This window comes from Symbioplanes lichenis, from assembly GCF_030709675.1.
Taxonomy (GTDB): Bacteria; Actinomycetota; Actinomycetes; order Mycobacteriales; family Micromonosporaceae; genus Actinoplanes; species Actinoplanes lichenis.
In genome coordinates, this window is the sequence record NZ_JAUZQD010000008.1 from 226593 (window position 1) to 340893 (window position 114301).

Consider the following 114301-nt stretch of genomic DNA (forward strand, 5'->3'; position numbering starts at 1 on the left):
GGGAAGTACTGGCGCAGGAGTCAGCTGGTGTTCTCGTTCGAGCCGCGTTGCCGGGGTGGGTGGAGGTCGCTTGGTCTCAGGTCAGTGACCGAGTTTGATCGTGTTCGGTTCATCCGGTGCGGCGGAAGCTCCCGCGGCGAAGACATGGGTCACGGTGGCAACGCGCCGGCCGAGGTGGCGTGCGGTGTTCAGATCGGCGGCGTGGGCAGCGTCGGGACCCTGGTCGTTCCAGGACTGGGCGCCGGCGCCGAGGTAGAAGCCGAGGCGGTTGTCGTCGTGCTCGCTGGCGACGGTGGTGTTCCAGCCGGGCAGTAGTCCGAGGCTGATCCAGTGCATGCCGTGCTGCGCGGCGAGCAGCGACAGGTACTGCAAGGTGTGCAGTTTGTCGCCGCTCATCGAGCCGGAGTTGGTGAAGCCGGCGGCGATCTTGTCCTGCCAGGACCGTCGCATCCAGGGCTTGGAGGAAGCTTCGGCGAAGGCGTGGAAGGCACCCGACGCGCTGCCCATGTAGGTCGGAGTGCCGAAGATGATCGCGTCGGCGTTGCCGAGCGTGGCCCATCCGGCGTCGGTGATGGTGGCGACGTCGACGAGGTCGACGTCCACCGCGTCCACCGACCGGGCACCGTCGGCGACGCTGTTGGCGAACTCGCGGGTGTGGCCGTAGCCGGAGGTGTAGGCGATGGCGACGGAGATGCGGGGCATGATTTTTTCCGTTCAGGAGAAGGGCGGGAGAGGGGTCAGTGGTTCTCGCGGGCCGATGACGTCTCGGTCATGTCCGGGTATCGGTCGCCGAGCACGTTGCCGGCGATGGGCTCGAGCTGGGCCAGTTCGGTGCTCGTCAGGGTGAGCTCAGCGGCAGCCAGGTTCTCCAGCAGGCGTTCGGGCCGGCGAGTGCCCGGGATCGGCACCACCGGCACGCCGTGCACATCCGCCGAGCTCGGCGGCGGCCGTCACCAGGCTGGTCTCGATGTCGCGGGTGAACAGCGACCATTCGGACTGCACCGCGGTGATCGGATGGATCGCATGGGCTTCGCGCAGTTCGGCCCCGGTGACCTCGCTCAATCCGAGGAAGCGGACCTTTCCCCGCTGCACGAGTTCGGCCATGGCGCCGACAGATTCGGCCAGGGGAACGCGCGGGTCGCGCCGGTGCATGTAGTACAGGTCGATCACGTCGGCCCCCAGGCGATCGAGGCTGGCATCGACCGCCTGATGAACGTATGCGGCGTCGGTCCGGATCGACATGGAACCGTCGCCTGCTCGCACGGTGCCGAACTTGGTCGCTATCACGACGGAGTCGCGGTGCGCGGCCAGGAAAGGAGCCAGGAAGCGTTCGTTGTCTCCCTGGCCGTACATGTCGGCGGTGTCGAAGAGCGTGACACCGGCGTCCAGGGCGGTTTTCAAAGTCCGCCTGGCCGCTGAGGGGTCGGTGGGGCCGTAGAACTCGCTCATACCCATGCAACCGAGGCCTTGCTTGCCCACCAGGGGGCCGTTCACTCCGAGGACGACATGGGGGACCACTAGTCACCACCTCCTGTAGGTGTTGTTGACGGTGGCAACGCTAAACCGTTGACATCGTCAATGACAACGTCAGTCAAGAAGCGTTACCTTCGACACATGCCAGCCGTCAGACCCGACACCGCCGTAGCCGCCGACCGCAGCGAGCAGAGCGAGCGCATTCTGGAAGCCGCCGCCCGCTTGCTCCGGGAGCAGGGCCCCGCCGCCATCTCGACCCGCGCGGTCGCCACGGCCGCCGGCGTGCAGACGCCGACGTTGTACCGCCTGTTCGGCGACAAGGACGGCCTGCTCGACGCCCTGGCCAGCTACTGCTTCGAGAGCTACATCGCTGAGAAGCGCGCGCTGAGTCCGAGCCCGGACCCGATCGCCGACGTCCGCAGCGGCTGGGAGATCCACGTCGAGTTCGGGCTGCGCAATCCGGCCTTCTATGCGCTGATGTACGGCAACCTGCGCCCGGGTCGCAGGCCGGCCGCCGCCCAGGAGAACAGCGAGATCCTGCGCCGCATGCTCGAGCGGGCACGCCGGCAGGGCCGGCTGCGGGTCCCGGTCGACATCGCCGTCCGGCACATCGAGGCCACCACCACCGGCGCGGTGCTGCTGTTGCTCTCCCAGCCGGAGAGCGAACGCGACCCGGCCACGCTGATCGGCCTGCGCGACACGGTGATCGCCTCGATCGTCAGCGACCCCAGCCCCGCCGGTGACGCCTCGACAACCATTGCCGGGCGGGCGCTGGCCCTGCTCGCTGCGCTCGGCGAAGGCGCCGACGCCGGCGCCGACCCGGTGGTCGACGCGGGATTCAGCCTCCTCGAGGCCGCCCTGCTCAGAGAGTGGATCGGCAGCCTGGCCAGGTGATCCGAGCCGAGTTCAGCCGCCGCCGAGGATCAGAGGGGCGCCGCCGCGGGGCTGCCGATGCAGGCGGTTCCCACGCGGCGGAAGCCCAGCCGCGAGTAGAGCCGCGCCACGTCCTCGTCGCCGGCTGAGAGGAAGACCACGTCGTCGCCCTCGTCCAGCGCGCGCCGGGCGAGGGCCGCGGTCAGCTGGGAGGCGTACCCCCGGTTGCGGGCCGCCGGCAAAGTCGCCACACCGACCACTTCCGCCACGCCGCCGGAGCGCTGCACCGAGCCGACCGCCAGCACGCCGTCGCCGGGGGAGGAGACCACGGCGCTGACGACGTGGCCGGCGCGGTGGGCGCGTACCTGGTCGGTCAGGGCTTCCGGGGGTGGGGGCGGGACCGCGTCGCGCTGGGCCGGGCCGGCGGGTTCGATGGTGAGGGCGCCCGCGGTGGCCGTGCTGGGGGTGGAGGCGGGGGTGGCGAAGCCGAGGCCGGCCACGGCGCGCCCGGCCGTGAGGTCATCGGGAAAGGAAGGATCCGCCGGGTCGAGGAGGCGGACGACGGCCCCCGGTACGGGCAGATCGGGCACCAGCGCGGCGCGTTCGAGCACCATGAGCGGGGCGAGCAGCACGTCGAGCCCCGCGGACCGGGCGACGGCGAGGAGGTCCGGGGTCGTCTCGTGGACCCATTCGAAGGCCTCGGGGACGCCCAGTTCGCGTTGGCGGGCGCGGACCGCAGTAATATCAGCGGCGGACGGGGTGTCACCGCCGAGGCCCTGCCGCAACGAGAGCCGGGGCCGGGCATAGAACGGCCAGCCCGCGCCCTCGCGGACGAAGAGCACGAAGTCCCCGATGTCCTCCGCCACCGCGGCGTCTCGGGGCACGGCGTCGTAGAAACGTTCCAGCCGGGCAAAGATGTCGGTATCCTCTAGCGCCACCGCGCGAGACTAACCGACCCGCCCCCGGCAAGTGTGATCCATCCGCACCTGGCGGAGTCGCCGGGCGTCTAACGTAGTATCTAGAGACTTTTGCAGGGCCGACGTCGTCCCGACCTCAGCAGGAAACAAACGTGACGATCGGAGGCCCGGTGGCATTTCCGCACCCCCAGGGGCTTTATGACCCGGCCAACGAACGCGACGCCTGTGGCGTCGCGTTTGTGGCTGACCTCCATGGCCGGCGGTCGCACGATGTCGTCGCCAAGGGCCTGTCCGCGCTGATCCGCCTGGACCACCGCGGCGCGCGCGGCGCCGAGTACAACACCGGCGACGGCGCCGGCATCATGATCCAGGTCCCGGACGCCTTCCTGCGCGCCGTCGTGGATTTCGACCTTCCGGAGTACGGGTCGTACGCCACCGGGCACGTCTTCCTCCCGACCGACGAGGCCGACGCCGCCCGCGCGATCGCCGTGTTCGAGAAGTACGCGCTCGTCGAGGGGGCCGACATCCTCGGCTGGCGCGACGTGCCCGTGGACCCGTCCGGGCTGGGCGCCACCGCGGAAGCCGCCCGTCCGGTGATCAAGCAGGTGTTCCTCGCCGCGGACCGGCTGACCGGCGATCGCAAGACGCTCAGCGGGCAGGAGCTCGACATCGTCGCGTTCTGCATCCGCAAGCAGGCCGAGCGGGAGACGCAGCAGCGCGGCATCGCGGCGTACTTCCCGTCGCTGTCGTCGCGCACGATGACGTTCAAGGGCATGCTCACCCCGGACCAGCTGCCGGAGTTCTTCCCCGATCTGACCGACGACCGGGTCGACAGCGCCATCGCGCTCGTGCACTCGCGCTTCTCGACGAACACGTTCCCGTCGTGGCCGCTCGCCCACCCGTACCGGTTCATCGCTCACAACGGTGAGATCAACACCATCCGCGGCAACAAGAACTGGATGGCGGCCCGCGAGGCGCTGCTGGCGTCGCCGAAGCTGCCGGGCAGCATCAAGCGGCTCTTCCCGATCTGCACGCCCGAGGCGTCGGACTCGGCGAACTTCGACGCCGTCCTGGAATTGCTGCACCTGTCGGGCCGCAGCCTGCCGCACGCCGTCCTGATGATGATCCCGGAGGCGTGGGAGAACGACCTGGCCATGGACCCGGCCCGGCGCGCGTTCTACCGCTTCCACGCGAGCCTCATGGAGCCGTGGGACGGGCCGGCGTCGGTGGCGTTCACCGACGGCACGATCATCGGCGCGGTGCTCGACCGCAACGGCCTGCGCCCGGGCCGCTGGTGGCACACCAGCGACGGCCTGGTCGTGCTCGGCTCCGAGGCGGGCGTGCTCGACATCGACCCGGCCACGGTGGTCGCGAAGGGCCGCCTGCAGCCGGGGCGCATGTTCCTGGTCGACACCGAGGCCGGCCGGATCGTGCACGACGACGAGATCAAGGCCGAGCTGGCCGCCGCCGAGCCCTACGACGAGTGGCTGCACGCGGGCCTGCTCGAGCTCGACGACCTGCCGCCGCGCGAGCACGAGATCTACACGCACGACTCGGTGCTGCGCCGCCAGCAGATCTTCGGCTACTCCGAGGAGGAGCTGAAGATCCTGGTCGCGCCGATGGCCCGTACGGGGGCGGAGCCGCTGGGGTCGATGGGCACCGACACGCCGATCTCGCCGCTGTCGACCCGGCCGCGGCTGCTGTTCGACTACTTCCATCAGCTCTTCGCCCAGGTCACCAACCCGCCGCTGGACGCCATCCGCGAGGAGCTGGTGACCAGCCTGTCGACGACCATCGGCCCCGAGGGCAACCTGCTCGACCCGGGCCCGGCGAGCTGCCGCCAGATCGTGCTGCCCTACCCGATCCTCGACAACGACGAGCTGGCCAAGCTGCTCTCCATCGACGAGGACGGCGACCTGCCGGGCTTCAAGGCGGTGCGGGTCTCCGGGCTCTACCCGCTGCGCGACGGGGCCGAGGGCATCAAGGCCCGGCTCACCCAGATCTGCCGGCACGTGTCGGAGGCGATCGAGGACGGCGTCCGCATCCTGGTGCTCTCCGACCGGGACTCCAACGCCGACCTGGCCCCGATCCCGTCGCTGCTGCTGACCGCGGCGGTGCACCAGCATCTCGTACGCGAGCAGACCCGCACCCAGGTCGCGCTGGTGGTCGAGTCGGGGGACTGCCGGGAGGTGCACCACGCGGCCGTGCTCATCGGCTACGGTGCCGCCGCGGTCAACCCGTACCTGGCGTTCGAGAGCGTCGACGACCTCATCGCGACCGGCCCGCTGGCCGGCGTCGAGTCGAAGAAGGCGGTCCGCAACTACGTCAAGGCGCTCGGCAAGGGCGTCCTGAAGATCATGTCCAAGATGGGCATCTCGACCGTGTCGTCGTACTGCGGCGCGCAGGTCTTCGAGGCCGTCGGCCTGGACAACCAGCTGCTGCAGCGCTATTTCGCGGGCACGTCCGGGCGCATCGGCGGCTCCGGGCTGGCCGAGATCCACGCGGAGGTCGCGGCGCGGCACGCCAAGGCGTACCCGTCGAACCCGGCCGAGCGCAGCCACCGCCGCCTCGAGGTCGGCGGCGAGTACCAATGGCGCCGCGAGGGCGAGATCCACCTCTTCAACCCCGAGACGGTCTTCCTGCTGCAGCACGCCACGCGCAGCAAGCAGTACGACGTCTTCCAGCAGTACACGTCCAAGGTGGACGGGCTCGCGGCCGAGGCGGGTCACCTGCGCGGCCTCTTCACGCTCAAGTCCGACCGGCCGGCCGTACCCCTGGAGGAGGTCGAGCCCGCGTCCGAGATCGTGAAGCGCTTCGCGACCGGCGCGATGTCCTACGGCTCGATCTCCGCCGAGTCGCACGAGACGCTCGCGATCGCGATGAACAACCTCGGCGGCAAGTCGAACACCGGCGAGGGCGGCGAGGACGTCGAGCGTCTCTACGACCCGGCGCGCCGCTCCAGCGTCAAGCAGATCGCGTCCGGCCGCTTCGGGGTGACGAGCGAATATCTCGTCAACGCCGACGACCTGCAGATCAAGATGGCGCAGGGCGCGAAGCCGGGCGAGGGCGGGCAGCTGCCGGGCAACAAGGTGTGGCCGTGGATCGCCAAGACCCGGCACGCCACCCCGGGTGTGGGGCTCATCTCGCCGCCGCCGCACCACGACATCTACTCCATCGAGGACCTGGCGCAGCTGGTCCACGACCTCAAGAGCGTCAACCCGCAGTCGCGCGTGCACGTCAAGCTGGTGTCCGAGATCGGCGTGGGCACGGTCGCCGCGGGCGTGGCGAAGCTCAAGGCCGACGTGATCCTCATTTCGGGCCATGACGGGGGTACGGGCGCCTCGCCGCTCAACTCGCTCAAGCACGCGGGCACGCCGTGGGAGCTGGGGCTGGCGGAGGCGCAGCAGACGCTGTTGCTGAACAAGCTGCGCGACCGGGTGACCGTACAGGTGGACGGGCAGTTGAAGACGGGGCGGGACGTCCTCATCGCCGCTCTGCTCGGTGCGGAGGAGTTCGGCTTCGCGACCGCGCCGCTGATCGTGTCGGGCTGCATCATGATGCGCGTCTGCCACCTCGACACCTGTCCGGTGGGCATCGCCACGCAGAACCCGGTGCTGCGCGAGCGCTACAGCGGCAAGCCCGAGTTCGTGGAGAATTTCTTCCTCTTCATCGCCGAGGAGGTCCGCGGCTACCTGGCCGAGCTGGGCTTCCGCAGCATCGACGAGGCGATCGGGCACGCCGAGGTGCTCGACGTGGCGCCGGCGCTCGACCACTGGAAGGCCAAGGGCCTCGACCTCGGCCCGGTGCTCTTCGTGCCGGAGCTCGAGGAGGGCGCGTCCCGCCGCGGCGTCGTCGCCCAGGACCACGGCCTCGACAAGTCGCTGGACAACGAGCTCATCGCGCTCGCCCAGCCGGCCCTCACCGACGGCACGGAGGTCCGCGCCGAGGTGCGCGTCCGCAACGACCACCGCAGCGTCGGCGCGATGCTCGGCGGCGAGGTCACCCGGCGCTACGGCGGCAACGGGCTGCCCGACGACACGATCGCCTTCACCCTGCGGGGCACCGGCGGCCAGTCGTTCGGCGCGTTCCTGCCGCGCGGCGTGACGCTGCGGCTGATCGGCGACACCAACGACTATGTCGCCAAGGGCCTGTCCGGCGGCCGCATCGCGATCCGCCCCGACGAGCGCGCGCCGTTCGTCGCGGAGGAGAACACCATTGCCGGCAACACCATCCTGTACGGGGCCACGGGCGGAGAGCTGTTCCTGCGCGGCCGGGCCGGGGAGCGGTTCGCGGTGCGCAACTCGGGTGCCGCCGCTGTCGTCGAGGGCATCGGCGACCACGGCTGCGAGTACATGACCGGTGGCACTGTGGTGGTGCTCGGCTCGATCGGGCGGAATTTCGCGGCCGGGATGAGCGGTGGGACCGCCTTCCTGCTGGATCTCGACCCGGCCCGGATCAACCCGGAGCTGGTGGATCTCGCACCGCTCACCTCCGCGGAGGAGGAGATCTTGCGTCGCTTGATCTCCCGCCACCTGGAGGAAACGGGCTCCGCGGTGGCCGAAGCGCTGCTCGCGGACTGGCCGGCCGCTGTCTCCCGCTTCACCGCTGTGGTCCCGCGCGACTACAAGCGTGTCATGGAACTGATCAAGACCGCCGAGGCTGCCGGTCGCGACGTCGACGAGGCTGTCATGGGGGTTGTCCGTGCCTGACCCGAACGGTTTCCTGCGCTACGAGCGCCAGCTGCCCAAGCGCCGGCCCGTGCCGGTGCGCATCAAGGACTGGCGCGAGGTCTATCCGCCCGCGGGCGAGGAGCTCATCCGCGAGCAGGCGACGCGCTGCATGGACTGCGGCATCCCGTTCTGCCACGAGGGCTGCCCGCTCGGCAACCGCATCCCGGACTGGAACGACCTGGTGCGTACGGGCACCTGGGCGTCCGCCGCGGAGAGCCTGCACGCGACCAACAACTTCCCGGAGTTCACCGGGCGGCTGTGCCCCGCGCCCTGCGAGGCGGCCTGCGTCCTCGGCATCGCCGACGACCCGGTCACCATCAAGCAGGTCGAGGTGGAGATCGCCAACCACGCCTTCGACCACGGGTACGTGCAACCGCAGATCGCCCCGACCCGCTCCGGCAAGTCGGTCGCCGTCGTCGGCTCGGGGCCGGCCGGTCTCGCCGCCGCCCAGCAGCTGGCCCGGGCCGGCCACGACGTGACGGTCTTCGAGCGCGACGACCGGATCGGTGGCCTGCTGCGCTACGGCATCCCGGACTTCAAGCTGGAGAAGGAGCGCATCGACGACCGCCTGGCCCAGATGTCGGCCGAGGGCGTCGTCTTCCGCGCCGGCGTGAACGTGGGCGTCGACATCACCGCGGCCGAGTTGCGGGCCCAGTTCGACGCCGTGCTGCTGGCGTGCGGCGCCCTCGCCGGTCGGGACACCGCTTCGACGCCGGGCCGTGCGCTGAACGGCGTACACCTGGCGATGGAGCACCTCGTCCCGGCCAACCGGGTCGTGGCCAAGCTCGAGCCCTTCGCCTCGATCGACGCCGCCGGCAAGGACGTGGTCATCATCGGCGGCGGCGACACCGGCGCCGACTGCCTCGGCGTCGCCCACCGCCAGGGCGCCCGGAACGTCATCCAGCTCGACCAGTACCCGCTGCCCCCGGACACCCGCGCCGCGGCCCTGCACCCGTGGCCGACCTGGCCGGTCATCCTCCGCAACTACCCGGCCCACGAGGAGGGCGGCGACCGCGTCTTCGGCGTCGCCGTCCAGGAGTTCGTCGACGACGGCGACGGCAACGTGGCCGCCGTCCGCATCGCCGACGTCGTGGTCGAACGCATCGACGGCGTCCGCACGGTCACCGTCACCGAGGGCTCCCAGCGCGACCTGCCGGCCCAGCTCGTCCTGCTGGCCATCGGCTTCGAGGGCACCGAGGACCAGCCCTTCCTGGCCGACCTCGGCGTCACCCGCACCAAGCGCGGCGCGGTCGACACCGACTCCGGCTGGCAGGCCGCCCCCGGCGTCTTCATCGCGGGCGACATGCACAAGGGCGCCTCGCTGATCGTGTGGGCCATCGCCGAGGGCCGCTCCGCCGCGTCGGCGATCCACGCGTATCTGGGCGGCGCGGGCGAGCTGCCGGCGCCCGTACGCCCGTCGTCCCAGCCCCTCGCCGCGACCCGCTAGCCGCTGTCCTTTGTCGGGTCCGGCGCTTTATGCGCGCCGGGCCCGCAGCGTGGCCTCACTGGCCAGGGACAGCGGCTGCGGCAGTTCGTCCTCGCCGAACCAGCCGATCGCGGTGCACTTGCCGGGCTCCCGGATCTCCGGTGTGCCGCCCTCGTGGCGAGCCAGGAACGACACCGACACCCAGTGCTGCCCCTCGGTCATGTGATCGTCCACACCGAGCAGCCGCTCGACGGTGACGTCCATGCCGTACTCCTCGCGCATCTCCCGCCGTACGGCGGCTTCGAGGGTCTCTCCGAACTCGACGGTCCCGCCGGGGAACTCCCAGCAGCCGCTCTCGTTCCGCGCTTCCGGCCCCCTCAGGGCGAGAAAGACTTCCTGCCGGCCGTTGAGCACGTAGGCGCCCACCCCCACGCCGACGTGGTCGCGCCCGGGCTCACTCACCGGCTCAGCCTATCGCCGGAATGATCACCAGGCCCGCCGCGAGCCACATGAACGAGATCGACAACAGAATGAACAGGCCGATCCACGTCTCGTACCACCGCCAGATGTTCCCCACCTCGGGCGGCTTCCGGAAGTCCTTGCGCACCGCCGTCCCGGTGAACTCGCACTCCTCCTTCCGGTAGTCCCACCACGTGAACATCCCCATCACGATGAGAATCAGCGTGAAGAGCGCCACGAACGTCACCAGCAGAAGAATCGCCACAACCCCGATCCGTGCCGTGCCCGGCCGGATGCCCCAGTCCTCGTACCGCACGAAAAGCGCGAGCGCCGCCCCCACCAGCACCGTCGCCAAGGTCTGATAGATGGCCAGGAAGCGGTAGACATTTTCGTTGACGGTGTGCAGCTGCTGCAGGATGTACTTGTACCGCTCCACCTCAAAAGCAGTCACCTTGTCCACCGGCGCCGGATTAGTCACGGGACCACCACCATCCGTTCTCGTCCGTGTACACGTACGCTTCGGGTGGGGGAGCGGGAATATCTGTGCAACTGCGGGCCACCTGCTCGAGGGCGTCGTTCACGTCGTCGACAGCAAGTCTCCACGGGGCGTCCGGGACCAGTAGCCGGAAGGCCAGCGGGAAGTCGCGTGCCAGCGCCGCGGCGTGCCGAGAGATCCACTGCACCAGCGGGTGTGTGGCGTTCAGGATGGAGTCCGCCTGGGCCAGACCCGCAGGGCCTCGAAAGGGAACCGCGTACAACGGGGGCAGCAGGTCGGAGATCTGGTCCGCGGCGGTGTGGGCGACGGCGACCAGGCGCCCGGATCCGCGAGTCGCGGCAGGCTCGTACACGATCGGCACGAAGAAGGCGAGCAGTGCCGCGGCGAGACCGCCGTAGAAGGATTGTTTCCCGGGCAGGTAAGCAAGGGCGGAGCCGCCGACCGGCGGCTGCTCTCCCTGCGCCACCGCCGCCAGCAGCGCGTTCACGCTCACCATGCCGTTCGGTGTGGGAATGACGTCCTCGTCGTTCCATCGGCCGCCGGTCAGCAGGGCATCGCTCCGGAGTTCGGCAACGGAGAAGGGGTGCGCGGACCCGTTGCCGAACAGGTCCAGCCGGAGCAGATGCCGCAAAGCGCCGGATGGCGCGGTTGAACCGCGCAACGCCATATGTATGGCCAGATGCGCCGCCGACTGCACCGGGAAAGAAACGGCTCGTACCGCTTCCCGGGAGATGGTGAGCTCCGGACGCAGTGCGCCGCCCAGTAACACGATGCCCCCCAGAACAGCTTCCCGCTCGACAACGCTGTTGAACAGTGGGCCGGCAGGCGGCCCCACGGGCAGGACGACGCCGTGGTGGGCCCATCGGGTCGGCGGCTCATGACGAAAGAGGGATGACAAGGACGGATGGCCAACTTCCCGATAACTGACAGGGAAGGGCGTTTGCAGGCTGTGGCGGTCCAGAGCGTCCCAAATGAACACCGGCGCTTCCGCCAGCGCAACAGCCCGTTCGGTCTCGGTTCCCCCGGGCATGGGTGGCAAGGGCAGCCCGGCGAAGGGTGCGAGCGCGTCCAGGAAGGAAGCGAATGTGGCTTGATCGACGTATCGGTCTACGGTGATTTCGACGTCCGGTTGTTCACTGTACCGAGCAGTTCTGATCCGGCATGTGACTTCCGTGACGGCGTCTGTGGGTCGGCCTGCCAGTCCGGCCGGCTTCTTCGGCCAGCCGGCCAGAAGATCTGAAGCGGTACCGTCGGCGCTGGACGCAGGGAGGGCCAGCAGAGCGATCAGCCGGCCTCCTACGCCGGTCACCGATGTCGTGCGGTCCAGATCGATCGGCACGGTCACGACGTCGAAGCTTCCGATGAAGGGCAAAGCGCCGATTCTCGACTCGCGATCGGCGGTGTCTATCCGGGCGACATGCGGTTCAGGCCGCCACACATCATCCAGCGTGGCGGAGTGCCGGCGGCCGGCCGCCTCTCCGTTGACCGTGACAGAGATGGGCGGCGACAACAGAAGGTCCTCGACCTTCGCGGCGATCCCGGCAGTGCGGATGCCCGTACGGCGCGGGTCGATGCGTACGGCGATGCTGGTGCCCGCGTGCCGGCGGAATCCCCGGTCGCCGCGTGGGCCGGCGGGCATGTCGTCCGGTCCCTGGCCTGCCCGGCGCAGGACGAAGAAGTCACGATCGCGGCGCAGTGACAACCGCAGCGCGGTGCCCGTCTCCGGTTCGTCACCGCCGCGGACCAGATGGCGGGTCGACACCTCGATCCGGTCCCCGGCCAGGAAACAGGACAGCACTCCGATGCCGAAGCGGCTGATCGGCACGAACGCCTTCTCCTGCTGCCGGCGGACCAGCTGGGCCTCGAACTCGGCCGACTTGTAGTACGACCGGCCCACGCGCAGGAAGTAATCCCGCAGCAGCCGTTCATCCATTCCCAGGCCGTTGTCGTCGATGCGGACCCACGTGAAGCCGTCACCGTCCTCCCAGCTCGTCACCGCCACATGCGGGTGCGGGAAGGAGCCGTGGATCCGCTCGCGGGCCAGCACGGTGTCGATGGCGTTCTGCAGCAATTCCCGCAGGAACGCGTACTGGTCGTCGTAGAGTTCTTCGCCGGTGAACAGCTCCAGCACCGAGGCGCGGTCGAGTTCGAAGCGGAAGTCGCCGTACGTGTACCCCTTGCTCTCCACCTGGCGGACGTCGATGTCGCCGGGCAGCGGCAGGTCGCGCAGCCCGGCCCGGCACTGGTCCCGGATGGGCCGGCACTGTTGCAGCTCGGTCCGGGCCATCCCCAGAAAGGACCGGATGGCATGCTCGACTGCGGGATCACGGGGGTTCGCCGCATATCCGATCTGATAGATCGACGGCCACGAAGCCGGATCCTCGCGCGGGAACAGGAAACCGCGGCTGTGCATCTGCTGATGCCAGTGTTCCGCGCTCTCGGCGGCGGTGGCGTAGCCCGGCCGGGCCAGGCCGAGGTAGTCGTAGATGATCCGCGGGGCGCGGCTGCGGCCGAAGTCCATGAGGTCCGCGAGCCGGAGCAGCATCGCGCAGAAGCGGAGGTCCGCGACGCCCAGGAACTCGTCGAAGTCCCCGGTCCGCAGGACGTCCGCCGACTCGTTGTGGCTGCGGCACACCCTGTCCAGAGCGCTGACCAGCGACATCCCGTCCCAGGCGAGCAGCTGCGGCTGGGCGAGCTCCAGCCGGTCGAGGTGCTCACGCACCCGGACGGCGTGCCGCTCGCGGCAGTACCTCTCGAGAACAGCCGCCGGTACCGCTCCGCCGTGCCGGTGCACCGCCAGATAGGCGTCCGGCTCGCGGCGCAGGAACCGGCTGAACTCCTCGTCCCCGGGAACGCGCGCCCGGTCCTCGGCCGAGTAGACCATCCCGATGTCGTGGAAGTACGCCGACAGAATCAGCAGCGCCGCCTCCAGCGGATCCACCTGTCCGATCCGGGGACCCGCCAGTTCGTTCATGAGGCCGACGACATTGCGGGCGTGGCGCTCGTCGTGCAGCGTGTACGCCGGGAAGGTGTCCCGCACGGTCTTGAGCAACTCGGCAGCCTGAGCCGTCGCCGCCTCGACCATGACCCGGCCGGCCGGATGGCGGGCCAGCACTTCACCCAGTGGACCCCATGCGGACACGAAACGACCCCCGGCCCCGGACGCGCTGTTGTATGGACATCGCGCAATGTAGTGCCGGGGGCGGGAGATCGCGATCGGGAATGTGACCGAGGGGATAGGTCGCCCACTCGGCTCCGGCGGCACAGGCAACACCGATAAGCTGAGGCCGAATCGCGGACGTCGAAGCCCGCGCGCACAACCACCCCGATCGGGGGTCGGCCGGCGGGCCGATCCGGAAGAGAGACTAGCCTGATGGCTGTGACACGCCGCGCAAAGATCGTCTGCACGATGGGCCCCGCCACCTCCTCCCCCGAGCGGATGCTCGGCCTGGTCGAGGCCGGGATGGACGTGGCCCGCATGAACTTCAGCCACGGCAGCCACGAGGACCACCAGAAGGTGTACGAGACGGTGCGCGCGGCTGCTCAGCAGACCGGCCGGGCCGTGGCGGTCCTCGCCGACCTGCAGGGGCCGAAGATCCGTCTCGGGAAGTTCGCCGACGGGCCCCACCAGTGGGACAACGGCGACGTCGTGACGATCACCAGTGACGAGATCCTGGGGTCGAAGGAGCGCGTCTCCTGCACGTACAAGAAGCTGCCGCAAGAGGTCAAGGTCGGTGACCGGCTGCTGATCGACGACGGCAAGGTGGCCGTCGAGGTGTCGGCGGTCGACGGCAACGACATCCGGTGCCTGGTGACGGAGGGTGGCCCGGTCTCGAACAACAAGGGCGTCTCGCTGCCCAACGTGGCCGTCAGCGTGCCCGCGATGAGCGACAAGGACGAGGAGGACCTGCGGTTCGCCCTGGGCCTCGGCGCCGACCTGGTCGCGCTGTCCTTCGTACGCTCGCCCGACGACATCAAGCTCGTGCACCAGATCATGGCGGAGGAGGGCCGGACCGTCCCGGTCATCGCCAAGGTCGAGAAGCCCGAGGCCGTCGAGCACCTCGAGGCGATCGTGCTCGCGTTCGACGGCGTCATGGTGGCCCGCGGCGACCTCGGTGTGGAGATGCCGCTCGACCAGGTGCCGCTGGTGCAGAAGCGGGCCGTGCAGCTCTGCCGCGAGAACGCCAAGCCGGTGATCGTCGCCACGCAGATGCTCGACTCGATGATCGAGAACTCGCGCCCGACCCGCGCCGAGGCGTCCGACGTCGCCAACGCCGTGCTCGACGGCACCGACGCGGTCATGCTGTCCGGGGAGACGTCGGTCGGCAAATACCCGGTGCTCACCGTCAGCACCATGGCGAAGATCGTGACGACGACCGAGGCCGGCCCGTTCGACGTGCCGGACCTGGAGCACGACCCGCGTACGCACAGCGGCGCCCTGACCATCGCGGCCGTCCGCATCGCGCGCAACATCGGGGCGAAGGCGCTGGTGGCGTTCTCGCAGACCGGTGACACCGTGCGCCGCCTGAGCCGCCTGCACTGCGAGCTGCCCCTGTTCGCGTTCACGCCGGTGGCCGAGGTGCGCGACCAGCTGGCGCTGTCGTGGGGTGTGGAGACGTTCCTCACCGACTTCGTGCAGCACACCGACGACATGTTCCGCCAGGTCGACCAGCGGATGCTGGGCCTGGGCCTGGCCAAGCCCGGCGACTACGTGGTCGTCGTGGCCGGCAGCCCGCCCAACGCGCCCGGCTCCACCAACACCCTGCGCGTGCACCGGCTCGGCGACCTCGTCGACCCGGCCACCGTCGCCCCGAGCACGGTGTGACCCCACTGACCGGACAGGCCGCCGTCGACCAGCTGCTCGAGGTCCTCGATCTCAAGCAGCTGGCCGGCGACCGGTTCCAGGGCATCAGCCCCCAGGTCGGCGCGCAGCGCGTCTTCGGCGGCCAGGTCGCCGGGCAGGCCCTCGTGGCGGCCGGCCGCACCGTCGATCCGGCGCGGCACGTGCACTCGCTGCACGGCTACTTCGTACGTCCCGGCGACCCGACCGTCCCCATCGACTTCACCGTGGAGACGATCCGCGACGGCCGCTCCTTCTCCGTGCGGCGCTCCACCGCCCAGCAGCACGGCAAGACGATCTTCTTCATGTCGGCGTCCTTCCAGGTCACCGAGCAGGGCCTCGACCACCACACCCCGGCCCCGGCCGGCGTGCCCGGCCCCGAGGACACCCCGACCGTCCGCGACCTGCTGGCGAAATATCCCGACCGCGAGGCCGCCTACAACAAGGGCCCGCAGGCCATCGACGTCCGCTACCTGGGTACGCCCGGCTGGGTCCCGCCCGGCGACCGCGACGCGTCCGAGCAGCAACGCGTCTGGATGCGCATCAACGGCACCCTGCCCGACGACCCGCTGATCCACGCCTGCGCCCTGACCTACGCGTCCGACCTGTCACTCCTGGACGCCGTCCTCTCCGTCCACGGCGAGGTCTGGGGCCCCGGCGGCGTCATCGGCGCCAGCCTCGACCACGCCCTCTGGCTGCACCGCCCGTTCCGCGCGGACGAATGGTTCCTCTACGACAGCGCCAGCCCCTCCGCCTCGGGCAGCCGCGGCCTGGCCAGCGGCCGCATGTTCACCCGCGACGGCACCCACATCGCCAGCGCCGTCCAGGAAGGCCTGCTCCGCCGCATCGGCGCCTGAGGACCCCTTGCCCGCCGCCGGCTCCCCGGCCCACCAGCTCCCTTTGCCGGTACGCCACCAGCAGCGCCGCAAGCACACGAACGCTCGCCCCCGGCGCCCGCCCGGCCCGATTGGCGACGGCGCCCGCCCGGCCCGATTGGCGACGGCACCCCCGCCTGGCTCGACTGGCGACGGCGCCCGCCTGGCTCGACTGGCAACGCCGTCCGCCTGGCCCGGCCGGGGGCGACGTCAGTCCATCAACCGCCGCGCGATGATCGACGTGTCGTCCATGCCCGGCATCGCCGCCTCGGCCGCCCGGGCCGCCGGATCCAGCAACGGCAACGACGACTCGTCCCCCCGCCGGCCCCGCATCCCGGCCGCCCCGGCGCCACCGTAAGCCGCGCCGCCCGCACTCCCGAACCCGCCGGCGTCCGCGCCTCCGTAAGCCGCCCCGCCGTCCGCACTTCGGTAAGCCGCGCCGCCGTCCACACTTCCGTAAGTCGCCGCGCCGCCCGTGCTCCCGTAAGTCGCCGCGCCGCCCGTCGCCGTGCCGGCAGTCCCGCCCGCCACCGGACCGCCGCCGAACACCGTCGCCGTCGTCTCATCCGCCCGGGGCGCGGCCATCGGCGTCCAATCCACCGGCGCCGCCGATCCCAAGCCGGCCGGACCCGCAACCCCCGAGCCCGCAACCCCTGAGCCCATCGGCCCCGAGCCCGCCGGCCCCGCGTCGTCCCGCCCGCCGTCCCCGGTCATCGGCAGGTCGGCGCCCTCGGCGGTGTCCGGCACCCGCACCTGCGCCGCCTGCTCCGCCGCCTGCGCCAGAATCCCCGGATCGACCGACCCGGTCACCCCGCGCTGCGCCAGCACCGCGTCCAGATCCGCCGTCGTCCGCAACACCTCGTCATGGAAACTGCCCCCGCCGAAACCGCCCGTGCCGCCCCCGCCGACAGCCTGCGCCGACATCACCGGCCCCGCCCCGGCCGACCCCGCCGCGCCGCCCCCGACCATGCCCGCAGCCCCGGTCATCCCCGCCGCACCAGCCCCGGCGACCCCCGACGGGCCTGCGCCGAAAGCCGCACCATGCCCACCCGAAGCCGCCCCCGGCCTGATCGCGCCCGCGTGGAAAGCCGCGCCGGCCCCGCCCGTACCCCCGGCGAAAGCCCCGCCCGCAGTGCCCGCAACCGGCGCGGAAAGATCAGCCATTCCCGCCGCCGACGCCCGCGGCACCGCCGCCCGGTGCCGGGCCCCCAGCTCCGCCGCCGGCGCCTCCTCGAAGTCCATCAGGCCCGCCGCATAGCCGGCCACCCCGACCGCCCGCTCCGCCGGCAACTCCAGCAGCCGCTCCGCGCGCGCCGCGGCCGAAGCCTCCCGCAGCCGCAGCGCCGCGACCAGGTCGGCGATCCCGCGCAGCAACGCGGCCCCGGCCAGGACCACCAGGACAATTTCCGCCGTACGCCCGAAGGGCCCCGCCCCGTGGAACCCGACCCCGGCCTCCACCACGCCGAGCACCGCGTAGAGCCCCCAGATCCGGTCGGACTCCCGGCTCAGCATCCCGATCGTCAGGTCCGCGGCGCCCCGCACCATCAGGAACCACCCGACCAGCGCCCCCGGCGTCGCCCACGAGCTGGTCCCGTCCGCGAGGAGCAGCCCGCCCGTGGCCGCGAACACGACGGCCATCCCGGCGTTGAGCCCCCACGTACGCGTCAGCGCGAGCGCCCGCACCGCCTCGGTCAGCGCCCCGAACAGGATCACCGGCCCGGCCACCCGCGCCAGGTCCGCCGGCTCCAGCCGCAGCACGCTCCACGACACCGCCAGCCAGGTCACGCCCGCGAACAGCAGGAACCCCCACAGGCCGTCCCGCACAACGGTCAAAGGCGACGAGCCGGACCACATCATGAATCCTCCCGCGGTGCTGCGCTGGTACTGCCATGACAACACCCGCGACCACCGCAAACCGCCCTTTCCCGGAAAAACCCTCGCGTTCCCCCGACCTGTGCTGACCTCAGGCCTTCGCCCCGACGCACCCGTCCAGCACCGCCACCCCTTCCTTGCGCGCCACCGACAACATGTTCGGCTTGCACATCCGCCACGGGACGCCGAGCCGGTCGAGGCATTCCTGACAGAGCCGCATGATGTCGCGGGATTCGTTGGAGAACATGTAGCGGGGGTAGCGGTACTCCTTGCCATTGCGAACGACGCGGTTTTCCGAGCGGCAGCCGTCCGAGTGGAAGAGCCCGCGCGCGAAATCTCCCGGAAATTCGTCCACCACCTCCTCCTGCCAGGGAAGAAGGGCAATCTCGCGCTGGTGCTTCATGCCGGGGCCATGCTGCGGCAACAGGCACGGCCAGTGCATCGAGTAGCTCTGCACGGAGGTGCACCCGATCTTGGGAACCCGCTGGACGCTTCTCGCGATCACTCGGCGCATGGCCTCTTCGCACTTGTCGATCAGGGCCGGCCAGGCGTCGTCGCAGGCTATCCGCAGCACCGGCACTCGAGCAGAGGTGACGAGATGCCCGTCACCGAGATAGAGCCCGAGCAAGTGCGCATAGGCGGGGCCGTCGTCGGGTGGTCGCGGGGGAACGTCGCAGCGCGGACACCGAGAGATTTCAGCAGCGCGTTCGGTGGCCCTGCGGGAGTCACTGTGCAGCCAGTGGCTGACAGTGCCGCGGGGCAGTCGTAACTCGCGCGAAATAGCGGTCGCGGTCATGCCTGCGGCATACAACTCGATGGCACGGCGGATCAGGTGAGAGGGGTGCACCCCATCATCTTCGAACAGGGGTACGACAGTTTTCCGGTGCCGGGAGCGGGATTCGAACCCGCACGCCCTTTCGGGCAGAGCATTTTGAGTGCCCCATGTCTGCCTGATTCCATCATCCCGGCTCGCGCGTGCCGCCGGGACCAAGGTCACGTCGATACGAGCAAGGGACAGACTACCCACTACGCTGTCAGGGGTGACACCCGGATACCCGGGGTGTCGCAACTTCGTGGAGCGTTGGGGGTAGGGGTTTCGTGGCCGACACGCAGGCGAGTGCCGAGCGCAGGCGGGTTCTGATCGCCGAGGACGAGGCCCTGATCCGGCTCGACCTGGCCGAGATGCTGGTCGAGGAGGGGTACGACGTCGTCGGGGAGGCCGGCGACGGGGAGACCGCCGTGCGCCTCGCCGAGGAGCTCACCCCGGATCTCGTGATCCTGGACATCAAGATGCCGATCATGGACGGGCTGGCCGCCGCCGAGCGGATCGCCGGGGCGAAGATCGCGCCGGTGGTGATTCTGACGGCGTTCAGTCAGCGGGATCTGGTGGAACGGGCGCGGGCGGCGGGGGCGATGGCCTATCTGGTGAAGCCGTTCCAGAAGTCGGACCTTGTGCCGGCCATCGAGATCGCGCTCTCCCGCTACTCGGAGATCTCCGCGCTGGAGTCCGAGGTTGCCGGGCTGACCGACCGGCTGGAGACCCGCAAGTCGGTGGAGCGGGCCAAGGGCGAGCTGATGACGAAGTATCAGATGACCGAGCCGCAGGCGTTCAAGTGGATCCAGCGGACGGCGATGGATCACCGCATGACGATGCGTGAGGTGGCCGACCGCATCCTTGCGGAGGGTGAGGACACGCCTGCGTCCTGATTGGTTGTTACACCTTCTCCGCACGGGGATCACCGCACGTAACGGTTCGGTGAATGCCCGAGTGAACTCTTACCTCTGAACATGAGGGTGGGATAACGTCCCGCCCCATGACGGGCGCAGTGGGGGCGGGGCGGCGCGCAAGTGCCAATCGACCTGCGGTGGCTCGACGGGTTCGGTATGGAGGAGGATTCCAACCTTGAGGCAGGTCTTCGCACGAGCCATCAGCGGCCTGGCCGTGATCGGGCTCGTCGCCGGTGCCGCGGCTTGCAACAGCAGCAGCGACACGGGCGACTCGGCCAGTGGCGGTAACTGCGGCTACAAGCTCGCTTACTTCGGCGCTCTGACGGGTTCCTCGGCGAACCTCGGCGTCAACATCGAGCAGGGTTTCGAGCTCGCGATCAACCAGTACAACGAGAAGAAGGGCTCCGACTGCATCACGGTCGCGAAGTTCGACTCTCAGGGTGCGCCCGAGGTGGCGCCGGGCGTCGCCCGCCAGCTGGTCGCGGACAAGAAGATCCTGGGCATCGTGGGCCCGCCGTTCTCCGGCGAGTCCGAGGCCGCCGACCCGATCTTCGAAGAGGCCGGCATCCCGACCATCAGCCCCTCGGCGACGCGGACGTCGCTCGCGTCCAACGGGTGGAAGACGTTCCACCGCGCGGTGGCGAACGACGACTCGCAGGGTCCGGCCGCCGCGGCGTACATCAAGGACACGCTGAAGGCCACCAAGGTCTTCGTGGCCGACGACCAGTCCGCGTACGGTGCCGGTCTGGCCGACATCGTGAAGCAGAAGCTGGGCACGGCGGTCGTGGGCACGGACAAGACCGAGGCCGACGGCAAGCAGACCGACTTCTCGGCGGTCGTGCAGAAGGTCGTCAGCAGCGGCGCCAACGTGTTCTTCTACGGCGGCTACTACCAGAACGCGGGTCTGATCCGGAAGCAGCTCACCGCGGCGAACTGGAAGGGCACGCTGCTCGGTGGCGACGGCATGAAGGACGCCGGCCTGGCCAAGGCCGCCGGTAACGCCGCCGCCGTGGGCACCATCGTCACCTGCCCGTGCTCGCCGCCGGAGAAGGCGGGCGGCACGTTCGTCGCCGACTACAAGGCGAAGTGGGGTGTCGACGCCGGTACGTACTCGGACGTCGCCTACGACGCCGCGAACATCTTCCTGCAGGGCATCGACGCCGGCAACACGACGGCGGAGAAGATGAACACCTACCTGTCGACGGTGAACTACCAGGGCATCGCGAACACCTACAAGTTCACCGAGACCGGTGAGCTGGACCCCAGCCTGCTCAAGGTCTGGACGTTCAAGTTCGACGCAACGGGCAACCAGGTCGCGGACCAAGAGGTGAAGGTCTCCTAAGTTCCGCCGTATCTCGCTGCAGGGCCGGTGCGGCCGGATGATCTCCGGCCGCACCGACCTCTTCGTTTCAGGAGCCCCTTGTGGATTTTTCCGGTCTGATCCAAGATTTCGGACCGCTGACGATCACGGGTCTCGCCCAGGGAGCGATCATCGCGCTCTTCGCCCTGGGCTACACCCTGGTGTACGGCGTGCTTCGCCTGATCAACTTCGCTCACTCCGAGGTCTTCCTGCTCGGGTCCTACGCGTGTCTCGTCGTGTGGGGCTTCTTCGGGCTCGACCAGAACTCGGCCACCCCCAGTGTCATCGCTGTCATCGGTTTCCTGTTGCTGGGACTGGTGGCTGCCATCGTTGTCTCCGGCCTCACCGCGCTGGGCGTGGAGCTGGTGGCGTACCGTCCGCTGCGCCGGCGTAACGCGCCGCCGCTGGCGTTCCTGATCACCGCGATCGGGGCCTCGCTGTTCATCTCCGAGACCGTCGGCGTGATCACCCAGCGCAACATCAAGGCGGTTCCGCCGCTGATCCGCCCGGCCGACGTCTTCGTGATCGGCAACATGCATGTGACGAACCTGCAGATTCTGATCATCGTGCTGGCGCTCGTGATGATGTTCGTGCTGGACCGCTTCATCAACCGGTCGCGGCTGGGCCGCGGCATCCGGGCCGTGGCGCAGAACCCGGACAGTGCCGCCCTGATGGGCGTCAACAAGAGCCGGGTCATCGCGCTGGTGTTCCTGCTCGGTGGTCTCATGGCCGGCATCGCGGCCGTCATGTACGACCTGAAGATCGGGGTCACGCGCTTCGACGCCGGCTTCCTGCTGGGCATCGAGGCGTTCACCGCGGCGGTGCTCGGCGGCATCGGCAACCTGCGCGGCGCGCTGCTGGGCGGCCTGCTGCTGGGTGTGCTGCAGAACTACGCGGCGGGCCTGTTCGGCACGCAGTGGCTGCACGCGGCGTCGTTCGTCCTGCTGGTCCTGATCCTGCTCGTCCGCCCGACGGGCCTGCTGGGTGAGTCTCTCGGGAGGGCCCGAGCATGAGCGAGAGTGTGGCGGCAACGTCCGCAAAGAAGAGCTGGCGCGGCAACGGCGGCGTCCGCGGCTGGTACGGCCGGCAGTCGCTGGTCGTCCGGGTGGTGCTGGGCATCGTGTTCGCGGTGCTGGCGGTCCTGCTGCCGTACGTGGGCGACGTCCCCGTGATCGGCCCGCAGATCATCACCGTGGGCATCGACTGGCCGAGCGCCCTGTTCAACATGTCCTACTACGTTCTGCTGGCTCTCGGCCTGAACGTCGTGGTGGGCTTCGCCGGCCTGCTCGACCTGGGCTACGTCGGCTTCTTCGCGGTGGGCGCGTACACGGTGGCGTTGTTCACGTCGCCGGACAGCGTGCTGCACACGGAGTGGAAGTGGGTGGCGGCCATCCCGGTCGCGCTCGCGGTCACGATGGTGTCGGGCCTGATCCTGGGCTGGCCGACGCTGCGGTTGCGCGGTGACTACCTGGCGATCGTGACGCTGGGCTTCGCCGAGATCATCCGCATCTTCGCGACCAGCTCGGAGACGCTGCGTGGCGACCGGGGTTTCTCGGACCTGCCGCACCCGCCGGGCGACTACTCCGACGGCAAGGCGATCTTCGGGGTGGCGGACGCGACGCCGTACTACTGGCTCGGTCTGGCCGTGATCATCGTGGTGATCTTCGCGGTGCGCAACCTCGACCGCAGCCGGGTCGGCCGGTCGTGGCTGGCGATCCGCGAGGACGAGGAAGCCGCCGAGATCATGGGCGTGCGGACGATCAAGTACAAGCTGTGGGCGTTCGCGATCGGCGCGTTCATCGGCGGCCTGGGTGGCGTGATGTTCGCCGGGCAGCAGGGCTTCATGAACTCGCAGACGTTCCAGCTGCAGTTCTCGATCCTGGTGCTGGCGGGCGTGGTCATGGGTGGCTCCGGCAACATCTTCGGGGCGATCCTGGGCGGCGCGCTGATCTCGTACATCCCGGACCGGCTGCGCGGCATCGAGGACCCGATCTGGCACACGGACCTGTTCGGGTTCCGGTTCGCGATCTTCGGCGCGGTGATCATCGCGATCATGATCTTCCGGCCGCAGGGCCTGATCCCGAGCCGTCGCCGGGCGATGGAGCTCAAGGACCGTGAGAAGGAGGTGGCTCCCCAGTGAGCGAGCCTCACATCGAGACGCCGCAGGAGCTCGACGACGCCAACGCGAAGCCGGTCGACCGGCCCGCGCAGACCGGCGCCGCCAAGCCGTCGCCGGACAAAAAGGGCGATGTCCTGCTGGAGATGGAGAACGTCACGCTGCGCTTCGGCGGCGTCGTGGCGCTCAACGACGTCAGCTTCGCGCTGCGCAAGGGCGAGATCTTCGGTCTGATCGGCCCGAACGGCGCCGGCAAGACCACGTGCTTCAACGCGATGACGGGCGTCTACCGGCCGACCTCCGGGGCGATCCGGTTCAAGGGCGAGTCGATCGTCGGCAAGAAGAAGCACGAGATCACCCGGGGCGGCATCGCCCGTACGTTCCAGAACGTGCGCCTGTTCCCGGAGATGACCGCGCTGGAGAACGTCATGGTCGGTGCCGACGCGCACCACAAGACCAGCGTGCTCAGCGCCCTGTTCCGGCTGCCGCGCTTCTGGAAGGAAGAGCACGAGGGCCGGGACAAGTCGCTCGAGCTGCTGCGCTTCGTCGGCATCGAGCACCGGGCGGGGGAGGTCTCCCGCAACCTGTCGTACGGCGAGCAGCGCCGGCTGGAGATCGCCCGGGCGCTGGCGACCGACCCGACCCTGCTGTGCCTGGACGAGCCGGCGGCCGGCTTCAACCCGGCGGAGAAGGCCGAGCTGCTCGAGCTGATCCGCAAGATCCGCGACACCGGGGTCACCGTGCTGCTCATCGAGCACGACATGCGGCTGGTCATGGGCGTCACGGACCGGATCGTGGTGCTGGAGTTCGGCAAGAAGATCGCCGAGGGCACGCCCGCCGAGGTGCGGGACGACCCGAAGGTGATCGCGGCGTACCTGGGGGTCCCGACCGATGCTGCTTGAGTTGCAGGACATCACCCTGCTGTACGGGCGGATCCAGGCCCTGCACGGCATCAGCCTCACCGTGAACCAGGGTGAGATCGTCGCGCTGATCGGGGCCAACGGCGCCGGGAAGTCGACGACGATGCGGGCCATCTCGGGGCTCCGCCCGGTCGCCCAGGGTAAGATCATCTTCGACGGTGAGGACATCACGAAGATGCGCGCCGACCTGCGGGTCGTGCGCGGGGTCTCGCAGTCGCCGGAGGGCCGGGGCATCTTCCCGGGCATGACGGTCCGCGAGAATCTCGAGATGGGGGCCTACACGCGGCGCAACCGGGCCGAGATCGACGAGGACCTCGACCGGGCGTTCACGCTGTTCCCCCGGCTCAAGGAGCGGGAGAAGCAGGTCGGCGGCACGATGTCCGGCGGCGAGCAGCAGATGCTCGCGGTCGGGCGCGCGCTGATGAGCCGGCCCAAGCTGCTGCTGCTCGACGAGCCGTCGATGGGCCTGGCGCCCATGCTCATCCAGCAGATCTTCGACATCATCGTGGAGATCAACCAGCAGGGCACGACGGTCCTGCTGGTCGAGCAGAACGCTCAGCAGGCGCTCTCGCGCGCACACCGGGCGTACGTGCTGGAGACCGGCAGCATCGTCAAGTCCGGCACCGGCGCCGAGCTGTTGCACGACCCCTCGGTGAAGGACGCCTACCTCGGCGTCGCCTGACCCCCCACAACCAGGGAGTGGCTATGTTCCGCATCACTACTGGCCGCCGGGCGATCCTCGGCGTGGCCGTCGCGGCCGCGATGACCGTGTCGCTGGCCGCCTGCGGCGAGGAATCCTCCGGCGACACGGACAGCGGCGCCGCGCCGGTGCCGTCGGCCTCCGCCGACACCAGCCTGGCCGACAAGGTGCCGGCCGACATCAAGGCGGCGGGCAAGCTCGTCATCGGTACGGACTCCACGTACGCGCCGAACGAGTTCCTCGACACCGACGGCAAGACCGTGGTCGGCTTCGACGTCGACCTGTTCAACGCCGTGGCGCAGAAGCTGGGCCTGACCACCGAGTGGCAGTCGGCCAAGTTCGACGCCATCATCCCGGCCGTCGTGTCGAAGAAGTACCAGGTGGGCGTCTCGTCCTTCACGATCAACGCCGACCGCCTCAAGGAGTCGACGATGATCTCGTACTTCTCCGCGGGCACCCAGTGGGCCACCAAGTCCGGCGCCACGATCAACCCCGACGACGCCTGCGGCAAGAAGGTCGCCGTCCAGGTCGGCACGGTGCAGCTGGACGACATCACCGCCCGGTCGAAGAAGTGCACCGACGGCGGCAAGACGGCCATCACCATCGACCAGTACCAGTCGCAGGCGGACGCCACCAACGCGGTCGTCTCCGGCAAGGACGAGGCGATGCTCGCCGACTCGCCGATCTGCGCGTACGCGGTGAAGCAGACGAACGGTCAGCTGGCGCTGGCCGGGGACATCTACGACTCGGCCCCGTACGGGTACGTGCTGCCGAAGGACCAGACGGACTTCGGCGCCGCGATCGAGGGCGCCCTCGAGGCGCTGATCGCCGACGGCACGTACAAGACGATCCTCAGCAAGTGGGGCGTCGAGGCCGGCGGCATCACCGACCCGGCCGTCAACCCCGCGGCCTGATCCGCGGCGGACATGACGACGGAAACCGAAACCGGACGGGCACGGCCTGACGCTGTTCAGGCCGTGCCCGTCCGGCACCCCGGGCGGTGGGCGGCGATCGCGGTGCTGGCCGTGCTCGCCGCGATGTTCCTGCACCTGCTTCTCACGAACGACCGCTTCAACTGGCGCTTCATCTTCGTCAGCATCGGCGACGGCAAGCGCGGGGTCATGTTCACCGGCCCGGTGCTGGAGGGCCTGCGGGGCACGCTCCTGCTGACCGTCTCGTCGATGGTCATCGGCGTCGCGCTGGGCGTGGTCATCGCGATCATGCGGCTGTCGCCGAACCCGGTGCTGTCCTGGGTGGCGTGGCTCTACACCTGGGTCTTCCGGGCGGTGCCGCGGCTGGTCCTGGCGATCCTCTTCGGCAACCTGGGCATCCTGTGGGACCGGATCGGTTTCGGGGTGCCCTTCGACGAGCAGCTGGGCCGGTTGTTCGGGGTCAGCGACCTGAATTTGCAGTTCTACAGCATCAAGGCGACGGATCTGCTGTCCGGTTTCGTGGCCGGCATGCTCGCGCTGGCGCTCAGCGAGGCCGCGTACATGGCGGAGATCGTCCGGGCGGGCATCCAGTCGGTCGATCCCGGTCAGGCCGAGGCCGCGTCGGCGCTCGGGCTGTCGCGCGGTCAGGTGCTGCGCCGCATCGTGCTGCCTCAGGCGATGCGGGTCATCGTGCCGCCGACGGGCAACGAGACGATCGCGATGGTCAAGGACACGTCGCTGGTCGCCTTCGTGCCGGTGACCTTCGAGCTGTTCTTCCAGCTGCAGGCGATCAGCTCGCGGACGTTCATCGTGCTGCCGGTGCTCATCGCCGCGTGTCTCTGGTACCTCATCATCTGCAGCGTGCTGATGATCGCGCAGTACTTCGTCGAGCGGCACTTCGGCAAGGGCTACGGCGCCACCCGCCGGTCCCGCAAGCGGCCCGTGGGAGTGGAAGGGGCGACACCGTGACCGACGCGATGGTGCGCGCGGAGAACGTACACAAATCGTTTGGGCATCTGGAGGTCTTGAAGGGTGTCGACCTCGAGGTGCGCGCGGGTGAGGTGTGCTGCGTGCTCGGGCCCTCGGGGTCGGGCAAGTCGACCTTCCTGCGCTGCATCAACCACCTGGAGAAGGTCAACGCCGGCAAGATCTTCGTCGACGGCGACCTGATGGGCTATCGCGAGCGCGGCGGCAAGCTGCACGAGCTGCGGGAGAAGGAGGTCGCCGCGCAGCGCCGGTCCATCGGGATGGTGTTCCAGCGGTTCAATCTCTTCCCGCACATGACGGTGCTGCAGAACGTCATGGAAGCGCCGTGCCGGGTCAAAAGAGAGAGCAAGTCCGAGGTACGGGAGAGAGCGCTGGCGTTGCTCGACCGGGTCGGCCTCGGGGCGAAGGTGGAGAACTACCCCGGGCAGCTCTCGGGTGGGCAGCAGCAGCGTGTCGCCATCGCCCGGGCGCTCGCGATGCGGCCGAAGCTGATGCTCTTCGACGAGCCGACCAGCGCGCTGGACCCGGAGCTCGTCGGCGAGGTGCTCGACGTCATGAAGGACCTCGCCCGCGACGGCATGACCATGATCGTGGTGACTCACGAGATCGGCTTCGCCCGGGAGGTCGGCGACTCGCTGATCTTCATGGACGGGGGCGTGGTGGTCGAGCAGGGCGCCCCGCGGGAGGTCATCGGCAATCCGCGGCACGAGCGAACCCGGGCATTCCTGAGCAAAGTGCTGTAAAAGCCAGCGGGGTGGTCCGCACGAGTGTCGTACCCCGGGTCTAGAGTTCTCGGACGTGAGCGAACACGCGCAGACCCCCCGCTTGCTGCTGCTGGACGGCCATTCGCTGGCCTACCGCGCCTACTTCGCGCTGCCCGTGGAAAATTTCTCCACGGCCACCGGGCAGGCGACCAACGCGGTGTTCGGCTTCACCTCGATGCTGATCAACATGCTCCGCGACGAGAAGCCGACGCACATCGCGGTCGCCTTCGACGTCAGCCGCACGTCGTTCCGCACGGAGAAATACGCGGAATACAAGGCCGGCCGCTCGGAGACCCCGACGCCGTTCCTGGGCCAGGTCAGCCTGGTCAAGGAGGTGCTGGCCGCGCTGCGCATCCCGGTGGTGGAGAAGCCCGGCTACGAGGCCGACGACGTCATCGCCACGCTCTCCTGCGCCGCCCGTGACCAGGGCTTCGAGGTGGTCATCTCCAGCGGCGACCGCGACGCGTTCCAGCTCGCCGGCGAGCGGGTCACCATCCTCTATCCCGTGCGCGGCGTCTCCGAGGTGTGGCGGATGACGCCCGAGGCGATCGAGGCGAAGTACGGCGTGCCCCCCGAGCGCTACCGCGACAAGGCGGCCCTGGTCGGCGAGGCCAGCGACAACCTGATCGGCGTGCCGGGCGTGGGAGACAAGACCGCCGCCAAGTGGATCAATCAGTACGGCGGGCTCGACGGCGTGATCGCCGAGGTCGACAAGATCAAGGGCAAGGTCGGCGACAGCCTGCGGGCCCACCTGGCCGACGTCATGCGCAACTACGACCTCAACAAGCTCGTCACCGATCTCGAGCTGCCGGTCGGGCCGGCGGATGTCAAGTGGCAGGGCTGGGACCGCGAGGCCGTCCACCAGGTGTTCGACGCGCTGGAGTTCCGGGTGCTGCGCGAGCGGCTCTATTCGTACCTCGAGGCGGTCGAGCCCGAGGCGGAGGCCGGCTTCGACCTCGACGGCACCGTGCTGGGGACCGGCGAGGTGGCCGCGTGGCTCGACGCCCACGCGTTGGAGGCGCCGGTCGGGCTGGCCTTCACGGGTTCCTTCGGCCGCGGCACCGGCGCCCTCACGGGGATCGCGGTGGCCACCGGGGACGGGCCCGCCGCCTGGTTCGATCCCACGACGCTGGATTCCTCGGACGAGCAGGCCGTGGCCGCATGGCTGGCGGATGCTTCCCGTCCCAAGATCATCCATGACGCCAAGCCGGCGATGCTGGCGCTGCGCGCCCACGGCTGGGAATTGGCCGGCCTGCGCTCCGACACCGCCCTGGCCGCCTATCTGGCCAAGCCCGACCAGCGGGCCTACGACCTGACCGACCTCGCCCTGCGCTATCTCAAGCGGGAGCTGCGGGTCGACGCCCCGGCCGATGGGCAGCTCGACCTGCTCGCCGGCGTGAGCGACGAGGGCGCCGCCGAGCAGAATGTGATGCTGCGCGCCCGGGCCACCCTCGACCTCGCCGACACCCTCACCGAGGAGCTGTCCCGCGACGAGGGCGCGTCGCAGCGGCTGCTCATGGAGGTCGAGCAGCCCTTGGAGGTCGTGCTCGGCGACATGGAGCACCTCGGCATCGCCGCCGACACCCACTACCTGGGCGAGCTCGAGGCGCACTTCGCGGCCGAGGTCAAGGCGGCCCAGCAGGCGGCGCACGCGGTCGTCGGGCGCGAGTTCAACCTGGGCTCGCCCAAGCAGCTGCAGGAGATCCTCTTCGTCGAGCGCAACCTGCCCAAGACCAAGAAGATCAAGTCGGGCTACACCACCGACGCCGACGCGCTGCAGAGCCTGTTCGCGCAGACCGGCGACCCGGTCCTGGAGCACCTGCTGCGCCACCGCGACGTGGCCAAGCTCAAGTCGACGGTCGACGGGCTGCTCAAGTCGGTCTCCGACGACGGGCGCATCCACACCACGTTCAACCAGACCGTCGCCGCGACCGGCCGGCTCTCGTCCACCGACCCCAACCTGCAGAACATCCCGATCCGCACCGAGGAGGGCCGCCGCATCCGCCGCGCCTTCGTCGTGGGCGAGGGCTACGAGTCGCTGCTCACCGCCGACTACAGCCAGATCGAGATGCGCATCATGGCCCACCTCTCCGAGGACGAGGCGCTGATCGCCGCGTTCAACTCGGGCGAGGACTTCCACGCCGCCACTGCCTCATCGGTCTTCCACGTCCCGGTCGAGGAGGTGGTGCCCGATCAGCGGCGCAAGATCAAGGCGATGAACTACGGGCTGGCCTACGGGCTGAGCGCCTTCGGCCTGTCCAACCAGCTGTCCATCACCACGGAGGAAGCCCGTGGCCTGATGACCGAATATTTCGAGCGCTTCGGCGGCGTCCGCGACTATCTGCAGGCCGTGGTGCGCCGGGCCGTGCAGGACGGCTACACCGCGACGATCCTCGGCCGCCGCCGCTACCTGCCCGATCTGAGCAGCGACAACCGCCAGCGGCGCGAGATGGCCGAGCGGATGGCGCTCAACGCCCCGATCCAGGGCTCGGCCGCCGACATCATCAAGGTGGCGATGCTGCACGTCGACACCGCGCTGCGCGAGGCCGGCCTGGCGTCGCGGATGCTGCTGCAGGTGCACGACGAGCTCGTCTTCGAGGTCGCGCCGGGGGAGCGGGAAGCGCTCGAGGCGCTGGTGCGGCGGGAGATGGGCGGGGCCTACCCGCTGTCGGTGCCGCTCGAGGTGTCGGTCGGCCTCGGCCAGGACTGGAACGGCGCCGATCACTGACGCCGGCGCTCATCTCCCGGGAGGCGCGTCAGCGCCGGCCCGTCACGCACTGCGCCCGGCGGTGACTTGGGCGCCGGAAATCGGCGAAGCGGGTTTCTTCGTCGATTTCCGGTGTCCAAGTCAGCGTCTTCGGGGGCGCGGCGCCCGCCGCAGCGAAGCGGAGGCCGGTAGCCCTGTCGGAGATTCGACAGTCTGTGCACAGGGGACGGTGGGGTCGCTGACCAGTCGGGGGAACCGCCTACGGGTGGGACTTTCGGGCAGTTCTCGCGGCCCTTACGGCACCGGGCGCTAATGGCGCGCGAGCGGCTCTGAACTGGGCAAACGCTATTCCGCGGCGGGCGGGCAATGGTGCTGTGAAATGCATTCTGGCGCTCTGCGACGACAATCTTGCACAGCGACTACATCCGGGGCGGACACCGGCGCGGGCGGCTTGCCCCGCTCTGCAAGGGTGGTCTGATGCCAACCACTTCGCTCGACGTGACATCGCTGTCGGAGGCGTGGGCGCCGGTGATCCATCGCCCGCTGGAGGACGGCCAGGCGCGCGCCTACGCGCCGATGTTCAAGGCGCTGGGCGACCCCGTCCGCCTGCGCCTGCTCTCCATGATCGCTTCCGCGGGCGGCGGCGAGGTCTGCGTCTGCGACCTGACCGGCTCGTTCCAGCTGACCGGGCCGACGATCTCGCACCACCTCAAGGTCCTGCGCGAGGCCGGCCTGGTCGACAGCGACCGGCGCGGGACGTGGGTCTATTACCGGCTGGTGCCGGGGCCCCTCGCCCTGCTGGCCGGCCTGCTCGACGTCACGAAGGCCGCCGCCACCGTCTGACCGTCTCCCGGGCCGGCGTTCGCGCCGGCCTTGCGTCACTTCTTGAGCGGGTCGTGGCCCCAGTTCATGAGCGACCAGCGCCACTTGGTGTCCTTGACGTCACCCTGCGGCCGCTGCGCCAGGTGCCGGTGCACGTAGCCGACGACCTTGCGCATGTGCGCCTCGTCCTGGTCGCTCAGGTCCGCCTTCTTGGTGTGCAGCAGCTTCACGATCTTGCGCCCGCTGTCGTGGCCGACCGACTCGCCGCCGCCCGACTTCTGGCCGACCTCGCGCGACTCGTCGGTCTCCAGCCACTTCTCCAGCTCGGACGCGCTCATGTTCACGGCGTCCTTGAACTCCGTGTACGTGTCACTTGCCATCCTTCAGCGCCTCCTCCTTGTGCACGGCGGTCGCCCCGGTCTTGTCGCTCTTGACCTTGTACTGCGGCTCGTCCTTCGACGCCGCCACCGTGCGGCCGGACTCCTCCGTGCGAGAGGTGATCTTCTTCTCGACCGTGCCCTCGACGGTTTCGCCGTGGCTCTTCCAGGACACCTTCGTACCTTTTCGCAGGCTCATGAACTCGGGGTACCCGGCGTCCCGGCGGCATAACGCCCGAGGTCAGCCGGGTTTTCCCCGGGTGAGTGACCCCTCCGGGATCTCGGTCCGGCGTCCTCGCCCGGGGCCGGCTCAGCGCGCGCCGGGCAGGTCGCGGTGCCGGCTCAGCGCGGGCCGGGCAGGTCGCGGTGCCGGCTCAGCGCGGGCCGGGCAGGTGGGTGACGAAGATCGCGGTGCCGGGGAAGAGGCGGCCGCGCAGGGGGCTCCACTGGCCCCAGATCTGCTCGTGGCCCTCCGGCCACTCCGGCTCGATCAGGTCGTCCAGGACGAAGCCGGCGGCGACCAGCTCGCGGATCCGGTCGCCCAGGGTGCGGTGCTGCTCGACGTAGGTCGGGGTGCCGGCGGCGTCCTGCTCCACGTACGGGCGGCGGTCGAAGTAGGGGTGGATCGCCAGCAGGCCGTCCTCGCCCGGGTCGTCGAGGAAGATCCACCGCATCGGGTGGGTGAGCGAGTAGACCCATGTGCCGCCGGGGCGCAGCACCCGGGCGACCTCGCGCATGACCGCGGCGGAGTCGGCGACGAAGGGGATCGCGCCGAACGCCGTGAACACGATGTCGAAGGCGCCGGTCGCGAACGGCAGCGCCAGCGCGTCGGCCTGCACCAGCGGCACCTCGACGCCGGAGCGCGAGGCGCCCGCTTGGGCCTGGCGCAGCATGCCGGCGCTCAGATCCATGGCGACCACGCCGGCGCCCTGACCCTCCAGCCAGCGCGCTGCTGCCGCGGCCCCGGAACCCAATTCCAGAACCCGCTTCCCTCGTACGTCGCCCAGCAGCCGGACATCGGCCTCGCGCACACCCTCGGGGCACCACACGAAGTCGGCGTCCCCGAGGAAGGCGCCGTGCTCCTCCTGGTAGTCGTCGGCGTCGAGGTCCCACCAGTGGCGGCTGGCGACGCGGCTCTCGTCGTCGGTCACCGGGCGGCGCAGGGTCACGTGGTCTTCGATCACCGGGCCACCGTACGTTCCCCGGGGTGGGCGCCGCCCCGCGCGTACCCGGATCGGTGAAGCGTCGCGGGGCGGGACCGGTCGGGCGGACCCGGATCGGGATCGTGACGCGGGGCGCGAGCCGGTCCGCGCGGACCCGGACGGGGACCGCGGCACGGGGCTTGATCCGCTCTGCGCGTACCCGGGAAGGGAATGCGCCGTGGGGCGGCCGGGCAAAACCGCACGTAACGGGCGTGGTGACGGGTTTGGCGGGAACAATGTGCCTGGGTCCGCAGGAGGGCTTGCAACCTGTGGTAATGCGCACTGTAAGCTAGTCGATGCGCTCGCGGATCGTGTGCCTCGGCAGGGAGCAGGTTCCGCAAGTCGTCGGTCCAGCATGATTCTGACTCGCCTGATCGCCCGGCTCCACGCTCGTGATCACCGGATGTTCGTGCTGTGCCCGTCGTCAGGTCCGTGACGCGCAAGAGACACCACGAAACCATCCGTTCGGAGCAACAGTCCACATGACGAGCAGCATCGAGGCCACCTCGAGCGCCAACCGGGTCACCGTCGACGATCTCGGCTCGGAGGAAGCTTTCCTCGCAGCCATCGACGAGACCATCAAGTACTTCAACGACGGTGACATTGTCGAAGGCACCGTCGTCAAGGTCGATCGGGACGAGGTCCTGCTCGACATCGGCTACAAGACCGAGGGCGTCATCCCCTCGCGCGAGTTGTCGATCAAGCATGACGTGGACCCCGCGGAAGTGGTGTCGGTCGGAGACCACATCGAAGCCCTCGTCCTCACCAAGGAGGACAAGGAAGGCCGCCTGATCCTCTCGAAGAAGCGCGCGCAGTACGAGCGCGCGTGGGGCACCATCGAGAAGATCAAGGAGGACGACGGCGTCGTGCGCGGCTCCGTCATCGAGGTCGTCAAGGGTGGCCTCATCCTCGACATCGGCCTGCGTGGCTTCCTCCCCGCCTCCCTCGTGGAGATGCGTCGCGTCCGTGACCTCCAGCCCTACGTGGGCCGGGAGCTCGAGGCGAAGATCATCGAGCTGGACAAGAACCGCAACAACGTGGTCCTGTCCCGCCGGGCGTGGCTGGAGCAGACCCAGTCCGAGGTCCGCACCGAGTTCCTCAACAAGCTGCAGAAGGGCCAGGTCCGCAAGGGCGTCGTGTCCTCCATCGTCAACTTCGGTGCCTTCGTGGACCTGGGTGGCGTGGACGGCCTGGTGCACGTCTCCGAGCTCTCCTGGAAGCACATCGACCACCCGTCCGAGGTTGTCGAGGTCGGCCAGGAGGTCGAGGTCGAGGTGCTCGACGTCGACCTGGACCGCGAGCGTGTCTCGCTGTCGCTGAAGGCGACCCAGGAAGACCCGTGGCGCCAGTTCGCCCGGACCCACGCGATCAACCAGATCGTGCCGGGCAAGGTCACCAAGCTGGTCCCGTTCGGTGCGTTCGTCCGCGTCGACGACGGCATCGAGGGCCTGGTGCACATCTCCGAGCTGGCCGAGCGGCACGTCGAGCTGCCCGAGCAGGTCGTCCAGGTGGGCTCCGACGTCCTGGTCAAGGTCATCGACATCGACCTCGAGCGTCGCCGCATCTCGCTGTCGCTCAAGCAGGCCAACGAGGGCTTCGTCGAGGGCGAGGAGCACTTCGACCCGACCCTCTACGGCATGGCTGCCACGTACGACAACGAGGGCAACTACATCTACCCGGAGGGCTTCGACCCGGAGACGGGCGAGTGGCTCGAGGGCTTCGACGCCCAGCGCGAGACCTGGGAGAAGCAGTACGCCGAGGCTCGCGAGCGCTGGGAGGCCCACACCAAGCAGGTGCAGGCGTCCCGCGACGCCGACGCCGAGGCCGCGCTCAACCCGGTTCCGGCCGGCGGCGTGACCTCGTCCTCCTCCTCGTCGACCTCCTCCTCCACGAGCTCGTCCGCCCCGGCGCGCTCGAACGAGGAGCCGGCCGGCACCCTGGCCACCGACGAGGCCCTCGCCGCCCTGCGCGAGAAGCTCGCCGGCGGCAAGAACTGAGCACCATCGCCTGACCCGGTCCCCGGCCCGTAACGGCCGGGGCCCGGAACGGACGCCGAGCCGCCCCTCCGCCGTCGCGCGGGTGGGCGGCTCTTTCCGTGCGCGCCTCGTTTTTGCCCGCCGGCGGCGGCTGCTCGGCGGCGATGTCCGCTTCCCGCGCCCTTCTTCCGGCTTTCTCGGCTCGCGCCGCTCGGGGATACTGGCCGCGTGCTCAAGGTGGGGTTGACCGGTGGCATCGGAGCCGGGAAAAGTGCCGTCGCGCGGTTGCTGGCCGAGCGCGGCGCGGTGATCATCGACGCCGATGTGCTCTCGCGGGAGGTGGTCGCGCCGGGGACCGACGGGCTGGCCGCCGTGGCGGAGGCCTTCGGGGCCGGGGTGCTCACGCCGGCGGGTGAGCTCGATCGGCCGGCCCTCGGCACGCGCGTGTTCGGCGACACCGGCGCGCGGCGGACCCTTGAGAAGATCATCCATCCCCGGGTACGCGCCCGGACCGCGCAGCTGACCAGCGAAGCCCCGCTCGACGCGGTCGTCGTCAACGACGTGCCGCTGCTCGTGGAGACGGGACTCGCGCCCTCGTACCACCTGGTCGTGGTCGTGGAAGCCGATCCGGAGACGCGCGTCACGCGGCTCGTGGAGACGCGCGGGATGACCCAGGAGCAGGCCGCCGCCCGGATCGCCGCGCAGGCCGGCGACGACGAGCGCCGGGCCGCCGCGGACGTGGTGATCAGCAACGGCGGGACGCTCGCCGAGCTGGAGACCCAGGTCACCCGGTTGTGGCGCGAGCGGCTGGTGCCGTACGAGCGGAATGTGCGGTTGTCCCGCTTCGCCGGCACCGACGGACGTTTGCGGGTCGCCGAGCCGGACGTGACATGGCCGGCGCAGGCGGCGCGGATCATGGCGCGGATCGATCATGTGCTGCGGCCGCTGGGCCTGGACGGGGGGCTCACGCACATCGGGTCGACCGCGGTGCCGGGGCTGCCCGCGAAGGACCTCATCGACCTCATGCTCGCCGTGCCCACCTTGACGGCGGCCGACGAGGCGGCGGGCGCGCTCGCCGGGGCGGGGCTGCCGCGGCGTACGGGGGAATGGGCCGACAACGCCCGCGGGATCCCCGGCGCGACGTGGCCCAAGCGGCTGCACGGCCATGCGGACCCGGGGCGGCCGGTCAACCTGCACGTCCGGGTGACGGGGTCGCCGGGGTGGCGCTTCGCGCTGCTCATGCGCGACCACCTGCGGGCGGTGCCGGAGGCGCGCGACGGTTACGCGGCGGCGAAGGCGGACTGGGCCGGGCAGCACGCGGACGTGGCCGGTTACGCGGAGGCCAAGGAGCCGTGGTTCGACGCGGAGGCGGAGGCGGCGCACGCGTGGGCCGAGGAGGTGGGCTGGCAGCCGCGTGCGTCCTGAGGCTGCCCTTTTCCGGCTGCGGGGTGTTCGCGGCCCTTTTCCCGGCCGCAGGGCGTTCGCGGCCTTGTGCTGGGCGCGGGGTGTTCGCGGCTTTCCTGGGGGCGGGGCTTTCGCGGCTTTCCCTGGGCGCAGGGGCGCTCGCGGCGGGCGGTCGTGCGGTGTGGCACGACCTTCCCGGACGCGCTCGCCGGCGGCACCGGGGCTGCGATCCGTGGAGTCCGCCCGGGGCGCCGCGTGGTGGCACCGGCCGGGCGGCAGGCCGCCGCGAGCGACCTACCCGACCAGTCTGAACCGGTCGCGGGCGGGGGACAACGCCCGGAATACGCACCATCGGCACGAGCGTCGCGGAAACTTGTCACACCCCCGACGTACGGTGGGTCCATGGCGCTCGACATCCCACGACTCGACGGCACCTTCGAGGTCGTCAGCGAATACCAGCCGGCCGGTGACCAGCCCGCGGCCATCGCCGAGCTGGAGCGCCGGGTGCGCCGGGGCGACCGCAACACGGTCCTGCTCGGGGCCACCGGCACCGGCAAGAGCGCGACCACCGCGTGGCTCATCGAGAAGCTGCAGCGGCCGGCGCTCGTCCTCGCCCCCAACAAGACGCTCTGTGCCCAGCTCGCCAAGGAGTTCCGCGAGCTGCTGCCCCACAACGCCGTCGAATACTTCGTCAGCTACTACGACTACTACCAGCCCGAGGCCTACATCGCGCAGACCGACACCTACATCGAGAAGGACTCGTCGGTCAACGAGGAGGTCGAGCGGCTCCGGCACTCGGCCACCATGTCGCTGCTCACCCGGCGCGACGTCATCGTGGTCGCGACCGTCTCGGCGATCTACGGCCTGGGCACCCCGCAGGAATACCTCGAGCGCGCGGCCAAGGTCAAGGTCGGCCAGGAGTGGGACCGCGACCAGCTGCTGCGCCGCCTCGTCGACATTCAATACAGCCGCAACGACATGGCGTTCCAGCGCGGCACCTTCCGGGTGCGCGGCGACACGCTGGAGATCATCCCGGCCTACGAGGAGCTCGCCGTCCGGATCGAGTTCTTCGGCGACGAGATCGAGAAGCTCTACTATCTGCACCCGCTCACCGGCGACATCGTGCGCGAGGTCGACCAGCTCGTCATCTTCCCGGCGACGCACTACGCGGCCGGCCCCGAGCGCATGGAGCGGGCCATCCGCGACATCGAGGCCGAGCTCGAGGAGCGCCTCGCCGAGCTCGACCGGCAGGGCAAGCTGCTCGAGGCCCAGCGGCTGCGGATGCGCACGACCTACGACATCGAGATGATGCGGCAGGTCGGCTTCTGCAACGGCATCGAGAACTACTCGATGCACATGGACGGCCGCTCCTTCGGCGACCCGGCCTACACGCTGCTCGACTATTTCCCCGACGACTTCGTCACGGTCATCGACGAGTCCCACGTCACGATCCCGCAGATCGGCGGCATGTACGAGGGGGACGCCTCGCGCAAGCGCATCCTCATCGAGCACGGCTTCCGGCTGCCCAGCGCCGCGGACAACCGGCCGCTGCGCTTCGACGAGTTCCTCGAGCGGGTCGGCCAGATGGTCTTCCTGTCGGCGACGCCCGGGCCGTGGGAGATGGGGGAGGCTCAAGGCGAATACGTCGAGCAGGTCATCCGCCCGACCGGCCTGGTCGACCCCGAGGTCGTCGTCAAGCCGACCAAGGGCCAGATCGACGATCTCATGCACGAGATCAAGCTGCGCACCGAGCGCGACGAGCGGGTCCTGGTCACCACCCTGACCAAGAAGATGGCCGAGGACCTCACCGACTACCTCCTGGAAAACGGCATCCGGGTGCGCTACCTGCACTCCGAGGTCGACACCCTGCGCCGCGTCGAGCTACTCAAGGAGCTGCGCAAGGGCGACTACGACGTCCTGGTCGGCATCAACCTGCTGCGCGAGGGCCTCGACCTGCCCGAGGTGTCGCTGGTCGCCATCCTCGACGCCGACAAGGAGGGCTTCCTGCGCAGCGGCCGCTCCCTGATCCAGACGATCGGCCGCGCCGCCCGTAACGTCTCGGGCCAGGTCCACATGTACGCGGACAAGATCACCCCGTCGATGCGCGAGGCGATCGAGGAGACCGACCGGCGCCGGGCCAAGCAGGTCGCCTACAACGAGGCCCACGGCATCAAGCCCGAGCCCCTCCGCAAGAAGATCCACGACATCCTCGACGACATCTACCGCGAGGCCGAGGACACCGACACCACCCTCGGCAGCCACTCCGTCGGCGGCGCCGGCCGGCAGATGTCGCGCGGCAAGGCCCCCGTGCCCGAGACCCGCTCCAAGGGGCGCGCCGCCGCCACGGCTCCGGCCCGCGAGGGCATGGCCCGCGCCGAGCTGGCCCAGCTCATCCAGGACCTCAACGACCAGATGCTGGCCGCGGCCCGGGAGCTGCAGTTCGAGCTGGCCGCCCGCATCCGCGACGAGATGTCCGAGCTGAAGAAGGAGCTCCGCGGCATGGACGTGGCGGGGGTGCGCTGAGCGGATGGGGACCCGCCAGGAGATCGCCGCGCTGCCGCCGCCGGCTTCGCCGTCCGTCGCGTTGCCGTCATCGGCTTCGGGGCCTGTCGCGTTGCCGGCGTCGGCTTTGGGGCCTGTCATGTTGCCGTCGGCCGCGCCGCCTGTCGCGGAGGGCGATCTGGCCCGGGCCGACTCGCTCGCCCGGGAGATCTTCGCCGACATCGCGAACAAGTGGGCGTTCCTGATCATCGAGTTTCTCGGGCCACGCACGCTGCGCTTCACCGAGCTGCGCGACGAGATCGGCGGCATCAGCCACAAGATGCTCACGCAGAATCTCCGCATGCTGGAGCGCAACGGGCTGATCGAGCGCACCGTCCACGCGACCGTCCCGCCTCAGGTCGACTATGCGCTGACCGAGGCGGGGCACGGGCTGCGGGCGGTGGTCGACGGGATGTGCGGATGGACCCAGCAGTACCTGGGGCACATCGAGGCGTCGCGGCGGCGGGCGAGCGGGGTTTCCTGACGACGCCGGTCAGTCGAGGACGGCTGTCGCTTCGAGCTCGACGTGGTGTTCCGGCACGTCGAGCGCCGCGATGCCGAAGAGGGAGGCCGGCGCGGCCGGGGTGACGCCCAGCCGGGCCGCCGCCCGGGCGATGCCGTCCACCACCTGCGGCATCAGCTCCGGCCGCCAGTCGACGACGTGCATGGTCAGCTTCACCACGTCGTCGAAGGTCGCTCCCACGCCGGCCAGCGCCGTGCCGACGTTCAGATAACACTGCTCGACCTGCGCGGCCAGATCGGTGGCGCCGGCGTCCCAGGCCACCTGCCCGGCGACGTGGATCAGCTTCGAGCCGGTCGCCACGGACACCTGCCGGTAGATCGGGATCTCCGGCAGGCCGCCCGGGTTCACCAGGGTCACGGCCATGTTCGCGTACTCCTCCTGTGCTGGGCCCGGGCCCTTTGTCGTGCCCGGGCCGATCGGTTCCGCAGGCCCGCATTCGTCTTGGTTTCGCAGGCCCGCATTCGTCTTGGTTTCGCAGGCCCGCATTCGTCGCCGCGGATCCTCGTCGGGTCGTCGGCGCGGTGGTCGGGAGAACCGTATGAGGCTCGTGCTGACCTGGGAAGAAGGCACTTTTTCGAGACTGGGTCACCTGGTGGTGACCGTTGCGGTGGTGGTCGCCGGGTGCGGCGCGAACAATCCGGTGGGCGCGGGCGGGGTGCCGGCCCTACCCTCGGCGCGTGTCACAGATCTCGTGGACGGTTGGTTCCCCGGCTTCTCCGGTGGAGCTGACCGGGCTCATTCAGCGGTGTCTCGCGGCGGACGGCGGGTTGCCGCTCGCCGCCGAAGCCGGCTTCGTCCGCAGCCGGTGGACCGGCGAGCGCATCACCGGCGTACAGGCGCGCACCTCCGACGGCCGGCTCGTCGCCGCCGGGGCCCTGCGCCCTGCGCCTTCCAGCGCGCCTTCCACCGCGCCGCCCGCTGTGCCTTCCACCGTGCCGCCCGCTGCACCTTCCACCGTGCCGCCCGCTGTGCCTTCCACCGTGCCGCTCGCCGCGCCGCCCGCCGAGTCGGTGCCGCCCGCACAGGTGGCCTGCGGGCTGGTCGATCCTGGGTTTCGCGGGGCGGGGCTGGGCGCCCGGCTGCTCGATGTGCTGCTGGCCGAGGCCCGGCGGCTCGGCGGCTCGGTGACGGTCGAGACCGAGGCGTGGACGCCGGCGGCTGACACCCTCTTCGGTACGCGGGGGCTCCGGCCGAGCTTCGCCGAGGACGTGCTGCGAATCAATCTCACCCGAGGCGTACCCGAGCACAGCCGGCCCGCCGGAATCGAGCTGGAGGAGTGGTCCGAGGCGACGGCCGAGCGCTTCTTCGGAGCTTATGAGGCAGCCTTCCGGGAACGTCCCGGCTTCCCGGGGTGGACCACCGACGAGTGGATCAACGACCTGGTCGAGGACGACGAGTTCCGGCCCGGCTGGTCACTGCTCGCCACCCGCGTCGGTGCGCGTGATGCCGCCCGCCTCGGAGCTAGTGACGCCGCCCGCATCAAAGCCCGCGAGGCCGTGAGTGTCGGCGTTCTCGCTACCGCTGACGGTGCTCCTGTTGCCGCCCGTGACGTCGGCTTCGTCACCAGTGCGGCCGCGACCGTCACGACCTCCTACCTGCCCGGCGCGCTCGGCTACGATCCGGTGCCGGCTGACGATGCGCTGGTGTCCGGGGCGACCCACCCTGTCGGTGGCGGCGGGGCGGGCTGGATCGTGCAGGTCGGTGTGGTGCCGTCGGCGCGGGGGAACGGCCTCGGGGGAACCCTGGTGAGCGAGACCCTGCGTCGCATGCGCGCGGACGGCGTCGCCGAAGCCTGGCTGACCGTGAACGTCGACAATCCCGGGGCGGCCGGGCTCTACCGGAGGCTGGGGTTCCGGACGACGGGGCGCCGGGCTCGCTACGTGGCGCACTAGCCGGTCTTGCCACTCGACGGGGGCGCCGGCTCGTTCAGCTAGTGGGGCGCCGAGGTCGTCAGCCAGAAGAGGCGACCAGCCGAGAAAGTTGCCGCGTTCGCCGGCATGGGAAGCCGCCGCGGCGGGCAGTCGATGGACTAGGTTCCTAGGATGCGCTACGCCGTGAGGCGGAGATCGTACGGGCGTCAGCACGATCGGTGAGTGTCACTATTCGGACCGATCTCAGTGGGTGCGACGGGCGTCCCGGGATGTGCGCGGGGGTGTCTCAGTATGCGCGCGGGCGCTCTACCGGCCGAAACGCTCGGGGCCGAGGTGGGAGCCGCATGGCACAGTGCCACCTAGCAGGCGGAATGCGCTTACCGGGCGGTTGTGGGAACGGCTGGCGGGGAGAGCCTCGACACTGTTGGCTGGGGTCATGTGCCACTTCGCGCGGCGATGCGACACAATGGCTGCCGTAGGAGGGGAGTATTCCTTCGCGCCGGTCTCGTCAACACGGTCTGCATCCTCGCGGGTGCACCCGGGGCCGGCGGTTCCTCACCGGTGCGTCCAGCACCGGGCGGGAGCGGAAGAGACCTCCGGCCGCACTTCGCCGCGCCCGGCCCCCAAGCCGGCGCGGCGATACTTCGTGTCTGCCGGAGGTTCTCGTTGAACGTCTCTGCCTGGGTCTGGTTCGCCACCCTCGGAGCCCTTGTCGTCATGCTCGCCGTCGATCTGCTGATCGTCGGGCGACGCCCCCACGAGCCGAGCATGCGCGAGGCGGGCGGCTGGGTGGCCTTCTACATCGGGCTCGCCGTGCTTTTCGGCCTCGGCCTGTGGCTGGCCTCCGGCGGGCAGGCCGCCGGTGAGTTCTATGCCGGCTGGCTCACCGAGTACTCGCTGAGCGTCGACAATCTCTTCGTCTTCATGATCATCATGTCGAGGTTCGCGGTGCCCCGGCAGTTCCAGCAGAAGGTGCTGCTCATCGGCATCGTGCTGGCCCTGGTCATGCGGGGCGCCTTCATCGCCGCCGGCGCCGCGCTCATCGAGCAGTTCTCGTGGGTCTTCTACATCTTCGGGGCGTTCCTGGTCTACACGGCGGCGACGCTGCTCAAGAGCGACGAGGACGAGGAGTTCAAGGAGAACATTCTCATCCGCTGGTCGAAGCGCGTCTTCCCGGTCTCCAGCTCCTTCGACAGCGGCCGCATGACGATCGTCACCGAGACCGGGCGCCGGCTCTTCACCCCGATGCTCATCGTGATGATCGCCATCGGCACCACCGACCTGATCTTCGCGCTCGACTCGATCCCGGCGATCTTCGGCATCACCAAGGAGCCGTACCTGGTCTTCGCCGCGACGGTGTTCGCCCTGATGGGTCTGCGACAGCTCTACTTCCTGCTCGGCGGGCTGCTGGAGCGCCTGGTCTACCTGAACATCGGGCTGGCCTTCGTGCTCGGCTTCATCGGCGTCAAGCTCTTCCTCGAGGCGCTGCACACCAACTCGCTGCCGTTCATCAACGGCGGCCACGGCGTCCACTGGGCTCCGGAGATCCCGATCTGGCTGTCGCTGCTGGTCATCGTCGGCACCCTCGGCATCGCCACGGTCGCGAGCCTCATCAAGTCGTCCCGCGACCGCAAGAAGGAACTGGTCGACACCGCCGCCTGACCCGCGCGCGGCTGCTTTCGCGTACGGGAAAGGGAAGAGCCCCACCCCCTGAGCGGGAGTGGGGCTCTCAGCGTGCGGAGGCGCTCAGCTCTGGTGCTTGCGCCGGGCGGCGGCGCGGCCGCGGGCGTTCTGGTCGAGGACCACCTTGCGGATGCGCACCGCGGTGGGGGTCACCTCGACGCACTCGTCCTCGCGGCAGAACTCGAGGGACTGCTCCAGCGACAGCTTGCGCGGCGGGATCACCTTCTCGGTGTTGTCCGCGCTGGCGGCGCGCATGTTGGTGAGCTTCTTCTCCTTGGTGATGTTGACGTCCATGTCGTCCTCGCGCGAGTTCTCGCCGACGATCATGCCTTCGTAGACCTCGGTGGTCGGCTCGACGAAGAGCTGGCCGCGCTCCTGCAGGTTGATCATCGCGAACGGGGTGACCACGCCGGAGCGGTCGGCGACCAGCGAGCCGTTCTGGCGGGTGCGCAGCTCGCCGAACCACGGCTCGTAGGACTCGAAGAGGTGGTGCATGATGCCGGTGCCGCGGGTCTCGGTGAGGAACTCGGTGCGGAAGCCGATCAGGCCGCGCGCCGGGACCAGCCACTCCATGCGGAGCCAGCCGGTGCCGTGGTTGATGAGCTCCTCCATGCGGCCCTTGCGGGTGGAGAGCAGCGTGGTGATGGCGCCCATGAACTCGTCGGGGGCGTCGATGGTGAGGCGCTCGACCGGCTCGTGCACCTTGCCGTCGATGACCTTGGTGACGACCTGGGGCTTGCCGACGGTCAGCTCGTAGGACTCGCGGCGCATCTGCTCGACCAGGATGGCCAGCGCGAGCTCGCCGCGGCCCTGGACCTCCCACGCGTCGGGGCGGTCGGTCGGCAGGATGCGGAGCGAGACGTTGCCGATCAGCTCCTTGTCGAGCCGGTCCTTGACCATGCGGGCCGTGACCTTGGCCCCCTTGACCTTGCCGACCAGCGGCGAGGTGTTGGTGCCGAGGACCATCGAGATGGCCGGCTCGTCGACCGTGATCAGCGGCAGGGGCACGGGGTTCTCGACGTCGGCGAGGGTCTCACCGATCATGATGTCGGCGATGCCGGCGATGGCCATGATGTCGCCGGGGCCGGCGCTCTCGGCCGGCTTGCGGTCGAGGCCCTCGGTGATCAGCAGCTCGGAGATGCGCACGTTGCTGACCGTGCCGTCGGTCTTGCACCACGCGACGGTCTGGCCCTTGCGGATCGTGCCCTGGTGGACGCGGCAGAGGGCGAGACGGCCGAGGAACGGCGACGCGTCGAGGTTGACCACGTGGGCCTGCAGCGGCGCGCCCTCGGTGTAGGTCGGGGCCGGGATGGTCTCGAGGATCGTGTGGAACAGCGGCTCGAGGTCCTCGCTGTCCTCGGGGACGGCGCCGTCCTTGGGCTGGTTGAGGGAGGCGATGCCGTCGCGGGCGCACGCGTAGACGATCGGGAACTCGATCTGGGACTCGTCGGCGTCCAGGTCGAAGAAGAGGGCGTAGGTGTCGTCCACGACCTCCTTGATCCGGGCGTCGGGACGGTCGACCTTGTTGATGACCAGGATGATCGGCAGCTTGGCGGCCAGCGCCTTCCGCAGCACGAATCGGGTCTGGGGGAGCGGGCCCTCGGACGCGTCCACCAGCAGCACCACGCCGTCGACCATGGTCAGCCCGCGCTCGACCTCGCCGCCGAAGTCGGCGTGGCCGGGGGTGTCGATGATGTTGATGGTGACGGGCTTGTCACTGTTGGCGGGCTGGTAACTGATCGCCGTGTTCTTGGCGAGAATGGTGATGCCCTTTTCGCGCTCAAGATCCCCAGAGTCCATGACGCGGTCGGCCATCTCGCCGCGTGCGTGGGACTGGCTCCCCTGGCGCAGCATGGCGTCGACCAGGGTCGTCTTGCCGTGGTCGACGTGGGCGATGATGGCGACGTTGCGTAGGTCGGTGCGGGTCTGCATGCTCCCATTGTCCCCGGTCTCGGTTGCCGTCACGGCCCCGGGGTTCACTTCCTGGAACCGGTCCCGATCGTCCGTTTTCGCCGGGCGGCGGAGCGACGCTGCATCCTGTTAGCGTGCGACCACTGATCGGTCATCCGGGGAGGAACCGTCGATGGATCGCAGGATCACCTGGGTGGCGGCGGTGCTGGCGCTGGTCGTGGGCGCGGGCTGCGGGATGATCAACAACCAGGAGGCCGATCCGGCGGCGGGCGCGCCGGTGCCCTCGGCGTCCGCCGAGTCGCTTTTCCCGATCGAAGAAGTGACGAGAGACACCGCCACCGAGAAGCCGAAGCCGTCGAAGAAGCCCCGGCCGAAGCCGTCGGAGGCCAGCCCGACGCCGACCGAGGACCCGAACAACTTCCAGGCCCCGGAATGTGCCGAGTACGACGGCAAGGCAGTGAGCAAGAGCAAGGCGAAGGCGGCGCTCACCGCGGCGGCGGCCAAGAGTTACTGGCCCAAGTCCGCTCCCGGGCTCAAGATCCCCAAGCGCCTCGTGCTGGCCACGGCCTGGCACGAGAGCGGCTGGCAGTCGAACATCGTCAACTGCGACGGCGGCCACGGGCTCATGCAGGTGATGCCGGACACCGAGGCGTTCATCAACCAGCGCTTCGAGCGGACGTACGACTCGCAGGACTACAAGCAGAACGCGATCCTGGGCGTGAACTATCTCGCCTGGCTCACCAAGGCCTTCGGCGACCAGTACTTCGACGGCAAGTACGACCTGAGCGCCGCCCGCTGCCGCGGCGAGTCCGACCCGTGCCTGCTCAACATGGTGATCGCCGGCTACAACGCCGGTCGCGGGGCGGTCGACGAGGCCCGGGCGGACAAGCAACTGCCCAACCCCCGATATGTGTACGTGACCCGCTCGCTGATGGAGTCTTGCTACTGCGACCGGTACTGACCGCCGCCGGGGTGGGCCCGTCGGCGACGGTCGCGGGGTGCGAGCTATGCTGGGTATTGGAACCCGAGACTGTGCGCCGCCGCTCCATGGCGTTTTGACCCGTGAGCGAGCGCGGTAGTAAAGTCTCGGGGTTGTCGTGCGTAGATGATGCTGGCGAGCTCCTGAACGATGGCCCGTGCAGCACACACTAAGGAGCTTTAGCGGTATGCCTCCCAAGAAGAAGACCCATGAGGTGACCCTCGCGCTTGAGGCGGGTAACGCCGCGATGGTGGACCTCGGTAAGATGCTCGGCCCGACCGGCGCCAACATGCGTGCCGTCAAGGTGGAGTACGACGAGGCGACCGCGAAGAACCGGGGCGAGATCATCCCGGTGATCGTGAGCGTCTTCGAGGACCGCTCTCACCAGCTCACCTACAAGACGCCGCCGACCAGCTTCCTGATCCGCAAGGCTCTGGGCATCCAGTCGGGCGCGTCCAACCCGCTGACCCAGACGGTGGGCACCCTGAGCGCGGACCAGATCAAGGGGATCGCCGAGCGCAAGCTCCCCGACCTCAACGCCAACGACCTCGACGCGGCCATCAAGGTCGTCGCCGGCACCGCCCGTTCCATGGGCGTCAAGGTCGCCGGCTGAGGCAGGCACCCCCGGCGCCGGCTCACGCTGGTGCCACCACGGCGCCGGCTCCGGCCGATGCCGTCCGCTCGGTCCCGGTCCGCCGGCGCTGAGCACCCGAGCTACGCACCACGGCGCGGTTCCCTCCGGGGAGCCGCGCCGTCGGCGTTTCCGGAGCGGCGCTGTTGGCGTTCCCGAGCAGCGCCGGCGGCGTTCCGTCCGGCTTCCGGCGTCCGTGTCGCTGCCACTCGCGCCCGCACCGCGCAGTCACGACCGCGCCTGCACCGCGCAGTCACGACCGCGCCCGCACCGCGCACTCACGACCTCGCGCCCGCGTGCTGCGGCTCCGAGCCCGCGCACTCGTCGCGGCTTCCCGAGCCTCGTGCGACGCCGACATCCCGCGCGCCGACGCTGCCCCCTTCTTCGCGCCGGCATTGCCCACGTCCCCCGCGCAGGCGCTGCCTGTGTCGCTCGCCCGAGGCCCCGCGCGCCGCAGATGGGGAGGGCGGTGCACGGCAGGCGGCGGGCACAGGGTCACTGTTTGCCGACGATGTCCTCGATCAGGCCGTACTCCTTGGCCTCCTCGGCGGACAGGATGCGGCCCGCCGACAGGTCGTCCTCGACGCGGCTGCGGGTCTGGCCGGTGACCTCGACCAGGCGCAGCACGACCTCCTCCAGCTCGCGCAGATGCTGCCCCGCCGCGGCCGCGACCTCGTCGGCGGTCCCGGTGACCCCCGCGGCGCGGGGCTCGGCGAGCCGGAAACGAGCGTGCCTGTACGCGGACCGCCGAGTCGCCGCCGCGAGCACGGCCAGCACCGCCCCGCCCGCCTCGGACGTCACCACGGCGTGCACCGGGGCGGCCATCGCGTCGATCACGTCGATGACGGCGTGGGCCGCGTTCAGGTCGCCGCCGCTGCTGGCGACGTGCAGCTGCACCGGCTCGGGGCCCGCGGCGTCCAGGGTCAGCAGCGCCGCGGCGGCCCCGGAGGCGGTGTGCGCGTCGAGCGGCCCCCGGATCATGACGATGCGCTGGTCGAAGAGGCGCTCCTCGAGCCAGCCGGGAAAGCCGGGGCCCGCGCCGCCGCCGCCGGGAAGGCCGGGCTGGTGCCAGGGCTCGGGGGAGGGGTGGGCGGGCTGCCAGCGCAGGAACTCACGGCGCGGATCCAAGGGAACCTCCAGGGGGCGCACAAGTTCCCCCGACAGTACGCACGCCGCCCCGGAGACCCCGAGAAGTTAAGCCGACGGCAGAGAGCCCGTCACCAGCCGCGGGCGCGCCACTCCGCGAGGTGCGGGCGCTCCCGGCCGAGCGTCGAGTCCTTGCCGTGCCCCGGATAGAACCAGGTGTCGTCGGGCAGCCGGTCGAACAGCTTCGTCGTCACGTCCTCGATCAGTGACGCGAACCGCTGCGGGTCCTTCTGGTGTTGCCCACGCCGCCCGGGAAGAGGCTGTCGCCGGTCCACAGGTGGGCGATGCCGCCGGGCTCGCGGTAAAGCAGCACGATCGAGCCCGGAGTGTGCCCCACGACGTGGATCACCTCGAGGGTGCAGTCGCCCACGGTGATGGTGTCGCCGTCGCGGACCGTGTCGTGCACCACCGGGATCTCCGCGGCGTCGTCGGCCCCGGCCACCGAACGGGCGCCGGTGGCCTGCACCACGTCGGCCAGGGCGCCGTGGTGGTCCCAGTGCCGGTGTGTCGTGACGACCGTGGCCAGGCCGCCGTCGCCGATCAGGCCGAGCAGCGTGGACGCGTCGTTGGCGGCGTCGATGAGCAGCCGGCTGCCGTCGGCCGTACAGCGGAGCAGGTAGGCGTTGTTGTCCATCTCGCCGACCGAGACCTTCGTCATGGTCAGGCCGGCCAGCTCGCGGACGGCGGGCGCGGAGCCGCGGCTGACATCACCGGTGTACGTCATGTCAGGCACCCTATTTCCACACCGGCGGCACGGGCAGCTCGCCGTCGGGGGAGACCGTCAGCTCGGCCCCGTCACCGCGCCCGGTCAGCCACGCCGCGAGGGCCCGGGTGGGGCCGCCGACGGCCGGGGTCGCCGCGGTGGGCGTACCGATGGTCAGGGGGTGATCGAGACCGTGCGGGCGCAGCACCAGCGTGAGCGAAGTCTCGCCGGTCGCCACCTCCCGCAGCAGGCGCAGGGCGAAGGCGTCGGTCCAGTCCTCCGCGGTGTACGCCCCACCGAGGTCGACGTGGTGCACCTCGACCTCGCGCAGCCGCCCCCACGGGACCGCCGCCGCGGAGCCGGCCATGGGCAGCGGGACGGTCCACGCCTCGGCGGGCATCGCGGCGGCCGCGTCGGCGAAGCGCTCGTGGGACTCGCGGATGTCGGCGACCTGCTCGGCGATCGGGCGGTGCCGGCCCGCCTCGATGCCCTCGGTGCGGGCGGTGGGCGTGGCGTAGGCCGGCGTCTCCACCCCCGTGCGGGCCCAGGTCAGCAGGTTGGTGAAGGCGTCCGCGTTGCGGGCCACGTGGGTGAGCAGGTGCCCGATCGTCCAGCCGGGCAGGCGGCAGGGCGCGCTCTGGGCGTCGGGCGGCAACTCCTCGGCGGTGCGGGCGAGCCGCTCCGTCGCCTGATCAACATCGGTCATCAGGACCAGGGGATCCATCGTCACGGGAGAACCCTAGGGGAATATCGCTTTCCCCGCCGTCACCCCGTCCGTACCGTCGGTGCTGACGCGTCACGTAACCCGAGAAGGAGGTGGATGAACGTGCCGTTCCCACCCCGATCCGGGGCCCGCCTTCTCTTCTCCTAAGAGGGAACATGTCCGACCTGCCCGCGCTGGGCTGGGACGCGACGCACGCGTCCGCCTATCGTCGTTTCGATCGCCCCGACACCTTCCCCGGGCGTGTCCTGCGCGCCGACCGGGGCGTCTGCACCGTGTACGCCGCCGACGGCGTGCACCGCGCCACCCTGGCCGGCAGCCTGCTGGTCACGGCCGCCGCCGACCCGTCCGATCTGCCGTGCGCGGGGGACTGGGTGGTCGTACGCCGGTGGCCCGACCGCCGCACCACGCTCGAGATCGTGCTGCCCCGCCGCACCGCCCTGGTCCGGCGCACGGCGGGCAAGGACTCGTCGGGCCAGGTGCTCGCCGCCAACATGGATCTCGTCGCCGTCGTCGAGCCTCTGCATCCCGCGCCCGACGCCGCCCGGATCGAACGTCAGCTGGCGCTGGCCTGGGACTCCGGCGCCCGGCCGCTCATCGTCCTGTCCAAATCCGATATGTCGGCGAACGCGGACGCGATCGCACGGCAGTTCCGGGCGCCGGACGTCGACGTGCTGGCCGTCAGCGTGCACCGGGGGACCGGCGTGAGCGCGCTGCGCGACCGGATAGGCACCGGCACGATCGCTCTCCTGGGGCGCTCCGGCGCCGGCAAGTCCAGTCTCGTCAACGCCCTCGCGGGGACCGATGTGATGGGCGTACAAGAAATCAGGCGCGCCGACGGCAAGGGCCGGCACACGACGGCGTACCGGAATCTCGTCCCCCTGCCGCAAGGCGGCGCCGTGCTGGACACACCCGGGATCCGCGGGGTCGGCCTGTCGGACACGGCCGAGGGCCTCGACAAGGCCTTCGCGGACGTGGCCGGCCTGGCGGCGGACTGCCGATTCGGTGACTGTCGTCACGAAGCCGAGCCGGGCTGTGCCGTGCAGGCCGCGCTCGCCGACGGCACGCTGACCGCGCGGCGCTGGGAAAGCTGGCGCAAGCTGCACCGAGAGGTCGCCCACGAGGGCGGCCGCAAGGCCGTGCGGCTCGCGGCAGGCGGTCGGCGCAGACCGCATTGATGTCGGTCGGCTCTGGCACACTGCTCCGGTGCTGACGGACGAGGAACTCTTCACCGACCGGGCCACGCCCGTGCCGAGCCCCCCGCCGTCCCGCCGCGCCCGCAGGAGCCTCTGGGCCGGCGGGAGCTACCTGCTGCTCAGCGTGGTCGTGCTGATCCAGCTCTGGATCAGCCCGGCCGGCCGGGTCCTCGCCTCCAACGACGACGACCACGGCTTCTTCCTGTTCGTCATGGCGCACGGCGAGCGGGTGCTCTTCCACGGCGACAACCCGCTGGTGACCGGCCGGATGAACGTGCCCGACGGCGTCAACATGATGGCCAACACCTCGGTGCTGGCCCTCAGCCTGCCGTTCGCGCCGGTCACGCACTACTTCGGCCCGGCGGTCACGCTGGTGTTGCTGCTCACCCTGAGCCTGGCGGGCACGGCTTTCGCCTGGTGGTGGGTGCTGCAGAAGCATGTCGTACGCTCCCCGCTCGCCGCCTGGGCCGGCGGCCTCTGGTGCGGCTTCGCGCCCGCGATGGTGTCCCACGCCAACGGTCATGTGAACTTCGTCGCCCAGTTCGTGGTCCCCTTCATCGTCTGGCAGGTGTTGCGCCTGCGCGAGCCGGGGCGCGTGTGGCGCGGCGGCGTGATCCTCGGGCTGCTCATCGTGCTCCAGGTCTTCCTCAACGAAGAGGTCCTGCTCTTCACCGCGATCACGCTGCTGGTCTTCGTGATCGCCTACGCCCTCGCCGCCCCGGCCGTCGCGAGACACGCCTTCCGGCCGTTCGTGGCGGGCATCGGGGTCGCCGGGGGCACGGCCCTCGCCCTGCTGGCCTACCCGCTGTTCATCCAGTTCTCGGGGCCGCAGAGCTACTCGGGGCAGCCGTTCGAGCCGGGCAAGTTCGTCACGGACCTGCTGTCGCTCGGGGCGTACGCCCGGCAGTCCCTGGCCGGCAACGGCGTCGTCGCCCGCGCGCTCAGCGTGAGCCCGACCGAGGACAACACGTTCTGGGGCCTGCCGCTGCTCGTGCTGCTCGTCATCGCCGCCGTGATGCTGTGGAACAGTGCCGCCCCGCGCGCGGCGATCATCGCGGCCGGGGTGCTGCTGCTCATGTCCATGGGCCCCGAGCTGCGCGTCGGCGGTCACGACACCGGCATCCCGCTGCCGTTCGCGCTGATCCAGCACGTGCCCGTGATCGACCTGGTCAGTGTGACGCGCTTCGCGATGGTCCCGGCGACGATCATCGGCATCCTGCTCGCGGTGGCCTGCGACCGCGTCCGGCGGCTGTCGCGCCGCAACCGCAAGCGCTTCTGGGCGCTGCTGGTCGCGGCGGTCGTCCCGGTTCTGCCCAAGCCGCTGCCGGTCGTGGCGGCCGACCCGCTGCCGGCCTTCATCGCCGACAAGATGTACGAGGCGTACGTCCCCGAGGGTCGCACGCTCGTGACGGTGCCGTTGCCGGAGGTGACCAACGGGCGGGCCGGTATGCGGTGGTTCGCGCTGTCGGGGCTCGGGTTCGAGGTGCCGCGGGGATACTTCATGGGGCCGTCGGCGGACGGGACGGGCTCGTGGAACGCTCCGGCGCGGCCGACCGACTCGATGTTGCGCTCGGTTCAGGCGTACGGTCGGGTGCCGGTCCTCACATCGGCGGATCGCGCCGCGGCAGTTGCCGATCTCACGTATTGGCGGGCGGCCGTGGTGGTTCTCGTGCCCGGGACCGAGCACTATGAGGAACTGCGAGCGACGGTGACGGGCTTGCTGGGTGAGGAGCCGCAGCAAGTGGGCGGCGTCGAGCTGTGGGATGTTCACTCGGCCGGGTGATGATCTATTGGCGGACTGCAGGGAACAACGAGGTGACGTAGGGCGCTGCACCTCGGCGGCGGAAAAATGTCGTACCCCCTCGCTAGGGTTTCGGCGCCCATTCTTCTCAGACGTACGGAGTGGCTGGCTGTGGCCGACCGACTGACTATCCGCGGCGCGCGGGAGCACAACCTGCGCGACGTTTCTCTTGACCTGCCCCGCGACGCGATGATCGTGTTCACCGGGCTGAGCGGCTCCGGCAAGTCCAGCCTCGCCTTCGACACGATCTTCGCCGAGGGCCAGCGCCGCTACGTGGAGTCGCTGTCCTCCTACGCCCGGCAGTTCCTCGGGCAGATGGACAAGCCCGACGTCGACTTCATCGAGGGCCTGTCCCCGGCCGTCTCGATCGACCAGAAGTCGACCTCGCGCAACCCGCGCTCGACCGTGGGCACGATCACCGAGGTCTACGACTACCTGCGCCTGCTCTTCGCGCGCACGGGCATCCCGCACTGCCCGGTCTGCGGCGAGCGGATCAGCAAGCAGACGCCGCAGCAGATCGTCGACCGGGTCCTCGCCATGGAGGAGGGCACCCGGTTCATGGTGCTCGCCCCGGTGGTCCGCGGCCGCAAGGGCGAATACGTCGACCTCTTCGCCGAGCTGCAGGGCAAGGGCTATGCCCGCGCTCGCGTCGACGGCACGGTCTATCCGCTGACCGAGCCGCCCAGGCTCAAGAAGCAGGAGAAGCACACCATCGAGGTGGTCGTCGACCGTCTCAGCGTCAAGGCGTCGAGCAAGCAGCGCCTCACCGACTCGGTGGAGTCGGCGCTCGGCCTGGCCAACGGCATCCTGCTGCTCGACTTCGTCGACCTGCCCGAGGACGACCCGCAGCGCGAGCGGCTCTTCTCCGAGCATCTGGCCTGCCCCAACGAGCACCCCCTGGCGATCGAGGACCTCGAGCCGCGGGTCTTCTCCTTCAACGCGCCCTACGGTGCCTGCCCCGAGTGCACCGGCATCGGCACGAAGAAGGAGGTCGACCCCGAGCTGATCATCCCGGACGAGGAGGCCAGCCTGCGCGGCGGCGCGATCCAGCCGTGGTCCGGCGGCTCCACGCTCGAGTACTTCCTGCGCCTGCTCGAGGCGCTGGGCAAGGCCGAGGGCTTCAGCCTGGACACCCCGTGGCGGGCACTGCCCACCCGGGCGCAGAAGACGATCCTGTACGGGTCGGAGGACCAGGTCCACGTCCGCTATCGCAACAAGTACGGGCGTGAGCGCTCCTACTACACCGGCTTCGAGGGCGTGGTGCAGTGGATCGAGCGCCGGCACAACGACACCGAGAGCGACTGGTCGCGCGACAAATATGAGGGCTACATGCGCGACATCCCGTGCCCCACGTGCGGGGGCACGCGGCTCAAGCCCGAGGTGCTGGCGGTCACGGTCTCGGGCAAGAGCATCGCCGAGGTGTGCAACCTGTCGATCGGCGAATGTGCCGAGCTGCTGGCCGGTCTCGAGCTCGACGACCGGCAGAAGATGATCGCCGAGCGGGTGCTCAAGGAGATCAACGCGCGGCTGCAGTTCCTGGTCGACGTGGGTCTGGACTACCTGTCGCTCGACCGCGGCGCCGGCACGCTCTCCGGCGGCGAGGCGCAGCGCATCCGGCTGGCCACGCAGATCGGCTCCGGGCTGGTGGGCGTGCTCTACGTGCTCGACGAGCCGTCGATCGGCCTGCACCAGCGCGACAACCACCGGCTCATCGAGACCCTGGTGCGGCTGCGCAACCTCGGCAACACGCTCATCGTGGTCGAGCACGACGAGGACACCATCCGTACGGCCGACTGGGTGGTCGACATCGGCCCCGGCGCCGGCGAGCACGGCGGCACCATCGTGCACTCGGGTTCCGTGAAGGGGCTGCTCGCCAACAAGCAGTCGCCCACCGGGGCGTACCTGTCGGGGCGCAAGCAGATCCCGACGCCGGTGATCCGCCGCCCGCAGACGCCCGGCCGGGAGCTGGTCGTGCAGGGCGCCCGCGAGCACAACCTGCGCAACGTCACCGTGCCGTTCCCGCTGGGGCAGTTCATCGCGGTGACGGGCGTGTCCGGCTCGGGCAAGTCGACGCTGGTCAACGACATCCTCTACACGGTGCTGGCCAACCAGATCAACGGCGCGCGCATGGTCCCGGGGCGGCACACCCGCATCACCGGCCTCGACAACGTCGACAAGGTCGTGGGCGTCGACCAGTCGCCGATCGGGCGCACCCCGCGGTCCAACCCGGCGACGTACACGGGTGTGTTCGACAACATCCGCAAGCTGTTCGCGGAGACGCCCGAGGCCAAGGTGCGCGGCTACGGGCCCGGCCGGTTCTCGTTCAACGTCAAGGGCGGCCGCTGCGAGAACTGCTCCGGTGACGGCACGATCAAGATCGAGATGAACTTCCTGCCCGACGTCTACGTGCCCTGCGAGGTCTGCAAGGGCGCCCGCTACAACCGCGAGACGCTCGAAGTGCACTACAAGGGCAAGACCATCTCCGAAGTGCTCAACATGCCGATCGAGGAGGCCGCGGAGTTCTTCCAGGCCATCACGAGCATCCACCGGCACCTCAAGACGCTCGTGGAGGTCGGCCTGGGTTACGTACGGCTGGGTCAGCCGGCGCCGACCCTGTCCGGCGGCGAGGCGCAGCGCGTCAAGCTCGCCTCCGAGCTGCAGAAGCGCTCGACCGGCCGGACCGTCTACGTGCTCGACGAGCCGACCACGGGCCTGCACTTCGAGGACATCCGCAAGCTGCTGCTGGTGCTCAACGGGCTGGTCGACAAGGGCAACACGGTCATCACGATCGAGCACAACCTCGACGTGATCAAGACCGCGGACTGGCTGATCGACATGGGCCCCGAGGGCGGCAACAAGGGCGGCCAGGTGCTCGCGACCGGCACGCCCGAGGAGCTGGCCGAGGTGGCGGAGAGCCACACCGGGCAGTTCCTGCGCCCGATGCTGGGGCTCGAGGGCAAGGCGGCGGGTTCGCCGTCGGCGGCCGCGCGGGCGGCCAAGGCCAACAACGGGGGCAAGACGCCGGCCAAGACCGCGGCGGCGCGGAAGCCTCGTACGGCGGCGACCGCGACCGCTTCGGTGGAGGAGACCCCCAAGCCGCGTACGGGCCGGTCGCGCGCGAAGGCGACCACCGCCTGATAGTGCTTTGTTCGTCGGCAGCGGCGTCTCGCTTCGGCGGGGCGCCGCTCTGCTTTGCGCGTCGTTCAGGCGGCATTGGTTGAAATCTCAGGTAACTCCCAGCGATTGCTGGCAGCCTGAGCGCACGCACGGTTTCCTCGCAGGTCACCCGGCCCGGCTCCGAAACGTGCCGGAAACGACGGGATAGGGCGGATAAATTTCCCCCGCGGCCATGAACCACACCGAGGAGCCGCGCGTATCTACAAGCAACGCCGTGTGACCTCATCACGCGGAACAGCGGGTAATTCGAAGGGTTTGGCGAACAGATGACTGACGTGCAGACGAGGGCCGACGTGGAGACCACGAGCGCCGGCGAGCAGACCGCGGGGCCGCGCCTCGCCGGTTCGCGGCGCGTCGTGCTCGCGGGTGCGGGTGCGCTCGGCGCCGGGTGTCTCCTCGCCGCCTGCGGCACGGACACCAGCGGCAGCAGCAGCTCGACCGGCGCCAACGGCGGCGACTTCAGCGACAACCCGAAGCCGGCGGGCAGCGCGACCGCCCCGGCCGGCGACGCCGCCGACTCGAGCAGCGGCACGGTGCTCGCGGCCGTGTCCGACGTCCCCGAGGGCGGCGGCATCATCAAGGGTGACTACGTCATCACCCAGCCGGAGGCCGGCACCTTCAAGGCCTTCAGCAAGATCTGCACCCACCAGGGCTGCCCGGTCACCAAGATCGACGGCACGAACATCTTCTGCCCGTGCCACAACAGCACCTTCGACATCAGCGACGGCTCGCCCACCGGCGGCCCGGCCACGAAGGCGCTGCCGGAGACCAAGGTCAAGAAGGACGGCGACAACATCGTCGCCGCGTAGGGTCCGCGGCGCGGCGGGGCCTGGTTCCCGCCGCACCGGATCCACGACGAGCCGGGGCCGGTCCGTGACCCTGCCGGCGCGACCGGCCCCAGTTTCTCGGCCCCTCTTCCCACCGCGCGGCGTTCTCGCTGCGTGGCCCCTTCGTGGCGTGGCCTTCTCGCCGCGTGGCCATCTCGCGGCGTGGCCCCCTTTTTGTGCCGGGGCTTCGGACCGGGGGCCCGGCGCCGTGGCGGCGGCGACGGGCCTCCGGCGGAGGAAATAATGTCAGGGGGCCGCACTAGTGTGGAAGTGTGCCTGACCCGTCCAGCTACCGGCCGGCGCCCGGGACCATCCCGGACGCCCCCGGTGTCTACCGTTTCCGTGATCCGACCGGCCGCGTCATCTACGTCGGCAAGGCCAAGAGCCTGCGCAACCGGCTGAATTCCTACTTCGCCGACACGTGGACCCTGCACGCGCGCACGCAGCAGATGGTCACCACCGCCGGGTCGGTCGACTGGGTCACCGTGGGCAGCGAGGTCGAGGCCCTCCAGCTCGAGTTCAACTGGATCAAGGAGTTCGACCCCCGGTTCAACGTCAAGTACCGGGACGACAAGTCCTACCCCTTCCTCGCGGTCACCCTCAACGAGGAGTTCCCCCGGCTGCAGGTGATGCGCGGGGCGAAGCGGAAGGGCGTGCGCTACTTCGGGCCGTACAGTCATGCCTGGGCGATCCGGGAGACGCTGGATCTGCTCCTGCGGGTCTTCCCCGCCCGCACGTGTTCGTCCGGTGTGTTCAAACGCTCGGGGCAGATCGGCCGCCCGTGCCTGCTCGGCTACATCGGCAAGTGCAGCGCGCCCTGCGTGGGCCAGGTCTCCGCCGAGGAGCACCGGGCCATCGTGGACGATTTCTGCGACTTCATGGCCGGGCGCACCGACACCTTCGTCAAGCGGCTCGAGCGCGAGATGCTCGACGCCTCCGAGCAGCTCGACTTCGAGAAGGCCGCCCGCCTGCGCGACGACATCGGGGCGCTGCGCCGGGCGATGGAGAAGCAGACCGTCGTGTTCGGCGACGGCACCGACGCCGACGTGGTCGCGTTCGCCGACGACCCGCTCGAGGCCGCCGTCCAGGTGTTCCACGTGCGCGACGGCCGGGTCCGCGGCCAGCGCGGCTGGGTGGTCGAGAAGACCGAGGAGCTGACCACCGGCGACCTTGTGCACCACTTCTGCAGCCAGGTCTACGGCGACGAGCACGGCGAGGGCGACGTGCCCCGCGAGCTGCTCGTGCCCGAGCTGCCGCCGGACGTGGCCGCGCTGGAGAGCTGGCTCTCCGAGCACCGCGGCAGCCGCGTCACCCTGCGCGTCCCGCAGCGCGGCGACAAGCGCACCCTGCTGGAGACCGTCGCCCGCAACGCCGGCGAGTCCCTGCAGCGGCACAAGCTGCGCCGCGCGGGCGACCTGACCACCCGCAGCAAGGCCCTCGACGAGATCGCCGAGGCGCTGGGCATGGAGTCCGCCCCGCTGCGCATCGAGTGCTACGACGTCTCGCACATCCAGGCCACCGACGTCGTCGCCAGCATGGTCGTCTTCGAGGACGGGCTGCCGCGCAAGAGTGAATATCGCCGGTTCGCGGTCCGGGGCAACCCCGACGGCAGCGGCGTCGACGACCTGGCCGCGATGAGCGAGGTGATGCGGCGGCGGTTCGCACGCTACAAGGCGGACGCGTCGCCGCTCGGTGCCCCGCCCGGCGAGTCCGATGTCGCCGGGCTCGACGGCTCCGATGTCGACGAAGCCGGCGACGGTGGCCTTGATGACGGTGGCGTCGACGAGGTGGCGACGAAGGAGTTGCCGGGGATCGACCCGGAGACGGGGCGGCCGCGCCGGTTCGCGTACCCGCCGCAGCTCGTCGTCGTCGACGGCGGCCAGCCACAGGTCAACGCGGTGGCCGCGGTGCTCTCCGACCTCGGGGTGACCGACGTCGCGCTGTGCGGGCTGGCCAAGCGGCTGGAGGAGGTCTGGCTGCCGGGCGAGGACTTCCCGGTGATCTTCCCGCGCACGTCCGAGGCGCTCTACCTGCTGCAGCGCGTCCGTGACGAGGCGCACCGGTTCGCCATCACCTATCACCGGCAGAAGCGCTCCAAGCGGATGACCGCGTCGGCCCTCGACCAGATCCCGGGGCTGGGGGAGACGCGGCGAAAGGCGCTGTTGCGGCACTTCGGGTCGCTCAAGCGGCTCGGGCAGGCCACGCCGGAGGAGATCACCGAGGTGCCGGGCATCGGGCGGCGTACCGCGGAGGCTGTGCTGGCCGCCCTCGCGCCCGCCGCGGCGCCGGCTGCTGACGCCGGAGAGTCCGCCGAGGCATCCGCGACGCCGGCCGGTGGCGCGGGACGGACGAAGGCGGGGGCCAACCGCAACCGGGTCCGCCGGCCGCAGGCCCCTCCGCCGCCGCCCCGGCACGTCACGGCTCCGGACGGGCAGACGCCGTCGCCTCGGCACGGTGTGGCGTCGGATGAACGGGCGCCGTCGCCTCGGCCGGTCGTTGATCCTGCGGAGCCGGCCGGTTCCGCTGTGACGCCGCCGTCGCAGCCCGCCGGCGTGGAGGTGCCGAGCGAGTAACCGCCCCGCCGGTGTCGCCGCGACTCCGCTCGCCGGGTGACCGTCGCGGGCTCGCTGCGCACGGGCCCGGCCGATCTCAGCGCCATCGTCGGCCCGTGCACCCGGGACGACGTCAGCCGGTCCCGGCGGTGGGTCGGCGGGGTCATCCGGGCGGGTGGTTGCGGTGTGCTGCGGCGCTGCCACCGGGTGTGAGCTGGGCGGCGGGTGGAATACGGGTGTCCGTTCTCACCGTTTCGCCGAGGGGTGACTGCGACCGGGCGGGAACGCGCCGTGATCACCGCAGCGTCGGGCGGGCTTGATCCACGGGCGGGCCGCCGGGACCGGTTCGCCGGGCTGCGCGGATCGGGTAGCGGACACCATGTCCGGCCGCCCGGGGTGGGCGCGTCGGCCTAGGATGCAGTGTCCGCCCGGGGTGGGCACACACCGAAGACGTCAGGCCCGAGGGGCGCAGGAGGAGTACGTGACCGAGTCGATGCCGGACTTCGCTCCGGAGCCGTCGCCCGACGAGGCCGCCACGGACCTCGTCGTGGTGACCGGGGTGTCCGGGGGTGGCCGCAGCACGGTGGCCCGCGCCCTGGAGAACGTCGGCTTCTACGTCGTCGACAACCTGCCGCAGGCGCTGATGCTCGACATGGCCCAGCTGGCGTTCGCGGCCGGCGGCGCGGCCCGGCGCACGGCGATGGTGCTCGACGTGCGCAGCCGGGCGTTCTCGACCGACCTGGCCGGGGCGGTCCGGGCGCTCAAGGAGCGGGGCTTCTCGCCGCGCGTGGTGTTCGTCGACGCGGACGACGAGGTGCTGATCCGGCGCTTCGAGTCGGTGCGCCGCTCGCACCCGCTGCAGGGCGACGGGCGCCTGGCCGACGGCATCGCCGCCGAGCGCAAGCTGCTCGAGGAGGCGCGCGAGCAGGCCGACGTCATCATCGACACCAGCCACCTCAACGTGAACCAGCTGCGCCGCCGGGTCGAGGAGCTCTTCGGCGGCGAGGACGCGCGGCGGCTGCGGATCACCGTGCTGTCGTTCGGCTTCAAGTACGGCCTGCCGCCCGACGCCGACTACGTGCTCGACGCCCGGTTCCTGCCCAACCCGTTCTGGGTGCCGGAGCTGCGCGACCACACCGGCCTGGAGGAGGGCGTGAGCAACTACGTCCTGGGCCAGGAGGGCGCCGGCGACTTCGTGGGGACCTATGCCGGGCTGATCGCCGCGACCGCGCCCGGCTTCGAGCGGGAGGGCAAGCGCTACCTGACCGTGGCCGTGGGCTGCACCGGCGGCAAGCACCGCAGCGTCGCGATCGCCGAGGAGCTGACCGCCCGCCTGCGCGACATCCGGCTCTCCGCGCACACCTCCCACCGAGACCTGGGGCGCGAGTGACCCGCCCGTTACGAGTGGTCGCCTTCGGCGGAGGACACGGTCTCGCGGCCTCGCTCAAGGCCCTGCGGCTGACCGAGCCCGCGCTGGAGCTCGACATCACCGCCGTGGTGACCGTCGGCGACAACGGCGGCTCGAGCGGCCGGTTGCGCGCGGAGCGGGACGCCCAGCTGCCGCCCGGTGACCTGCGCATGGCCCTCTCGGCGCTGGCCGACGACACGCCCGGGCACCAGACGACGGTCCAGCTGCTGCAGCACCGCTTCGCCCCGGTCGGCAAGCAGGACCGCCGAGCCGCCGCCGCGAGCAGCGCCCCGCAGAGCGCCGACGCCGCGAGCAGAGCGCCGGAAGGCGACGCCGCAAACACCTCTCCGCGAAGTGGCAACGCCGGGATCGAGGAGCATGCCGAGACCGCGGGGGAGACGGGAAAGGCGGCGGAGAAGGCCGGCTGGGGCGGCGTAGACCGGCGCATCGCATCCGTCGGCGGCAAGCACGACCCGCTCGCCGGGCACGCCGTCGGCAACCTGCTGCTGCTCGGCCTGCTCGAGCTCATGGACGATCCGGTCGAGGCGCTGCGCCACGCCGGGTGGATGGTCGGGGCCAAGGGGCAGGTGCTGCCCATGGCCGAGCACGCGGTCGGGATCGAGGCCGACGTGCGCGGGGGCGATCCCGCGCGCCCGGAGGACGTCGTGACCGTGTGCGGGCAGCATGCGGTGGCGGTGACGCCCGGTCACATCGAGGCTTTGCGGATCGACCCACCGGCGCCGCCCGCGTGCCCGGCGGCGCTCGAGGCGATCGGGGCGGCGGACTGGCTGATCTTCGGGCCGGGCAGCTGGTACACGAGCGTGCTGCCGCACCTGCTGGTGCCCGAGCTGGCCGCGGCGATCGTGGCGAGCCCGGCGCGGCGGCTGGTGACGCTCAATCTGGCGGCCGACAACGAGACGGCGGGGCTGTCGGTGGCCGATCACCTGGCGGCCCTGCACTGGTATCTGCCGGAGCTACGGATCGACGTCGTGCTGGCCGATGCGAAGTGGGTGGGCGAGCCCGACCCGGTGCACCGGGCGGCCGAGGCGCTGGGGGCGCGCCTCGTGCTGGCCCCGCTGGCCACGGCCGACGGCAGTCCACGGCATGATCCTGAGTCGTTGGGCACGGCACTGGTGCCGGTCCTCGGCGACGATCGTTAAGCAACTGGCGTACCGCTACACACAGCATGAGGTGACTTTCGAGATGGCGATGACGGCAGCGGTGAAGGACGAGCTGAGCCGGGTCGACGTACCCAAGCCGTGCTGCCGCCGTGCGGAGATGGCCGCCCTCCTGCGGTTCGCCGGGGGGTTGCACATCGTCTCCGGCCGCGTGGTCGTCGAGGCCGAGCTCGACACCGGCGCCGTCGCCCGGCGGCTGCGGCGCGAGATCGCCGACGTGTACGGCTACCCGAGCGAGGTGCACGTCCTCGCGTCCGGCGGCCTGCGCAAGGGCAGCCACTACATCGTGCGCATCGTCAAGGACGGCGAGGCCCTGGCCCGCCAGACCGGCCTGCTCGACGTGCGCGGCCGTCCCGTCCGGGGCCTGCCGCCGCACGTGGTGTCGGCCAACGTGTGCTGCGCGGTCGCCGCGTGGCGGGGCGCGTTCATGGCGCACGGCTCGCTGACCGAGCCCGGCCGGTCGAGCGCGCTGGAGATCACCTGTCCCGGCCCCGAGGCGGCGCTCGCCCTGCGTGGCGCGGCCCGGCGCATCGGCATCACCGCCAAGGAGCGCGAGGTGCGCGGCGTCGACCGGGTGGTCATCAAGGACGGGGATGCGATCTCCGCGCTGCTCACGCGCATAGGAGCGCACGCCAGCGTGCTGGCTTGGGAGGAGCGCCGGGTACGCCGGGAGGTGCGCGCCACCGCGAACCGCCTCGCCAACTTCGACGACGCGAACCTGCGCCGCTCGGCCCGCGCGGCCGTGGCGGCGGCAGCCCGGGTCACGCGCGCCCTGGAGATCCTCTCCGAGGAGGCGCCGAACCACCTCACCTCGGCCGGTCAGCTCCGCCTCGAGCACCGGCAGGCCAGCCTCGAGGAGCTCGGCGCCCTCGCGGACCCGCCGCTGACCAAGGACGCGATCGCCGGCCGCATCCGCCGCCTCCTCGCCCTGGCCGACAAGCGCGCCCGCGACCTCGGCATCCCCGACACCGAGGCCGCGGTCACCCCCGAGATGATGGCCTGCTGACCCACCCCAAAAGACGCGGGCCGCCCTGAGGACGCGGGCCGCCCTGAGGACGCGGGCCGCCCTGAAGACGCGGGCCGCCCTGAAGACGCGGGCCGCCCCAGGAGAAGCGAGCCGCCGTGGAGGGCGGGCCGCCCCGAGAGAGCGAGCCGCCCCGGAGAGCGGGCCGCCCTCAAGGCGGGCGAAGCGTCAGGCCGGGTGCGCGGGCCGGTTGAGCAGCACCCGGCCCAGCACCAGCGTGCCCACGCCGGCGACCACGACGCTCATCAGGCCGACGCGCAGGCTGCTGTGATCGGCGACCAGGCCCACCACGGGCGGTGAGGCCAGGAAGCCGATCCGCAGCACCCAGCTGACGATCGTCAGGCCCAGCCCCGGCGGCAGGCCCGGCAGCTCGTCGGCGGTGTGCATCGCGGCCGGGACCAGCGTCGCCGTGCCCAGGCCGGCCAGCGCGAAGCCGAGCAGCGCGGTCCCCACCGACGGGAAGAGCAGCGCGCCGCCCATGCCCAGCGCCGCGATCGTGCCGCCGATGCGGGTGACCGTGCGCTGACCGAAGCGGTCGACGACGCGGTCGCCCAGGAGCCGGCCGACGGTCATGGCGACTTGGAGGGCCACGAAGGCGAGACCCGCGGCGGCGGCCGGGGAGTCGACCACGTCGGTCATGAAGAGGGCACCCCACGAGGCGCCCGCGTCCTCGACGAGCGCGCCGAAGAGGGCCAGCCCGCCCAGGGCGGCGAGCATCCAGGCCGCGGGCCGCCACGAGCGGCGCGGCGCGGCCGCCGGGGTGTCCACGGGATCGGCCGCGTCGGCGCCGGGCAGCAGGAACCGGTACGCGACCAGGGCGATCACCGAGAACAGGACGCCCGACACGGCCAGGTGCAGCAGGAGCGGCACGTGAAGACCGGCGGCCGCCGACCCCATGAGCCCGCCGAGGACGGCGCCGATGCTCCACACGCCGTGGAACGAGTTGACGATCGACCGGCCGTACAGGCGCTGGACCCGCAGCCCGTGCGCGTTCTGGGCCACGTCGACGATCGCGTCGCCGGCGCCGGCGACGAAGAGGACCGCGGCGAGCAGCCACCAGTTCGGGACCACGGCGACGAGGAGGAAGCCGGCCGCGATGAACGGGATGCCGAACGACGCGGTGCCCGCCGAGCGCAGGAGCCGGATCACCGCGGGCGCGAACAACCCGCCGGTGAGCGCGCCGAGCGGGCCGGCGGCGATGGCCGTACCGAGGAGGGCGTTGCTGATGTCGAGGCTGTCCCGGATCTCGGGGTAGCGCGGGACGACGTTGGCGAAGAGGGCGCCGTTGGTGAGGAAGACGGCGCCGACGGCTGCGCGGGCGTGGCGCAGCCGCCGGTCGGGAGCGGCGGACACAGCAGTGGACAAGGAGGTTCCCAGGGGTGAGGCGGAGCAGGGGTCGACTCAGTGGAAACGAGCGACGGCCTCGTCGATGTCGGACTCACTGAGGGGGGAGCCCGGGAAGCGGGACAGCCGGACGAGGGGAATGGCCCGCATCATCTGGCCGTGCTGCGGGTCGAAGAGCATCGCCCCGAAGCCGCCGATGCGCTCCTTGAGCCACTCGCCGGCCTGCGGGTGGGCCAGGAACTCGTCCGCGGTCGACGACGAGGTCAGCGGCGGGGTGACGTCGTCACCCTCGAGGGTGATCGTGGCTGACAGCCGGATGTCGCGCGAGGACGCCCCGACGCGGATGCCGAACTCGCCACCCTCGACGGTCCAGCGCCGGAGCGCCGGGTGCCAGTACGCGAACGCCCGCCGGTCGAGGGCCACGGTGACCGTCGCGGACTCGCCGGGCTCGAGGAACACGCGGGCGAAACCGCGCAGCTCCTGCTCGGGGCGGTAGACCGAGGCGACGGGATCGGTCACGTACACCTGGACGACCTCGGCGCCCGCGACGGACCCGGTGTTGGTCACCGTCAGCGTGACACCCTCGCCCGACGCGGACAGGTCGCTGTACGCGAACGACGTGTACGAGAGACCGTGCCCGAACGGGTACGACACGGGCAGCGCGTGGGCGTCGTACCAGCGGTACCCGATGAGGAGCCCCTCGCCGTACCGGACGTGGCCGGACTCGCCCGGGAAGTTGCCGATCGCCGGGTTGTCCTCGAAGCGCACCGGGATCGTCTCGGCGAGCTTGCCGGCCGGGTTCGCGGCGCCGGTGAGCAGGTCCGCGGTCGCCGAGCCGCCGGCCTGACCGAGCAGCCAGCCCTCCAGGACGGCCTTCGCCCGGTGCTCCCAGCCGGAAACGGTCACTGCGGAGCCGTTGGAGAGCACGACGACCACGTTCGGGTTGGCGTCGGCCACGGCCTCCAGGAGCGCGATCTGGTCCGCGGGCAGGTTCATGTGGTCGCGGTCGTAGCCCTCGGACTCGTACGAGGAGGGCAGTCCGAGGAACAACACCACGACCTCGGACGATGCCGCCAGGGCAACGGCGCCGGCGACGAGAGCCGGGTCCGCCGCGTCGGGGGAGAAGCCCGGCGCGAAGACGACGTCCCGCTGGAGAGCTGCCGTCAGCGAGGAGAGCGCGTCGTCGACCCGGGTCGGGTTGACCTGGGACGAGCCGGCGCCCTGGAAACGGGGCGTACGCGCGAACTCGCCGATGACCGCGACCGGGCCGCCGGTGGTGGCGAGCGGCAGGATCGCGTCGTCGTTCTTCAGCAGCACCGCACTGGCCGCGGCCGCCTCCCGGGCGAGCGCGTGGTGCGCGTCGGCGTCGAACGTCTGGCCCGGGGCAAGCGCGGGCAGCACCCGGTTGAGCAGCTCCAGCACCCGGGTCACGGCGAGGTCGACGTCCTTCTCGTCGAGCGTGCCCGCGGCGACCGCGTCGAGGATCACGCGCGTGCCGCCGCCGCCCGAGGACGGCATCTCCAGGTCGAGGCCGGCGTGCACGGCAAGATCGCGGCGGTTGACGGCACCCCAGTCGGAGACGACGAGGCCCTCGTAGCCCCACTCGTCACGCAGGACGTCGGTGAGCAGCCAGCGGTCCTCGCTCGCGTACGTACCGTTGATCTTGTTGTAGGACGACATGACCGTCCACGGCTGCGCGCCGGTCACGACCCGCTCGAACGCCGGCAGGTAGATCTCGCGCAGCGTCCGCTCGTCCACGTCGGCGGAGATCGTCATGCGGTCGGTCTCCTGATTGTTCGCCGCGAAGTGCTTGAGCGACGTGCCCACGCCCTGGCTCTGGATGCCGTTGACCAGCGCGGTGCCCAGCTCGCCGGCGAGCTTCGGGTCCTCGGAGAAGTACTCGAAGTTGCGCCCGCAGAGCGGCGAGCGCTTCATGTTGATGCCGGGGCCGAGCAGCACGGCGACCTCCTCGGCGCGGCACTCGCGGCCGAGAGCCTGGCCGATGCGCTCGAGCAGTGCCGGGTCCCAGGTCGAGGCGAGGCCGGCGGCGGGCGGGAAGCACGTGGCCGGGACGCTGTCGTGGAGGCCGGCGTGGTCCGAGGCCCCGGCCTGCTTGCGCAGTCCGTGCGGACCGTCGGTGACCATGACGGAGGGGATGCCGAGGCGGTCGATGCCCTGGGTGCGCCAGAAGTCGGCGCCGTCGAGCAGGGCGGCCTTCTCCTCGAGCGTGAGAGCGCTGACGAGGGCGGGGATGTCGAGGGGCGGAGTCATCACCGAACTGTAACGCCGAAAACCTCCGCGCGGAAGTTTTCTCGCCCCTAGGATGGCGCGATGTACGAGAAGGGGCTGCGCCGGCGGCAGGAGATCCTGGACCGCGCCATCGAGGTCTTCGCCGCGCGCGGCGCGCAGGGCACCTCCCTGCGCGCGATCGGCGAGGCGATCGGCGTCTCGCATGCCGCGCTGAAGCACTACTTCGACTCGCGCGAGGAGCTGCTCATCGAGGTCTACCGCGCCGCCGAGGAGCGGCTGGTGGCCGAGGACGAGCCGGAGACGACGGTCGTCGGCATCATGACGTCGGCCGCCCGGCGCAACCACAGCGTCCCCGGGCTCGTGCAGCTCTATTCGACCCTGGTCGCGAGCGCGCTGGAGGCGGGGCACGAGCCGGCGCGGCAGTTCTTCTCGGCCCGCTTCGCCGGCCTGCGCGAGATGTTGATCGGTCGTATCACCGAGGAGCAGCGCGCCGGCCGGATCCGCCCCGACATCACCCCCGGGGCGGCCGCCGCGCTCATCATCGCCGCGTCCGACGGCCTGCAGACCCAGTGGCTGCTGGATCCGGAGGTGGACATCGAGGAGTCGCTCACGCTGCTGGAAGCCCTGCTGTCAACCAGTACGCCCGTACCGTAAGAATGTAACGATCGGGTATCCCCCGAGAACATCTTCGTGACGGCTCTCGGCTAGGGTCTTCCCTGACGGCGACGCTGCCGGGTACCACGGCCGACGCGGCTCGAAACGAGGTCGGCGCGAAGACCTCCGCCGGCGTTCCTCCGGCGGACCGAATTGAGGGGAACGACCTGTGACCATCCGGGTTGGCATCAACGGCTTCGGCCGCATCGGCCGCAACTTCTTCCGCGCGGCGCTCGCCTCCGGCGCCGACATCGAGATCGTCGGCGTGAACGACCTCACCGACAACGCGACGCTGGCCCACCTGCTGAAGTACGACAGCATCCTGGGCCGCCTGCCGCACGAGGTGAAGGCGACCTCCGACGAGATCACCGTCGCGGGCAAGACCTTCAAGGCGTTCGCCGAGCGCGACCCCGCGAACCTGCACTGGGGCGACCTGGGCGCCGACGTCGTCATCGAGTCGACCGGCTTCTTCACCGACGCCACCAAGGCCAAGGCCCACGTGGACAACGGCGCCAAGAAGGTCATCATCTCGGCCCCGGCCAAGAACGAGGACATCACCATCGTCATCGGCGTCAACGACGACAAGTACGACGCCGCGCAGCACACGGTCATCTCGAACGCGTCCTGCACCACGAACTGCCTCGCGCCGATGGCCAAGGTGCTCAACGACACGATCGGCATCGAGCGTGGCCTCATGACCACGATCCACGCGTACACCCAGGACCAGAACCTGCAGGACGGCCCGCACAAGGACCTCCGCCGGGCCCGGGCCGCCGCGCTCAACGTCGTCCCGACCTCGACCGGTGCCGCCAAGGCCGTCAGCCTGGTGCTGCCCGAGCTCAAGGGCAAGCTCGACGGCTTCGCGATGCGCGTGCCGATCCCGACCGGCTCGGCCACCGACCTGACCTTCCAGGCCGCCAAGGAGACCTCGGTCGACGAGGTCAACGCCGCCATCAAGGCCGCCGCGGACGGCCCGCTCAAGGGCATCCTCACCTACACCGAGGACCAGATCGTCTCGGCCGACATCGTCACCGACCCGGCCTCCTGCATCTTCGACGCCGGCCTGACCAAGGTCATCGGCAACCAGGTGAAGGTCGTCGGCTGGTACGACAACGAGTGGGGCTACTCCAACCGCCTCGTCGACCTGGTCAAGCTGGTCGGCTGAGCCTCGTGCGGACTCTCGACGAGCTGCTCGGCGAGGGTGTCTCGGGTCGGCGCGTGCTCGTGCGCGCCGACCTGAACGTGCCCTTCGACAAGAGCGACCCCACTGTCATCAGCGACGACGGCCGCATCCGGGCGGTGCTGCCGACCCTTGTCGCCCTCCGGGACGCCGGCGCCAAGGTCATCGTCGTCTCGCACCTCGGCCGCCCCAAGGGCGCGCCGGACCCCAAGTACACCCTCGAGCCGGTCGCGACCCGGCTGCAGGAGCTGCTCGGCACCGCGGTCGTCTTCGCGTCCGACACCGTCGGCGAGTCGGCGTCCTCCACCGTGGACGCACTGGCCGACGGCCACGTCGCCCTCCTGGAGAACCTGCGCTTCAACGCGGGCGAGACCTCGAAGGACGACGCCGAGCGCGGCGCGTTCGCCGACCAGCTCGCGGCCCTCGCGGAGTACTACGTCGACGACGCCTTCGGCGCCGTGCACCGCAAGCACGCCTCCGTGTACGACGTCCCGGCGCGCCTGCCCCACTTCGCGGGCGGGCTCGTGCTGCGCGAGGTCGAGGTGCTCCGCAAGGTCACCGAGAGCCCCGAGCAGCCGTACGTGGTCGTGCTGGGTGGTTCGAAGGTCTCCGACAAGCTCGCCGTCATCAAGGCGCTGCTGCCGAAGGTCGACAAGCTGCTCGTGGGCGGCGGCATGTGCTTCACGTTCCTCAAGGCCCAGGGGCACGAGGTCGGGAAGTCGCTGCTGGAGGAGGAGATGGTCGAGACCTGTGCCTCCTTGCTGAAGGAAGCCCAGGGGCGCATCGTGCTGCCGACCGACGTCGTGGCGGCGACCTCCTTCGCGGCGGACGCGGACCACGAGGTCGTCCAGGCCGGCGAGATCCCGGCCGACCGGCTCGGGCTCGACATCGGGCCGGAGTCGGTCGTGCTCTTCAACGAGTCGATCGCGGCGGCGAGGACGGTCTTCTGGAACGGGCCCATGGGCGTGTTCGAGCTGGCGCCGTTCGCGGCCGGCACCCGGGGTGTGGCCGAGGCGATCACGAAGATCGACGGCTTCTCGGTGGTCGGCGGCGGCGACTCGGCGGCGGCCGTGCGCACGCTCGGCATCGACGAGTCCGGCTTCGGGCACATCTCCACCGGCGGCGGCGCGTCGCTCGAATACCTCGAGGGCAAGACCCTGCCGGGTCTGGCCGCGCTGGAGAGCTGACCGGTGACCGGGCCGGAGCCCCGCACACCGCTCATGGCCGGCAACTGGAAGATGAACCTCAACCACTTCGAGGCCATCCTCCTCATCCAGAAACTGGCCGCCGGCCTCAACGAGGAGCAGCTCACGTCGGTGGAGACCGTCGTGCTGCCGCCCTTCACCGACCTGCGCAGCGTGCAGACCGCGATCGACGGCGACAAGCTGCTGATCAAGTACGGCGCCCAGGACGTGTCCCCGCACAAGGGCGGCGCGTACACCGGTGAGGTCTCGGCCGCGATGCTCGCCAAGCTCGGCTGCACCTATGTGACGGTCGGGCACAGCGAGCGCCGGCAGTACCACCACGAGGACGACGCCCTGGTCAACGCCAAGGTGAAGGCCGCGCTGGCCAGCGATCTCACGCCGATCCTGTGCGTGGGGGAGGGGCTGGAGGTGCGCGAGGCCGGCGGGCACGTGGAGCACGGCACGGGCCAGCTGATCGCGGGTCTCGCCGGGCTCAAGGCCGAGCAGGTGAAGAAGGTCGTCGTGGCCTACGAGCCGGTGTGGGCCATCGGGACGGGCAAGACCGCCACGCCCGAGGACGCCCAGGAGGTGTGCGGCGAGCTGCGGGCCGCCATCGCCACCAAGTACGACGCGGAGACGGCGGCCGTGGTCCGCGTCCTCTACGGCGGCTCCGTGAAGGCGGGCAACATCGCCGCCCTCATGGCGCAGCCCGACGTGGACGGTGCCCTGGTCGGCGGCGCGAGCCTGGTCGCCGACGAGTTCGCGTCGATCGTCCGGTTCCGCGAGCACGTGAAGCGCTAGAAAGTCGTTGACGAACCGGCCGCCCCTGGGGCGGCCGGTTCTTTCTGCGCCCGCTATTGTGGGGTGCTTGCTGTGCCCTCGAGGAGGACTGTCCGACCATGCCCACCTGGTTCGCGTACACGTTGATCACGCTGCTGTTCATCACCAGCATCCTGCTGACGCTGCTGATCCTGCTGCACCGCGGCAAGGGCGGCGGCATGTCCAGCATGTTCGGCGGCGGCGTCACCTCCAGCCTGGCCGGCTCCTCGGTCGCGGAGAAGAACCTCGACCGCTACACCGTGCTGGTGGGCATCGTCTGGTTCGCCTGCATCGTCGGGCTCGGCCTCTGGCTCAAGCTGGCCCAGGCCTCCTGAGCGACGAAACGCAGAGTTTACGTCCGGTTCCGCACTGTTCGTCGGCAAGTCTTCCTGCGGCGCTGTGCGAGTACTAGACTTCCCGCGCGGTCCGGTTCGTCCGGGCCGCGCGGTTGTTTGTGCACCGCTTCTTCACGCCGCCGTCCCTCCCCGGCGATGACGCCCCTCGACAGGCAGGAGTCACTCCCGTGTCCAGTGGCAGTGCGATTCGCGGCAGCCGCATCGGGTCCAGCCCGATGCGCCCCGACGAGCGTAGTGAGCCCGCACCCCGGCGGGAGGTGACATACTTCTGCGCCGCGGACCACGAGCTGGTGGTCCGCTTCGCCGCCGACGTCGAGCCGCCGGACACGTGGGACTGCACGCGCTGCGGCCAGCCCGCCGGCCTCGACCGGGCCAACCCGCCCGGCAAGTCGCGCACCGAGCCGTACAAGTCACACCTCGCCTATGTGAAGGAGCGCCGCTCCGACGCCGACGGCGAGGCGATCCTGGCCGAGGCCCTGGCCAAGGTCCGCCGCCGCCGCGGCGAGTGACCGGCGCCCCGATTCCTCGGCGCCGGATGGTGTGACGGGCATCACTTCGGAGCGGCCAACCGATCGGGCGGCCGTGCGTCCCTCCTTGCGAAAGCTTCCGCGATCGTGAGGAGATCGACCCGATGAAGATGCCCGTACGCCTCGGACTGTGCGCCGCCGTTGCCGTGGGCGGGGTGGCCTTCGCCGCCGCCGCGTTCGCCGACGACTCGGCCCCGGCGCCGGTGCCGTCCCCGGTCGCCACGGCGTCACCCGTCCCGGACCAGCCGGCCGCTTCTCCCGTGCCGAACCAGCCGGGCGCTTCCCCGGTGCCGGACAAGCCGGGTGCGTCGCCGGTGCCGGACAAGCCGGGTGCCTCTCCGGTGCCGAACAAGCCGGGCGCTTCCCCGATGCCGAACAAGCCGGGTGCGTCGCCCGTGCCGCACAAGCCGACGGCCTCGCCGGTGCCGGACCAGCCGGCCGCGTCGCCGGTCACCGGGTACAAGCCCACCGCCGCCCCGGCTGCCGCGGGCCGCTGATGCAGGCCGCCGTCGCCCGGCCGCCGCTGCTGCGCTGGCTGCGGTCGATCCTGCCCGGCGCCACCGAGCACCGCTCCGGCGGCGCCGGGGGCCCCGGCGGGGTGCCCGCGATCAATCAGCTCTATCACGCGCGGCGGCTGCGGCTGGTGCGGCTGGCGGTCCTCATGGTGGATGACCTGGGCACGGCCGAGGACATCGTCCAGGACGTGTTCGCGGCGCTGCACCGGCGGCACGGGCCGGAGCTGCGCACCCTCGCCGACCCGGACGCGTACCTCACCACCGGGGTGCTCAACGCGGCCCGGTCGGCGCTGCGCCGCCGGCGGACGGCCCGGGCCTATGTGCCCCCGCCCGCCGGCACCGCGCCCGCCGCCGAGGACGAGGCGCTGCTGGGCGAGCAGGACCGCGAGGTGCTGTCCGCGCTGCGCGAGCTGACCGTGCGGCAGCGCCAGGTGGTGGTGCTGCGCTACTGGTCGGAGCTGTCCGAACGGGAGATCGCCGAGGCGCTGCACATCTCGCCCGGCACGGTGAAGTCGACCGCCAGCCGGGCCCTGACGATCCTGCGCGGCCTGCTGGGAGGTCATCGATGAGCACCCTGGAGAGCAGGCTGCGGTCCACGCTGGCCGCCCGGGCCGAGCTGATCACCCCCGAGCGGTTGAGCCCCGCGGTGCCCCCGACCGCGCCGGCTCCCGTGCGCTCGCGCCGGCCCGCGATCATCGCGGTGATCCTGGCCGCGGCGGCGGTCGCGCTGGTGGCGGTGGCCATGCTCACCCCCGGTCTGGTACGCGGCCCCGCGCCGCAGCCGCCCGCCGGACCCGTCCCGTCGCCCTCGCTGTCGCCGTCCGTGCCGGTCTCGCCCAGCCCGCGCTCGGGCTCGCAGGCCAGCCCGCGCCCGAACAACGAGAACGCCCGCCCCGGCGCCGGCGCGACCACGGCCGGCCCGGGTGCCGACGCGACAACCGGCGGCCCGGGTGCCCCGGAAGCGACGCCCGACTTACCCGCCGGCACCAAACCGGCCGGGACCGGCGCGGGACCGGCCGCCGCCGACGACGAGCCGGTCTCACCCACGCCCCGGTGAACCGCCGCCGGAGTCAACCCGGAGTGGGCAGCCCGGTGACAGGATGGCCCGGTGAACTGGACACTCGAGGTAGTGGTGGTGCCCGTCAGCGACATCGACCGGGCCAAGGAGTTCTACGCGGACAAGCTCGGCTTCCACGTCGACCACGACATCGCGCCGGGCGGTGACGTGCGCATCGTGCAGCTGACCCCGCCCGGCTCGGGCTGCTCGATCGTGCTCGGCCGGGGTGCGGTGCCGCACATGGTGCCCGGGTCGCTCAAGGGGCTCCAGCTCGTCGTCCCGGACATCACCCGGGCCCACGCCGAGCTGGTCGAGCGCGGGGTCGACGTGAGCGACGTGCAGAAGCTGGGCGAGAATCCGGCGCCCACGCCGCACCCGCTCGACAACGTCGGCTTCGTCTTCTTCGCCGACCCCGACGGCAACGAGTGGGGCGTGCAGCAGATCTCGTCCCGCCCCTGACCCGGCCACCGCCGCGGCGACACGCGGAGACACGCGGCGGCGGGGCGACACGGCGACACGCGGCGGCGGGGCGACACGGCGACACGCGGCGGCGCGGCGACACGGCGACACGCGGCGGCGCGGCGACACGCGGCGGGCTCAGATCGGCGCGGCCATGGCGGCGTGGCCGCGGGCCTGCAGGGCGTGGACCTCGTCGTGGCGGCCCGCGACCTCGCTGCGGCCGATCGCCACGGACGTCTCGACCAGCCGGCGGGCCCGCTCGTGGCGCCGCTCGTCGTAGGCGGCGAAGGCCACGCCCAGGTCGTCGTGCCGCGTGACCTCCTCGGCCAGCACGACCGCGTCCTCGATGGCCAGGGCGGCGCCCGACACGAGCTGGGGCGACGGGGAGTGGGCGGCGTCGCCGAGGAGGACGCCGCGGCCCGCGTGCCACGGTCCGTCGACGAACAGGGCGTGCACGGGACGGCGTACCACCTGGGCCGGATCTTTGATCGTGTCCCGCACGGCGGCGAACGGCCCGGTGAAGGGCGCCAGCAGGGCCCGCATGCCGTCCGCCAGCTCCGCGGCCGGCAGCTCCTCCGGCGCGGCGAGGCTCTGCGTCAGGAAGACGTAACCCTTGTCCGCGGAGATCGGGATCAAGCCGGTCGTGAACGTCGGCCCGGCGTAGGTGTGGACCGCGGTCGCCCACTCCGGCCGATCGACGAGGGCGCGCCACACCATCTGGCCCGTGTACCACGGCTCGCCGGGCAGGCCGAGCTGCTCGCGGGTGCGGGACCGCACCCCGTCGGCGCCGGCCACATAGTCCGGGCGGCGCGTGGTGCCGTCGCTGAGTCGTACGGTCGCGGTCCGGGGCTCGAGCTCGCGCACCGACAAGCCCGTACGCAGCACCGCGCCCAGCCCCTCCGCCCGCTCGCGCAGGATCCGGTGCAGCGCGGGCCGGCCCATGCCCACCTCGGCCGGCTGCCCGGGCCCGAGCACGCTGGGCAGGTCCATCGTGGCGCGTACGGTGCCGGCGGCGTCGCAATGGAACGTCCGGAAGATCGGGCAGCCCGCCGCCGTGCATTCGCCGGCCAGCTCCACCGCCCGCAGCGCCCGCACGGCCGGCCCGGTGAGGCTGAGCCCCCAGCCGGCGACCGTCCAGTCCGGCCGCGCCTCCACGACCTCGACCTCGTGTCCCGCCCGCCGCGCGGCGACCGCGTGGGTGAGCCCCGCGATCCCGCCCCCGACGATCAGCACCGACCGTTTCACGACACCACGCTCCCGGGTCCGTCAACCGGTCCAGTGTGGACTGCCCCGCCGGTGGTCACCACCCCGCACGAGTGACTGACGCGGCGCCGGCCACCACGTGGGTGACCGGCGCCGCGTTTGACGTCGATGCTCGGCGCTCGCCGGCGGCTGCGGTTGGTCCGCGTTCGCCGGCTGCGGTTGGTCCGCGCTTGCCGGCTGCGGTTGGTCCGCGCTTGCCGGCTGCGGTCGGTCAGCGCTTGCCGGCGGCCGCGGTGTCGAGGAGCCAGAGCGTGCGCGACGTCCCGGCGACCCGGGCGGCGGGCAGGGCCTGGTCGCCGCCCAGCGCCGCGGCGACCGCCACGGCCTTGTCCGGGCCCGCCGCGACCAGCCACACCTCGGCCGCCGAGCGGATGGCCTCGAGCGTGAGCGAGATCCGGGTGGGCGGCGGCTTCGGGCTGTTGTGCACGGCGATGGCGGCGCCGGTGCCCGTGGCGTCGGGGTGCTCCGGGAAGAGCGACGCCACGTGGCCGTCCTCACCCACGCCCAGCATCAGCACGTCGAAGGCCGGCACGGTGCCCCCGCCGGCGGCCGCGGTCAGGGCCTCGGCGTAGCGGACCGCGGCGGCCTCGGCGTCGTCGCCGTCCGGGCCGTCGGAGGCCGGCATCGCGTGCACCCGGGCCGGGTCGAGCGGAAGCGCGTCGAGCAGGGCCTCGCGGGCCTGGGTCTCGTTGCGGTCCGCGTCGCCGGCGGGCAGGAAGCGCTCGTCGCCCCACCACAGGTCCACCCGGGCCCAGTCGATGGCGCCGGAGGCGGGCAGCTCCTGCACGGCGCGCAGCACCTTCGCCGCGACGCGGCCGCCGGTCAGCACCACGTGGGCGTGACCCCGCACGGCCTGCGCGTCGATGATCGTGGTGACCAGGCGGGCCGCCACGGACGACGCCAGCACGTCGGCGTCGGGAACCACCACCACAACGGTCTCGCTCATGGGACCCCTCGCTCAGCACAGGGCCGCGGATGGCCGCGGCCTTCGAAACGGTGCCGCGGGCGAGCCGCGGCTTACATAACAGCGCCGCAGGCATACCGCGGCTTTCACAACAGAGCCGCGGGCGAGCCGCGGCTTACACAACAGCGCCGCGGGCGGGCCGCGGCCACCGCTTCACGACGAAGCGGCCGAAAGAAACGGGGCCGCACCGCCCAGCCAGGCGGAACGGCCCCGTCGATCTTAGTCACGGCCCCGATCAGGCCGCCGAGCCGCCCGGACCGGCCATCGCGGCGTCGTCGCCGGCGCGGCGGGCGAGCGCCGGGTCCTTCCAGACGTGCACGCGCGCGGCCGGCTTGTGGTCCAGGTCCTTGATGCCGGCCATGGCGCCGAGCGCCTCGCCGTAGATCTGGTCCGGGTCGAGCCGGCGCAGCTCCTCGGCCAGCTCGTCGCCGACCGGGCGCTTGGGGAGCGGCATGTAGCGGGGCTCCTGGCCCGTACGCGAGAACAGCGCCGTGCCCTCCTCGCGGGTGACCGTCACGCAGTCGCCGTTGGCGCACTCGAGCTGGACGGAGTGCATGCGCGGGGCGCGGTCGGTGTGCTCCCAGACCGGGTCGATGCCCAGCCGGGACTTGAGCCAGCCGACCATCAGCGCGGCCGTCGGGTCGTTGGACGGGGCCACCACGGTCGCGCCGGTGACGCGCTCCTCGGTGGAGTCGAACGCGCCCGCGACCAGGGTGCGCCACAGGGTGATGCGGGTCCAGGTCAGGTCGGTGTCGCCCGGGGCGTAGTCGACGGCCCGCTGCTTGAGCGCCGCGACCGGGTCGGCCGCGAGCTTGCTGTCGGTGATGCGCCGGTCCGCGACCACGCCGAGGAAGTCGTTGGCGATCATGTCCGGCGGCGCGCTGTGCCACCAGGTGACCACCGGGACGTCCGGCGCCAGCAGCGGCATGACGACCGACTCGGCGTGCAGCGCGAGGCGGCCGTACATGCGCATCACGACGGCCTCGGCCGGGCCCAGCCGGCCGCCGACGACGATCTCGGCGTCGAGCCGGCTGCGGCCCTCCAGGTCGGAGCGGACCACGATGAGCAGCCGGCACGGGTGCGCCGACGCGGCGATGGTCGCGGCGGCCTCGGCCTCGCGGACCTGCTTCTCCTCGACGACCGCGACCAGCGTCAGGGCGAGGCCGGAGGCCACACCGCCCGCGCTGCGCCGTTCGGCAGCGAGGGCCTTGACGACCTCGGTGCCGGTCGTGTCCCACAGACCGATCATGCCCGCCTCCAAGCACGGCCCTCACGGGCCAGCATCTCGTCCGCCGCGCGCGGACCCCACTCACCCGACCGGTACGGCTCGGGCTTGGTGCCCGCCCACGCCGCCTCCAGCGGGTCGATGACCGCCCAGCTCTGCTCGATCTCGGCCGCGTCCGGGAACAGCGTCCGGTCGCCGATGAGCACGTCGAGGATCAGCCGCTCGTACGCCTCGGGGCTGGACTCGGTGAACGCCTCGCCGTACTGGAAGTCCATCGCGATGTCGCGGATCTCCATGGTGGAGCCCGGCACCTTGGACCCGAACTTCAGCACCACGCCCTCGTCCGGCTGCACCCGGACGACCAGCTGGTTGTTGCCCAGCATCTCGACGTCGGCCGGGTCGAACGGCAGGTGCGGCGCGCGCTTGAAGAGGATCGCGATCTCGGTCACCCGGCGCGGCAGCCGCTTGCCGACGCGCACGTAGAACGGCACGCCCGCCCAGCGCCTGTTCTGGATGCCGAGCCGGACCGCCACGTAGGTCTCCGTGGTGGACTCCTCGGGGATGCCCTTCTCCTCGAGATAGCCCACGGCCCGCTCGCCGGCCACCCAGCCCGGAAGGTATTGCCCGCGGACGGTGCCCTCGGCGATGTCCTTCGGCAGGCTGATGGCCTTGAGGACCTTGAGCCGCTCGGCCCGGATGTCGTGCGGGTCGAAGCTCGTGGGCTCCTCCATGCCGACCAGGGCCAGCAGCTGGAGCAGGTGGTTCTGCAGGACGTCACGGGCCGCGCCGGAGGCGTCGTAGAACGCCGCGCGGGTGCCGATGCCGACGTCCTCGGCCATGGTGATCTGCACCGAGTCGACGTACTTGGAATTCCACACCGGCTCGAACAGGCTGTTGGCGAAGCGGAGGGCCAGGATGTTCTGGACCGTCTCCTTGCCCAGGTAGTGGTCGATGCGGAAGACGTCGGCCGGGTTGAAGACCTCGTCGACCAGCTGGTTGAGCTCGACCGCGCTCTGCAGGTCGTTGCCGAACGGCTTCTCCACGACCACCCGGCGCCAGCCGCCGGACTTGGCGTTGTCGGCCATGCCGGTGCGGTTGAGCTGGTTGAGCACCATGGGGAAGGCGACCGGCGGGATCGAGAAGTAGAACGCGGCGTTGCCGGTGATGCCGTTGCGCTCGCGCAGGTCGTCGAGGGTCTCGGCCAGCGTGTCGAACGCGGCGTCGTCGTCGAACGAGCCGGGCACGAAGTGGAACTGGCTCGCGAGCCGCTGCCACACGTCCTCGCGCCACGGCGTGCGGGCGCCCTTCTTGGCCGCCGCGTAGGCCAGCGCCTCGAAGTCGCCGTCGCCCCAGTCGGCCCGGGCGAAACCGAGGATGACGAAGCCCGGTGGCAGCAGACCCCGGTTCGCGAGGTCGTAGACGGCCGGAATCAGTTTCTTTCGCGACAGGTCACCGGTGACGCCGAAGATCACCAGAGCACACGGCTCCGGGATCCTGGGCAGCCGTCGGTCCTGTGCTGTGCGCAGCGGATTACCCACGTGTCCCATCCTGCCAGCTTTTTGTCGTCCCGAAGGGTTACAGCGAAGGGTCAGGCCCGCAACATCCGGGCAGCCGCGAGCAGACGGGCGACCCCGTCGGCGCGATCGGCGAGGTGCAGCCGCAGCAGCGGACGTCCGTGCCGGGTCACGGCCCGGCGGGCGGCGGCGGCCCGATCGGCCCGCAGCTCACCCAGCGTGTACGCCGTCCCGGGCACCGCCACGTCTGCGGCGTCCGCCCCAGTGATCTGCAGGAACGTGCCGTTGCGCAGGTCAGCGGCCGTTTCGGGGGCGGTGTCCAGGGTGACCGGGCGCTCGGTGGCGGCGGCCAGCAGCGGGCGCAGCTCCGCCAGCTCGGCCTCCGACGCGGGGTCGAGCAGCACCACGACGGACAGATGATCATGGACACCGGCCGTCAGCTCGCGCAGCGCGCCCGCCGTGTCCCGCACGTCCGCAGTGGTGAAGATCTCTATGCTGCCGTCCGTGCACGCGAGTGTCACGTCGTCGCCGGACTCCCCGGCGGGCTCGTGCGGCCGGGCCCCGCGCAACCGGGCGGCGATCTCGGCGGCCCGGTGCCACACCACGAAGTGCGCGCCGAGCGGCCCGTTGACGGCGATGTCGGGCGCCGTGCCCCGGCCGCCGGGCATGGTGCCGACGGCGAGGCTGCCCCCGTACGCGATGGTGGTCACGTCCTGCCCCCGCACGCCGGGGCTCTCCGGGCTCTCGGCGGCGACCGGCACCAGGCCGGCCGCGGTGAGCAGGGGCGCGATCCACTCGGCCAGGGCCTCGAGCCCCGTGCCGTCGTTCACGAGCGCCACCGCGTCCGCGCCGGCGAGGGCGAGCCCCAGCGACAGCGCGGGATTGTCCGTGTCCGCCTCGAGCGACGGCAGCACGGCCTCGGCCTGGTCGAGCAGGTCGCCCACGTCGGCGCCCGCGAGCGCGGCGGCGACGACCACGGCCAGCCCGTCGGCCCCGGTCAGCAGCGCCTCCGGCCCGCTCGTGGCGACGAAGTGCCGCGCGGCCTCGGCCTCGGTCAGGCCGATCTCCATGTAACCGGCGAGCAGCACCCGCCGCAGATCGCCGGAGCCGGCGCCCAGCACCGTGACGGTGCGGCGCAGCAGCTCCTCGTCCTCGATCAGGCCGCACACCCGCGCGGGGTCGGGCCCGTCGAAGACCGTCAGGTCGAGCCCGAGCGTGCGGGCCACCGCCAGGGCGGCGCGGCCCGGACTGCCGGTCTCCGGTCCCGCGCCGGCGTCGCGCGGCTGCACCGCGCCGGCCAGGACCACGTGGTCGAGATCACCGAGTTCGTCGTGCAGCTCCGCGAGCTGGGGGAGCAGCTCGCGGCTGCGCGTCAGGGCGTGCCGGACCGGCTCGGTGCCCAGTCCGGCCAGACGGGCCACGACCGGCTCGCGGCGGGAGGCCGCCGCGGGCGCGCCGAAGACGGCGAGCCCGGCGGCGGCCTCCACGGCCGCGAGCAGGTCGGTGGTCACTTCGCGGCGTCGCTCGGGTTGTCGGAGCCCTGCTTGGCCGCCTCGAGGGACTTGCGCACGTCCTCGAGCAGCTCGCCCCAGCTGGCCTCGAACTTCTCGACGCCCTCGTCCTCGAGCACCCGGAACACGTCGGTCAGGTCGACGCCGGCCGCGGCCACGTCGTCCATGACCTTCTGCGCGGTGGCGTAGGACCCGGTCACCGTGTCGCCGCGGGTGTCACCGTGGTCCTCGTACGCCTTGATGACCGACTCGGGCATGGTGTTGACCGTGCCGGGGGCGATGAGCTCCTCGACGTAGATGGTGTCCTTGTAGTCGGGGTTCTTGGTCCCCGTGGACGCCCACAGCGGCCGCTGCGGCTTGGCCCCCGCGGCCTCGAGGGCCTTCCAGCGGTCGGAGGAGAACTTCTCCTCGTACGCCTGGTAGGCCAGCTGCGCGTTCGCGACGGCGGCCTTGCCCTTGAGGGCCTTGGCCTCGTCCGAGCCGATCTTGTCGAGGCGCTTGTCGATCTCGGTGTCCACGCGGGAGACGAAGAACGACGCGACCGAGCCGATCTTGCTCAGGTCGTGGCCGTTGGCCTTGGCCTGCTCGATGCCCGCGAAGAACGCGTCCATGACGGCCTTGTAGCGCTCGAGCGAGAAGATCAGCGTCACGTTGACGCTGATGCCGTGGGCCAGCGTCTCGGTGATCGCCGGGAGACCCGCCTCGGTGGCCGGGATCTTGATGTAGAGGTTCTCGCGGTTGACGAGCCACCACAGCGTGCGGGCCTCGGCGGCGGTCTTCGCCGTCTCGTGCGCGCTGCGCGGGTCCACCTCGATGGACACCCGGCCGTCGACGCCGTCCGTGGCGTCGTACTGCGGCTTGAGGACGTCGGCCGCCCAGCGCACGTCGTACGAGGTCAGGAGGCGGATGGCCTCCTCGACCGTCACGCCCTGCGCGGCGAGGTCCTTGAGCTGCTCGTCGTACGCCGTGGCGTCCGAGAGCGCCTTGGCGAAGATGCTCGGGTTGGTCGTCACGCCGGCCACGTGCTGCTCATCGAGCATCTTGGCGAGCGAGCCGGTCTGCAGCCGGACGCGGGAGAGGTCGTCGAGCCATACCGCCACACCCTGGGCGGAGAGCTCTGCCAGCCTGTCAGTCATTTGGAACTACTCCCTCAGTTACCGGTCGTGTGACCGGTGATCTCGCCGACCTTGGCCAGGGCGGCGTTGGCCTTGGCCACCACGTTGTCCGCGGTGAACCCGAACTGCTCGAAGAGGATCTTCGCAGGCGCGCTGGCCCCGTAGTGCTCGATGCTCACGGCCTCGCCGGCCTCGCCGAGGATGCGGTCCCAGCTCATCCGGATGCCGGCCTCGACCGAGACGCGCGCCTTCACGCCGCGGGGGAGGACCGCCTGCTGGTACGCGGTGTCCTGCTCGTAGAACCACTCGAGGCACGGCATCGATACCACGCGGGTCGGGGTGCCCTCGGCCTCGAGGCGCTCCTGCGCGGTGAGGGCGATCTGGACCTCGGAACCGGTGGCGATGAGGATCACCTGGGGCTCGCCGCCCTGCGCCTCGGACAGGATGTAGCCGCCCTTGAGCGTGCCCTCGGCCGACGCGTACTTGCTGCGGTCGATCGTGGGGAGGTTCTGCCGGGAGAGCGCGAGCGCGGTCGGCCGGTCGTTGTGCTCGAGGGCGCCGCGCCAGGCCCAGGCGGTCTCGTTGGCGTCGGCCGGGCGGACCACGTCGAGGCCGACGATGGCGCGCAGCGCGGTCAGCGTCTCGATCGGCTGGTGGGTCGGGCCGTCCTCGCCGAGGCCGATCGAGTCGTGCGTCCACACGTAGACGACCGGGAGCTTCATCAGCGCGGACAGGCGGACGGCGCCGCGCATGTAGTCGCTGAAGACCAGGAACGTGCCACCGTACGGGCGGGTGGCGCCGTGGGCGGTGATGCCGTTGAGGATCGAGCCCATGCCGTGCTCGCGGATGCCGAAGTGCAGCGTGCGGCCGTACTCGTGGCCCGGGAAGGCCTTGGTCGCGTACTCGGCGGGGATGAAGGACGGCTCGCCCTTCATCGTGGTGTTGTTGCTCTCGGCCAGGTCGGCCGAGCCGCCCCAGAGCTCGGGGAGCACCGGCGCGAGGGCGTCGAGCACCTTGCCGGAGGCGGCGCGGGTCGCGATGCCCTTGGCGTCGGCCTCGAAGACGGGCAGCGCGTCGGTCCAGCCCTCGGGCAGCTGGTGGGCGGCGAGCCGGTCGTGCAGCTTCTTGCCCTCGGGGTTGGCGGCGGCCCAGGCCTCGAAGGCCTTGTCCCACTCGGCGCGGGCGGCGCGGCCCCGCTCGACGACCGTGCGCACGTGCGCGAGGACGTCCTCGTCGACCTGGAAGGTCTTCTCGGCGTCGAAGCCGAGGATCTCCTTGGTCGCCTTGACCTCGTCGGCGCCCAGCGCGGAGCCGTGGATCTTACCGGTGTTCTGCTTGTTGGGGGCCGGGTAGCCGATGATCGTGCGCAGCACGATGAAGGACGGCTTGTCCGTGACGGCCTTGGCCTCCTGGATGGCGTTCCAGAGCGCCTCGACGTCCTCGGCGTACTCACCCTGCTCGGGGTCGCCCTTGCGCCAGTCGACGGTCTGGACGTGCCAGCCGTACGCCGCGTAGCGCGCGCCGACGTCCTCGTTCTTGGCGATCCGGGTGTCGTCCTCGATGGAGATCTCGTTGTCGTCGTAGATCACCGTGAGGTTGCCGAGCTTCTGCACGCCGGCGACGGCGCTCGACTCGTGGCTGACGCCCTCCTCGATGTCGCCGTCCGAGCAGATCGCGTAGATCTGGTGGTCGAAGATCGACTCACCCTCGGCCCGCGGGTCGAAGAGGCCCCGCTCGCGGCGGGCGGCCATGGCGAAGCCGACCGCGTTGCCGATGCCCTGGCCCAGGGGGCCGGTGGTGATCTCCACGCCGGGGGTGTGCCCGTACTCCGGGTGGCCCGGGGTCAGCGAGTCCCACTGGCGCAGCGAAGCCAGGTCGTCCAGCTGCAGGCCGAAGCCGTTGAGGAAGAGCTGGATGTAGAGGGTGAGGCTGGAGTGCCCGGCGGAGAGCACGAAGCGGTCGCGGCCGGACCACTGGGGGTCGGTCGGGTCATGGCGCATCACCCGGTTGAACAGCAGGTATGCGGCCGGGGCGAGGCTCATCGCGGTGCCGGGGTGGCCGTTGCCGGCCTTCTCCACGGCGTCCATCGCGAGGACCCGCACCGTGTCGACCGCCTTGCGGTCGAGGTCGGACCAGTTCAGTTCGTTGGCAGCCACGTCGGTTGTGCTCCTCGGGGCAATCATGTCGGAACCCTTTTGGGTTGACCCTATCCATTCGGCGTAAACCCTCGTCGGGGGATACGTGCAGGCCCATACGCTGAGAGCGGACATGCTCCTGTGACGTCCCGCACCCCGGCCGGGCCGGTCGAGGGCCTGCTCAGGCTGCGCGTAGTCTGTCCCACTGTGCCGACCGGTGTCTGCCGGCAACGGTTGACGAACCTGGCCCGCGCCGATGCCGGAAGGTGGCTGTCCGTGAGCATGATCACCGAGCGACTCGCCAAGGGGCGGTCGCCGGAGGCGGGGGAGGCGGAGCAGCAGGCCCCGTCGGGCTCCCGGGCCCGGCGTGACCCCCGAGCTGTTCTCGCGGCGTACGTCTCGCTGACCAAGCCGCAGATCGTCGAGCTGCTCCTGGTCACCACGATCCCGGTGATGATGTTCGCGGCCGGCGGCTGGCCCGACCTGGGGCTCATGGCCGTCGTCCTGGTCGGCGGCGCGCTCGCCGCGGGCGCGGCCAGCACGTTCAACTGCTACATCGACCGCGACATCGACAAGATCATGCGGCGCACCAAGCGGCGGCCGCTGGCGACCCACTTCGTCACGCCGCGCGCGGTGCTGATCTTCGGCTCCGTCCTCACCGTCGTGTCCCTGGCCATGATGGCCGTCTTCACGAACTGGCTGGCCACGGCGCTGACGGCGGCCTCGATCGTCTACTACGACGTGATCTACACGATGTGGCTCAAGCGGCGCACGTCACAGAACACCTTCTGGGGCGGCATCTGCGGCGCGGCCCCGGTGCTCATCGCGTGGGCCGCGGTGACCGGCACGGTCGGGCCGATCGCCTGGGCGCTCTTCGCGGTCGTCTTCTTCTGGCAGATGCCGCACTTCTACCCGCTGGCCATCAAGTACAAGGACGACTACGCCCGGGCCGGCATCCCGATGCTGCCGGTGGTGCGCTCGGCCGCCCGGGTCAACACCGAGATCCTCCTCTTCACCGTCCTCACGGTGGTGTCCTCGCTGGCCGCGTGGCCGCTGGGGCTGGGCTGGATCTACGGCGTGACGGCCGTCGTGGCGGGCGTGCTCTTCTCCGCCGAGGCGCTGCGGCTGGTCGGCCGGTCGCGCCGGGGCGAGCCGCTCAAGGCCATGCGGCTGTTCCACTGGTCCATCACCTATCTGACGGTGCTCTTCATCGCGGTCGCGGTCGACGCGCTGATCTGACCCTTCGTTCTCGGAAAGCCCGCCGGCCGGTGCCGGCGGGCTTTCGTCATTCGTGAAACTGTTTCGGTGTGAGTCCCGTCATGCGGGAGGTCGCACGATCGGCCCGGTGGGGTCGGTTTCGGATCTTTCCCCCGGGAAACCACAGTGGAATGTGACCGCGGGCCGGAGTTGCATTGAGTGACGACATTGTCCGGTCGTCGCACATACTGCCCGTTACCGCACCCGGCAAGGTGACGCAGCGTCATCCTTTAGGCGGAAACCGTGGGCGGTGGCCATACCGGGCATATCGGGGTGAACCAATGCTCGATCACGGTAAACCTGCTGGTAATTGGCATCACAAATTGGGCCGGACAGTACTTGCTGTCCACGAATACGTGCCTACGCTGCCCCTCATGGCAGAAGGTTCCGATACGACACTGACCGCGGAGATCAAGTCTTTCGCCGCGGGGCACGGCGGCGCCAAGGCGGTCATCGAATACGTCGGCAAGCGCGGCGCCCGGATCGTTCTGGTCGGTCAGGACGGCGAGTGGACCGACCAGTTCGCGCCGCAGGGCACCGACGCGGCGCGCAAGGCGTGCGCCACGGCGGGCGTCGAGGTGGAGAACGAGTGGGAGCGCGAGCTCATGGAGCAGATGCGCCCGAGCAACGACCTGTGGCGCTCGATGTCGCGCCGCACGATGGCGCGCTGATCTTCCGCGGGGGTTCCCCGTCTTGTTGAGCGTTCCCTTTTCGCGGCGGCCCGGCCTCACCCGGGCCGCTTCTCCTTGTCCGGGCCTGGTCGCCGCCTCAGACGGCGGCGGGCTCGGGGGCCGGGGTCTGCTGGGGTGCCGGGGTGGTCTCCACCGCGGCCGGGCGGTCGCGCAGCTTCCACAGGACGTTGAGCGTGCCGACCCACACCAGGCAGGCGCCGAGCATGTGGAAGCCGACCAGGATCACCGGCAGATGCGTGAAGTACTGCACGAAGCCGATCAGGCCCTGCGCCAGCTCGATGCCGACGAACAGCGCCGCCGCGGTCACGGCCGGCCTCGGGGCGCCCACCGCGCGCAGGGCGAACCACAGCGCGACCGACAGGCCGATCAGCAGGAACACCAGGTCCGCGTGGGCCTGCGAGATGTTCGTCGGGTCGAGCCCGTTGCGCTTGGCGTCCGCGTCGCCGGCGTGCGGGCCGCTGCCCGTCACGATCACGCCCACCACGATGACCACGGCGCTGACCAGGGCGGTCAGCCCGGCCAGGTGGCGCAGGGGCGGGCTCACCAGGCGCCGGACCGGGGCGTCGCCCTCCTTGGTGCGCTGCCAGAGCGCCCAGGTGGCCGTGATCAGCGCCATGGAGAGCAGGAAGTGCAGGCCGACGACCCACGGGTTGAGATCGGTGAGCACGGTGATGCCGCCGATGACGCCCTGGCCGGGAATGCCCAGCCCGGCGAGCAGGGCCAGCACGATCAGCGAGCGGCGGCGCGGCTTGTGCATCAGGGCGGCGACGAAGGCCGACAGCGCGATCAGGCCCAGGACGATGCCGAGCAGCCGGTTGCCGAACTCGATCACGCCGTGGACGCCCATCTCCTGGGTCGTCGTGTAGGACTCGTCGGTGCACTTGGGCCAGGTGGGGCACCCCAGGCCCGAACTGGTCAGGCGGACCGCCGCACCGGTGACGACCAGCGCGATGTTGGCGATCAGGGACGCGAGGGCCAGAGGGCGTACGAGGGTGTTCCTGCTCACCTCCGGGATGCTACGCCCGGCCACCTGCGCGTCTCCTGAGCACTCTCCGGGCCGGTGTCCCGGATCACCGGAGGGTTGGTTTGCAGCCGCGTCACGAAATACGTAACGTTGGCGTAGTGAAAAACGGGGTGGAGATCGGGAGCGCGCGGACGGCCCAGCCGGCCGCCGGCCCCCGCACACCCTTGATCGAGCTCAAGAGCCCCGACGGGCGCACCCGCGACCGGGTCGCCCACCTGCTGTTCGAGCGGGGCGGCGCGACCGCCGCCGAGCTCGGCGCGGAGCTGGGGCTGAGCCCGGCCGCGATCCGCAAGCACCTCGACGCGATGCTGGCCGACCAGCTCGTCGAGGTCCGGGAGACGCCGCCGCGCGGTCCGCGCGGCCGGGGCCGGCCCGCCAAGGCGTTCGTGCTGACCGCCGCGGCCCGGGAGGGCTTCCCGCATCTCTATGACGGCATCGCCACGGCGGCCCTGCGGTGGATCGCGGAGCACGGCGGCCCGGGTGCCGTCGACGCCTTCGCCACGGCGCAGGTCGCCGCGCTGGAGGAGCGCTGCCAGGCGGCGTTGCTCGAGGCCGGGGCCGACCCGCTGGCCAGGGCGGAGGCGCTCGCCGAGGCGCTCACCGCCGAGGGCTACGCTGCCAACGCGACCACGATCGCGACCGGCGGGCAGCTGTGCCAGCACCACTGCCCGGTGGCCCACGTGGCCGCCGAGTTCCCGCAGCTGTGCGACGCCGAGACCGCGGTCATCTCGCGGCTCATCGGCACCCACGTGCAGCGGCTCGCCACCATCGCGCACGGTGACCGGGTGTGCACCACGCACATCCCGGCCCCGCAATGCCCCACCCCAGGAACCACCGCGAACACGGTTAGGACGGACGGACAATGACCGACCAGATCGTCACTCAGGAAGAGCACCTCGCCGCTCTTGGCAAGTACGAGTACGGCTGGGCCGACGCCGACGCCGCGGGCTCGATCGCGCAGCGCGGCCTGTCCGAGGCCGTCGTCCGCAACATCTCCGCGCTCAAGAACGAGCCGCAGTGGATGCTCGACCTCCGCCTCAAGGGCCTGCGCCTGTTCGACCGCAAGCCCATGCCCAACTGGGGCGCCGACCTGACCGGCATCGACTTCCAGAACATCAAGTACTTCGTGCGCTCCACCGAGAAGCAGGCCGCCAGCTGGGAGGACCTGCCCTCCGACATCAAGGCGACCTACGACAAGCTGGGCATCCCCGAGGCCGAGAAGCAGCGCCTCGTGGCCGGCGTCGCCGCGCAGTACGAGTCGGAGGTCGTCTACCACAAGATCCGTGAGGATCTCGAGGAGCAGGGCGTCATCTTCCTCGACACCGACACGGCGCTCAAGGAGCACCCGGAGATCTTCCAGGAGTACTTCGGCACCGTCATCCCGGTCGGCGACAACAAGTTCGCCGCGCTGAACACGTCGGTGTGGTCGGGCGGCTCCTTCATCTACGTGCCCAAGGGCGTGCACGTTGACATCCCGCTGCAGGCCTACTTCCGGATCAACACCGAGAACATGGGCCAGTTCGAGCGGACGCTGATCATCGCCGACGAGGGCAGCTACGTGCACTACGTCGAGGGCTGCACGGCGCCGATCTACTCGTCCGACTCGCTGCACTCCGCGGTCGTCGAGATCGTCGTGAAGAAGAACGCCCGGGTGCGCTACACGACCATCCAGAACTGGTCGAACAACGTCTACAACCTGGTCACCAAGCGCGCCACCTGCGAAGAGGGCGCGACCATGGAGTGGATCGACGGCAACATCGGCTCCAAGGTGACCATGAAGTACCCGGCGGTCTACATGACCGGCGCGCACGCCAAGGGCGAGGTGCTCTCCATCGCCATGGCCGGCGAGGGCCAGCACCAGGACTCCGGCGCCAAGATGGTGCACGCCGCGCCGCACACCTCCAGCACGATCATCAGCAAGTCGATCGCCCGGGGCGGCGGCCGCACCTCCTACCGCGGCCTGGTCCAGGTGCTCGACGGCTCGCACCACAGCGCCAGCACGGTCAAGTGCGACGCGCTGCTGGTCGACACGATCTCGCGCTCGGACACCTACCCCTATGTCGACATCCGCGAGGACGACGTCAACATGGGCCACGAGGCGACGGTCTCCAAGGTCAGCGAGGACCAGCTCTTCTACCTGATGAGCCGGGGCCTGACCGAGGACGAGGCCATGGCGATGATCGTGCGCGGCTTCATCGAGCCCATCGCCAAGGAGCTCCCGATGGAATACGCCCTCGAGCTCAACCGCCTCATCGAGCTCCAGATGGAGGGGGCCGTCGGCTGACGCCTCCTTGCCCTGTGCGCGCTGGTCACCCTGGAAGAATCTCCGAGATTTAGGACGACATGAGTACCGAGGCCATGGCACCGCCCAGCACCAAGTCGCAGGTGCTGCGCTCCTTCGACGTCACCGACTTCCCGGCCGTCACCGGCCGGGAGGAGGAGTGGCGCTTCACCCCGATCAAGCAGCTGGGCTCGCTGATCACGGCCACCTCCCTGACCGGCACGGCGCCGGGGTTCGCCCCCGGCGACCTGCCGGCCGGGATCTCGGTGACGAGCGTCGACGCGGGCAAGGTCGAGGACGTGCTTACCCCGTTCGACCGGATCAGCGCCCTGGCGTACGGGTCGGCGGCCGCCGTCGCCCTCGTCGACGTGGCCGCGGAGACCGTGTCCGACACCCCGGCCGTGATCCGGGTCGTCGGGCAGGGCAGCGAGGCCGCGGCCGCCCGCACGTACGTGAAGGTGGGCAACTTCGCCAAGGTCACCATCGTGCTGGAGCAGGTCGGCACGGCGACGGTGGCGGACAACGTCGAGGTCGTGCTCGGCGACAGCGCGCAGCTGACCTTCGTCACGCTGGCCGAGTGGGACGACGCGTCGGTGCAGGCGCAGCACATCAAGTTCCGCGTCGGCCGCGACTCGCGCGTCCAGCACGTGCAGGTCACGCTGGGCGGCTCGGTGGTCCGCCAGTTCACCTCCGTCGAATACGCGGGCCGCGGCGGCGACGCCGAGCTGTGGGGCCTCTACTTCGCGGACGCCGGCCAGCACCAGGAGCACCGCCAGCTCGTCGACCACTCGATCCCCGACTGCCGCAGCTACGTCGGTTACCGCGGGGCGTTGCAGGGGGCGTCCGCCCACACGGTGTGGGTCGGTGACGTGCTCATCCGGGCCGAGGCGACGGGCACGGACACGTACGAGATCAATCGGAACCTGATCCTGACCGACGGGGCCCGGGCCGACTCGGTGCCGAACCTCGAGATCGAGACCGGCGAGATCGTCGGGGCGGGCCACGCCAGCGCGACCGGCCGCTTCGACGAGGAGCAGCTGTTCTATCTGATGGCCCGCGGCATCCCGGAGCACGAGGCCCGCAAGCTGGTCGTGCGCGGCTTCTTCGCCGAGCTGATCAACAAGGTGCCGGTCGAGGACCTGCGCGAGCGCCTCGGCGACGCCATCGAGGCCCGCCTCGCGAAGACCGGGGTCTGATCGATGGACTTCGAGCTCGCCGGCAGCGTCGCCGACGTGGCCAAGGGCACCGCGATCCAGGTCGAGATCGACGGGGTCGAGGTCGCCGTGGTGCACGCCGACGACGACACCTTCTACGCCGTCCGCGACGAGTGCAGCCACGCCTCGGTCGCCCTGTCCGAGGGCGAGATCGAGGGCTGCATGATCGAGTGCTGGCTGCACGGCTCCCGCTTCGACCTGCGTACCGGGGAGCCCTCCGGCCCGCCCGCCATCGACCCGGTGGCGATCTATCCCGTCGAGATCCGCGACGGCGACATCTACGTTTCGACCCAGCCGAGTAATGGAGTAAACCCGTGAGCACCCTGGAGATCCGCGACCTGCAGGTGTCGGTCAAGCTGCCCGAGGGCGAGCTGAAGCCGATCCTGGCCGGGGTCGACCTCACCGTGAAGTCGGGCGAGACCCACGCGATCATGGGTCCGAACGGCTCCGGCAAATCCACCCTGGCGTACTCCATCGCGGGCCACCCCAAGTACGAGATCACCGGCGGGTCGGTGCTGCTCGACGGCGAGGACGTCCTCGCGATGACCGTCGACGAGCGGGCCCGCGCCGGCCTCTTCCTCGCCATGCAGTACCCGGTCGAGGTCCCCGGCGTGTCCGTGGCGAACTTCCTGCGCACCGCCAAGACCGCGATCGACGGCGAGGCGCCCAAGCTGCGCACCTGGGCCGGCGAGCTGCGCGGCGCGATGGAGCGGATCCAGATGGACCCGTCGTTCGCCCAGCGCAACGTCAACGAGGGCTTCTCCGGCGGTGAGAAGAAGCGCCACGAGATCATGCAGCTCGAGCTGCTCAAGCCGAAGATGGCGATCCTCGACGAGACCGACTCCGGCCTCGACATCGACGCGCTGCGCATCGTGAGCGAGGGCGTCAACCGCGTCCGCGCCACCGGCGACACCGGCCTGCTGCTGATCACGCACTACACCCGGATCCTGCGCTACATCAAGCCGGACTTCGTGCACGTCTTCGTGGCCGGCAAGATCGTCGAGGAGGGCGGCCCCGAGCTCGCCGAGCAGCTGGAAGCCGAGGGCTACGAGCGTTACGTCGCGGGGGCGAAGGCCTGACATGTCCCTCGACGTGGTCCGCGTTCGCGGCGACTTCCCGATCCTGAGCCGGGAGATCAACGGGCACCCGCTGGTCTATCTCGACAGTGCCAACACGTCGCAGAAGCCACGCCAGGTGCTCGAGGCGATGCAGGACCACCTCGAGCGGCACAACGGCAACGTGTCCCGCTCGGTGCACACGCTGGGCACCGAGTCGACCGAGGCCTACGAGGGCGCGCGGGCCAAGGTCGCGGCCTTCATCGGCGCCACGAACCCGGACGAGGTGGTGTTCACCAAGAACTCCACCGAGGCGATCAACCTCGTGGCCTGGACGGCGGGGCAGTTCCTGGCCCTCGGTCCGGGCGACGAGATCGTGGTCTCGGAGATGGAGCACCACTCCAACCTCGTGCCGTGGCAGCTGCTGTGCGAGCGGACCGGGGCGACCCTGCGCTGGTTCGGCGTGACCGACGAGGGCCGCCTGGATCTCACTGCCCTGGCCGACGTCGTGAACGAGCGTACGAAGCTCGTCTCCGTCGTCCACATGTCGAACATCCTCGGCACGATCAACGACCCGTCGCCGATCGTCGCGCGGGCCCGTGAGGTCGGCGCGCTCGTGATGCTGGACTGCTCGCAGTCGGTGCCGCACTTCTCGGTCGACGTGGCCGAACTGGGCGTGGACTTCATCGCGTTCACCGGGCACAAGATGCTCGGCCCCACGGGGATCGGCGTGCTGTGGGGCAAGGCGGCGCTGCTCGACCGGATGCCGCCCTTCCTCGCCGGCGGCTCGACCATCGAGACGGTCACCATGGGCGGCACGACGTTCGCGCCGCCGCCCGCGCGGTTCGAGGGCGGCACCCCGCCGATCACGGCGGCCATCGGGCTCGGCGCGGCGGTGGACTACCTGAAGGCCGTCGGCATGGACGCTGTGCACCGCCACGAGCAGGAGATCACCGCGTACGCGCTGAAGGCCCTGGCCGATGTCGAAGGCGTGCGCATCTTCGGGCCGGCGAGCCCCGAGGGGCGGGGTGGCACGGTGTCGTTCGGGGTCGACGGGGTGCATCCGCACGACGTCGGGCAGATTCTCGACGATCTCGGTGTTGAGGTTCGCGTGGGGCACCACTGCGCCCGGCCGGTGTGCACCCGCTTCGGCGTTCCGGCGATGACCCGGGCGTCGTTCTACCTCTATACGACGACCGACGAGATCGACGCCCTGGCGCGCGGTCTGGAGCAGGTGCGGAGGGTGTTCGCCTGATGATCGACCAGCTCTACCAGGACATCATCCTGGACCACTACAAGCATCCGCACGGCCGCGGCCTGCGCGACGAGTTCGCGGGCGAGGCCCACCACGTCAACCCGACGTGCGGCGACGAGATCACGATCCGGGTCGCCTCGGATCTTTCCGACATCTCGTACGACGGCCAGGGCTGCTCGATCTCGCAGGCGTCCGCCTCCGTGCTGTTCGAGCTGCTCAAGGGGCGCACGGCCGACGAGGCCGGCGTGATCCACGAGAAGTTCGTCGAGCTGATGCAGAGCCGCGGCACGATCGAGCCGGACGAGGACGTGCTCGGCGACGGCATCGCGTTCGCGGGCGTGGCGAAGTACCCGGCGCGGGTCAAGTGCGCGCTGCTGCCGTGGATGGCTTTCAAGGACGCTGCCGCGCGGGCGGGTGTGAGCGTGAACCCGGAGGTTTCAGCATGACCGACCAGACTGTGACCGAGAAGACTGTGGCCGACATCGCGTCGGCGGCGGCCGACACGGCCGGGCCGGACGACGCGACGTCGCCCGTCTCCACCGACCCGGCGCCCGCCGCCGCGGCCGCTCCCGCCGCTTCGGAAGCCGCCGCTCCCGCCGCTTCGGAAGCCGCTGCTCCCGCTGCTTCGGGGGCCAAGGCGTCGCTCGCCGACATCGAGGAGGCGATGAAGGACGTCGTCGACCCCGAGCTCGGCATCAACGTGGTCGACCTCGGCCTCGTCTACGACACGTTCGTCGACGACGACAACGTCGTGACCCTCGACATGACGCTGACCTCGGCGGCCTGCCCGCTGACCGACGTCATCGAGGACCAGACCCGCCAGGCGCTGACCACCGGCCCGGGCGGCGGCCTCGTCAGCGACTTCCGGATCAACTGGGTGTGGCTCCCGCCGTGGGGCCCGGACAAGATCACGGACGACGGGCGCGAGCAGCTGCGGGCGCTCGGCTTCAACGTCTGAGCTTTCGCACGTACGCCGCCGGGTGCCCTCAGGGTCCCGGCGGCTTTTGCGTGTCCGGGGTCACCCGATCGGGTTTCCGCACGTCGTCGCGTTGACGACACGCGGGGTCCGGGCGGCCGGGACACGCGCAGACTGGCGGTTTCGGTGCCGGAGGACGCCATGACTACCACCCGTCGTGCCATGACCGCACTCGTCGCCTCGACCCTCGCCGCCGCGCCGGGGGATGCTCGCCAACGCGGGAGGACGCCGACATCGAGCAGGAAGGCAACTACGTCTGCACCCTGAGCAAGGACACGATCGAGCGCCGGTACACCGCGCACGGGCTGTTCCTGCGGGTGGGAGAGACGGCCGCCCGAACCGGCTCACGACCACGGCCGACACCCAGCACGGGGACCGGGTCGACCAGGCCACCCGCTCGGTCGACCTGCACAAGAAGCGCGATCTGGCCGACGTGCGCGGGCGGTTGCGTACGGTGCTGGGTGATCCTTTCCAGGCCGTGGCGCCCGACCGGCTGTTCTTCCCGGAGCAGGGCGGCAAGCTGTGGTCCCGCCTGAACCGGGCGGAGCTGACGATCGGCCAGACCTACCGGGTCAAGGCGTCGAAGCAGGACTATCCGCTGGACGTCGGCCCGTTCGGGCTCGGCTATCGCAGCGAGCAGACCGAGCGCACGCTGATCGCCTCGCGCGTCCGCCTGGGCGGCGGGGAGCAGGAGATGTCGTGCAGCGGGCAGCCGGACGTGCCGGCGCCGCCGAAGAAGGCTGCCGAGTACCGCACCCTGCCGTCCGACAAGGTGCCGGAACCGGAGCCGTCGCCGTCGCTGACCGGCTCAGGGGATCCGACCGCGTCGCCGTCGGTGCTGGACGCCAGTGCCTCCGTTCCGCCGGAAACCGCGGCTACGGATCCGACAGTCCCGGCCGCGCCGGTCGACGACCTTTTGTCGGTGGGTCCTGATAGAACTCCCGCATGACGCAGACACCGCCGTTCGCGGACCAAATCGGGCTGATCGAGGACCGCTCGGCCGCCTTCCGCTCCGCCGTCACGGGCGCCGACCTCACCGCCGCCGTGCCGGGCTGCCCCGGCTGGACTGTGCGCGACCTGGCGACCCATCTCGGCAACGTGCACCGGTTCTGGGCCGTGGCCGTCGCCGCCGGGCCCGCCGCGGAGCGACCGTCCGACGCGGCCCTCGGCTCCCGCGAGCCGTCGGGCGACCTGCTGGAGTGGTCGGCGGAGTCGACCCGCCGGCTGGTCGGGGCCTTGCGCACGGCCGGGCCCGGCGCCGGGTGCTGGACCTGGTGGGAGGCGTCCGGCGCGCCCATGACGGCCGGTGCGGTCGCGCGTCATCAGGTGCAGGAGGCGGCGGTGCACGCGTGGGACGCCCAGTCCGCCGCCGGTGAGCCCGAGCCGATCCCCGCCGCCGCCGCGGTCGACGCGATTCCCGAGTTCCTGGAGGTGGGGCTCGGGTCGCTCGGGCCGTGGCCGCACCGGCCCGCGCGGCTCGCCTTGTCGGCCACCGACGGGCCGGCGTGGACCGTCGATCTCACGCCGGCGGGCGCCGAGGCGCATCCGGCGGCCGCCGGGGAGCCGGTCGTGACGGTGCGGGCCGCGGCCAGCGACTTGCTGCTCTTCCTCTTCAACCGGATTCCGGCCGAGGCGGTGACCGTCACCGGTGATGCGAGCGTGCTGGGTGAGCTGCGTTCCTGGACATCGGGCGACTGACTCAGAGGTGTTTGGCGGCCTCGCGGACCGAGAGGGGCGAGAGGACGTTCCGGTGCTCGGCGAGATAGGCGCGGACGGCGTCCGGGTCCGTGCGGGCGTAGTGGCGCAGGGCCCAGCCGATGGCCTTGCGCACGAAGAAGTCGGGGTGCACGGCCTGCCGGGTGCAATAGCCGAAGAGGCGCTCGGTGTCCGTGGCGGCGCCGTGGTGCAGCTGGTGCAGGATGGCCGTCCGCACCAGCCAGAGGTTGCCGTCGCCGGCCCAGGCGTCCATCTCGGTGCGCAGCCCGGGATGCCGGGTGACCAGCGCGCCGACGAAGCGGGTGGCGAGCGGGTCGACGGTGTCCCACCAGGACTTCGTGGTGATGAGGGCGCGGGCCGTCGCGAGGAAGCCGGGCCCGGGCACCGCCGCGTGGGCGCGCAGATAGTCGCAGGCGAAATACTGGTACTCGCGCTCGGGCAGGTCCCAGCAGCCGAGTGCCACCTGCCGCAGCTGCTCCTCCGTGGGCGCGGCGAGACCGGCGACCACGGACCTGGCCAGGGAGCGCTGCGCCGGGGCGGCCAGCCCGAGGAAGGGGAACTGATCCCGCATGTACGCGGCGGCCGGCCCCGCCCGCTCCGGGTCCCGAGCCTCGCCGAAGACCCGGGTGAGCCGATCGAGCAACGCCGGCACGGCCACCGGCTCGCCCCGCTCCCGCCGCCGGGTCCGAGCCCGGCCGCCGGCTGTGCTGCTCGCCTCGTCGGCCGCGTCGCTCCTGGCGCCGGTTGCGTCGCTCATGCGGCTGATCCTGCCAGGGCGCGCGGTCGTAGGGTGGGGCCATGAGCGCTCGACCCGCGGCCGGCGGCGGACGATGGGTCGACGTGGCCCCGGAACGGCTGCCCCGGTGGCTCGAGAATTTCGCCGCCCGGCACGGTGGCTACACGGCCGGCGGGCTGACGATCACGGGTGCCGATGGGGCCACGGCCGAGCTCTTCCCGCCGCCGGGTGCGGACGGCATCGACGATCTGGCCGGGCTGGCCGCGGCGGCGGGGGAGCCCCGGCGCCTCGGACTGCTCCTGGCGCGGAAGGGCGCCGTGGCGGTCGGCGTCGCGGAGGGCATCCGGCTGGTGGCGTCGAAGGTCGACACGCACTACGTCCAGGGGCGGACCGCGGCCGGCGGGTGGTCGCAGCAGCGCTTCGCCCGGCGCCGGGACAACCAGGCCAAGGCGGCGGCCGCCGACGGGGCGTCGATCGTGGGCCGGCTGTTGCTGCCCGAGGTGAAGACCCTGCGCGCCGTGGTCACGGGCGGCGACCGGGCCGCCGTGGAGGCGATCCTGACCGCGCCGGTGCTGGCCCCGGTGCTGGCGTTGCGGGACGAGCGGTTCCTCGACGTGCCCGAGCCCCGGCGGGCGGTGCTCGAGGAGGCGGTAGCGCTGGCTCGTACGATCCGGGTGCTGGTCCGGGATCCCGCACCCGGGCCGTGACCGCGCCGGCTCGTCCGGTCCAGGTCCGGGATTCCGGACCCGGGGCGTGACAGCGCGGCCGGAGAGCTGATCGGGGCCGGCGCAGCGGGGTCGAACGGCGGGCCGGGGCGGGATAGGGTCGCGATCATGGGTGTGGTTGCGGAGCTGATCCTGATCCGGCACGGGCAGAGCGCGTCGAACGTGGCCTTTCCCGAGGCCGACGCGGCCGGGCGGGTCGAGTCGGGGCTGAGCGGGCGCGACAGCGAGGTCGAGCTGACCGCGCTGGGCGAGGAGCAGGCCGCGGCGGTCGGCCGCTGGCTGGCCTCCCTGCCGGCCGAGCTGCTGCCGGAGGTGGCGATCACGTCGCCCTATCTCCGGGCGCGCGAGACGTGGCGGCTCGCGGTACGGGCGTCCGGGCTGGAGCTGCCGGCCGCCACCACCGACGAGCGGCTGGTCGACCGGCTGCTCGGCGATCTCGAGATGCTCACCCGGGCGGCCGTCGCCGAGCGCTTCCCCGACGAGCCGGGTCGCCTGCTGGAGGCGGGGGAGTACCGCTACCGGCCGCCGAACGGCGAGGACTTCGCGGACATCGCCGTACGGCTGACCTCGTTCCTGGACGACCTCAACCGCGACCACGCCGGCCGCCGCGTCGTGGTCACGGCGCACGACGCGGTCGTGCTGATGATGCGGTACGTGATCGAGGGCCTCGACTGGGACCGCCTCGCCGACGTGGTGGCCGCGGCCGGGTTCGTCCGCAACGCGTCGATCACCCGCTTCGACGGCAGCTCCGGGCGGCTGGTGCTGGACCGCTACAACACGGTCGACCACCTGCCGGCCTGACAGATCACCACACCAACCCCACCGCGAGTACGCCGATGAGCGCGCTCGACACCAGCGCGGTGGCCCGGCGGGCCCGGGGCGTCGTGAGCAGGCGTCCCGCCACGGCACCGGTGCCCGCGATCAGCAGTTGCCAGCTCGCCGAGGCCGCGAACGCGCCCGCCACGAACCACATCCCACCCCCGCTCCCGCCCCGGCCGAGGACGAGAGCGGTGAAGTACACCACCGTCGCCGGGTTGAGCACGGTCAGCCCGAGCACGGCCAGATAGGCGGTTCCGGGTCCGGCCCGGTCGAACCGGGACGTCTCGGCGGCGGGGCTCGCCGGAGTCAGCGCCGAGCGAGCGGTCCACGCGGCCAGGATCAGCAGCGTCGCGGCGGAGAGCCAGCGCAGGGGCGTGGCGATCGGGGCGACGGCCGAGGCGAGGGCTGCCCCTCCGGCGACGGCGGCCGCGGCGTAGATCGCATCGGCGGTGGCGGCTCCGAGCCCGGCGGCGGCCCCGACGGTGAGCGAGGTGCGGGCGCTGAGCCCGGCGATCAGGACGGCTATGGCCCCGACCGGGACGGCGACTCCGTAACCGGCGACCACGCCCGCGAGGAACGGGCCGGTCATGACACGGCCGTGGACACCGCCCGGTCGCGAGGCGTGCGCTGCTGTCGCCCGGCGCGGGAGCCGGCGGGACGAGTCAGGGCACGAGGCGTTCGCATGCGGGTCACGCGCTCATCGTCCGGGCACCCGCCCCGCCGGGCAACGCAATTACACGAGTACGCCCCCGGCACGACTCGCGCGCTGGGGGCGTACTTGGTCAGGTAGGCCCTCGGCACGACTCGCGCGCGGGGGGCGTACCCGGGGAGGGGTTGTCAGATGTCGAGCGACGAAGCCTGGAACGTGTCGCACTGCTTGGGGTCGCCGCCCTCGTAGCCCCGGCTGAACCAGCCCATGCGCTGCTTGCTCGTGCCGTGGGTGAACTCGGCCGGGTTGACCGTGCCGCCGCCCTGCTGCTGCAGGGTGTCGTCGCCGATCTTGGAGGCGGTGTCGAGGCCCTGCTGGATGTCGTCCTGGGTGATGTTGGTGATGAGGACGTCGCCGTCCGCGTCCTTGGTCTCGGTGGCGTGCTTTGCCCAGACGCCGGCGTAGCAGTCGGCCTGCAGCTCCAGCTTGACGCTCAGCGCGTTGGCCTGGTCGGGGTCGCGCTCCTGCTGGCGGCGCATCGAGGCCTCGGTGCCGAGGAGGTCCTGGACGTGGTGGCCGTACTCGTGAGCGAGAACATAGGGCTGCGCGAACTCGCCCGGGGCGCCCAGCTGCTGCGCGAGGACCTGGTAGAAGGTCAGGTCGATGTAGACCTTGTCGTCGGCGGGGCAGTAGAACGGGCCGACGCCGGAGTCCGCGGCGCCGCAGCCGGTGCTGACGCGCTGTGAGAAGAACCTCGTGTTGGCCGGCTTGTACTGCTCGTTGAACGCCTGCGGCAGCTCGTCGGCCCAGAAGTCCTGGATCGAGTTGACGTAAAGGGCGTTGCGGCAGTCGAGCTGGTCGAGCTTCTGCTCCGACGAGCACTTCGCCTTGAGGGTGGCGTTGTCGCCGGTCTGGGTCTGGCCGCCGTCGCTGCCGCCCAGGCTGTTGATGCCGAAGTAGCCGCCGACCACGGCGACCAGCACGGTCACGATGATGCCGACGAGGCCCCCGCCGCCGCCCGGGATGGGCAGGCCGCCGAGGCCACCTCCGCCGCCGCCACCGCTCGATCGGTCGTCCTCGATCTGGCTGGTGTCGATGTCGGCGCGGTCGTTGAGTTCCATCCAGTCCTCCCGGGCGTGATGCCGCCGCGTTTACCCGATGATCTTGCTCTCTAATCGGGTGGGAGGTCCCTCGGGGTGCCTAGTACAATCAACGGGTGCTGCTCTGCGAAGGCTGACCTGCCCCGCGCTCTTCTTCCCACCCGGGTGGAAGAGCGCTTCCGTGTGCCTGAGCCAGCCTTATCTCCCGAGAGCGAGAGCTTCCCATGATTACCGCCACCGGACTCGAGTTGCGTGCCGGCGCCCGGATCCTGATCTCCCCGACCACGCTGCGTGTGCAGCCCGGCGACCGCATCGGCCTGGTCGGCCGCAACGGCGCCGGCAAGACCACGACGCTCAAGGTGCTGGCCGGCGAGGGCACGCCCTACGCGGGCACGGTCGAGGCGACCAGCGAGATCGGCTATCTTCCGCAGGACCCGCGTACGGGTGATCTGAACGTCACCGGTCGCGACCGCGTCCTCTCCGCCCGGGGTCTCGACTCGATCATCAGCGAGATGCAGAAGCTCGAGATCGAGCTGGAGGAGAGCGGCGACGACAAGCTGGTGCGCCGCTACGGCCAGCTCGAGGACCAGTTCTCGGCCCTCGGGGGCTACGCGGCCGAGGCCGAGGCCGCCCGCATCTGTGCCAACCTCGGGCTGCCCGACCGCGCGCTCGCCCAGACGATCGGCACCCTCTCCGGCGGTCAGCGCCGCCGCATCGAGCTGGCCCGCATCCTCTTCGCCAACTCGGGGCAGAACGGCAAGGGCATCCTGCTGCTGGACGAGCCGACCAACCACCTCGACCACGACTCGATCGCGTGGCTGCGCGGCTACATGGCGCAGCACAAGGGCGGCCTCGTGGTGATCAGCCACGACGTCGAGCTGCTCGACGCCGCGGTCAACAAGGTGTGGTACCTCGACGCCAACCGCTCGGTGGTCGACATCTACAACATGGGGTGGAAGACCTACCAGGAGGCGCGCGAGACCGACGAGCGCCGGCGCAAGCGCGAGCGGGCCAACGCGGAGAAGAAGGCCGGCGCCCTCATGGCCCAGGCCGACAAGATGCGGGCCAAGGCCACCAAGACGGTGGCGGCGCAGAACATGGCGAAGCGCGCGGAGAAGCTGCTCGGCGGGCTCGAGGAGGTGCGCACCTCCGACCGGGTCGCCAAGGTGCGCTTCCCTACGCCGGCCCCGTGCGGCAAGACGCCGCTGACGGCGAGCGGGCTGTCGAAGTCGTACGGGTCGCTGGAGATCTTCACCGACGTCGACGTCGCCGTCGACCGGGGCTCGCGCGTCGCCATCCTGGGTCTCAACGGCGCCGGCAAGACCACGCTGCTGCGCATGCTGGGCGGTCTGCTCGAGCCCGACACCGGAGAGGTACGCCCGGGGCACGGGCTGCGGCTCGGCTACTACGCGCAGGAGCACGAGACCCTCGACGTCGACCGGACGATCCTCGAGCACATGCGCAGCGCGGCGCCGGACCAGACGGACACCGACCTGCGCAAGATCCTGGGCGCCTTCCTTTTCTCCGGCGACGACGTCGACAAGCCGGCCGGGGTGCTCTCCGGGGGCGAGAAGACGCGGCTGGCCCTGGCCACGCTGGTGTGCTCGGGGGCCAATGTGCTCCTGCTGGACGAGCCGACGAACAACCTCGACCCGGTCAGCCGGGAGCAGGTGCTCGACGCGGTCGCGAACTATCCCGGGGCGATCGTGATGGTGACGCACGATGCCGGGGCCGTGCAGGCGCTCAAGCCGGACCGGGCGATCCTGCTGCCCGACGGGGACGAGGACGCCTGGAGTGACGATCTGCTGGAGCTGGTCGAGCTCGCCTGACGCCGTCCCCTTCTGCCCGGTGGTCCTCGTGGCCACCGGGTTTTTGCTGCGCGGGCCGGGGGTTCTCGCTGCGCTGGGACCGTCGGAGATCCAGGATCATCGGCATCGTCAGTTGTCAACTGGTGCCCACACAGACAGTGCGACACGTGCCCGGCACTGGTCATGCCTGACACTCAAGTGGGCACCCCTTCCGTGCTGCATCGTGCCCGTTCGGTCATGAGATGGGCCCGGAAGCGACGATACCGGGCACGCTCGGTGACAGCGTTGTCGAGGCCCCGGGCGGATCATGTTTGCGCAGGTCATCCCGCCTTGATCGGAGCGGCCGGCCGATACCGGGAACGGGTCCGCGCCGGTTCCGGAAAACGTTCTCGGCCCGCCATTCGACGCCCGAACGGTCTTGGCCGGCAACTGTCTGACATTGATGAACGTGGCCATCGTCGGGTTCCTGACACCGGTAAATGGGCACGTTCGTCAACCCCAGATACCTAGCGCATGATCGTTGGAGGCGGTCTAATAGGTGGGACCGTATCGAACCGCACAGTCTGGGGACGTGAGGAATCAACATGGCAGCCACGGGCACAGCCACCAGCACTGAGAAGGGTCGTCGAATCGTCGGCAGCGAGCGGCAGACGCTCGCCAAGGACCTCGTCAAGCGTTACACCTCCGGAGAGAGCATTCGGGCCCTCGCCGCATCCACCGGGCGGTCCTACGGATTCGTGCACCGCGTGCTCACCGAGTCCGGGGTCCAGCTGCGGCAGCGCGGCGGTGCCCGCCGGCGCAAGAAGGCGTGACGACCAGCGAGGCTTCCACCTCCACCGCGGGCGTCCGATACGCACAGGACGGGCCGGTCGCAACGGTGACGTTGTGCCGGCCCGACGTGCTCAATGCACAGACGCCGGCCATGTGGGCCGAGCTGGCGAATATTTCGCGCGCATTACCGGGAGACGTGCGAGTCCTCATTGTCCGGGGCGAGGGACGCGCCTTTTCGGCGGGACTCGACTTGTCGGTCGCGCGCGGTGACGGCGATTCCTCCCTCGCCCAACTCGCCCGGCTGTCACCCGAAGAGTGCGCGGCGCGTATTGCCGGCTTCCAGGAAGCGTTCACCTGGTTACGACGGCCGTCCCTCGTTACTGTCGCGGCGGTGCGGGGACATGCCATCGGCGCCGGTTTCCAACTGGCGTTGAACTGCGACCTGCGGGTGCTCGCGGAGGACGCGCAATTCTCCATGGCGGAGGTGACGCTGGGGCTCGTACCCGATCTGGGTGGCACCAAGCGGCTCACCGAGCTGGTCGGTCCCGCGCGGGCGCTGGAGATCTGCCTCACCGGGCGCCGGCTGCCGGCCGTGGAGGCCGATCGCCTCGGCCTCGCGACGGCTGTCGTGCCGGTCGACGACCTGGACGCCGCGGTCGCGGACCTGACCGCCGCCGTGCTCGCCGCCCCCGCCGGCGCGGTGGCGGAGATCAAGGCCCTGATCGCCGGGGCGACCGGCCGCACCTATGCCGAGCAGGACCGGGCCGAGCGGGAGGCGCAGACGCGCCGCCTCCGGGACCTGTCGGGGCTGGAGTAGGAACAACCGGCTCCCCCGGAAAGTTGTCGTACCCGGCGGGCACACTATGTCCGCCGTGGTTCGACGACCCTGGAGGTGACGCCATGGGACCCATGTCCTCCGGGTCCAGCTGGATGATGCTGCGCTCGATGCAAAATGCCGACCGCGTCACCGGGCACCAGCTCAAGCGGGGCACCGCGCGGCGCATCCTCACCTATGCGCGGCCCTACCGGCGCGACATCGCCGTGTTCCTGGTCACCGTCGTGATCTCCGCCGGCATCGGGGTGGCCACGCCGGTGCTCGCCGGCCACGTGGTCAACGCGATCACCGCCGGCGGGTCCGATGCGGCCGGCACGATCATCAAGCTGGCCCTGACGATCGCCGGGCTGGCGGTCGGCGACGCCCTGCTCTCGCTCGCCCAGCGGTGGTACTCGGCCCGCATCGGCGAGGGGATCATCCTCGACCTGCGCACCCGCGTGTTCGATCACGTCCAGCGGATGCCGTTGCAGTTCTTCACGCGTACGCAGACCGGCGCGCTCGTCAGCCGGCTCAACAACGACGTCACGGGCGCGCAGCGCGCGTTCACGTCCACCCTGTCCGGCGTGGTGAGCAACGTCATCCAGCTCGTGCTGACCGCCGCCGTCATGTTCAGCCTGTCGTGGCAGATCACCGTGCTGTCGCTGGTGCTCCTGCCGCTCTTCATCATCCCCGCGCGCCGGGTCGGCAAGCGGCTCGCCGAGATCACCCGCGAGTCCTACAACCTCGACGCCAAGATGAACGCGACCATGACCGAGCGCTTCAACGTCTCCGGCGCCCTGCTGGTCAAGCTCTTCGGCCGCCCCGGCGTGGAGGCCGAGCGGTTCGGTGAGCGTGCCCGCCGGGTCCGCGACATCGGCGTGCAGCAGGCCATGTTCTCCCGCACGTTCTTCGTCGCCATGCTGCTGGTCGCCTCGCTCGCGCAGGCCCTGACCTACGGGCTCGGCGGCTGGCTGGCCGTCACCGGCAGCGTCACGGCGGGCACCGTGGTCACGCTCGCCCTGTTGCTGACCCGGCTCTACGGTCCGCTGACGGCGCTCAGCAACGTCCGCGTCGACGTGATGAGCGCCCTCGTCTCGTTCGACCGCGTCTTCGAGGTGCTCGACCTGCGCCCCGGCATCGAGGAGAAGCCGGACGCGACCGCGATCCCGGCCGGCGCCGGGCGGCTGGAGTTCCGGGACGTGCACTTCCGCTACCCGAGCGCCGCCGAGGTCTCGCTGGCCACGCTCGAGGACGTCGCGACCCTCGACCGGCAGGAGGGCGCGCCGGTGCTGCGCGGCGTCGACTTCACGGTCGAACCCGGGCAGATGGTCGCGCTCGTCGGCCCGTCGGGCGCCGGCAAGTCGACGACGTCCATGCTGGTCTCCCGGGTCTACGACGTGACCGAGGGCGCCGTGCGGGTCGGCGGCGTCGACGTCCGCGACGCGACGCTCGACTCGCTGCGCGACACCATCGGGGTGGTCACCCAGGACTCGCACCTCTTCCACGAGACCATCGCGGAAAATCTGCGGTACGCCCGCCCCGGCGCGACCGAGGACGAGATGTGGGAGGCGCTGCGCGGCGCCCAGGTCGAGCAGCTCGTCAAGGCGCTGCCCGACGGCCTCGACACCGTGGTCGGCGAGCGGGGCTACCGCTTCTCCGGCGGCGAGAAACAGCGCATCGCCATCGCCCGCCTGCTGCTCAAGCACCCGTCGATCGTCATCCTCGACGAGGCGACCGCCCACCTCGACAGCGAGTCCGAGGCCGCGGTCCAGCGCGCGCTGTCGGTGGCGCTCGAGGGCCGCACGGCGCTGGTCATCGCCCACCGCCTCTCCACCGTCCGCGAGGCCGACCTGATCCTCGTCATGGACGGCGGCCGCATCGTCGAGCGCGGCACGCACGAGCAGCTGGTCGCGATCGGCGGGCTCTACGCGGAGCTCTACCGCACCCAGTTCGCCGACAGCCGCCCCCTGATTCCGTCCGACGTGGAGCCGATCGTCATCCCGGTGCCGACGCCGATCGAGCCCTGACCGCCCGGCCGCCCGGCCGCCCGGCCGCGCGGCCTCGTCCTCCGGTTGCCGGAGCGCCCGCGTGGCTCCGGTCTTCGCTGCTCGTCGAGGGCGGCGGGGCTGGGCGCCAGGATCGGCGGCCGGTTTCCCGTGGGAGAGGGTCGCGAGCCGTGTCGGTGCGCAAGTCGAAGCGAGACATCTCTGAGCTGCTGCAAGCGTGTGCCGCCGCGGTGGATACGGGTGACGGCGATGCGTGGGCGGACTGTTTCACGCGCGAGGGCGTGCTGCGGGACGACGCCGGTGAGTTCGTGGCGCGCAGGGAGCGGGGCCGGGCCGGCGCCGGGCTGCCGGAGGGGGTGCGGCGGCACTTCCTGTCCGGCGCCACCGTCGAGGTCGACGGGGACAGCGCCGTCAGCCGCTGCTCGTTCCAGGTCGTCGTCACGCCGCCGGGTGGGCCGGGCGGGCCGGCGCGGGTGGGGGAGTTCCGGGGATCGGCTGCGCCGGGCCGGCCAGGTCGGCGCGATCGTGGCGGTCGCGGGTGAGCGCCGCGCGAAGGCGGCTCAACGGCCGGTGGGTCACGGGCTGAGCGCCGCGCGCAGTTCGGCGAAGGCGGCGGCCAGCGTGTCGGCGGTGTAGTGGGCGTTCAGGCCGCTCGGGTTGGGCAGGACCCAGACGCGGGCGCCGCCGACGGTGGCGGTCTGCGGGCCGGTGCGGGCCTTCGGGTGGCCGAAGGCGGTCCGGTACGCGGTGACGCCCAGCACCGCGAGGAACTGCGGCCGCCACTCGGTGACCCGGGCTGTCAGGTGTTCGCCCCCGGCGACCAGCTCGTCGGTGGACAGTTCGTCGGCGCGGGCGGTGGCGCGGGCGACCACGTTCGTGATGCCGAGGCCGAGGGCCGGAAGCAGGTGCTGCTCCGACGGGTGGAGCTGCCGGTCGGTAAAGCCGGACCGGTGCAGCGCGGGCCAGAAGCGGTTGCCCGGCCGGGCGAAGTGGTGGCCGGTCGCCGCCGAGTAGAGGCTCGGGTTGATGCCGGAGAAGAGCACTCGCAGGCCCGGGCCGCCGAGATCGGGGATCGTGCGGCCGGCTGCGGCGGCGACCTCGGCGGGGGTCGGCTTCGGGGGTGCGCTCATGGGTTGAGCCTAGAGAAGTCACTCATCGTGATGGCGGCTTCCGTTTCCGGGGTGTTAAGAGCGGCGTACGGGCAAACATCCGGCGAATTGTCGTTCATGCGCCCTGAACTGGGGTGGGGGGTGCTCGGAGGCCGATCTCGATGGCTATCCTCTCGCCATGATCCGGATGACGCTCGCGGAGGTGGCCGCGGTGGTGGGGGGCACTGTGCGTGACGGTGACTCCCAAGCCGTGGTGGCCGGGGCGTCGCATGACGGGAACAGAGTGCGCCCCGGCGACTTGTTCGTGGACATGACCGGCGACCCCGGGGCGGCACGCATGGCCGGGGCCGGGGCGGTGCTCACCGACCGCCCCGGGGGTGGGCCGGCGGTGGTCGTGGGCGAGGTGCTCACGGCGTACCGGAAGCTGGCCTCGGCGGTGACCACCCACCGGCCGGACGTGTGCCGGGTGCTGGTGACCGGAGGGGGTGCCCGCGCCGCCGCGGCCCGGCTGCTGGGCGCGGTGCTGGCGCGGCTCGGGCCGACCGTGCTGCCCCGGGGCGGGCCGACGCCGGCGGGGGTCTGCGAGACCCTGCTCGCCGCCGACGACACGACCCGCTTCCTGGTCGCCGAGCTGGACGCGCGCCGGGGTGGCGGCATCGCGGCCTTGCTGGCGGCGCGACCAGCCGTCGCGATAGTGCTGGGCGACCTGCCGCACGAGGTGGAGGGACTGCCGGCCGGTGCCGTGGCGGTGCTCGACGCGGACGATCCGGCGACGGCCGCGCTCGCCGGGCGCACGGAGGCGCGGGTGGTGACCTTCGGGCGGCATCGGACGGCGCGGGTGCGGGCCGAGCGGATCGTGCTCGACGGGCGGGCGCGGGCGCGCTTCGTGCTGCACACGCCGGTCGGGTCGGCCGAGGCGGCGCTGCGGCTGCACGGGGAGCAGCCGGTGACGGCGGCGCTGGCCGCGGCGGCGGTGGCGCTCGAGCACACGCACGACGTCTGGCTCATCGCGGACGCGCTGGGCACTGTGGACCCGGGGCCGCGCGGGGCGGGCGGCCTCACGGTCGTCGAGGAGCGTCCGGACGGGGTGACGGTGCTGGACGCGACCGGCGACGGGAGTCCGGAGGTGGTGCTGGCCGCCGTGCGGACCGCGCTGTCCGTGGCCGCGGGCCGGCGCCGCACGACAGCCGTCCTGAGTGGCCTCGGCGACGAGAAGGACCGGATCAGGGCGGCCGCGCTGCGCATGGGCATCGACGAAGTGCTCGCCTCCGGGGCGGAGGCGCGCCCGGGCGACGTCGTGCTGCTGGCGGGCGAGAGCGGCTAGAGCATCCGGGTGAAGCCGCCGTCGACGGGGATCTGGATGCCGGTGAGGTAGCTCGCGGCGGGGGAGAGGACGAAGGCGGCGACCCGGCCGAACTCGGCGGGCTCGCCCAGCCGCCGCAGGGGCAGCTCGGCCGCTTGCCGGGCGGCGGTCGCCTCGGCGTCCCCGGTGGCTTCGTGCAGGCTCCGCGTACGGTCGGTGAGGATCCGCCCCGGCAACAGGCTCACCACCCGGATGCCGCGCGGGCCGAGCTCGTCGGCCATGTCCTTGGCCACGCCCGCCAGCCCGGGGCGCAGGCCGTTGGAGAGGCCCAGCCCGGCCAGCGGCGCCCGGGTCGACGTGGACAGCACGAAGGCGATCGCGCCGCCGGTCGTCAGCGCGGCCGCCACGGTGCGGGCGGCGCGCACCGAGCCCAGGAAGACGGTCTCGAAGGCCGAGCGCCACTGCTCGTCGGTCTGCTGGGCCGCCGAGCCGCCGCCCGGGCCGCCGACCGAGATCAGCGCGCCGTCGAGACGGCCGAAGCGCTCGCCGGCCGTCCGGACGAGCAGGTCAGCGGTGTCCGGGTCGGTCAGGTCGGCGGCCACTCCGGTGGCGCGCGGCCCGAGCCGGGCCACGGCGGCGTCGACGGACTCGCGGGTGCGGGCGGAGACGACCACGCGGGCGCCGTCGGCCACCAGCGCCTCGGCCGTCGCGAGGCCCAGCCCCTTGGACGCGCCGGTCAGCACGTAGACACGGTCCGCCAGTCCCAGATCCATGCCCCGATCCTGCCATTCACGCGGCGGGCCGGCGCAGCACGCGCACCCGGCCGCCGGCCTGGAGGACCCAGGCGCCGGCGACCGTGCGGAGGGCGGGGCGGCGGCGCGGGCGCGGGGGCGCGCTGCCGTCGTAGGTCAGGGTGGCCTCGCGTACGGCCAGCTCGGCGCCCGCCGCGGCCGGGAGCTCGCCCCGGGCCCGCAGGTCGCGCGCCAGGTCCCAGCCGTCGCGCAACGAGCCCCGCGTCGGCCGGGTCGCGGCCCACGCGGACCAGACCTCGAACCACTCCCGCCCGCAGGCGCCCGCCAGCTCCGGCCAGTTCCGGGCCACCTCGCCCGCGCGCTTGCGGAGCAACGCCACGCGCGCGGCCTCCACCAGGCGCGGGTCGAAGCCGCCGGGCAGCGGCGCCCCGGAGGTCAGGGCGGCGACCAGGGCGGCCTGCCGGTCGGCGAGCGACCCGGTCACGGGGTGACGCGCGGGTAGCCGGAGGCCGCGGCGATCGCGTCGAGCTCGGCGGTGAGCTCGGCGGCCGGGGGATAGTCGCCGTCGCGTTCGAGCATGAGCGCGGGCGGGCGGTGCCGGCCGCACAGCTCCGCGACCAGCTCCAGCACTTCCGGCGGCACGGCGTCGGTGTGCGTGTCGTGATAGATGCCGTCCGGCGTCGCCGAGCCGCCCGCGACGTGGCAGTATGCGATGCGTTCCAGCGGCAGCCGGTCGAACAGTGCGGCCGGGTCGGTGCCCCGGTTGAGCGCGTTGGCGTACACGTTGGCCACGTCGAGCAGCAGCAGCGCCTCCGTCCGCTCGAGGATCTCGGTGAGGAACGCACCCTCGTCCAGCTCGTCGTCGGGCCAGTCGAAGAGGGCGGCGATCGGCTCCAGCGCGATCGGCACGTCCAGCTCTTCCCGGGTACGCCGCACATTGGCGACCACCGCGTCGACGGCCTCGCGCGTCCGGGGGATCGGCAGCAGATGTCCCGCCTCGACGCCACCGGCCCGGACGAAGGCGATGTGCTCGCTGACCAGTGGCGCGTCGAGCTGCCGGGCCACGGCGGCGAAGTGCGCCACCCGCGCCGGGTCGACCGGTTCGGCCCCGCCCAGCGACAGCCGGGTGCCGTGCGGGATCACGGTCACCCCGCGCTCGCGGAGCCGGGCGAGCCCGTCGGGGAGCTCGCCCTCCGGGGGCACGGACTCCGCGACGACCTCGGCGAAGCGGAGCCCCGGCAGCCGGTCCACGTAGCCGGCGATGTCGGGGCGCCAGCCGATGCCCACGCCGTACTCGATGGTCATCCGCCGCAGCCCCCGCCGCCGCCGCAACCACCGCCACCGCACGAGCTGCCCCCGCCGGAGTCGCCGCCGCCGTAGGAGCCCGAGTCGCCGCCGCTCATGCCGGACGCCGTCGCGTTGCGCTGGATCTCGGCCTCCGCGGCGAACACGGGGTCCATGGCGTAGAGCGACGCGGCGCCGAAGAGGGCCACGCCCATGGCGGCACCACTCGCGCCGTAGGTCGCGTACGCGGGGGAGTGGCTCGGGGCCAGATAGTCGTGCCGGCGGCGGACCGCGGTCATGCCCTTGGTGGCCGCGCCCGTCGCGAGACCGGTGCGGCGCCACAGGAAGATCGTCGCCCCGGCCGTGATCACGAGGGCGATGAAGAGGAAGGCCACCGGCTTGTCGTTCGCGACGCCGGCCGCGAAGCGGGCGATGCCGACGGCGAGCACGGCGAGCATGGCGAGGGCCCAGAGCCGGGCCGTGCGGATCGCGTCGGCCGGGACGGCCAGGCCCTGCCGCTCCAGGCCGGCGCGGAGCTGGTCGAGCGCCGCCCGTACGTGCTGCAGGGTGGCCAGGTCGCGGACGCGCTCGTGATTGCCGGCCGCGTGGTGGATGGCCGTATCGAGCGGCGTCACACCGGCGGGCAGCGGTCCGCTCGGGGCGAGCCGGCGACCGGAGACGGCGGTGACGGCACCGGCACTGCGCAGGCCGCTGAGCGACGCGTAGACGGCGAGGCGCTCGCCGCCGTTGAGATAGGCGATCTGCTGCGGGCCGAGGCTGCCGACACTGGCAGTCCGGTCACCGCGGAAGAGGACGCGGCGATGCACCGAGGCCGCGACGAGGACCGCCACGACGGCGGCGAAGTAGAGGGCGAGGAAGGCAGGACCCGAGATCCCCCAGGTGTCGGTCATGTGCACACCTCCATGCCGGCTTGAGCCTTCATTGTGCAGGCGGGCGCAACCCCTGGTCAGGCCCGGCGCACGGCGCCTTCCACGACGTCGAGGACGCGGCTGAGCTCCCCGGCCGGGCGGCCGGTGGCGAGGTGCAGGACCAGCCCGTCGTACGCGAGCTCGAGGAACTGGGTCAGGACCTCCACCGGCACGTCGTCGCGCAGCACGCCGGCCTCCCGCTGGCGCTCGAGGCGCTCGCGGGTCGCGGAGGCGATGGCGGCCGAGCGCTCGGCCCAGCGCTTGGCGAACTCGGGGTCGGTGCGCAGCCGCCGGGACACCTCGAGCTGACTGCCGAGCCAGCCGGCGGTGTCGTTGCTGGCCCCGGCCCGGTCGAGCAGGTCGCGCATCACCTGAACGAGACCGTGACGCCCGACCGTCTCGACCATCGCGGCGGCGTCGTCCTCGGCCACCGCCAGGAACAACGACTCCTTGTCCCGGAAGTGATGGAAGATCGCGCCGCGGGACAGGCCCGTGGCCTCCTCGAGGCGGCGTACCGTGGCACCCTCGTAGCCGTAACGTGCGAAACAGCCGCGGGCCGCCCCGAGGATCTCGTGGCGGCGGGCTTCAAGCTGGTCCTGGCTCACCCTGGGCACGCAGCGATGGTGTCACGCCGGTTCCGGCGGTCGCAATCCGTACGTACGGCTTGCTCCGCGGCACTGTTAACACACTTGGGCTGTTCGGTCCGGTATTCACTCACGTAGAGTGCCCGGCGTGCCCCTCGTCTTCCTCGCCTTGGACGACACCCTGCTCGACCGCAGCGGGGCGTTCAAGCTGTGGGCGAAGAGCTTCCTCGACCAGATCGGCGCCCCGCACGAGGACCTCGACTGGCTGCTGTCGGTCGACGCGGACGGCCTGACCTCCCGCTGGGACCTCGGGGACGCGATCCGGGAGCGCTACCAGCTGCCCTACACGTCGATCGACATGGTCGAGGAGCTGCACGAGGGACCGCTGGCCTACGAGCGGCTCGACCCGCTCGTCGCCTGCGCCCTGCAGATCGCCGGCGACGCGGGCTGGGTGCCGGTCGTGGTCACCAACGGCCCGCACGAGCAGCAGGAGAGCCGCATCCGGCGCACCGGCCTCGACCGCTACGTCGCCGACTACGTGATCTCCGGCCAGGCCGGCGTGAGCAAGCCCAACCCGCGCATCTTCGCCCTGGCCGCCCAGCGCGTCCGCATGCGGCTGGGCGGCGCCTGGATCGTCGGCGACAGCCCCGAGGCCGACATCGGCGGCGCCGCGGCCATGGGCCTGCCCAGCGTCTGGCTGCACCGCGGCCGCGACTGGATCGATCAGCGCTTCGCCCCGACCCGCGTGGTCGGCAACGTCATCCAGGGCTTGTCGGCCGTCATGGCGTCCCCCTCCCGCTGAACCAGCGGTCCAGCTCGGCGAGCACGTTCCCGATCGGCGGCCGGAGGGCCTCGGCGATCGCGGCCGGGGTCTCGCCGTCGCGGGTCAGGCGGCCCGTCTCGGCGATGATGATCCGGAAGACGCCGGCCAGTGCGATGCCGTGCAGCCGGGCCAGCTCCGGCGCGATGTCCCCGCCGGCGGCGACGGCCGCGGCCAGCGCAGTGGCCTGCCGGTCGCTCACCTCGAGGGCGAGCCGGTTGACCGTCGGGCTCACGGCCGCCAGATAGCCCAGGCTGCCGCGGGCATTTTCCGCGGGCTGGTCGCGGATCGCCTCGATCATCGCCAGGACGGTGTCGCGGATGGCGGCCGCGGGGCTGACACCGGCCGGGCGGGCGCGGATCAGCTCGCCCAGCTGCTCGTTCAGCTCCTGCTCGCGATCGGCGACCAGCTGTTCCTTGGCCGGGAAGTAGTTGTAGAGCGTCTGCTCCGCCACCTCGGCCGCGCGCGCGATCTCGCTGACCGTCACCTGCTCGTAGCCCCGCTCCGCGAACAGGCGCGCCGCCGTGTCCGCGATGAGCCGGCGGGTGCGGGCCTTCTTGCGCTCTCGGAGTCCGGGTTCGGGCACGGCGGAAGTGTATCAAGCCACAAAACTAGAGTGCGCTCTAAGAATGACGTACGGTCTAGGAATGTTCGATACGAAGACGCGGATCGCCTTGGCCGGCCTGTCCGCGGTGTTCCTGTTCGAGATGCTCGACAACTCGATCCTCACCGTCGCCCTGCCCACGATCGGGCGTGACCTGCACGCCTCGACGCTGGCGCTGCAGTGGGTGACCGGCGCCTACGCGGTCGTCTTCGGCGGGCTGATGCTCGTCTTCGGCGCGGTCGCGGACCGGTTCGGCCGGCGCCGGATCATGCTGCTCGGGCTCGCCCTGCTCGGCGCCGCGAGCCTGGCCACCGCGTTCGTCACGACTGCGGAGCAGCTCATCGCCGTCCGGGCGGTGACGGGCGTGGCGGCGGCCATGACCACGCCGGGCTCGATCGCCCTGGCCTTCCGGCTGTTCACCGACGACGGGCAGCGCGTCCGGGCCATGACCCTCATCACGACCGTGGGCCTGGTCGGGCTCGCGATCGGGCCGACGGCCGGCGGCTTCGTGCTCGCGGTCGCCCCGTGGCAGGTCCTGCTGCTCGTCAACGTCCCGATCGCCGCCCTCGCGCTGCTCGGCATCCGCGCCGGCATCGCCCCCGACCGGCCGGAGGACCTGCACCGCGACCCGGTGGACGCCCCGGGCGCGGTGCTGGGCACGGCGACGATCGTGCTCGCGCTCGTGGCACCCACGCTCTTCGTCGACGAGGGCACCGGCTCGTGGGCGCCCTGGGCCACGACCGGCGCGGCTGTCGTGGCAGCGGTGCTGTTCGTGCTGCGTGAGCGCTCCGCCGCGTACCCCCTGCTCGATCTGGGGTTGATCGCCCGCCCGCTGGTGTCCGCCGGCCTCGCCTACAAGGCCGCGACCGGGCTGGCCGTGGCCGGGATGGGTTACCTGGTGACCCTGCAGCTGCAGCTGGACTGGGGCTGGTCGCCGTCCCTTGCTGCCGTCGGCATGCTGCCGCAGGTCGTCGTGCTGATCGCCGCCGGGCCGTTCGTCAACCGGTTCGTGGAGCGCGCCGGGCTCGAGCGGTCGGCCTGGCTCAGCTCGATCGCGGTCGTGGCCGGACTCGCCGTCTATGCCCTGCTGGGCCACTACGGCTACGTCTGGGTGGCGCTGTCGCTCGCCCTGGTCGCCACGGCGATCCGCGTGGTCGGTGTCGTCGCCGGGGTCAACGTGATGCGCGGCCTCCCAGAGAACAGGACCTCCATCGGCGCCGCCCTCGTCGACACCGCCTCCGAGGTCACCTCCGGCGCCGGCGTGGCGGTCGGCGGCACCGTCATCGCGGCCCTGTTCACCGGCGCGATCGCCGCGCCGCACTGGAGCGCGGGTCAGACCACCCAGTTCGAGCACGCGGTCACGCTCGCGGGTCTGGTCCTTACCGCCGTGGCCGCCCTGCTGGTGGGGTGGGCGATGCAGCGGACGAGGCGAGGCGCTGCCGGTACGCCTGACGCCGGCGACGACCGGCTCGCGGCGCCGCGAGCGGCCGTGTGATCTACGCTTCCGGACATGGATGACAAAGAGGTGCTGGGCCGGATTCACGGCCTGGTCGACGAAGAGCACAAGCTGCGCGAGCAGCTGAGCCAGGGCAAGCTCAGCGCCGACGAGGAGCACGCCCGGCTCAAGGAGGTCGAGGAGGCGCTCGACCAGTGCTGGGACCTGCTCCGCCGGCGCCGCGCCGCCCGCGAGTTCGGCAACAACCCCGACACCGAGCAGGCGCACAGCACCGGTGAGGTCGAGGGCTACCTCCAGTGAGGTGTGGCGGCCGCCGGGACCTCCGGCGGCCGCGCCTCACAGCAGGCCGGCCTCGTATTGCAGGCGCTCGACCAGCTCCGGCTGGTCGACCTCCAGCCCCCGCGCGGTGAACCAGCTCGCGACGTTCTTGACGTCCCGGGCCAGGAAGTCGCCGCCGGCCGGGTTGGCGATCACGTCGACCACCTGCGGAAGGTCGATGATCACCAGCCGCCCGGCGTGCACCAGGATGTTGTAGGGCGACAGGTCGCCGTGCGCCACCTGCGCGCGGGCCAGCACGCTGAAGGCGTCGACCGCCTGGCGCCACAGATCGGCCAGCTCGTCCGGATCGGGGCGCAGCTGCGCGAGCCGCGGCGCCGCCTCGCCGGTCTCCCAGTCGCCGATGAACTCCAGCATCAGCTCGGTGCCGATGATCTGCACCGGGTACGGCACGGCGATCGTCCCGCCCTCGGCGGCCACCTGCCACAGGTGCGACAGCGCGGCGAACTCGGCCTGCGCCCACTGCCCGGCGATCATCTGCTTGCCGAAGCCGGTGCGGTTGGTCATGGCCCGCATCTCGCGCGAGCGCCGCACGCGCCGCCCCTCGAGATAGCCCGCGTCCCGGTGGAACAGCCGGTGATCGCCGTCCCGGTAGCGCTTCGCGGCCAGCATGCTGGTCTTGTCGGTGTCAGGAATGCCCCGCCGGACCAGGAAGACATCGGCTTCCTTGCCGGTCTTGAGCATGCCCAGCTCGGTGTCCACGGCGCCGTACTCGGTGCGCACCCACTCGGGGCGCGGAAGCGGGCCGTGCAGGGCCCCGTCCCACGTCGACCAGCGATCGCCGGTCTCAGGCAGGTCGGGCTCCTCGCTCAGCTGCGGCTCGAGCCGCCCCCGGGGGACGAAATCGGGCTCGTCGTCGTCGAACTTGCGACGGCCGCGGCGCATGGTCGCCGGGCCGGAAGAGTCGTGCTCGCGCACTGGAGGGTCTCCTCGGAGAAGAAGGAAGTCTGGTGAACCTGGGCAGGGGTCATCACAAAGACAGCCATGGGTCCACACCTCCTTCGTCCGGGACCTCTCGGTCGTGCGGGTCAGACTCTGCCGCGCGCCGGGAAACCCCGCAACCTATTTATTCGGTACGGGCTTGGGAGCGCTCCCGTAGCATCGAATTACGTCTATGGAAGGAGCCTCGCGTGAGAAAGCTCTGGTCTGTGCTCTCCGCCGCCGTCCTCGCTCTCGCCACCGCTGTCGTGCTACCGGCCGCGCCCGCCTCCGCGGCCGCGCTGACCGAGGTGACGAGCTTCGGCGCCAATCCGACCGGCCTGCGCATGCATCTCTACGTGCCGGACCGGCGCCCCGCTGAGCCGGCCCTGCTGGTCGCCGTCCACTACTGCACCGGCTCGGGGCCGGCCTTCTACTCGGGCAGCGAGTTCGCGTCGCTCGCCGACCAGTACGGCTTCATCGTGATCTATCCGTCGGCCACCCGCTCGGGCAACTGCTTCGACGTGTCGAGCCCGGGCGCCCTGACGCACAACAGCACCAGCGACCCGGCCGGCATCGTGTCGATGGTCCGGTACGTGCAGCAGCAGTACCACACCGACGTCGACCGCACCTTCGTCACCGGCGCCTCGTCGGGCGGCATGATGACCAATGTGCTGCTCGGCGACTATCCCGACGTGTTCGCCGCGGGATCGGCGTTCATGGGCGTACCGTTCGGCTGCTTCGCCGCCACTGCCGGTGACCCCGCGAACCCGGCCAACCAGGCGGGCTGGAACAGCACCTGCTCGTCCGGGCAGCTCATCAAGACCCCGGCGGCCTGGGGCGATCTGGTGCGTGCGGCCTACCCGGGCTACACCGGCCGGCGCCCCCGGATGCAGCTGTTCCACGGCGCCACGGACACGACGCTGGCGTACCCGAACTTCGGCGAAGAGATCAAGCAGTGGACCAATGTGCTCGGTGTCAGCCAGACGCCGGTGGCCACCGACACGCCGCAGTCGGGCTGGACCCGTACCCGTTATGGCGCCAACATCGTCCAGGCACCTGTCGAGGGCATCAGCGTCGCGAACGTCGGCCACTCGCTCCCGCTGAGCGGCATGGCCCGGATGGCGATCGCCTTCTTCGGCCTGGACACCACGACGACCCCGCCGACCGATCCGACCACTCCGCCGCCGTCCGGCGAGTGCACGGCCACCGTGTCGCTCAACTCCTGGACCGGGGGCTACGTCGCCACCGTACGGGTGACAGCCGGCGCCGCGGCCCTCAGCGGCTGGACGGTCAGCGTGCCCTTGCCGACGGGCAGCGCCGTGACCAGCACCTGGAACGCCGGGGCGACCGGCAGCTCGGGCACGGTCAGCTTCCGCAACGTCGCGTACAACGGGACGGTCCCGGC

General features: G+C 71.2%; 102 protein-coding genes, 1 tRNA gene and 3 pseudogenes (2 of these 106 only partly in view). 67 read left to right on the top strand and 39 right to left on the bottom strand.

The window, feature by feature from the left end; translation table 11 throughout:
* The 3 genes and pseudogenes from RAN62_RS20985 to RAN62_RS20995 all read right to left on the bottom strand — a co-directional run.
* Positions 1-59 (bottom strand): annotated as a pseudogene (locus tag RAN62_RS20985) (transposase) (its annotated part extends 155 nt beyond the left edge of the window); the annotation flags it as partial.
* Between the two features lie 22 nt (positions 60-81).
* Positions 82-702 (bottom strand): flavodoxin family protein, encoded by a 621-nt coding sequence (locus RAN62_RS20990; RefSeq protein ID WP_305786393.1) that lies wholly within the window; start codon positions 700-702, stop codon positions 82-84.
* Between the two features lie 147 nt (positions 703-849).
* The gene (locus RAN62_RS20995) at positions 850-1449 is read right to left on the bottom strand and encodes an aldo/keto reductase (RefSeq protein WP_305786394.1); all 600 of its coding nucleotides are present in this window, start codon (positions 1447-1449) and stop codon (positions 850-852) included.
* Between the two features lie 165 nt (positions 1450-1614).
* Here RAN62_RS20995 and RAN62_RS21000 point away from each other — a divergent pair, with 165 nt between their 5' ends.
* The gene (locus RAN62_RS21000; protein WP_305786395.1) at positions 1615-2367 is read left to right on the top strand and encodes a TetR/AcrR family transcriptional regulator; all 753 of its coding nucleotides are present in this window, start codon (positions 1615-1617) and stop codon (positions 2365-2367) included.
* Positions 2368-2396: 29 nt separating this feature from the next.
* Here RAN62_RS21000 and RAN62_RS21005 read toward each other — a convergent pair whose 3' ends face one another.
* Positions 2397-3284 carry a GNAT family N-acetyltransferase gene (locus RAN62_RS21005; RefSeq protein ID WP_305786396.1) on the bottom strand — a complete coding sequence of 296 codons (888 nt, stop codon included), beginning with the start codon at positions 3282-3284 and terminating at the stop codon, positions 2397-2399.
* Between the two features lie 131 nt (positions 3285-3415).
* Here RAN62_RS21005 and gltB point away from each other — a divergent pair, with 131 nt between their 5' ends.
* The gene (gene gltB / locus RAN62_RS21010; RefSeq protein WP_305786397.1) at positions 3416-7972 is read left to right on the top strand and encodes a glutamate synthase large subunit; all 4557 of its coding nucleotides are present in this window, start codon (positions 3416-3418) and stop codon (positions 7970-7972) included.
* Positions 7965-9440 carry a glutamate synthase subunit beta gene (locus RAN62_RS21015; protein ID WP_305786398.1) on the top strand — a complete coding sequence of 492 codons (1476 nt, stop codon included), beginning with the start codon at positions 7965-7967 and terminating at the stop codon, positions 9438-9440. The genes gltB and RAN62_RS21015 overlap by 8 nt, the downstream gene beginning before the upstream one ends.
* A 27-nt stretch (positions 9441-9467) precedes the next feature.
* Here RAN62_RS21015 and RAN62_RS21020 read toward each other — a convergent pair whose 3' ends face one another.
* Genes RAN62_RS21020 through RAN62_RS21030 form a run of 3 tightly spaced genes read right to left on the bottom strand, consistent with a single transcriptional unit; the run spans position 9468 to position 13426 of the window.
* Positions 9468-9881 (bottom strand): NUDIX domain-containing protein, encoded by a 414-nt coding sequence (locus tag RAN62_RS21020; RefSeq protein WP_305786399.1) that lies wholly within the window; start codon positions 9879-9881, stop codon positions 9468-9470.
* A 4-nt stretch (positions 9882-9885) separates the two neighbouring features.
* Positions 9886-10356: a hypothetical protein gene (locus RAN62_RS21025; RefSeq protein ID WP_305786400.1), complete on the bottom strand. Its 471-nt coding sequence runs from the start codon at positions 10354-10356 to the stop codon at positions 9886-9888.
* On the bottom strand, positions 10349-13426 hold the full coding sequence (locus tag RAN62_RS21030) for an HD domain-containing protein (RefSeq protein WP_305786401.1): 3078 nt from the start codon (positions 13424-13426) through the stop codon (positions 10349-10351). The genes RAN62_RS21025 and RAN62_RS21030 overlap by 8 nt, the downstream gene beginning before the upstream one ends.
* Positions 13427-13747: 321 nt before the next feature.
* Here RAN62_RS21030 and pyk point away from each other — a divergent pair, with 321 nt between their 5' ends.
* Together pyk and RAN62_RS21040 are read left to right on the top strand one after the other, a co-directional pair.
* Complete coding sequence (gene pyk / locus RAN62_RS21035) at positions 13748-15199, top strand: pyruvate kinase (protein WP_305786402.1); 1452 nt, start codon at positions 13748-13750, stop codon at positions 15197-15199.
* A complete protein-coding gene (locus RAN62_RS21040) occupies positions 15196-16071 on the top strand; it encodes an acyl-CoA thioesterase (RefSeq protein WP_305786403.1) in 876 nt (291 codons plus the stop codon). Before pyk ends, RAN62_RS21040 begins: the two co-directional genes overlap by 4 nt.
* Positions 16072-16299: 228 nt before the next feature.
* Here RAN62_RS21040 and RAN62_RS21045 read toward each other — a convergent pair whose 3' ends face one another.
* The 3 genes from RAN62_RS21045 to RAN62_RS21055 form a co-directional block, all read right to left on the bottom strand.
* Positions 16300-17988 carry a hypothetical protein gene (locus RAN62_RS21045; protein WP_305786404.1) on the bottom strand — a complete coding sequence of 563 codons (1689 nt, stop codon included), beginning with the start codon at positions 17986-17988 and terminating at the stop codon, positions 16300-16302.
* A gap of 64 nt (positions 17989-18052) precedes the next feature.
* Positions 18053-18808 carry a helix-turn-helix domain-containing protein gene (locus RAN62_RS21050; protein WP_305786405.1) on the bottom strand — a complete coding sequence of 252 codons (756 nt, stop codon included), beginning with the start codon at positions 18806-18808 and terminating at the stop codon, positions 18053-18055.
* A gap of 37 nt (positions 18809-18845) precedes the next feature.
* A tRNA-Leu gene (locus tag RAN62_RS21055) sits at positions 18846-18930 on the bottom strand.
* 129 nt (positions 18931-19059) lie between these two features.
* Between RAN62_RS21055 and RAN62_RS21060 the strand changes: the two genes are divergently transcribed.
* The 11 genes from RAN62_RS21060 (at position 19060) to RAN62_RS21110 (ending at position 31018) form a co-directional block, all read left to right on the top strand.
* Positions 19060-19668, top strand: a complete 609-nt coding sequence (locus RAN62_RS21060) for an ANTAR domain-containing response regulator (protein ID WP_305786406.1) — start codon at positions 19060-19062, stop codon at positions 19666-19668.
* 196 nt (positions 19669-19864) lie between these two features.
* The gene (locus RAN62_RS21065; RefSeq protein WP_305786407.1) at positions 19865-21031 is read left to right on the top strand and encodes a branched-chain amino acid ABC transporter substrate-binding protein; all 1167 of its coding nucleotides are present in this window, start codon (positions 19865-19867) and stop codon (positions 21029-21031) included.
* An 80-nt stretch (positions 21032-21111) separates the two neighbouring features.
* On the top strand, positions 21112-22062 hold the full coding sequence (locus RAN62_RS21070) for a branched-chain amino acid ABC transporter permease (protein WP_305786408.1): 951 nt from the start codon (positions 21112-21114) through the stop codon (positions 22060-22062).
* Positions 22059-23189: a branched-chain amino acid ABC transporter permease gene (locus RAN62_RS21075; protein ID WP_305786409.1), complete on the top strand. Its 1131-nt coding sequence runs from the start codon at positions 22059-22061 to the stop codon at positions 23187-23189. Before RAN62_RS21070 ends, RAN62_RS21075 begins: the two co-directional genes overlap by 4 nt.
* A 122-nt stretch (positions 23190-23311) precedes the next feature.
* Positions 23312-24067 carry an ABC transporter ATP-binding protein gene (locus tag RAN62_RS21080; protein WP_305786555.1) on the top strand — a complete coding sequence of 252 codons (756 nt, stop codon included), beginning with the start codon at positions 23312-23314 and terminating at the stop codon, positions 24065-24067.
* Positions 24057-24767, top strand: a complete 711-nt coding sequence (locus RAN62_RS21085; RefSeq protein WP_305786410.1) for an ABC transporter ATP-binding protein — start codon at positions 24057-24059, stop codon at positions 24765-24767. Before RAN62_RS21080 ends, RAN62_RS21085 begins: the two co-directional genes overlap by 11 nt.
* 23 nt (positions 24768-24790) lie before the next feature.
* Entirely contained in the window at positions 24791-25699 is a 909-nt protein-coding gene (locus RAN62_RS21090) for an ABC transporter substrate-binding protein (protein ID WP_305786411.1), read from the top strand.
* 12 nt (positions 25700-25711) lie between these two features.
* On the top strand, positions 25712-26686 hold the full coding sequence (locus RAN62_RS21095) for an amino acid ABC transporter permease (protein WP_305786412.1): 975 nt from the start codon (positions 25712-25714) through the stop codon (positions 26684-26686).
* Positions 26687-26694: 8 nt separating this feature from the next.
* Positions 26695-27447, top strand: coding sequence for an amino acid ABC transporter ATP-binding protein (locus tag RAN62_RS21100; RefSeq protein WP_305786556.1), 753 nt, complete (start codon positions 26695-26697; stop codon positions 27445-27447).
* A gap of 55 nt (positions 27448-27502) precedes the next feature.
* Entirely contained in the window at positions 27503-30196 is a 2694-nt protein-coding gene (polA, locus tag RAN62_RS21105) for a DNA polymerase I (protein WP_305786413.1), read from the top strand.
* 456 nt (positions 30197-30652) lie between these two features.
* Positions 30653-31018 carry an ArsR/SmtB family transcription factor gene (locus RAN62_RS21110; RefSeq protein ID WP_305786414.1) on the top strand — a complete coding sequence of 122 codons (366 nt, stop codon included), beginning with the start codon at positions 30653-30655 and terminating at the stop codon, positions 31016-31018.
* Between the two features lie 35 nt (positions 31019-31053).
* On the opposite strand, the gene RAN62_RS21115 is transcribed toward RAN62_RS21110, so the two are convergent.
* The 3 genes from RAN62_RS21115 to RAN62_RS21125 all read right to left on the bottom strand — a co-directional run bounded on the left by RAN62_RS21115 (position 31054) and on the right by RAN62_RS21125 (position 32558).
* Positions 31054-31377 (bottom strand): DUF3140 domain-containing protein, encoded by a 324-nt coding sequence (locus RAN62_RS21115; RefSeq protein ID WP_305786415.1) that lies wholly within the window; start codon positions 31375-31377, stop codon positions 31054-31056.
* Entirely contained in the window at positions 31367-31573 is a 207-nt protein-coding gene (locus RAN62_RS21120; RefSeq protein ID WP_305786416.1) for a hypervirulence associated TUDOR domain-containing protein, read from the bottom strand. Before RAN62_RS21120 ends, RAN62_RS21115 begins: the two co-directional genes overlap by 11 nt.
* 175 nt (positions 31574-31748) lie before the next feature.
* Positions 31749-32558, bottom strand: a complete 810-nt coding sequence (locus tag RAN62_RS21125; protein WP_438874526.1) for a class I SAM-dependent methyltransferase — start codon at positions 32556-32558, stop codon at positions 31749-31751.
* Between the two features lie 500 nt (positions 32559-33058).
* Here RAN62_RS21125 and rpsA point away from each other — a divergent pair, with 500 nt between their 5' ends.
* The 4 genes from rpsA to RAN62_RS21145 all read left to right on the top strand — a co-directional run bounded on the left by rpsA (position 33059) and on the right by RAN62_RS21145 (position 38981).
* Positions 33059-34573 carry a 30S ribosomal protein S1 gene (gene rpsA / locus RAN62_RS21130; protein WP_305786417.1) on the top strand — a complete coding sequence of 505 codons (1515 nt, stop codon included), beginning with the start codon at positions 33059-33061 and terminating at the stop codon, positions 34571-34573.
* 207 nt (positions 34574-34780) lie between these two features.
* On the top strand, positions 34781-35977 hold the full coding sequence (gene coaE, locus RAN62_RS21135) for a dephospho-CoA kinase (protein ID WP_305786418.1): 1197 nt from the start codon (positions 34781-34783) through the stop codon (positions 35975-35977).
* A gap of 381 nt (positions 35978-36358) precedes the next feature.
* Entirely contained in the window at positions 36359-38479 is a 2121-nt protein-coding gene (gene uvrB, locus RAN62_RS21140; protein ID WP_305786419.1) for an excinuclease ABC subunit UvrB, read from the top strand.
* Positions 38480-38597: 118 nt separating this feature from the next.
* Complete coding sequence (locus tag RAN62_RS21145) at positions 38598-38981, top strand: winged helix-turn-helix transcriptional regulator (RefSeq protein ID WP_305786420.1); 384 nt, start codon at positions 38598-38600, stop codon at positions 38979-38981.
* Positions 38982-38990: 9 nt separating this feature from the next.
* Here RAN62_RS21145 and RAN62_RS21150 read toward each other — a convergent pair whose 3' ends face one another.
* Positions 38991-39383 (bottom strand): RidA family protein, encoded by a 393-nt coding sequence (locus RAN62_RS21150; protein ID WP_305786421.1) that lies wholly within the window; start codon positions 39381-39383, stop codon positions 38991-38993.
* A gap of 314 nt (positions 39384-39697) precedes the next feature.
* Here RAN62_RS21150 and RAN62_RS21155 point away from each other — a divergent pair, with 314 nt between their 5' ends.
* Together RAN62_RS21155 and RAN62_RS21160 are read left to right on the top strand one after the other, a co-directional pair.
* The gene (locus RAN62_RS21155; protein ID WP_305786422.1) at positions 39698-40912 is read left to right on the top strand and encodes a GNAT family N-acetyltransferase; all 1215 of its coding nucleotides are present in this window, start codon (positions 39698-39700) and stop codon (positions 40910-40912) included.
* 645 nt (positions 40913-41557) lie between these two features.
* Positions 41558-42553 carry a TerC family protein gene (locus RAN62_RS21160; protein WP_305786423.1) on the top strand — a complete coding sequence of 332 codons (996 nt, stop codon included), beginning with the start codon at positions 41558-41560 and terminating at the stop codon, positions 42551-42553.
* 84 nt (positions 42554-42637) lie between these two features.
* Here RAN62_RS21160 and typA read toward each other — a convergent pair whose 3' ends face one another.
* The gene (typA, locus tag RAN62_RS21165) at positions 42638-44506 is read right to left on the bottom strand and encodes a translational GTPase TypA (protein WP_305786424.1); all 1869 of its coding nucleotides are present in this window, start codon (positions 44504-44506) and stop codon (positions 42638-42640) included.
* Between the two features lie 151 nt (positions 44507-44657).
* Between typA and RAN62_RS21170 the strand changes: the two genes are divergently transcribed.
* Together RAN62_RS21170 and RAN62_RS21175 are read left to right on the top strand one after the other, a co-directional pair.
* Positions 44658-45446, top strand: a complete 789-nt coding sequence (locus tag RAN62_RS21170) for a lytic transglycosylase domain-containing protein (protein WP_305786425.1) — start codon at positions 44658-44660, stop codon at positions 45444-45446.
* Between the two features lie 205 nt (positions 45447-45651).
* Entirely contained in the window at positions 45652-46077 is a 426-nt protein-coding gene (locus RAN62_RS21175) for an uL11 family ribosomal protein (protein ID WP_305786426.1), read from the top strand.
* Positions 46078-46590: 513 nt separating this feature from the next.
* Here the strand turns inward: RAN62_RS21175 and RAN62_RS21180 are convergent.
* From RAN62_RS21180 to RAN62_RS21190, 3 genes and pseudogenes are all read right to left on the bottom strand, one after another.
* Positions 46591-47223 (bottom strand): ATP-dependent Clp protease proteolytic subunit, encoded by a 633-nt coding sequence (locus RAN62_RS21180; protein WP_305786427.1) that lies wholly within the window; start codon positions 47221-47223, stop codon positions 46591-46593.
* Positions 47224-47312: 89 nt separating this feature from the next.
* A pseudogene (locus tag RAN62_RS21185) lies at positions 47313-47965 on the bottom strand (MBL fold metallo-hydrolase).
* Between the two features lie 10 nt (positions 47966-47975).
* Positions 47976-48674 carry a maleylpyruvate isomerase family mycothiol-dependent enzyme gene (locus RAN62_RS21190; protein ID WP_305786428.1) on the bottom strand — a complete coding sequence of 233 codons (699 nt, stop codon included), beginning with the start codon at positions 48672-48674 and terminating at the stop codon, positions 47976-47978.
* 149 nt (positions 48675-48823) lie between these two features.
* Between RAN62_RS21190 and rsgA the strand changes: the two genes are divergently transcribed.
* The 9 genes and pseudogenes from rsgA to whiA all read left to right on the top strand — a co-directional run bounded on the left by rsgA (position 48824) and on the right by whiA (position 61810).
* Entirely contained in the window at positions 48824-49843 is a 1020-nt protein-coding gene (gene rsgA / locus RAN62_RS21195) for a ribosome small subunit-dependent GTPase A (protein WP_305786429.1), read from the top strand.
* A gap of 28 nt (positions 49844-49871) precedes the next feature.
* Positions 49872-51644: a DUF6311 domain-containing protein gene (locus RAN62_RS21200; RefSeq protein WP_305786430.1), complete on the top strand. Its 1773-nt coding sequence runs from the start codon at positions 49872-49874 to the stop codon at positions 51642-51644.
* A 129-nt stretch (positions 51645-51773) separates the two neighbouring features.
* Positions 51774-54800 carry an excinuclease ABC subunit UvrA gene (gene uvrA / locus RAN62_RS21205; RefSeq protein WP_305786431.1) on the top strand — a complete coding sequence of 1009 codons (3027 nt, stop codon included), beginning with the start codon at positions 51774-51776 and terminating at the stop codon, positions 54798-54800.
* Between the two features lie 305 nt (positions 54801-55105).
* Positions 55106-55648 (top strand): Rieske (2Fe-2S) protein, encoded by a 543-nt coding sequence (locus tag RAN62_RS21210; protein ID WP_305786432.1) that lies wholly within the window; start codon positions 55106-55108, stop codon positions 55646-55648.
* 290 nt (positions 55649-55938) lie between these two features.
* Positions 55939-57954, top strand: a pseudogene (uvrC, locus tag RAN62_RS21215) (excinuclease ABC subunit UvrC); the annotation flags it as partial.
* Between the two features lie 321 nt (positions 57955-58275).
* The gene (locus tag RAN62_RS21220) at positions 58276-58431 is read left to right on the top strand and encodes a hypothetical protein (RefSeq protein ID WP_305786433.1); all 156 of its coding nucleotides are present in this window, start codon (positions 58276-58278) and stop codon (positions 58429-58431) included.
* 280 nt (positions 58432-58711) lie between these two features.
* The gene (gene rapZ / locus RAN62_RS21225) at positions 58712-59608 is read left to right on the top strand and encodes an RNase adapter RapZ (protein WP_305786558.1); all 897 of its coding nucleotides are present in this window, start codon (positions 58712-58714) and stop codon (positions 59606-59608) included.
* Positions 59605-60786 carry a gluconeogenesis factor YvcK family protein gene (locus RAN62_RS21230; protein WP_305786434.1) on the top strand — a complete coding sequence of 394 codons (1182 nt, stop codon included), beginning with the start codon at positions 59605-59607 and terminating at the stop codon, positions 60784-60786. The genes rapZ and RAN62_RS21230 overlap by 4 nt, the downstream gene beginning before the upstream one ends.
* 43 nt (positions 60787-60829) lie before the next feature.
* Positions 60830-61810, top strand: coding sequence for a DNA-binding protein WhiA (gene whiA / locus RAN62_RS21235; protein ID WP_305786559.1), 981 nt, complete (start codon positions 60830-60832; stop codon positions 61808-61810).
* Between the two features lie 186 nt (positions 61811-61996).
* Here the strand turns inward: whiA and RAN62_RS21240 are convergent, their stop codons facing one another.
* The gene (locus RAN62_RS21240) at positions 61997-63193 is read right to left on the bottom strand and encodes an MFS transporter (protein WP_305786435.1); all 1197 of its coding nucleotides are present in this window, start codon (positions 63191-63193) and stop codon (positions 61997-61999) included.
* Positions 63194-63229: 36 nt separating this feature from the next.
* Positions 63230-65443, bottom strand: coding sequence for a beta-glucosidase family protein (locus RAN62_RS21245; RefSeq protein WP_305786436.1), 2214 nt, complete (start codon positions 65441-65443; stop codon positions 63230-63232).
* Between the two features lie 60 nt (positions 65444-65503).
* Here RAN62_RS21245 and RAN62_RS21250 point away from each other — a divergent pair, with 60 nt between their 5' ends.
* From RAN62_RS21250 to RAN62_RS21295, 10 genes are all read left to right on the top strand, one after another.
* Positions 65504-66076 carry a TetR/AcrR family transcriptional regulator gene (locus RAN62_RS21250; RefSeq protein WP_305786437.1) on the top strand — a complete coding sequence of 191 codons (573 nt, stop codon included), beginning with the start codon at positions 65504-65506 and terminating at the stop codon, positions 66074-66076.
* A gap of 169 nt (positions 66077-66245) precedes the next feature.
* A complete protein-coding gene (gap, locus tag RAN62_RS21255; protein WP_305786438.1) occupies positions 66246-67241 on the top strand; it encodes a type I glyceraldehyde-3-phosphate dehydrogenase in 996 nt (331 codons plus the stop codon).
* Positions 67242-67246: 5 nt separating this feature from the next.
* Positions 67247-68443 carry a phosphoglycerate kinase gene (locus RAN62_RS21260; protein ID WP_305786439.1) on the top strand — a complete coding sequence of 399 codons (1197 nt, stop codon included), beginning with the start codon at positions 67247-67249 and terminating at the stop codon, positions 68441-68443.
* Positions 68444-68476: 33 nt separating this feature from the next.
* Positions 68477-69241, top strand: a complete 765-nt coding sequence (gene tpiA, locus RAN62_RS21265; RefSeq protein WP_305786560.1) for a triose-phosphate isomerase — start codon at positions 68477-68479, stop codon at positions 69239-69241.
* A gap of 98 nt (positions 69242-69339) precedes the next feature.
* Positions 69340-69594, top strand: coding sequence for a preprotein translocase subunit SecG (gene secG, locus RAN62_RS21270; RefSeq protein ID WP_305786440.1), 255 nt, complete (start codon positions 69340-69342; stop codon positions 69592-69594).
* Positions 69595-69782: 188 nt separating this feature from the next.
* Complete coding sequence (locus RAN62_RS21275; protein WP_305786441.1) at positions 69783-70124, top strand: RNA polymerase-binding protein RbpA; 342 nt, start codon at positions 69783-69785, stop codon at positions 70122-70124.
* 122 nt (positions 70125-70246) lie between these two features.
* The gene (locus RAN62_RS21280) at positions 70247-70639 is read left to right on the top strand and encodes a hypothetical protein (RefSeq protein WP_305786442.1); all 393 of its coding nucleotides are present in this window, start codon (positions 70247-70249) and stop codon (positions 70637-70639) included.
* Positions 70639-71226 (top strand): RNA polymerase sigma factor, encoded by a 588-nt coding sequence (locus RAN62_RS21285; protein ID WP_305786443.1) that lies wholly within the window; start codon positions 70639-70641, stop codon positions 71224-71226. Before RAN62_RS21280 ends, RAN62_RS21285 begins: the two co-directional genes overlap by 1 nt.
* On the top strand, positions 71223-71714 hold the full coding sequence (locus RAN62_RS21290; RefSeq protein ID WP_305786444.1) for a hypothetical protein: 492 nt from the start codon (positions 71223-71225) through the stop codon (positions 71712-71714). Before RAN62_RS21285 ends, RAN62_RS21290 begins: the two co-directional genes overlap by 4 nt.
* Before the next feature lie 51 nt (positions 71715-71765).
* Complete coding sequence (locus RAN62_RS21295) at positions 71766-72173, top strand: VOC family protein (RefSeq protein ID WP_305786445.1); 408 nt, start codon at positions 71766-71768, stop codon at positions 72171-72173.
* Between the two features lie 138 nt (positions 72174-72311).
* Here RAN62_RS21295 and RAN62_RS21300 read toward each other — a convergent pair whose 3' ends face one another.
* The 7 genes from RAN62_RS21300 to tkt all read right to left on the bottom strand — a co-directional run bounded on the left by RAN62_RS21300 (position 72312) and on the right by tkt (position 81948).
* Entirely contained in the window at positions 72312-73418 is a 1107-nt protein-coding gene (locus tag RAN62_RS21300; protein WP_305786446.1) for an FAD-dependent monooxygenase, read from the bottom strand.
* A gap of 229 nt (positions 73419-73647) precedes the next feature.
* Positions 73648-74382 carry a 6-phosphogluconolactonase gene (gene pgl / locus RAN62_RS21305; protein ID WP_305786447.1) on the bottom strand — a complete coding sequence of 245 codons (735 nt, stop codon included), beginning with the start codon at positions 74380-74382 and terminating at the stop codon, positions 73648-73650.
* A gap of 253 nt (positions 74383-74635) precedes the next feature.
* Positions 74636-75649, bottom strand: a complete 1014-nt coding sequence (locus RAN62_RS21310; RefSeq protein WP_305786448.1) for a glucose-6-phosphate dehydrogenase assembly protein OpcA — start codon at positions 75647-75649, stop codon at positions 74636-74638.
* A complete protein-coding gene (gene zwf, locus RAN62_RS21315; RefSeq protein ID WP_369077187.1) occupies positions 75646-77163 on the bottom strand; it encodes a glucose-6-phosphate dehydrogenase in 1518 nt (505 codons plus the stop codon). The genes RAN62_RS21310 and zwf overlap by 4 nt, the downstream gene beginning before the upstream one ends.
* Before the next feature lie 50 nt (positions 77164-77213).
* Complete coding sequence (locus tag RAN62_RS21320) at positions 77214-78650, bottom strand: glucose-6-phosphate isomerase (RefSeq protein WP_305786450.1); 1437 nt, start codon at positions 78648-78650, stop codon at positions 77214-77216.
* Positions 78647-79786, bottom strand: coding sequence for a transaldolase (tal, locus tag RAN62_RS21325; RefSeq protein ID WP_305786451.1), 1140 nt, complete (start codon positions 79784-79786; stop codon positions 78647-78649). The genes RAN62_RS21320 and tal overlap by 4 nt, the downstream gene beginning before the upstream one ends.
* A gap of 14 nt (positions 79787-79800) precedes the next feature.
* The gene (gene tkt / locus RAN62_RS21330) at positions 79801-81948 is read right to left on the bottom strand and encodes a transketolase (RefSeq protein ID WP_305786452.1); all 2148 of its coding nucleotides are present in this window, start codon (positions 81946-81948) and stop codon (positions 79801-79803) included.
* Positions 81949-82176: 228 nt separating this feature from the next.
* On the opposite strand from tkt, the gene RAN62_RS21335 reads away from it, so the two are divergent.
* Positions 82177-83139: a heme o synthase gene (locus tag RAN62_RS21335; RefSeq protein ID WP_438874527.1), complete on the top strand. Its 963-nt coding sequence runs from the start codon at positions 82177-82179 to the stop codon at positions 83137-83139.
* 392 nt (positions 83140-83531) lie between these two features.
* Positions 83532-83828 carry a hypothetical protein gene (locus RAN62_RS21340; protein ID WP_305786453.1) on the top strand — a complete coding sequence of 99 codons (297 nt, stop codon included), beginning with the start codon at positions 83532-83534 and terminating at the stop codon, positions 83826-83828.
* Positions 83829-83925: 97 nt separating this feature from the next.
* On the opposite strand, the gene RAN62_RS21345 is transcribed toward RAN62_RS21340, so the two are convergent.
* Positions 83926-84855 carry a COX15/CtaA family protein gene (locus tag RAN62_RS21345; RefSeq protein ID WP_305786454.1) on the bottom strand — a complete coding sequence of 310 codons (930 nt, stop codon included), beginning with the start codon at positions 84853-84855 and terminating at the stop codon, positions 83926-83928.
* 182 nt (positions 84856-85037) lie between these two features.
* Here RAN62_RS21345 and RAN62_RS21350 point away from each other — a divergent pair, with 182 nt between their 5' ends.
* The 10 genes from RAN62_RS21350 to RAN62_RS21395 all read left to right on the top strand — a co-directional run bounded on the left by RAN62_RS21350 (position 85038) and on the right by RAN62_RS21395 (position 93352).
* Positions 85038-85739, top strand: coding sequence for a helix-turn-helix transcriptional regulator (locus RAN62_RS21350; RefSeq protein WP_305786562.1), 702 nt, complete (start codon positions 85038-85040; stop codon positions 85737-85739).
* On the top strand, positions 85736-87157 hold the full coding sequence (sufB, locus tag RAN62_RS21355; RefSeq protein WP_305786455.1) for a Fe-S cluster assembly protein SufB: 1422 nt from the start codon (positions 85736-85738) through the stop codon (positions 87155-87157). Before RAN62_RS21350 ends, sufB begins: the two co-directional genes overlap by 4 nt.
* A 59-nt stretch (positions 87158-87216) precedes the next feature.
* Positions 87217-88350: a Fe-S cluster assembly protein SufD gene (sufD, locus tag RAN62_RS21360; protein WP_305786456.1), complete on the top strand. Its 1134-nt coding sequence runs from the start codon at positions 87217-87219 to the stop codon at positions 88348-88350.
* 3 nt (positions 88351-88353) lie between these two features.
* On the top strand, positions 88354-88686 hold the full coding sequence (locus RAN62_RS21365) for a non-heme iron oxygenase ferredoxin subunit (RefSeq protein WP_305786457.1): 333 nt from the start codon (positions 88354-88356) through the stop codon (positions 88684-88686).
* Positions 88683-89447: a Fe-S cluster assembly ATPase SufC gene (sufC, locus tag RAN62_RS21370; RefSeq protein ID WP_305786458.1), complete on the top strand. Its 765-nt coding sequence runs from the start codon at positions 88683-88685 to the stop codon at positions 89445-89447. The genes RAN62_RS21365 and sufC overlap by 4 nt, the downstream gene beginning before the upstream one ends.
* Before the next feature lies 1 nt (position 89448).
* A complete protein-coding gene (locus RAN62_RS21375) occupies positions 89449-90678 on the top strand; it encodes a cysteine desulfurase (RefSeq protein ID WP_305786459.1) in 1230 nt (409 codons plus the stop codon).
* Positions 90675-91124, top strand: a complete 450-nt coding sequence (sufU, locus tag RAN62_RS21380) for a Fe-S cluster assembly sulfur transfer protein SufU (protein ID WP_305786563.1) — start codon at positions 90675-90677, stop codon at positions 91122-91124. The genes RAN62_RS21375 and sufU overlap by 4 nt, the downstream gene beginning before the upstream one ends.
* Complete coding sequence (locus tag RAN62_RS21385; protein ID WP_305786460.1) at positions 91121-91636, top strand: metal-sulfur cluster assembly factor; 516 nt, start codon at positions 91121-91123, stop codon at positions 91634-91636. Before sufU ends, RAN62_RS21385 begins: the two co-directional genes overlap by 4 nt.
* A 472-nt stretch (positions 91637-92108) precedes the next feature.
* Entirely contained in the window at positions 92109-92603 is a 495-nt protein-coding gene (locus RAN62_RS21390; protein ID WP_305786461.1) for a hypothetical protein, read from the top strand.
* Positions 92600-93352 (top strand): maleylpyruvate isomerase family mycothiol-dependent enzyme, encoded by a 753-nt coding sequence (locus tag RAN62_RS21395; protein ID WP_305786462.1) that lies wholly within the window; start codon positions 92600-92602, stop codon positions 93350-93352. The genes RAN62_RS21390 and RAN62_RS21395 overlap by 4 nt, the downstream gene beginning before the upstream one ends.
* A 1-nt stretch (position 93353) precedes the next feature.
* Here RAN62_RS21395 and RAN62_RS21400 read toward each other — a convergent pair whose 3' ends face one another.
* On the bottom strand, positions 93354-94127 hold the full coding sequence (locus RAN62_RS21400; protein ID WP_305786463.1) for a DNA alkylation repair protein: 774 nt from the start codon (positions 94125-94127) through the stop codon (positions 93354-93356).
* Between the two features lie 41 nt (positions 94128-94168).
* On the opposite strand from RAN62_RS21400, the gene RAN62_RS21405 reads away from it, so the two are divergent.
* Positions 94169-94813: an acVLRF1 family peptidyl-tRNA hydrolase gene (locus RAN62_RS21405; protein ID WP_305786464.1), complete on the top strand. Its 645-nt coding sequence runs from the start codon at positions 94169-94171 to the stop codon at positions 94811-94813.
* Between the two features lie 126 nt (positions 94814-94939).
* A complete protein-coding gene (locus tag RAN62_RS21410; protein WP_305786465.1) occupies positions 94940-95632 on the top strand; it encodes a histidine phosphatase family protein in 693 nt (230 codons plus the stop codon).
* A 4-nt stretch (positions 95633-95636) separates the two neighbouring features.
* Here RAN62_RS21410 and RAN62_RS21415 read toward each other — a convergent pair whose 3' ends face one another.
* Positions 95637-96239, bottom strand: coding sequence for a LysE family transporter (locus tag RAN62_RS21415; protein ID WP_305786466.1), 603 nt, complete (start codon positions 96237-96239; stop codon positions 95637-95639).
* Positions 96240-96487: 248 nt separating this feature from the next.
* Positions 96488-97420 carry a KPN_02809 family neutral zinc metallopeptidase gene (gene ypfJ / locus RAN62_RS21420; RefSeq protein ID WP_305786467.1) on the bottom strand — a complete coding sequence of 311 codons (933 nt, stop codon included), beginning with the start codon at positions 97418-97420 and terminating at the stop codon, positions 96488-96490.
* Positions 97421-97623: 203 nt separating this feature from the next.
* Here ypfJ and RAN62_RS21425 point away from each other — a divergent pair, with 203 nt between their 5' ends.
* The 5 genes from RAN62_RS21425 to RAN62_RS21445 all read left to right on the top strand — a co-directional run bounded on the left by RAN62_RS21425 (position 97624) and on the right by RAN62_RS21445 (position 103340).
* Positions 97624-99228, top strand: a complete 1605-nt coding sequence (locus RAN62_RS21425) for an ABC-F family ATP-binding cassette domain-containing protein (protein ID WP_305786468.1) — start codon at positions 97624-97626, stop codon at positions 99226-99228.
* Between the two features lie 563 nt (positions 99229-99791).
* A complete protein-coding gene (locus RAN62_RS21430) occupies positions 99792-100019 on the top strand; it encodes a helix-turn-helix domain-containing protein (protein WP_015620263.1) in 228 nt (75 codons plus the stop codon).
* Positions 100016-100795: an enoyl-CoA hydratase/isomerase family protein gene (locus tag RAN62_RS21435; protein WP_305786469.1), complete on the top strand. Its 780-nt coding sequence runs from the start codon at positions 100016-100018 to the stop codon at positions 100793-100795. The genes RAN62_RS21430 and RAN62_RS21435 overlap by 4 nt, the downstream gene beginning before the upstream one ends.
* 83 nt (positions 100796-100878) lie before the next feature.
* Complete coding sequence (locus RAN62_RS21440) at positions 100879-102819, top strand: ABC transporter ATP-binding protein (RefSeq protein WP_438874528.1); 1941 nt, start codon at positions 100879-100881, stop codon at positions 102817-102819.
* Between the two features lie 149 nt (positions 102820-102968).
* Positions 102969-103340 carry a nuclear transport factor 2 family protein gene (locus RAN62_RS21445; RefSeq protein ID WP_305786470.1) on the top strand — a complete coding sequence of 124 codons (372 nt, stop codon included), beginning with the start codon at positions 102969-102971 and terminating at the stop codon, positions 103338-103340.
* Positions 103341-103373: 33 nt separating this feature from the next.
* Here RAN62_RS21445 and mug read toward each other — a convergent pair whose 3' ends face one another.
* A complete protein-coding gene (mug, locus tag RAN62_RS21450; protein WP_305786471.1) occupies positions 103374-103928 on the bottom strand; it encodes a G/U mismatch-specific DNA glycosylase in 555 nt (184 codons plus the stop codon).
* A gap of 157 nt (positions 103929-104085) precedes the next feature.
* On the opposite strand from mug, the gene RAN62_RS21455 reads away from it, so the two are divergent.
* Complete coding sequence (locus RAN62_RS21455) at positions 104086-105231, top strand: UDP-N-acetylmuramoyl-tripeptide--D-alanyl-D-alanine ligase (protein ID WP_305786472.1); 1146 nt, start codon at positions 104086-104088, stop codon at positions 105229-105231.
* Here the strand turns inward: RAN62_RS21455 and RAN62_RS21460 are convergent.
* From RAN62_RS21460 to RAN62_RS21480, 5 genes are read right to left on the bottom strand one after another with little or no spacing between them, the layout of a single operon-like run.
* Positions 105228-105983 carry an SDR family oxidoreductase gene (locus RAN62_RS21460; RefSeq protein ID WP_305786473.1) on the bottom strand — a complete coding sequence of 252 codons (756 nt, stop codon included), beginning with the start codon at positions 105981-105983 and terminating at the stop codon, positions 105228-105230. The genes RAN62_RS21455 and RAN62_RS21460 overlap by 4 nt on opposite strands.
* Before the next feature lie 16 nt (positions 105984-105999).
* Positions 106000-106446 (bottom strand): SCO6045 C-terminal-like domain-containing protein, encoded by a 447-nt coding sequence (locus RAN62_RS21465; RefSeq protein WP_305786474.1) that lies wholly within the window; start codon positions 106444-106446, stop codon positions 106000-106002.
* A complete protein-coding gene (locus RAN62_RS21470) occupies positions 106443-107267 on the bottom strand; it encodes an MbnB/TglH/ChrH family RiPP precursor modification enzyme (RefSeq protein ID WP_305786475.1) in 825 nt (274 codons plus the stop codon). Before RAN62_RS21470 ends, RAN62_RS21465 begins: the two co-directional genes overlap by 4 nt.
* Positions 107264-108157: a TIGR04222 domain-containing membrane protein gene (locus tag RAN62_RS21475; RefSeq protein ID WP_305786476.1), complete on the bottom strand. Its 894-nt coding sequence runs from the start codon at positions 108155-108157 to the stop codon at positions 107264-107266. The genes RAN62_RS21470 and RAN62_RS21475 overlap by 4 nt, the downstream gene beginning before the upstream one ends.
* 56 nt (positions 108158-108213) lie before the next feature.
* Positions 108214-108789: a TetR/AcrR family transcriptional regulator gene (locus tag RAN62_RS21480; RefSeq protein WP_305786477.1), complete on the bottom strand. Its 576-nt coding sequence runs from the start codon at positions 108787-108789 to the stop codon at positions 108214-108216.
* A 118-nt stretch (positions 108790-108907) separates the two neighbouring features.
* On the opposite strand from RAN62_RS21480, the gene RAN62_RS21485 reads away from it, so the two are divergent.
* Positions 108908-109561 (top strand): HAD family hydrolase, encoded by a 654-nt coding sequence (locus RAN62_RS21485; RefSeq protein WP_305786478.1) that lies wholly within the window; start codon positions 108908-108910, stop codon positions 109559-109561.
* Here RAN62_RS21485 and RAN62_RS21490 read toward each other — a convergent pair.
* The gene (locus tag RAN62_RS21490) at positions 109539-110165 is read right to left on the bottom strand and encodes a TetR/AcrR family transcriptional regulator (protein WP_305786479.1); all 627 of its coding nucleotides are present in this window, start codon (positions 110163-110165) and stop codon (positions 109539-109541) included. The genes RAN62_RS21485 and RAN62_RS21490 overlap by 23 nt on opposite strands.
* Before the next feature lie 61 nt (positions 110166-110226).
* Between RAN62_RS21490 and RAN62_RS21495 the strand changes: the two genes are divergently transcribed.
* Entirely contained in the window at positions 110227-111678 is a 1452-nt protein-coding gene (locus tag RAN62_RS21495; protein WP_305786480.1) for an MFS transporter, read from the top strand.
* A gap of 15 nt (positions 111679-111693) precedes the next feature.
* Complete coding sequence (locus RAN62_RS21500) at positions 111694-111939, top strand: DUF2630 family protein (protein ID WP_305786481.1); 246 nt, start codon at positions 111694-111696, stop codon at positions 111937-111939.
* A gap of 36 nt (positions 111940-111975) precedes the next feature.
* Here RAN62_RS21500 and RAN62_RS21505 read toward each other — a convergent pair whose 3' ends face one another.
* On the bottom strand, positions 111976-112893 hold the full coding sequence (locus RAN62_RS21505) for a serine protein kinase RIO (protein ID WP_438874529.1): 918 nt from the start codon (positions 112891-112893) through the stop codon (positions 111976-111978).
* Positions 112894-113105: 212 nt separating this feature from the next.
* On the opposite strand from RAN62_RS21505, the gene RAN62_RS21510 reads away from it, so the two are divergent.
* A protein-coding gene (locus tag RAN62_RS21510; protein WP_305786482.1) for an extracellular catalytic domain type 1 short-chain-length polyhydroxyalkanoate depolymerase crosses the window boundary here: on the top strand, positions 113106-114301 show its 5' portion. It continues 76 nt past the right edge of the window; only the first 1196 of its 1272 coding nucleotides appear in the window; it begins with the start codon at positions 113106-113108; the stop codon falls past the right edge of the window.

What these genes read in the sequence shown, in the direction of transcription:
- RAN62_RS21245 (WP_305786436.1), bottom strand. Translation starts at nt 65,443, where the DNA reads ATGACTCCGCCCCTCGACATCCCCGCCCTCGTCAGCGCTCTCACGCTC.
- whiA (WP_305786559.1), top strand. Translation starts at nt 60,830, where the DNA reads ATGGCGATGACGGCAGCGGTGAAGGACGAGCTGAGCCGGGTCGACGTA.
- tkt (WP_305786452.1), bottom strand. Translation starts at nt 81,948, where the DNA reads ATGATTGCCCCGAGGAGCACAACCGACGTGGCTGCCAACGAACTGAAC.
- rapZ (WP_305786558.1), top strand. Translation starts at nt 58,712, where the DNA reads ATGCCGGACTTCGCTCCGGAGCCGTCGCCCGACGAGGCCGCCACGGAC.
- RAN62_RS20995 (WP_305786394.1), bottom strand. Translation starts at nt 1,449, where the DNA reads ATGAGCGAGTTCTACGGCCCCACCGACCCCTCAGCGGCCAGGCGGACT.
- RAN62_RS21500 (WP_305786481.1), top strand. Translation starts at nt 111,694, where the DNA reads ATGGATGACAAAGAGGTGCTGGGCCGGATTCACGGCCTGGTCGACGAA.
- RAN62_RS21405 (WP_305786464.1), top strand. Translation starts at nt 94,169, where the DNA reads ATGAGCGCTCGACCCGCGGCCGGCGGCGGACGATGGGTCGACGTGGCC.
- RAN62_RS21440 (WP_438874528.1), top strand. Translation starts at nt 100,879, where the DNA reads ATGGGACCCATGTCCTCCGGGTCCAGCTGGATGATGCTGCGCTCGATG.
- RAN62_RS21150 (WP_305786421.1), bottom strand. Translation starts at nt 39,383, where the DNA reads ATGGCCGTGACCCTGGTGAACCCGGGCGGCCTGCCGGAGATCCCGATC.
- typA (WP_305786424.1), bottom strand. Translation starts at nt 44,506, where the DNA reads ATGCAGACCCGCACCGACCTACGCAACGTCGCCATCATCGCCCACGTC.
- tal (WP_305786451.1), bottom strand. Translation starts at nt 79,786, where the DNA reads ATGACTGACAGGCTGGCAGAGCTCTCCGCCCAGGGTGTGGCGGTATGG.
- RAN62_RS21085 (WP_305786410.1), top strand. Translation starts at nt 24,057, where the DNA reads ATGCTGCTTGAGTTGCAGGACATCACCCTGCTGTACGGGCGGATCCAG.
- RAN62_RS21455 (WP_305786472.1), top strand. Translation starts at nt 104,086, where the DNA reads ATGATCCGGATGACGCTCGCGGAGGTGGCCGCGGTGGTGGGGGGCACT.
- RAN62_RS21395 (WP_305786462.1), top strand. Translation starts at nt 92,600, where the DNA reads ATGACGCAGACACCGCCGTTCGCGGACCAAATCGGGCTGATCGAGGAC.
- RAN62_RS21460 (WP_305786473.1), bottom strand. Translation starts at nt 105,983, where the DNA reads ATGGATCTGGGACTGGCGGACCGTGTCTACGTGCTGACCGGCGCGTCC.
- ypfJ (WP_305786467.1), bottom strand. Translation starts at nt 97,420, where the DNA reads ATGGAACTCAACGACCGCGCCGACATCGACACCAGCCAGATCGAGGAC.
- sufD (WP_305786456.1), top strand. Translation starts at nt 87,217, where the DNA reads ATGAGTACCGAGGCCATGGCACCGCCCAGCACCAAGTCGCAGGTGCTG.
- RAN62_RS21100 (WP_305786556.1), top strand. Translation starts at nt 26,695, where the DNA reads ATGGTGCGCGCGGAGAACGTACACAAATCGTTTGGGCATCTGGAGGTC.
- RAN62_RS21470 (WP_305786475.1), bottom strand. Translation starts at nt 107,267, where the DNA reads ATGACCATCGAGTACGGCGTGGGCATCGGCTGGCGCCCCGACATCGCC.
- RAN62_RS21090 (WP_305786411.1), top strand. Translation starts at nt 24,791, where the DNA reads ATGTTCCGCATCACTACTGGCCGCCGGGCGATCCTCGGCGTGGCCGTC.
- secG (WP_305786440.1), top strand. Translation starts at nt 69,340, where the DNA reads ATGCCCACCTGGTTCGCGTACACGTTGATCACGCTGCTGTTCATCACC.
- RAN62_RS21475 (WP_305786476.1), bottom strand. Translation starts at nt 108,157, where the DNA reads ATGACCGACACCTGGGGGATCTCGGGTCCTGCCTTCCTCGCCCTCTAC.
- pyk (WP_305786402.1), top strand. Translation starts at nt 13,748, where the DNA reads ATGGCTGTGACACGCCGCGCAAAGATCGTCTGCACGATGGGCCCCGCC.
- RAN62_RS21110 (WP_305786414.1), top strand. Translation starts at nt 30,653, where the DNA reads ATGCCAACCACTTCGCTCGACGTGACATCGCTGTCGGAGGCGTGGGCG.
- sufB (WP_305786455.1), top strand. Translation starts at nt 85,736, where the DNA reads ATGACCGACCAGATCGTCACTCAGGAAGAGCACCTCGCCGCTCTTGGC.
- RAN62_RS21075 (WP_305786409.1), top strand. Translation starts at nt 22,059, where the DNA reads ATGAGCGAGAGTGTGGCGGCAACGTCCGCAAAGAAGAGCTGGCGCGGC.
- RAN62_RS21290 (WP_305786444.1), top strand. Translation starts at nt 71,223, where the DNA reads ATGAGCACCCTGGAGAGCAGGCTGCGGTCCACGCTGGCCGCCCGGGCC.
- rpsA (WP_305786417.1), top strand. Translation starts at nt 33,059, where the DNA reads ATGACGAGCAGCATCGAGGCCACCTCGAGCGCCAACCGGGTCACCGTC.
- RAN62_RS21250 (WP_305786437.1), top strand. Translation starts at nt 65,504, where the DNA reads ATGTACGAGAAGGGGCTGCGCCGGCGGCAGGAGATCCTGGACCGCGCC.
- RAN62_RS21120 (WP_305786416.1), bottom strand. Translation starts at nt 31,573, where the DNA reads ATGAGCCTGCGAAAAGGTACGAAGGTGTCCTGGAAGAGCCACGGCGAA.
- RAN62_RS21285 (WP_305786443.1), top strand. Translation starts at nt 70,639, where the DNA reads ATGCAGGCCGCCGTCGCCCGGCCGCCGCTGCTGCGCTGGCTGCGGTCG.
- RAN62_RS21495 (WP_305786480.1), top strand. Translation starts at nt 110,227, where the DNA reads ATGTTCGATACGAAGACGCGGATCGCCTTGGCCGGCCTGTCCGCGGTG.
- RAN62_RS21425 (WP_305786468.1), top strand. Translation starts at nt 97,624, where the DNA reads ATGATTACCGCCACCGGACTCGAGTTGCGTGCCGGCGCCCGGATCCTG.
- RAN62_RS21170 (WP_305786425.1), top strand. Translation starts at nt 44,658, where the DNA reads ATGGATCGCAGGATCACCTGGGTGGCGGCGGTGCTGGCGCTGGTCGTG.
- RAN62_RS21415 (WP_305786466.1), bottom strand. Translation starts at nt 96,239, where the DNA reads ATGACCGGCCCGTTCCTCGCGGGCGTGGTCGCCGGTTACGGAGTCGCC.
- rsgA (WP_305786429.1), top strand. Translation starts at nt 48,824, where the DNA reads ATGTCCGACCTGCCCGCGCTGGGCTGGGACGCGACGCACGCGTCCGCC.
- RAN62_RS21080 (WP_305786555.1), top strand. Translation starts at nt 23,312, where the DNA reads ATGGAGAACGTCACGCTGCGCTTCGGCGGCGTCGTGGCGCTCAACGAC.
- RAN62_RS21385 (WP_305786460.1), top strand. Translation starts at nt 91,121, where the DNA reads ATGACCGACCAGACTGTGACCGAGAAGACTGTGGCCGACATCGCGTCG.
- RAN62_RS21210 (WP_305786432.1), top strand. Translation starts at nt 55,106, where the DNA reads ATGACTGACGTGCAGACGAGGGCCGACGTGGAGACCACGAGCGCCGGC.
- RAN62_RS21000 (WP_305786395.1), top strand. Translation starts at nt 1,615, where the DNA reads ATGCCAGCCGTCAGACCCGACACCGCCGTAGCCGCCGACCGCAGCGAG.
- RAN62_RS21365 (WP_305786457.1), top strand. Translation starts at nt 88,354, where the DNA reads ATGGACTTCGAGCTCGCCGGCAGCGTCGCCGACGTGGCCAAGGGCACC.
- RAN62_RS21400 (WP_305786463.1), bottom strand. Translation starts at nt 94,127, where the DNA reads ATGAGCGACGCAACCGGCGCCAGGAGCGACGCGGCCGACGAGGCGAGC.
- RAN62_RS21310 (WP_305786448.1), bottom strand. Translation starts at nt 75,649, where the DNA reads ATGATCGGTCTGTGGGACACGACCGGCACCGAGGTCGTCAAGGCCCTC.
- RAN62_RS21115 (WP_305786415.1), bottom strand. Translation starts at nt 31,377, where the DNA reads ATGGCAAGTGACACGTACACGGAGTTCAAGGACGCCGTGAACATGAGC.
- tpiA (WP_305786560.1), top strand. Translation starts at nt 68,477, where the DNA reads ATGGCCGGCAACTGGAAGATGAACCTCAACCACTTCGAGGCCATCCTC.
- pgl (WP_305786447.1), bottom strand. Translation starts at nt 74,382, where the DNA reads ATGAGCGAGACCGTTGTGGTGGTGGTTCCCGACGCCGACGTGCTGGCG.
- RAN62_RS20990 (WP_305786393.1), bottom strand. Translation starts at nt 702, where the DNA reads ATGCCCCGCATCTCCGTCGCCATCGCCTACACCTCCGGCTACGGCCAC.
- mug (WP_305786471.1), bottom strand. Translation starts at nt 103,928, where the DNA reads ATGAGCGCACCCCCGAAGCCGACCCCCGCCGAGGTCGCCGCCGCAGCC.
- RAN62_RS21095 (WP_305786412.1), top strand. Translation starts at nt 25,712, where the DNA reads ATGACGACGGAAACCGAAACCGGACGGGCACGGCCTGACGCTGTTCAG.
- RAN62_RS21410 (WP_305786465.1), top strand. Translation starts at nt 94,940, where the DNA reads ATGGGTGTGGTTGCGGAGCTGATCCTGATCCGGCACGGGCAGAGCGCG.
- RAN62_RS21340 (WP_305786453.1), top strand. Translation starts at nt 83,532, where the DNA reads ATGGCAGAAGGTTCCGATACGACACTGACCGCGGAGATCAAGTCTTTC.
- RAN62_RS21375 (WP_305786459.1), top strand. Translation starts at nt 89,449, where the DNA reads ATGTCCCTCGACGTGGTCCGCGTTCGCGGCGACTTCCCGATCCTGAGC.
- RAN62_RS21145 (WP_305786420.1), top strand. Translation starts at nt 38,598, where the DNA reads ATGTTGCCGTCGGCCGCGCCGCCTGTCGCGGAGGGCGATCTGGCCCGG.
- uvrB (WP_305786419.1), top strand. Translation starts at nt 36,359, where the DNA reads ATGGCGCTCGACATCCCACGACTCGACGGCACCTTCGAGGTCGTCAGC.
- RAN62_RS21430 (WP_015620263.1), top strand. Translation starts at nt 99,792, where the DNA reads ATGGCAGCCACGGGCACAGCCACCAGCACTGAGAAGGGTCGTCGAATC.
- RAN62_RS21175 (WP_305786426.1), top strand. Translation starts at nt 45,652, where the DNA reads ATGCCTCCCAAGAAGAAGACCCATGAGGTGACCCTCGCGCTTGAGGCG.
- RAN62_RS21280 (WP_305786442.1), top strand. Translation starts at nt 70,247, where the DNA reads ATGAAGATGCCCGTACGCCTCGGACTGTGCGCCGCCGTTGCCGTGGGC.